The sequence below is a fragment of the Empedobacter brevis NBRC 14943 = ATCC 43319 genome (genome assembly GCF_000382425.1).
Lineage (GTDB): Bacteria > Bacteroidota > Bacteroidia > Flavobacteriales > Weeksellaceae > Empedobacter > Empedobacter brevis.
The window spans coordinates 1-114,915 of record NZ_KB908299.1 but is presented as its reverse complement, the minus strand read 5'-3'; the positions used below and the strand labels follow the sequence as shown (position 1 = coordinate 114,915).

The following is a 114,915-nucleotide window of genomic DNA, read 5'->3' as shown; positions in this document are numbered from 1 at the left end:
GTTGTGAGTTCCTTTCACTTTTAGTAATTTTACGTAAGTAGTTACAACCTCATTTTAAAAGTCCTCAATATAAAAGGGTTTGAGATGAAATTTAGAAATGAGAAAAAAAGTAAAATCCGATAGAAGTTGAGTTTTCTATCGGATTTTTTTATTCCTAAAATAACTCTAATTGTTGTGGACCTGTTGGTAAATCGGTTTCTTTTTTGGAAAAAAATATTTCCATTTGTCCAAATTGTTTATCCGTAATACAAATTATTCCAACTTTACCAAATTCAGGCAATTTAGATTTTGTTCGTCTTATATGTACCTCTGCATTTTCTTTGCTTGGACAATGTCTCAAATAAATCGAAAATTGAAACATAGTAAATCCATCGTCGATCAACTCTTTTCTAAAACGAGTAGCTTGACTTCTTTGCTTTTTTGTTTCCGTTGGCAAATCAAACAAAACTAAAACCCACATAATACGATAAGCATTATAACGACTAAAACTCATGTCATTTCAGGAAAACGAATCACACGCTGCTCCCCTATCATACACTTGTATAAAGAACTTGTTGTAGAGCTAATCGCTACCAACAAAGGTCTTTTCAAACCATCTATTTTCACATCTTTTGTGGCAATTTGTAATAAATGCCCTTTAGCATCTTTACTCATTTCAGTGGGACGAAAAGGTTTATTTACCCATTCTAAGACCAATTCATCTATATAAGGTCGATACGGTTCCATTATATCATCAGCCAAACAATAAGGATTATATTTATTGCGATGAAAAATACCTATTGTAGGATTTAATCCGGAACTAACTAAAGCTCTAGCAACCATACTTCGTAAAATAGCATATCCAAAATTCAAAAAATTATTTGGTGCATCTCCATCTCTTTCACGCGTAAAATTTTCAAATAATTGTTTCCAATAATATTGTGCTGCAATTCCTTCCATATTAGTAGAATCTCCCGATTTTACATTTGTTAAATAATTTTGCATTGGCTCTTCTACATAACCAAACTTACTTAATAATGCTTTCTGCTGATAAATCTTAGCTTCAATCGTTTGTTTCCATAACTGTTTGCGCAGAGGTTCCGAAACATTAATTTGATGTTTCAATCGCTCGCTATGCTCTACATGTCCATTCATTGGCAACATCAACCCTAAAGGCATATGACTATCGTCGCAACTAATAATTGCCACATTATTTTGCTGCAACGTCACTATAAGTTGATGACTTAAGGTAATTTGATAATGATCCAATACCAAAAAACCCAAATCTTCAATAGGTATAGAACCTTTTAGTTCTTTGTTTTCCACATCTTCTATTTTCAATTGATTGTCTTTCAATTTCAAATAAGATGGATTACCAATGTAAATGGTACGTTTTAGCATATGTTTACATTTTTAATATTCTCCAATATGAATAATTTCTCCCAAATGATTAGTTCGGACTTTTATTAAGCCTTTAAATTCTCCCAAACTTTTAAAAACTTTATATGTTTTATCTCGTAATTCTTTTACGTCAGAAATAACACTTTCTAAATGATGTCTAAAAACATAATCTCTTACTGCGGAATTACCATATTCTACTTTTGAAAATTTCTGAACTCTAAACAAATGTTTACTTATCAAAGTCTGATTTTTCCTATCAAACAAATCAATTTCATTTGGATTAAAATCTTCTGATGAAAAAACAAACATTTCGTTTTGCTTCATCGTAAATTTAAATGTCCAACCTAAGTGATGATTATAGGCTTTATCTACTATTGGTAAACCTTGGTTTATACGAGCTACTGCTTCGTAAAATGAAATCACTCTATCTTGTAAATTACCTTTCTCATCTTCGTAAATAGCTACATGATGATTGTTTCCTGTACTCACAAAATCAACTGGAATTTTATTTCCATCTTCATCAAAAATATCATTTCCTAAATGATCTTTTTTGGTATGTAATGCTTCAGCATTTTTAACTCCTGATATCGTTACACGTTTTATTGCAATTCCTTTTTCTTCATTCAGCCAAATCGGATTTTGATCTAAATCAGAAAATGCTTTTTTAAAATCACCATTATAATCTACCAATCTTTCAGTTATTTTCTCTCTAACTTTTAGATCCAAAATATTCTTTATTACTTTCTTCTTCGCTGAAATTGTTTTTTGTGTATCAGTTAATACTTTATTTAAGTCTATTTTTTGAGTATAACAAGGAATGGATATTTCAATTTCTTTTAGAGATTTATTATTAAATATAAGCTTAGCAAGATTTTCATCAGTAAAAGCTTTAGAAATACTTCCTTTTTCAGATATAAAATCCTTAATAAATTGCCTTTTTTTTAAATCAATTATTGCTTCGATTTCAATTTTTGATAGTTTCTTAGATAAATCTACCCTTGACCATCGATTCCAACCATAAACCGTTTGGTCATGCATTTGTCCTCGCGGTGTTAAAGCAATTTGAATTTTATCACTTCCTTTTGTCTTATTGATATTTCGAGTTACAACTTTATTTTTCGCTTTATGCGATACTAAAACAGCTTCTAAATGTTCCTTCGCCAGTTGTCTGAAATTTGGAATAGGCTCATTGAAAACACGTTTATAATTTCCTTTTCCATTATTTATTTTATGCGTTTCTTTTTCTTCAATTCCTAATGCATCTTTACTCGAAATTCTTAAGCTATTTGTATCAATAGCCTTTTTATCTTTTGCATTTGAAATACTATCATATTTGTCGTTTCTACGCGCATTTAAGTTATTTAAATACTGAATAAAACTAAATTTGGTAAATGCAACAGTCAGTGCATCCATAGCATGATGACGATGATCGTTACGCTTTGTCCAATCTTTGATGGCTTCTTTCGGATTACCATCTTTTGTTATTTGCATTTCTGTTAAGCCAGCCAAACGATATTTCTCCAAATTCAATTCTTTCATTACATTCACCAAATCCCAATCGTCACGCAAACGATCTGTAACTGAACCAGAAGTTGAAAGCACCGATTTAGTAATTTGAAACAAGATTTCTTTCGCTTTTTTAGCAATATATTGTGAATCACGTAAATCTCTTTGAATAAAACCTTCGCCAATTTCAGAACCTTTCATTGTTAGTTTCTTGTATTTAGCTTTTGAAATTCCCTCATCATTTAAATCAAACAAAGCTTTTGAACGTATCAAAAATTCATTTAATTTATCTTGTCCAAAGACATCAAAAATATAATCGTAAGCCGTTTTATTTCCTTTATCTAAATTGATTTGGCGCGGAACTAAAGTTTTATTTGAAAAACTATCATCAAACAAACGTGATTGCGGAATAATATGCTCGATATCGTATTTTTTCGTAAAAATATCTTTTCGCTCGATATATTGATTGGTGTACAAATCTTTGTAACCATTATTTTTTAGTTCTTGATACAGCTTATAACGGATAATGTCATTGCGCGTTGGAAATTTAATTCCATCTTCGACTTGAAGAATATTAATAATTTTCTCGTGTTTAATTTTTCCTGCATTCATAGCTTTGGTCATTTCCTCACGCTCTTTCGCATTCTTCTTAAGTTCACGTGCTAATTCAATACGGATTTCATCAAATTGAAAATTTCGTTTCATTCCAGCTTTTTCCAATTTATCATTTTCTATATCAATGATTGTATTCACTAGATTTACCATCTGATTCAGAATTTTCTCAACTACAGGATTGCGCAAACTATTTTTTGGAAGAATATCTAAACGAGATTTTAATTCACGATTTTCTAATTCTTCTTTGGTTAAAGAGTTTTTAGAATGGCGATATCCAGCTAAATCACATGCTACAGAATATTCATTTTCTTTTATAAAAGGATATATTTTACGAATTGCTTTACTACTTAGACTTCCATAATCATCTTGAAAGGCAACTGTCCCCATTACTTTAGCTTGCTCTTTATTGAAACCAAATTTTTGTTCCAATAATCGATACAAAGTATCCATTCCGGTTGGCGAATTGTCTTCTTCATAAGCATATAACAAATGCCACAATTGAAATGATAGTTGCTCTTCAAAAGCTTTTCCTTCTAACTCTGCATTAAAATCTAAAATTTCAGGTTTAATTCCTAAATGATTAAAAATAGCTCGTACCATTTCCTTAATTCCAGAAGCTGATTTGTCAATATCAGCCAAAGTAATATCGTCTTTATTCAATTTTAATTTCAGTTCTTCGCGCACATCATAACCTTCGTTATCCAGAATTGTCAAATAAGCGTTATAAAGCGCTTGATTGGTACGATTTCCTTCTAAACTTGCATAATTAATTTCCCAATCTTTGGGTTTATCAACTAACAATTTTAAAACTTCAGATGCAGTGAGATTTCCTTTTAGATCTAATTCTTCGAATAAAAAACTTTTATCATTTTCATTTAAAAGCACAACTTCATTTGTAATCTTATTTTTCAGTTTTATATTATGAAGAATTTGCCAAATTTTGAATTCTTGAAATAAAGGTACTGACTTTGGAATGACACGTAAACCAACTGTTTTCTTCTTTTCATCTTTAATTATTTCTCTTTGTTCAAATTCACAGAAGGAAATCAAGCCTTTTTGTGATTTTAGCTTTCTTTGATAAAAAATAACAACATCTCGAATTTCTTCTTTTAAAGTATTGGTAAATATATTTTCACGATTTTTTGCTTGAATTTCCCAAATCTTTTCAAACTCATCCATATAATCCTGACGATAAAACACTTGATTTTTTAAACGTGCATGCGGATTATTTTGTAACTGAGCATATTGATATTGACCTACGGTTTGGTTATTGAAGTATAATTCTTTGCTTCTATCTGAAATTGCACCTAAATAACCAGAAGAATTAGCTAATTGACCATTAATCTCTTGCAAAACAATCGCAATTTGTTCTAAATTTAATTGGTTAGACAAAGTATCATTTCGCCATTGATAATTCTCTAATTTTAACTCATCTCGTTTTAAATTGCGCTTTAATCCAACTAAATTAAAAGGTACTTTTAAAATTGTCCAAGTCGCTACTTTTCCTTTGCCTTTTAATTCTTCTTTTAGATTATCTGTAAATAGTTCATTATAAAATTGCTTCTGAAAATTCCATATTCTATCAAACTCAGTTTGTAAATCCGAACGATAAAAATCAGGAACCTTTTTCTTTCCAGTCTTTAATAAATCCAAAACATATTGACCTGGTGTAAGATTTTCATGACATAACTTTTTAGCGATTTCCATACCATCAATCAAAGAACCTTCTTCGGCATTGTTTACTTTACGTGAACTTTTGTAACCGCGCTTTTTGTTGATTTGAAACAGAACACGAACCAATTCGTGAAGCTCCAATTGTTTTTCAGCTGCTAATGCTCGTAAACGAAAAGTTTCAAAAGTTGTTTTATTCCCATTCTCAGCTAAAATAGTTTCATTATCAATCCATTTATGTGTTTTCAGGATTTGTAGAAGGTTTTCTCTTCGAAGTTTAAATCGATGAAGATTGCGACGAGCCGAACGAGCTAAAGTTCTACCTGCATTTGTTGTAATAGGTTTACCTTTTTCAAAGTTTGTTTGCTCATCAGTTGTCAAAGGATTTACACGAACACCTATTTTTTCAATAGAAGATTCTTCATTGCTATTTGTAGCTTCTTTTACAAATGCCCAACCAATAGAGTTAGTTCCTAAATCTAATCCAAGTATATTTTTAGCCATGAGTCTTTTTCTTTTGCATATTAAATTACATCAAAAATAATTTACACAATTATGGTTTCACGTAATCATATATAAAAATTTTATATCTATATTTGTATTGAAAGGAACTCACAATAAGGATTATTCCGTTGTGAAAACATTTAGTGCCTCGACTATCTTCGGGGTTTTTTTATCTTATTACGTAAAACAAAAAACCGCTCTCTAAAATTCTAAATTTTTATTGTAAAAGAAGATTAAAAAAACTACCGTTTCAGATAAAAACCTGTTTGTTTTACTTCACTTATCCCCTATTTTGTTCAACAAAGCACCCCTTTTTCCGAACCGTTGTCGAAGGACAATCGAACAAACCCTATTTCTTCTTTTATCATTTCTGCCTCTATCCTTTTCCAATAAAGGAAAGTAGTTTTTTTTTGTTATTCTAACCTCTATATTCAATCTCAAATTTTTCAGCTGGGTTGTAAATAAAATAATAAAAGGTAAAATTTATAAATTTCATATTCAATCCCGTTTCATTTTTACCTTCCAGATGAATATATTTTTTAATTTCATTTACGATAAAATGAATATCTTTTCCATTTATTTTAAGATATTTGTAATATGGATGGTAAAACAAGAGCAAATATAAAACCTGGTATGCTGGTTAATATTGTATTGAAAAAGAATCAACGAACTAGCGAATTGACTGAGGGTATAGTGAAAGATTTATTGACTTCTGCACCTTACCATCATCGTGGTATAAAAGTTCGTTTGATGGATGGACAAATCGGACGTGTGCAGGAAATTATTGAAGACGATTTTTAGAACGCATCAAACTCCTCTTTTTCAATCACTTCCCATTTATTGTATCATTCGAATGATTGATATAATATTCTGAATTGAATTGTGCATCGACTATAGTAGTAAAAAGTATAAAAATTTAAATTATATATCTCATATCTATTATTTAATTAGTAAATCTAATTTTTTTATAAAAATTAGTATAGATATTTTACTATAATATGTTAAATTTTTAATAAATATCACTACACCAATACTACACCTCACTCCACTACATCCCATATTAACAGAGAGTTTATCACTTTCTGTATCGGGAAGTAACAAAAAACATATCATATTTTAAAACAAGCGATGAACTTTTAGTTTATCGCTTGTTTTATAATCTTAATTTTTCTACTTGTCTTTATTCTTTATCCAATTATGAACAGTATTGATTATTGTATCACAATATAATTGGTGAGAAATTCTTCGATTATTAGGATGATAAGGATGTAATAATAGATGATGACTATTTTTATAAATATGTAAGTTATCATCTTCTTTATTTACATCCAACTGTCTAAACATTTTATCAAAAATACCATCTTCGAAATAATTCATTGTATTTCCAAAAATAATAACATCTGGATTTATCAATTGAATTTGCTCATGGAATGCTTCCTTATTTTCTTCATAAATTTTTTTAATTTCATTATACGAAGCATTACTCCCTCCACCTATTTTTTTTATATTAATATAAGCCACTTGTTACATGCAGTCTATCAAATCTGGATTAAGTTTAAAATCTCCCATTGTATGCCAATCTTCATTATTTAGAATACCTAAAGTTGTATAAATAACAGGGGTGAATGTTTTTTCCCAACCTTCTTTTAAACCTTTCTCTACTTTTATTTCTCCATTTGATGCATCACGTAAATCCCAATTTTTGTCATCACTATTTACTTCTTTTAATATCCATAAGATTTTTACAGAAGATGAAAGGTTTGCGAAGTTAAATCAGTGTTGTTAATTGGTATTGTTTTCTTATAATGAAATATATTGGAAAATGGTTATAGTTACCTAATCAGCTTTACGTATTTCTCTTATTTTAATTATATTACTCAAGAAACAAAGGAGAAAATTGGAATTTGAAGAATTAATTATAAGTTCACTTTAAGAATATACGTCCGTTATTTCATACAAAAAATTATAACTTGTGTAGAATAACGGACATTTTATTTATCCTTTACTTTCTTAATTCTAAATTTAACCGTTTTAACCTTCGTTGATAATTTTGTAAATAATTACGTTTTAATTTTTCAGATAAATAAGATTTTGAGATTAAATCTTCTACTTTATCTCCTTTAGAAGTTAGATTTTGAATGATTTTTATTATCGATTTCTCTGTCATTCCTGCTTTCTCACCCAATACAAATAATTGATCAATGATTTTTCCTTTTGAAATAGATTTTGGTAATAAACCTTCTTTTAAAGCAAAATCTGAATCATCAATATGAATTTTTGTATTTAACAGATCATAAGCTGGGCTTAATTTAAAATCACCTTGTTGAGTTTCTATCAAGGAAAAATTCTTTAAATGAGCATCTCCATTTGAAAATAAATAATTGAAAACAATTAATGTAAACAATTTAGGCGTTTCTACTTTCCAAGCAGGAACATATTTTTTCAAAGCATCAAATAATTCCAAATAACTGCCTTCGTACTTATATTGTTCACCATCTGTTGCTGGTGATTTACCTAATAAGGAAGCGAAATCTTCTACAGCTAATTTTTCTCCATTTGCATCGTTATCAAAACGTTTTGTTATATATGCAGGACTTCCATCTTTAAAGAAAATTAAGGCATTTTCTGCTGTTTCAATTTTAAAAATTTGTTTAGCTATTTGCATCGTCAAATGCTCGTTTGCTGGTGCAAGTTCACTGTTTTTAGGTAAATCAGAAATTGGCTTAAGAATATATTGTCCACTTTCGTTTTCATTGGTCAATCTTAATTCATTTCCATCAAGAATTAGCGAATATTTTTCCTGAAATCCTGAAATTGAAATATGGGTTTGATTTTGATTAAAGCTGCTTTTATCTTTTCGATCAGCTGGTGAAGTATAGTTTAAAATTGGATTTACTTTTCTGCCATCAAACATCTTTTTTAATACGCTGGGACTATATGTATTAAAATTTTCTTTTAAAGAACCCGGACAATTTATTAATTCTAAATTCATTCTACACTCTTTCTATTGTTACTGCACCCACTGTATCTACTTTTGATGCTTGTAATAATATTCCAAAAGCATCATCTTCATCAATTTTAAACATTTTACAAATCATTCGTTTATTTACACCTTCGGGTAATAAATGATAAAAAAACGGGAACAATGTATCAGATTCAAACTCGATTTGACTTTTAGGTAATGTTAAACTTATTGAAGGTTTAGATTCATCAGATAACCAATTTTCATTGTATTTAAAATGAAAACTACCATTATCTAGCTGAGTCAAAACCCCTGCCTTTTCACCTTTATACAAAATATAAGCAATTCTCATTATTCAATCGTTTTAATCTCTAATCTAATTTCTAATCCTAATGCATCACATAACTTTTGTAATGTTTCTAACGTTGGATTACCTTTACCACTTTCAAACTGTTTTAGTGTTCGTAATCCAACACCCGAAATTTCAGCTAATGTTTCTTGTGTAATATCTAAAACTTTACGACGTTCTTTTATCTGTTCAATTAATAATAGTGTCATATATTGCACTTTTATAGTAAATTTAGGAATAAATCTAATATAAAACAAGGAAAGTGCAACTAAATGCACTTTTTAGGATTTAATATAAGTTTTGAATATAATCGGCACCAATTAGTGCTATATAATGCACTGAATAAATCATCGTTTACATTCATTATAAGCTTCGGTAATTTTAATAATATCATAATCAGGATACTTATCAGTTTCCGTCCATTCTTTTAGTAATTGTGGACAATCACTTATTAGTTTAGCTATTCTTTTTTTCGAATTTGATGCGTTAACATATACTATTTCATCATTTTTTACAAGTAAAGAATAGACTAGTTTTTCATTGTAATAACGATTAACAGTTCTTAAATAATAATGAGACAGAGGTCCAACAACTGCTTCTTCATAAAAATTATTTTTATTATTTTTTAAAGTAACATATTTCACTTTTTTATCATCTTCATTTACTACAAAAGATTGTATATCCTTTGGTTTTAATTTAATTATATCGTTATTCACAAAAAAGTGAACAACATTAGAATTATATCCCATTACTTCCCCTTTTATAGTATCATTCGAGTGATTGATATAATATTCTGAATTGAATTGTGCACCAACTACAGTTGTGAAAAGCAGAAAAATGAAAATTATATATCTCATATCTATTATTTAATTAATAAATCTAATTATTTTTATAAAATTAGTATGGATATTTTACTATAATATGTTAAATTATTTAATAAATATCACTACACCTCGCTACTCTATACCCCTCATAAACAGAAGGTTTATTACTTTCTGTATCGGGAAGTAACAAAAAACATTTATAATCAAACATATAACGAATTAACAAGCGATATCCTTTATAAGTTTATCGCTTTTTTATTACACACTATTCATCGTTATCTGCCGTTATATATTTACTAATCTAGAGATTAGTGTAAATTTAAACGTACTATTTAAACGTACTAATTAAGTGAAGTATACACTGTTTTTGCTAGTTTTGAATGTTCTTTGGCATGTCATGCAAAGACAGTTTAGCAGAATATCAATGAATCAAAGGATTGTGCAATGACCAACGTATTCGAAAATTATTTATCGTCAACAGGAGAATTACTAGCTGAAGAAATTAACTTTTCTATGAAGTTCTTCAACAAGATCCATTTAAAAAAAGGTGATTTCTTAATTCGTGAAAATGAAATCTGTCGTCATATTGGTTTTATCTCAAATGGTGCAGTAAAAGCATACGCTAGTGATAAAGACGGAAAGGAAAATATAACCTGCTTTAAATTTGAAAATGAATTTATCACTTCATTTCCTGAGTTTGTAAAGCAAGAAAAGTCTAGAAAAAGTATCAGAACTATAGAAGATAGCATAATCTATACAATAACTTACCAGGATTATCAGCATATACTTAATCATCTAGATGCTTGGAATGGAGTTATAAAATTAGTAATTGAGCAAGAGTTTAATCAAAAAGAACGTTATCTTCTGAATTACAATAATAAATCTGCTGCGGAAAAATACCTTCACATCCTATCTAACGAACCAATGCTGATAAAACGTACAACGACTCAGGATCTTGCATCGTATTTGGGTATCACACAGCGATCTCTTACACGAGCAAAAAGACAACTATACAAATCTAACGTATTATAGGACAAATGTCCTTATATAGTTCTCGTGAACAATATAGTTTTGAAAAAAAATTATGTTACGTCAAATTGCTCCCGAGGTATTTCAGATTTCACTGATGCCACGAAATGGTATTAACTGTTATATTATAGAAGGTGTTTTGGTAGATTCAGGAATACGAAATTCATACACCATGATTAAAAAAGTTTTACAAAAAATAACTGTTCACAAACATTTGCTGACTCATGCTCATGCTGATCATCAAGGCTGTAGTGATCAGATATGCTCTGAATTTCAACTACCCTTACTCTGTCACCCTGGCGAAGTTTTTAAAACCGAAACAGGGATGGTAACCCATGATTACCCAACTCCTCAACATTGGATAGCAAAGTTACAGAAAAAATATTGGGCAGGTCAAGGACATAAAGTTGAACAAACAATTGTCGAAAATGATAAGATTGGAGATTTTAAGGTAATAGAGACTCCCGGGCATTCAACTGGTCATATTTCTTTATTTCGCGAACGAGATGGTGTATTAATAATCGGAGATGTTGCGACAAATATGAACCTGCTAACGACAGTGACCGGCTTACAGCTTCCTCCAAGCATCTTCACATCGGATCAGCAGCTTAATATCAAATCATTGCATAAGTTATCAAAATTGAATCCTGCTATTATATGTTTTGGTCACGGTCCAATCCTGATAAATAAAGACCGAAAATTTGAACAATTTGTTTCCAAATATAATGTTGTTGATAATTAAAAGTAATGATATAATTATGGTTTTGTAAAAAATGAATATGGTTCTCTTATAAATTTCTTTTTTAACAGAACCATTCTTTTCTTATTTTCATTTCTCACAGTTAATTAAAATAAAAATGTGCTTTAATTCGTTCCAATTTCCTTAAACAATTTTATTCATTTGTTCTCTGTATTCATAAAACTAATCGAATGAACAAAATATTGCATTTAACCTCCTCCTCTCTATAGAAAGTAAAGTACTGTACGAAATCTTATATACAAAATTTTAATCTACCAGCTTCATAGCATTTTTAAACTTTAATATTTAAAAGTGTTGAAACATCTTCAAAAATTTGTACTAATCACTGTTTAACATGTATATTTAGTAGCTATAAATTGTTGAATGTCTACAGATTATAATAAATAAAAATCATCTATTTTTTCCTCACATAAAGTCTTGATTACGTGTACCCATGAATCATTATCGTTTAGACATGGAATATATTCATAAGTTTCACCCCCATTATCAAGAAATATTTCTTTTCCTTCCATAGCTATTTCCTCTAAAGTTTCCAAACAGTCTGATACAAATGCAGGACAAACAACTGCTAATCTTTTAATTCCTTTTGATGGCAATGCTTTTAGAGTAGAATCTGTATAAGGCTCAATCCATTTATCTTTTCCTAATCTCGATTGAAACGAAACAATCGTTTTTTCGCGAGATAAATTTAATTTTTCTATCACTTTATTTGTTGTCTCAAAACATTGATGTCGATAACAGAATTGATGACTTGGATTAAATTCTCTGTCACAACAATCGCTTAAATTACAAGTATTTGTAGGATCTGTTTTGTAAATATGCCTTTCCGGGATACCATGATAAGAAAATAACAACCCATCAAAATCATTTGAAAACTTATCTCTTATACTTTCTACAAGACAATTTATATATATATCTTTTTTATAAAACGGTTCAATATAATTTATTTTAACAAATGGAAATTTCTCTTTTCTAACTTTTTCTGCCTTTATAATAACAGATTCTGTTGTACTCATAGCATATTGAGGATACAATGGAAATAATACAATTTTGTCTACACCTTGCTCAACTAGTTTTGAAATTCCGTGTTCTATACTGGGCTCAGCATATCTCATTCCTATTTCAACAGGAATATCAATAATATTTTGTAATTTATTTTTTATTTTTTCAGTAACTACTATTAAAGGAGATCCCGCATCTGTCCAAATTTTTTGATAAGCTTCCGCAGACTTTGACGGTCTTGTATTCAGAATAATTCCTTTCACTAAAAGAGATCTCAAAATCCAATTATAGTCAATAACTCTTTCATCCATTAGAAACTCTCCAAGATATTCTTTTACATCATTTACTGATGTAGATTTAGGAGATCCTAAATTCACTAATAATAATCCTTTTTTACTCAATTTATTTATTTTATGGCTAATCCTATTTTTAATATATTATTTCAAACCTTAATAATAGTACAAATGTATACTATATTTATATATTAAAAACATATAAAAGTATATTATTATACAAATATTAAGTGTTAATTCATCCAATTAAGAATTAGTTGCCTCTATTTTTGAATAAATATTTTTTGAGGAAAAGGATGCTTTTATCCTGCTTAAAAAACAACAGATTGCATTGTAACCTATGTAACAAACTGAATTAAATTTTATTATGAAATTTGTTCTATCAAAATAGAAACTATATAATTATGAAAATAGAACAAATATATACAGGGTGTTTAGCACAAGGTACCTATTATATAGAAAGTAATGGTGAAGGAGCAATAATAGATCCATTACGTGAAACGCAACCTTATATTGATCGTTTAGAAAAAGATGGCGTACAATTAAAATATATTTTCGAAACACATTTCCATGCCGATTTTGTAAGCGGTCACGTTGATTTGAGTCAAAAAACAAATGCCCCTATTGTTTATGGGCCTACAGCTAATCCATTATTTGATGCGATTATAGCAGAAGACAATCAACTCTTCGAAATTGGAGCAATAAGGATTAAAGTCTTGCATACACCTGGTCATACCTTAGAAAGTACTTCTTATTTATTATTTGATGAAAACGGAAAAGAAATAGCTCTTTTCAGCGGTGATACATTATTCCTTGGTGATGTTGGTCGTCCAGATTTAGCACAAAAAGCAGCCAATATGACGCAAGAAGATTTAGCTGGATTATTATACAATAGTTTGTATACTAAAATTCTCTCTTTACCAGATGATATTATGGTTTATCCAGCGCATGGAGCAGGTTCTGCTTGTGGTAAAAATATGATGAAAGAGACAGTTGATACATTAGGTAATCAAAAGAAAGTAAACTATGCTTTAAATCAACCATCGAAAGAAGCATTTATAGAAGCTGTAACAGATGGCTTATTGCCTCCTCCTGCCTATTTTGGAATGAATGTAGCTATGAATAAAAAAGGATACGAAAGTTTTGATCATGTTTTATCCCAAGGAATGAAAGCGCTAAGTATTGAGGAATTTGAAAATAGAGCAGAACAAAGTACTGCTTTAATTTTAGATACACGCTCAAATATTGATTTCGCAAAAGGGTTTATTCCACAATCCATTAACATTGGATTAAAAGGAGATTTTGCACCTTGGGTTGGAGCTATGATTGTCGATGTTAATCAACCTATTTTACTAATCACAGACCAAGAAGAAGAAGAGGAAGCTGTTACACGATTAAGCCGTGTAGGTTTTGATCATGTATTAGGTCATCTAGAGGGAGGATTTCAAGCATGGATTGATGCTGAGAAAGAAATAGATGTTGTTAATCGTATCACAGCTTCTCAACTCGCTGAAGAAATCAAGGGCAAAGAGGTTGTAATAGTTGACGTTCGCAAAGAAACAGAATATGCCACAGAACATATAAATGACGCCTATAGCAAACCATTAGCTTCTATCAATGATTGGATCAATGGTATTGATCCAACAAAACATTTTTATTTACATTGTGCAGGAGGATACAGAAGTATGATTGCAGCAAGTATTTTACAAGCACGCGGATATCGAAACTTTACAGAAATTGAAGGTGGATTTGATGCTATTGCTCAAACGTCTATTCCAAAAACAGATTTCGTATGTCAAAGTAAAATTTTAAAATAATTATAATCATGTTCAAAAAATTAATCAATATGTTTTCAGGAAATAATAACGAAAAATTAATTTCATGTATTAATAATAATGCCTTTTTAGTCGATGTAAGAACACCTGCTGAATTCGTTGAAAATCATGTCAAAGGTTCAATCAATATACCATTGAATGAAGTGGGAAACCAACTTCAAAAGTTTAGGAATCATAATTCAATTGTTGTATTCTGTAGAAGTGGTAACAGAAGTGAACAAGCCAAAGCTATTTTAGAGCAACATGGATTTACAAATGTAATCAATGGTGGAACTTGGCAAAACGTAAAAACGTTGAAAAATGAGTCAGAAAAATAAAGATTTTTCTGTTGTATAACACAACATGAAGTTATAATAGCCAAAACATATTTGAAAATAGAGGTGTTATTATCGATCCATTTTTAATTCTTCTATCAAGAAAGGGTTAGACTCTAAAAAGTAGATCCTACCCCAGTTATATTCTTGAGCTTACATACTTTAAAAGTATTTCCCTAAAACGTATAAAAGTATCTTTAAAACATCACTCCTTTTGTAACATATGTTACATTTTTCAGACTAGTAAATGCTTATATTCGATTATTAAATTTAAATTATAATGAACAATTATATTAAAACTTTCCTATTCATATTGGTAGGCATTTTTTTTACAACCTCTACCGCCTTAAAAGCACAACATATATTATTTGAACGAATATTTGATGAAACATTGGCCCAAGCAAGTTACATTATTGCAAATGAAAATAAGGAAGCTATTATAATTGATCCTAAAAGGGACATTGACACTTACTTAGACTATGCAAAAAAACATAGTTTAACAATTAAATATGTAACCGAAACTCATATTCATGCCGATTTTTTAAGTGGTGCACAAGAATTAGCACATGCAACGAATGCTGATCTCTTACTCTCTGCTGAAGGCGGATCAGATTGGCAATATCAATTTCCTCATCAACCACTTAAAGATAAACAAATCATTTCTTTAGGGAATGTTATTATCGAAGTAATGCATACACCCGGGCATACGCCAGAAAGTTTAACCTTTTTAGTAAAAGATGCCAAACAAAAACTTATCCCTACAAAAGCCATTACAGGCGATTTTATTTTTGTTGGGGATGTCGGTCGACCTGACTTATTGGAAAAAGCAGTAGGAAAAGTAGGATCTCAGTATGAAGGTGCACACCAATTATTTGAATCTTTAAATAAATTTAAAAAATTAGATCAATTTACGGAGATATGGCCTGGTCATGGAGCAGGATCATTTTGTGGGAAGAGTTTAAGCACCATTCCTCACTCTACATTAAAACAAGAAATGGCAACAAACCCAGCCTTTCAATTATTAAATAACAAAGAAGCTTTTACAAAATTTATATTAGAAGGCCAACCAGAACCGCCTCAATATTTCGCTGTAATGAAGCAATGGAACAAACAACTGCGTCCATTGATGATTAAAAAACAACAATTAAATCCATTAACAATTACTGAATTTGAACAGGCAATTAAAAACAATCTATTGGTTATCGATGCCCGTAAAAAAGATAGTGTAGAAAAAGGATTTGTTCCGGGTAGTTTGCATATCGAAGGAGGAAAATCATTCTCAACATTTGTAGGTTCTTTGGTAAATTATAAAAATCAAATAATTTTAGTCGCAGCTGAAAATCAGATTGATGATTTAACACGAAAATTAATGCGTATTGGAATTGATAATATCTATGGTTACATTAGTGATCTAAAAGAATATAAAGGGTTAAAAACTTCAAAAATTATTCAAGCAGAAGATGTTCAAAAATATATGAAACAAGCCAACGTACAACTAATTGATGTACGCACAATCAGTGAATACGAAAATGGACATATTCAGGGGTTTGAAAATATTTCGTTAAATTCTTTAGAACAAAATACCTCAAAAATAAAAAAAGATAACCCTGTTATTATCCATTGTCAAAGTGGTTTACGCTCAGCTATGGCCTACTCTATTTTAGAAAAATTAGGTTACACGAATATTTTAAATTATAGCGGTAGTATTAACGATTGGACAGCTAAAAAATTACCGTTAGTAAAATAAAAAGTATAATTCATACAAAAGAACAAGCTATTTTATTGATTAAAAATAGCTTGTTCTTTTATACCTCAGGAAGTAGGTAACAAAAGTTACAATCTATCAATTTTATAGATTATAAATTTGCTTCAAAATAATGAAAAACGAATTTAAACGATTAAATCGGTATACACTCAACAGATGAATAGGTGAAAGTCTATGATCAAGGTTCAATCAATATTCCTTTGCATATTTTAGAATTCAAATTAAATGAATTAGATACAAATATGAATTGCATTATACAGAAGTGAAAACGCAAAAATATTCTAATCTAAAATAAATTTAAAGCAACAAATGATAGACCTAGGCCTATTTCTAAATTAAACGAAAATGATCATTGATAGAATAAAAGAAAATAAACCAATATTGATTAATTTTTATACATCAACATGTAACATATGTGCTGTATTGAATATATCATTGGATAAAGTCAAAGAAGAATTTAACAATCAGTTGGATATTGAAAAAATTAATGTGGATGATGATAAAGTGAATACCATTCATTTTGATGCCACTTTCCAAATTATGGGCGTTCCAACATTAATGTTATTTCAGAATAACCAACTCACATGGAAGTACAGTGGTGTTTTATTTCCAGAAGATTTAATTAAACAATTAAAAAAATACATCAAATAAAATGGAATTTTTACTACAACCTTGGCCATGGTATATTGGCGGACCAATCATTGCAATTGTAATGTTATTACTAATTTATTTAGGAAAAAGCTTCGGGTTTTCTTCTAATTTTAGAACGATATGCTCCGCTATTGGAGCAGGTAAAAACTGTGATTTTTTTGCATTCAATTGGAAGGCTCAAAAATGGAATCTATTGTTCTTAGTTGGAGCAGTATTAGGAGGATTTATTTCTGTTGAATTTTTATCCGATCATCAAATACCTGCAATTTCGGAAAACACAATACTACAATTGAACGAAATGGGTTTTGAAAGTGCCGGAAAAGCATACTCTCCAACAGAGATTTTTGAAGATTTATCCCTTAAAAATATTGTCTTGTTATTAGTTGGAGGATTGTTAGTTGGATTTGGAACACGTTACGCCGGCGGGTGTACATCTGGTCATGCCATTTCAGGATTAAGTGACTTACAATTGCCTTCATTACTAGCAGTCATAGGATTTTTCATCGGTGGATTATTAATGGTTCACATTTTATTCCCTTTAATTTTTTAGAACAATGAGAAGTATTATATATATCCTTTTAGGAATCGTATTTGGAATTACGATGTACAAAGCAGAAACGGCTTCATGGTTCAGAATCTATGAGATGTTTAACTTCCAATCCTTTCATATGTATGGATTTATAGGTTCTGCCTTAGCAATTGGAATGATTGGAATTCAATTAATTAAAAAGAAAAAGACTAAAAATATTGATGGAAAACCAATCGATATCCAGCCAAAAAATAAATCTATAGTGCGTTATCTTATCGGAGGTATTTTCTTCGGTTTAGGATGGGGATTAGTAGGTGCTTGTCCGGGTCCCATTTTCGTATTATTAGGCGCAGGATTATTCCCAATGCTAATTGTAATTGTAGGTGCACTTTTAGGTACTTATTTATATGGAATTTTAAGAAATAAACTTCCACATTAATTCATGAATATGAATAATTGATTTTACTTAATCAGTCGATTAATATCTATAGTTTTTTAAAAAAAACGGTTGTTAATTTTTTAGCTATCGTTTTTTTTTCGATTAGTAGTCTGTAACATCTGTAACAAAACAACTCAAATATTATTTGGAAATTTGGATTATAAAATCTAAAAAATGTCGCAGTATATTGGCTATGTTATGACCATTCTAGTAGGAGTAACTCTTGGTTTAATGGGAAGTGGTGGTTCTATTTTAACCGTACCTAATTTAGTTTACTTATTTGGATTAAATCCTATACAAGCGACATCATATTCGTTATTTATCATAGGAATTTCCTCAATAATTGGCAGCTACCCTAAGGTTAAAAATAAATTAGTGAATTATCGAATTGCCATTATCTTTGGTATCCCATCTATGTTAGTAATGTTTGCCACACGACGACTATTTATGCCACAATTACCATCTACTTTACAGTTACCATTTGTAGGAGAAGTAGAGAAAAACTTTATACTAATGATAACTTTTGCTATTGTGATGTTATTGGCTGCTTATAGCATGATTACGAATAAACAAAAAGACTGTATTGATTGTGGAAAGAAAATGGAAAAAAATACAGTTTTGTTAGTGATACAAGGAGTAATCATTGGATTTATTTCAGGTATTTTTGGAGCTGGAGGTGGATTTCTTATTATACCAGGTTTAGTGGTATTTGCAAAAGTTCCAATGAAAAATGCAGTTGCTACTTCATTATTTCTAGTAGCGATTAATTCGTTGGTAGGATTTGGTAGTGATTACCAACAATTTTCATCGCTTAATTGGCTTTTATTAACCATGCTTACGCTTTTATCTGTTGTTGGAATTATGATTGGAAATTCTATTTCTAAATTCATCTCTTCGACTAAATTAAAACCTCTCTTTGGTTATTTTATTCTAGTTATCGCTGTTTTAATTTTAGGGCAAGAGCTTTTATTTTAAAGCTTTTACTTTTAACCTAGATTAAAGGTGTCATTTTCATGTTCTGCATAGGCAAAAAGGTTTCCGATTAACGTATCATCAAGCAAACAAACAACAAATTGAGATACGTCAGCTATTCATTTCAATACTTCGGTATTGGCTTCTTCAATCGAATTTAATTTCTCATCTATAAAACAGTTTACGCGAGGTTTCTCGAAATAATCAAATAAAGCGGAACCATCACTTTCCTTAAATCTCCGAACAATTAATCGCTCTGTATTAAATAATTTCATCCTAAATTGTTTTTGTAAGGTTTAATTTTTACTATCGATCCAGCCACAATTTAAATTGTGGCATTTTGATTCGACTTACAATGACTTCAGCATTTCGATCACGTTTCAAAATAATTTTTACTTTTTCATTGAAGTATTTGTGCATACTTTCGATGCTATTGATATGCAAAATATACTGTCGGTTTGCTCTGAAAAAAAACTGCGGATCCAACTGCTCTTCCAACTCTTCCAAATTATAAGGAACAGCAATTGCAGAACCATTAACCAAACGAAAATAGACCGTTTTCTGTTCTAAAAAAGCATAATCAATTTCTTCCACAGGAATCACTTTGTAAGTCTCACGAAAATGCAGCAGAAAACGGGTTTTGTATTTCTTTTGCTGCGTTCGAAACATATCCATTAGCGCTTCCACATCATTGTCCGAAAATTGCGGTTTTAGTCTTTTTACTTTATTCAAAGCATCCTCTAATTCTTCCTGAACAATAGGTTTTAGTAAATATGCAGCACCATACACTTTAAAGGCTTGCAACGCATATTCATCATAGGCTGTTGTAAAAATAACAGGAGAAATAATTTGTATTTGCTTGAAAATTTCAAAAGACAAACCGTCAGCCAGACGAATATCCATAAATATTACCTCGGGTTGCGGATACTTTTTCAGCCATTCTACACTATCTTGTATCGACGGAAGAATAGCCATCAATTGCGCCATTTCGTCATATTTTTCTACAATACTTTTCAATAACTCGGCATTGTATTGCTCATCTTCGATAATGATGTAATTCATAACACGTTTTATATAATCAACAAAGGTAATTTCACTTCAAAACTCAATTCTGTCGCTTTAATTTCGGGTGTACTACTGTGCAGAAGACTATATCTTTCCTGAATATTTTTTAAACCCATTCCCGTACTTTTATAAGCGATATTAATGCGTTGCATGTTATTTTTCACGACAAGGCTACCATCCACAGTGCTAATTTCAATCTTCAAAGGTTGTTTGATAGTTGAAATATTGTATTTGATAGCATTCTCAATTAACAATTGTAAAGTAACTGGCGGAAGCGATTTTACCTTATCTTTTTCCTCAATTTTGATGTCCAAATGAATGCTTTCACCATGTCTGATTTTCAACAAATGAAAATACATTTCAACAAATTTTAATTCTTCATCCAAAGTCACCAAATTCCTTTTTCCTGTGGTCAAAATGTAGCGATAAACTCTTGAAAGATTGGATAAAAATTCCTGAGCGGCCTGTTGATTAGTCTCAATTAATTGGGTAAGAATGCTGAAATTATTAAATAAAAAATGAGGATCCAATTGCAATTTCAAAATTTCTAATTCCGATTGCAAAGCATTTTCTTTAAGTTGCAATGCGTGAACTTCAAGCTTATTACTTTCAATAACTTTGGCTTTCCATTTTTCAAAAAAGAAAAAAGAATGGTAAAAACTATTCACGAATACTGCTACCACAACATTCACCACCAAATATTGACGAACGCTTAATTCTATTTCCTTATTTGTAATTGTTGGCTCAGGCCACAACAATTCATACCCCACATTTTCTAAAAATAACAATACGAACATACACCCCATCACCACTAAGGTTGTTAAAATAAAATGTGCCAATACATTAGCTCTAAAAATGGATTTACGATTTACCCAATCAGAAAGCAATGTAATAATCCAAAATAGGATGGCATACATAGCGATTCCAGCAACAATTGTTGCCATAATTTCCGTCCAATTTGCTTCTGTATAAAAAATCCACCAACTACTATCGGGGTTTAACAGATATTGGATGAAATTGGCCAAAGCTAAAGAAACCAGTACGCCACTCCAATGGAAAAGTGGCCTCCATTGCCTTATATCTCGGCTTGTATCGTTGTTATTCATCTAATTTCCACCTAAAGATTTGTATAAAGCAATGTACGCATTAATTTTTTTTTGATTTGCCAAAGACTGTGCTAATTCAGTCTGGAAATAGCTTTGTTGCACGGTCAAAACTTCCAAATAATTCGCTTCACCATATTTGTAAAGAATCTGTACATCAGCAATCGCTTTATCCATCGCTAATTTTCTATTGTTTACTTCTTTAATTTGCATTTTCATATTGTCAATCGCATTTAGGGACGTACTCACTTCTTCTACCGCAATTAAAATCGATTTTCTAAATAGATGAACCGAAGCTTCACGCTGATGTAACGCTTGCTCATAATTCGATTTGATGTTTCTTTTATTAAATATCGGTTGAGTTAATCCTGCTGCAGCCGTCCCAAACAAAGATGCTGGAATTGAAAACCAATTACTTGCTTTAATCGCATTCAACCCACCTTGTCCTGTAATGGTTAAACTTGGATAAAATGCTGTTTTAGCAATTCCTACACGTGCATTTGCTGCTTGCAATTGTATTTCCTGTTGCTTTACATCCGGACGATTTTGCAATAAATCCGTAGGAATACCTACGTTTAAAGTTGATAAAAAAGCAACTTCTCCTAAAGCATTTTTTCGATCAACCGTTGCAGGATAGCTTCCTGCTAAAGTTTGTAAAATATTTTCTTGTGCTTTGATACTAGCCTTAATTTCAGGAATCAGAGCACGAGTTTCTGCACATTGTGCTTCGGATTGTTTAATGGCAATCGAAGTTACATCTCCCACAGCATATTGAACTTTCAATAAGCCTAAAGTCTCCTGCATACTTTTTTCTACTGCCAATGTTATACGCAATTGTTCGTCCAAACTCAATAAGTTGTAATACGCTTCTGCAGTTTGCGCGATCAATTGAATGCGCAAAGCCCGACGGTTTTCAGCCTGACTTAAGTAATTAGCCAAGGCTTCTTCCCTTTGCATTTTTAGCTTCCCCCAAAAATCAACATCCCACGAAACAGATGGTGAAAGATTGTACTCTTGCATCACGGTATTACTCGCCAAAGAACCCATCATACTATTCTTAGAAAGCCGTTGAGCACTGGCGTTCACTTGCAGATTGATATCGGGCAAATAATTAAGCTTTACACTTTTCAGTAGAGCTTCGTTTGCTGAAATATGTTCAGCAGCTATTAATAAATCAGGATTATTCGCCATCACTTGATCGATAATACCGACCAGTTTTTCATCTTTAAAAAACTGTTGATACGACGGAATTTCTACTACGCTGCGATCATTCGTTACTAAAGAATTGTCAAATGCCGTTGGCATATTAATTTCTGGTCGTACATAATCTTGCGTTATCTTACAGGATTGCAATGTTAAAACGAAAAGCAATCCTACACCTATATTTTTTAATGCTAACTTATTCATCTGTTCTATTTTTATTGCCTGAAATTTTATCCTGAAGGCTTTGGAAAATCATATATAAAACAGGAATTATTAAAATTCCCAACAGTACACCACTAAACATTCCGCCTGCTGCACTGATACTGATCGATTTATTCCCAATTGCAGTTCCACCCGTAGCAAACATCAACGGAACCAATCCTGCAACAAAGGCAAATGATGTCATTAAAATCGGGCGTAAACGCATTCTTGCTCCTGCTATTGCTGCGTCAAAAATCGACAAACCTGCTCTGCGCTGTTGCATGGCAAATTCAACAATCAAAATCGCATTTTTAGCAAGCAAACCAACGAGCATGACGAGTGAAATTTGGACATAAATATTGTTATCTAATCCGGTCAATCCCGTTGCGATAAAGACTCCTAAAATTCCTGTCGGTAGCGAAAATAATACCGCCAATGGTAACAAATAACTCTCGTATTGTCCCGCCAAAAGGAAATAAATAAACAAGATACTTAACCCGAAAATGAAAATCATTTGCGATCCTGAATTTTTCTCCTGCAAAGCCAAGCCACTGTACTCGTAGCTGTACCCTTTTGGTAGCTCTTCTTTCAACACCTCATCAATTGCATTCATCACTTTTCCCGTACTGACATCCTCTGCTGCATTTACATTCACTTTAATACTATTATACAAATTATAACGGCTAATATCTTGTGGACCGAACACTTTTTTAAGCGTAACCAAAGTTGAGATTGGCACCATTTGATTCAGATTATTGCGTATCATCATTTGATTTAGAGCTTCTTCATTCTTTCTATAATCTGCTTCTGAACGTACATTCACTCTATACAATCTTCCAAAGCGAATAAAATCCGTTGTTTGTGAACCTGTTAAATACAACTGCAAGGCATCCATTACTTCTTTCGGCGTTAAACCCAATTGCTGTATTTTATCTTCATCCAGTTCCACATCAAACTGAGGAAAATCACTTCTAAATGTGGTGAATGCCATTCCAATTTCTGGACGCTTGTTAATCGATTCAATTACTTTTTTACTAACTTTTTCAAAATCAGTAATGCTTCCCGACATTCTGTCTTGCAATACGAATTCAACACCACCAGCTGTACCAAAACCTTCAACAGCTGGATTTCTAAAAATCAGAAATTCTCCTTTGATTTTACCTTTTATTTCGTTTTCAATTTTGTGCATCACTTCATTAATGTCTGAAATCTCGCCACGCTCTTTCGGTTGTTTCAAAGTAATAAAGCCCATTGCTGCATTGGGAGCTGCACCATTTGTAAAAAGATTAAATCCTGAAACGGTACTAATACTCTTCACTTCAGTCATTTTTAAAACCATTTTGGTGGCTTTCTCCATCTCCGTTGTGATAAATTGTTTGTTAGCTCCTGCTTGTAAGTTTACAACAAAACTTAAATTATTATCATCTTCTTCGGGAACGAAACCTTTTTGCGCATTGTTCATCAGAAAGAAAGTACCTAAAGATATCAATACCAAACTGCAGATAGCAATCAGTTTTTTCTTCCCTAAAAATGTAACAGCATCAATGTATTTATCTGTCAATCTTTCAAAACTTGCATTGAAAGCATCAGCAAAACGTTGCGTGAATTTTTTCTTTTCCTCATTTTCTGTTGTGTGGTGGTTTTTCAATAGCAAAGCACATAACGCTGGACTTAAAGTCAAGGCGTTTACTGCCGAAATTAAAATCGCAATCGCTAAAGTGTAGGAAAACTGCTTGTAAAAAATTCCTGCAGGACCTTCCATAAAGCCTACTGGTAAAAATACTGCCGACATCACCAACGTAATCGAAACAATTGCTCCACTAATTTCACTCATGGCTGATGCAGTTGCTGTTTTGGCCGGTTCGCCTGTTTGTTGCATCTTGGCATGAACAGCTTCTACAACGACAATAGCATCATCTACTACAATTCCTATGGCAAGTACCAAAGCAAATAACGTTAATACGTTTATCGAAAATCCAATCAGATAAATGAAAAAGAAGGTTCCGATAATGGAAACGGGCACTGCAATGGCAGGAATAATCGTTGAGCGGAAATCTTGTAAGAAAATCAATACCACAATAAATACCAAAAAGAAAGCCTCAATTAAAGTCATTTTCATCTGCGTTACCGACGTGTCCAAACGATCTTTCATATTCTGAATCATATCGTATTTAATACCATCTGGTGCATTTTGCTGAAAACTCTCTAAAGATTTATTTACTTCAACTGCAATATCATTGGCATTAGAACCACTCGCCTGAATGACTGCAAATACCACCGATGGTTTTCCATCAGTAAACGTATCACTAGAATAATTAGACAATCCAAATTCGATGCGGGCAACATCTCCCAATCGCAATACAGCACCATCCGTTTTAGAACGAAGGATGATTTTTTCAAACTCATCTGGCTTGTTCAGCTTTCCTTTGTATCGTAATGTATATTGTAATGTTGCATCACTTTCTTCACCTAAAGTTCCTGGTGAAGCTTCAAAACTATATTGCTGGATTGCTGCCTCCACATCAGAAGGAACTAAACCATAAGACGCTAATTTCGTAGGCTCTAACCATACACGAACGGAATACTCTTTAGAACCAAATAAGCTCACATTTCCAACACCTGGAATCCTTTTTAATTCTGGAATTAGATTGATATTTACATAGTTTTGCAAGAATCCTTCATCGTATTTTTCAGGTTTTTCACTGTTGACATTTATGATCATCAGGTAACTCGTTTGCTGCTTTGTTGTCGTTAATCCCAGACGAATCACCTCTTGCGGAAGCTGCGAATTGATTTGCGCTACACGATTCTGAACATTCACTGCTGCCTGATCAGGATCAACACCTTGTTTAAAAATAATGGTAATGGAAAAACTTCCATCATTCGCAGCACTCGAAGAAATATACTCCATATTTTCTACCCCATTGATAGCTTGCTCCAACGGTGTAACCACTGAACGAATCACACTTTCGGCATTGGCACCAGGATACGTTCCCGATACGAAAACCGTTGGCGGTGCAATTTCAGGGAACTGCGTCATCGGAATTCGTAGCAAACCCAAAACACCCAACATCACCAATATAATGGAGATGACCGTTGCTAGAACTGGTTTTTTTATAATCTTTTGAAACATTCTTTTGTGTTTTTTTTATTTCTTAAGCTTTGGCTTTACCGTCGAATTTTCCTGAATTAAAGCCAGCTCGTTTGCAATAATTCGATCCCCGGTTTTAAATCCAGATTTCACGATGTAATAATTTCCTGACTTTACAAAATCGGTCAAAGGAAAACGTACCATTTTATCCATCTTGTCCAACACTCCAACGAATAATTTATCTTGAACTTCATAAGTTGCCAAAAGTGGAATTTTGTAAACGTTTCGCTCTACTGTTTTTAAAACAATTTTCCCCGTGTTTCCGGTTCTCAACAAAAATTCAGGGTTTGGAAAAGAAGCACGTATCATTACTGATCCTGTACTTGCATCAAACTGTCCGTCCATCATATCTATTTTCCCTATATGATTGTAAAGACTTCCATCTGCTAACAACAAACTGATCTCTTGAAAACTTTTCAATTTCTCCAATAAATTAGCACCTGGGCGAGAAGCATTAATTTTCAGAATCTCATTTTCTGGAAGCGAAAAGTAGGCGTAGATTTCGTTTACCTTAGATAAAGTCGTTAATGGCTCTGTATCACTTGGTCCCACTAAAGCTCCCAAACGATTTGGAATTCGACCAATAAATCCGCTTACGGGAGCCTTCACCACAGAAAATCCTAAATTAACATCTGCAGCCGCAACTAAAGTTTGTTGTTGCTTCACTGCAGCTCTGGCATTCTCAAAATTGGTTTTTGCTTTTTGATACTGAAAATCCGCCACTACATTGTTAGACGTTAATACTTTGTACTTATCCAGTTCCAATTGAGCAGAAGCCAATTGTGACCTCGCCATTGCCAACGAAGCTGCGGCCGTATTTCGTTGCTCACGATAAACACTTGCATTGATGCGGAAAAGTGGTTTTCCAGCCTGAACATATGCCCCTTCATCTACATAAATTTTGTCGATGTAGCCACTAATTTGTGGTCGAAGTTGGATATTCTCTTTTCCTTGTAAGTTTGCAGGGTAAATCTGGTCGATAACAGTTTCTGTTGGTTGTAGAGTCAATACTTCTACCTCTTGAATTTCATTTTTCTGAGCAACTTCTTTGTTAGAATTGCTACAACTTTGAAGTAAAAAAATTCCTATAAATAATACAGGCACTACATTCATTTTTCTTATCAAACGCTTCATTTTCTCTTCTTTTTGAAGTTTATCTATTTCAAAATTAGAGATAGATCAAGCGTATTTAGAAGACTATTTTATCGAAATGCTGAAATTAGGAACTGAAATGCTGAAATAGGAAGATGAAGATAATTAATTCTTGAACATCAATACACAAGACTGAATTTATGTATAATGTATTAAATAAATATTTTTCTCCATTTCGCGATTGTATTTCTACTTATTTTGAAATGTTTAGCTAGTTGAGTATTGTTCAATGAGTGTATTTTTTGATAATCTAGAATTTGTATGATATCTTGTTTTGTATAGGATTTAAATTTTTGATTTAAATTAAAATCTTTCGATTCATTAACTCCAAATATGATTTTGTTTATTATTAAAATGTCAATTACTGATAAATACTCTTTATTTAAAAGATGCTCACATTCTGTAATTTTTTCCGGATTTTGCTTATTGATAATATCAGTATATAGCTTTTTGTAATCTACTCTTTCCATAATTTATAAAAAAAAGCAGTTACTGATTATTATATAAATAATCAGTAACCCTAATAGGTATTAGTTAAAAGGTTTAGGTATAGGTCGGTTTTAAAATGTAATTATTTTTTATATTTACGAATCCACTTATAGATTGTAGTTCGAGGAATCTTATAGCGCAACATAATTTCATTTATAGTTAATTCTTCTGAATCTATTTGTTCTAGAATAAAATCTATTATTTCTTTTGTATAAATATTTTTTCGGAACTGAGGAAGTGTTGCCTTACTATTGATTTGTTCTTTCTGGTTTGTAACAGGCGGAGCATATAGTATAAGGTGCTGTGAATAGATTCTAAAAAAATCATATTCCTGTAATTTACTCCATCTCAACAACATGTCTGTATCTAAGTTTTTCTGCTTATACATTTCGTTTATTTCTTCTTCAGAACATTTTAGAAAATTACAAATACGTGACAGTTCAATTCCACGTTCTTCAATACCTTTTTCGATGATTTGTCCTATGTGGATTTCCTTCAAATTCATTTCGTATACGATTAAAACACTTAGATGTAAACCCTATCATGATTACACTCAACCTAACCGTTGAGTTGACATTATATATTTTGATTTTTTACCTTTTTGTTTATTGATAATAATAGTTGTACACAGCTTAAATCTTCAAACTGATTACAAGAGATTTACTGTGCAAGTTTTGTAATAGAAAGTCCTCCATAGTTCACAATATTATTTGTAGTAGCATTACAACTGAAACGAATTCTTACTTGATCGCCAACATTTAAGAAACCAGTCCAGTATAAGGTATTACCATTATCTACAATGGTACCAGCAAGATCAGCATAGGTATGTTTTATCATCGTATTCCAATTTACTCCCCCATCAATGCTTTTCTCGTAGTAAGCCATAGTATGCCATGTAGGAGTTGACGACCCTATGCTAACATGAGTATTAGAATTTTGCATCACTATGATATAAATACCCCCCATATTAGCAGGAACTGTAAAGATATTATTCGTCCAGGCGTTGTATACATCCAGGCTTTCATTTGTAAATTGTCCAATAGCAGCATTTGGAATAAATTGACCTCCTATATTTTGCGTTCCGGGTGCATTTGCAATTACAAGTACTTTTGAACTTCCTGCATCTGAAGGAATGCCCGATACAGTTCCTAAAACTCCATTAACATCAGCCACTACTGTTCTGCTTGCAGTAAAGGTTTGATCTTGTGCTGAAGATATATCACCATCTGATGTTGTATTTATCGCATTGGTAGCACCGTTTTGGGGAAGAACTCGCAGCCTTGTAATACCACTATTATCAAATTTTTCTGTCGGATCAGAGGTATTAACACCTACATTTCCTTCTCCTGTAATACGCATCCTTTCCAAGCCAGTCGTATTACCTCCCGGACTTGTACCAAATGTGATCGGAGCAGAATCCTTAGTATAATGTGTTTTTAATCCAAGTTCAGTAGAACCATCAGAAGCTGTAATTTGGGAATCAGAACTCCATTGCTGTATCCATAGATTGGCATTTCCATTGTGAAATCCCATAACAGCATCAGTAGAGGTATTAGTAGCTGTCTGGTGTATTCTACCTTCAGAATCCCAATGTGTTTTTCTGTTAGCCCCATTAAAATTCAATATTTTTCCATTGAGATTTAAATTACGGATACCCTCCGTTCCTGTTATGGAACCATCTGCATTGTAAATATTGTTCCCTTCTGTTGGAATCCATTTCGTCCCGTTAAAATAGTAGTAGCCTATAGTTTTCACATCAATAGTTTGCCCTGCAGGTGCTGTATCTGGAGTTGTTATGTATACCAAAGCTCCTGTTTGAGCTATAGTATAAATCTTCGCTCTAAGCTGATTACCCGTAAGCCGCGGTGCTGTGATACCATCTAATGAATTTGCATCGGTCGCTTTTCCTACAACATCCAAAGTTACATTTGGATTTTCAGTATTAATTCCTACTTGTGAGTAAGCGATAGCAGAACTTAGTAAAGCTCCTAAAAGGATAAAGTGCTTTTTCATATTTTATAGTGTTTTAAGGTGTGCCTTTATCATAGTATGACGATGCAATATTAACGTGAAGATGTTTTGTCAACAAAGGTTATATATGTCTTTTTCCGAATTATTCATGTGGATTCTTAATTTATAAAAACAATCCACACTACTCATTTACAAACTTTTATACTTCATGAAATAAGAATTTAATTGTCTTTCAGAATTGTTAAAAAATGTACAAGTTGGTTTTAGTCATTCGCAAAATTTATATAGTAAATTTATCACTGAACAATAAGAAGCTATTTTACCTTGTTAAGTTAAAGAATTATAGTTTCAAGATAAATCGATTTATGAATGACTAAACATTTACCATTAACAAAAAAAAAAACCAACTTATCCCTATCCACGCTAATTATCAGAATATTTTTAATTTGTTTCTTCTTCTTTTCTCTTTACATTGTCTCCGGGCAAAATTCAGAAAAAGGCTATACAGCTAAAGAAATCACTGCCTATTATGACAAAATAAAAAAAGAGGGTAATGAGGCATCAAATGTTGAGGTCATCAAAAAACTGATTGTTCAATCAAAAAAGGTGAATGATATACCTGGTGAAATAAGAGGACTTGCCATTTTACAAGTGGTTGCTTTTAACAATAACGATTATATTCTATTTGGGAAATACAGTGAAGAATTGGAAGCTTTAGCTCTACAAACCGGAGATTATTATTCGCTTAGTTTAACCTATACGCTAAGAGGTACTGTTAGTTCTATATTGGATAAATTTCCTGAGGCTGAAGCTGACTTCGATAAAGCGATTGAATATGGTGAAAAGATACCAGATCTAGCAAGTAAACACATGCAACTGTCAAGAATTTATGCAAATAAAGCAGGCATGTCTGAGGGACTTGACAACAATAACAAAATAATTGAAAACATCAAAAAAAGTCTTGAGCTTATTGAGACTATTCCTATCTCCCATCTTTCTCCTTCTCAAAAAGAGACTTATTATTATTTATACATAACAGCACTTACTAACGTAAGTGCAACTTATTTGCACGCCTATAATCCTCCTCATGTTAAACTTGCAGAACCTTACATTAAAAAAGCATTGAGTTTTGAACGTATAACACCCTATTACTTTAAAGCAAACGAAACTGGTGTCTATTTCTCTGTAAGTGATTTTTATGCTAAGAAGGGCGATTATCAGCAAGCTATAAATTATGCAACTAAATTACTTCGTACTAAAGAAATTCAGGAGAATCCCAGAGAACGAATGTTGGCTTATAAGGTGACTAAAGATGCTTACGCAGCTGCAAAAGACGCAAAAAATGAAAATATTTATCTGAAATTGTATACCGATCTAAATGATAGTATTAACGCCGCAGAGAAAAAAACAATCGTACAGCAATCAAGAAATCAAATTGAAAAGTCAACAAAAGAGAAAAATAAGTACAAACAAAAAACCTTATTAATTGTATCGATTACTATTTTATTGATTCTAATTGCTGCATGGGGTTATATTACTAAAAAGAACCATGATTATCATAAAAAATATGAAGCTCTTATCACAAAAATAAAAAATGAAAAAGATGCAAATACACTACTCGAGTTAAATGATCAAAATATAAAATCTTCTTCTATTAATATTACAGACAAAACGATAAGAGTATTACTTCTAAAACTTGAAAAGTTTGAACAATCGGAAAAATATCTGCAGAAGGATATCAGTTTAACTTCATTGGCAAATAGACTTCATACAAATACAAGGTATTTGTCAGAAATTATTAAAACTTATAGAAATAAAAATTTCACAGACTATATTAATGGCTTGCGAATAAATTATATTGTCCACCAACTATACCATGAACCAAAGTACAGACAATATAAAATCAGTTCACTTTCAGAAGAGTGTGGATTTACCAGTTATAATGCTTTTGTAAATGCCTTTAAAAAAATGAATGATGTAACACCTTATTATTTTATCGAGCAATTGAAACAGCATGAAACAGCATAAATCTCTTTTTTACAAACTGATCATTTATCAATTAAAGATATTAATGTTAATTTTCTGATAAAATTCAATACACCAATCCTACATCATGCTACTCTAAATAGTTATAAATAGGGGCTTAACACTTTATGTATCAGAAAACAATTAAGAAAAAAAACTTTAATGCTGTTTAGTCTAACAGTATTATAATTCTTGTTTTTCACATCATATCATACACAACGGTTAATGAATTATTATTAATAGCCCCGCCTACTTCCTCCTAATTTTTAAGACGTCATTCCCCTCTTTTTATTCAAGATTTTTCTAAATATCACTTAAATCATATTTTTGCATAAAATATTGTTTCATAAAAATTTTAAAATTGAGTAAAATAGTAAATTGTATCAGTTGTAAAACCTGCAATGGCCATGGAAGAAAAAGCCAAGGAATTTCGAAGAAGAAACTCTTACGCTATGAATCTGCACTTGCTCAATTTAAAAAGAATGAACATGCGACCGTTGTTCCGGTCAAGCCAAAAAGCTCGATGCAAACTTGTCCGTCCTGTTTAGGTAGCGGTTTGGTACCTACAGATGAGCGGCCTTTGGCTGATGAAAATAATTATCCTCATGTTGCTATTGTTGGTGCCGGAATTGGTGGTATTGCGCTCGCATTAGCTTGTTTACATCGACAAATTCCTTTTACACTTTTTGAAAGAGATGGTTCTTTTAACGATCGTTCTCAAGGTTACGGGTTAACGTTACAACAAGCCAGTAAAGAAATGAAAAAGTTTGGTATTTCCAATTTAGATGCGGGGTTAGTTTCAACACTCCATTTGGCACATACTGTTGAGGGAAATGTAATTGGTGAATGGGGATTAAGGAAATTACTTGCTAAAGAAGCTATACAAGCTAAAAATAAGAATAAACATACCAATATTCATATTGCCAGACAGTCTTTGCGTTTGGCTCTCTTAAACCAATTGGGTGGCAGTAGCCACGTTTTATGGAATCATCAATTAATAGGGTATAAACTTGGTGAAAAAGTCGAATTAACCTTTGATGTTAATGGAGTTCACCAAGCATTTAAAGCAGATCTACTTGTTGGTGCTGATGGGATACGCAGTTCGGTTCGCCGATTATTGATCAATGAAAAAACAAGTCCATTGCGTTATTTAGGTTGTATCGTTATCTTGGGAATCTGTAAATTGAATGCTTTAGAAAACCTAGACGATCCTCTGTTAGATGGAGCAACTGTATTTCAAACAGCAAACGGTATAGAGCGTATGTACATGATGCCTTATGATAAAGATTCGATCATGTGGCAATTTAGTTTTCCAATTTCAGAAGATGAAGCCAAGGCTTTGAGTAAAAAAGGAGCGGAAGACTTAAAAACTGAAGTGTCTAAACGAACTCAATGGCATAAGCCTATTCCACAAATAATAGCGGCAACTGAAACGAAAGAAATTACGGGATATCCTGTTTATGACAGAGTTTTATTAAGCCATGATTTATTGAGAAATGCCGGACCTGTTACTTTAATAGGTGATGCAGCACATCCGATGAGTCCTTTTAAAGGACAAGGCGCTAACCAAGCCCTGTTGGATGCCTTGCTATTGGCTCAGAAAATCACATCAGCTCGCACTGGGCAAAATAAAGAGCTTCATTTACGTGAAAAAGTTTTGCAACCATACGAAAAAGAAATGATTGACCGTAGTAGTATTAAAGTGAAAAAATCTGCTGAAGCCGCAGAATTTCTCCATTCTGACCTTGTACTTCAAGAAGGAAATGTCACTTTTGGTTCTAAATGGTCCTCTACCAAATCGATATAGGTTGATTTTTGATGCATCCGGATAAATTGATTATTGTAGTTAAAAAATCATTATTCACGAAGGAGTTACTAAAATGTATTTTGAACGTTTCATTATTGATCGCTGCTGAATAACTAAGCTTTCATCTTGTATGTAGGACAAGAGGTGAATTGGAAAGTTACAGAAGATAAAAAAATAATAGAATATACAACCACTTTAAAAGTGATTTTTAAAGTGGTTTTTTGTTTTTATAAATTCAATAACGTAATTTCGTTTCGGGAAAAGAATAATTTGTTTGAACAACTGGTTTTCACTCAACTTCTCTCTGGTTCTTCGTAAATACTTAACTTGCTAGCTGTAACATTTGATCCCGTATGCAAATAAATCTAAATTATATTTTCATTATTCTTACACTCATACTATTTCTTAAATTATGGAAATTATTTCTTAGCAAACATTATTCTAGAAAATTTAGAAAGATCTGTGATTATGAGTTTAAAAATATTCGATGCAATGTCTATCGTGAAGATAAATCGCAGTTGAGTTTACCCTTTAACACAATTAAAAAAAAATTCAATATTTATATTTATGAAAGTGTAATATACTTATTACCTACCTATTCTATGAGTATTTTTGGAGATGATATTCTATCAACCGCTCTCTATTTTGAAGAAAAGGAGACACAAATAATTGATAAAATTTATACAACTGAATTTAATAGAATTAAAATTGAATATTATCCACTTGATATCCTTTCTATATTAAATAATTGCAAATATTCTAGTATTACGCTGATTGGATTGAATGACAATCAAAAAACAATATTAAAAAATATAATAGATAAATACTGTAGTTAACGTGGTATTATTCAAAACAGTTTTCTTCAATCAACTTGAGCTTTCAGTACTTTATTAAATACTCGGCCCATTGACAATTAAACAAAAATAACAGTTCCTATGATAAAAAAATGGTTACAAGACATATTTGACAAGAAAGAACCAATAAAGGTTGAAGAATGGAGAACGGACAATTCTATTCTTAAATTTCTGTTTTCAAACTTGGACAATAAAGGATACTTGTCCGAAGCTGCTCACGACTTGCCAGATGAAAAAAAGGATGATGAAAAAATAAGGTTTGCAGCAGGACTTATGGACGCTATGTTTGGTGCAGATGATTCAGTTGATTCAAAAAAGAGAATCACAGAACTTTCAAAACATTTGAAAAAGATTGCTACAAAAGGTGATAAAATAAGTGAACAAAAATTTTACCGATTAATCACAGAAAATGAAGGTGTAATTGGAATTATTGACGAGTTTTTACAAGCAGTCGTAAACGAAGCATTGCCTATTCAGCCTTATCTTTTTAATTTCGCAAAAGATTTGGTAACAAGAGCAGACAAAAGAAATGCTGTAAAATTCGGAATTGCCATTTTAGGTTTGTGTCAAACTAAATCAGTTCTCAACGATATAAAAATTTTAGGATTACACGATGAATTTACTGTTTATTCAACTATAGCAATTGCAAATTTATCTGACCATGTAGAAAATGACCTTTGGGAATTAGCACAGAAAGTTGACGGTTGGGGAAAAATCCAATTAGTTGACAGGTTGGCAAGACCTGAATTAAAAGAGCCGATCAAAGATTGGTTGATACTTGATGGTTACAAAAACAGTATTATGTACGAATACTTGGCTTACACTTGTGCGATCAATGGAGAATTACATAAGAAATTAGACAGCGAACAGATTAAACACAACCTTTTCAAATCGGCTTCTGATATTATTGAAGCACTCATCGTAGAACATAGTCCAGCCGAAGACATTACTACTTATCCTTTTGCTTCGCAAGTAATTCAAGATTTTATAAGACACGCAAAGAAGCACACAACTGATATTTCAGACTTTAGTGCTTTACACAAAATAAAAGACTTTCTCACGGAGTTACATAACGATATTGGAGACCAAAAGAAAAATGGTTGGGATCAAGACATTATTTCAAATTGCATAATTGAAATCGTTGAAATTTTGAATAGTAGAGATTGGAAAATTGTTGCGTATGAAGGTTTAAAAAGTGATGACAATCTAATTTATTGGAACGCCAAAAAAGCAGCAGAAAAATTAGGAATTGACTTATGGGAAACTGTTTGGGCAAGATTGGAAGAAAAACCACTTGACAGTTCTTCGTGGTATGACGTTACACATTACAGTAAACCCGAACATTCCGACAAAATCATAGACTTTGCTCTTAAACATTTGCCTTTTGACGAATTGGCAACAGGTGTGAAAGATTCAAATGGATTTGGCGACAATTATAACAAACACGCAAGTCTTGAATATGCAACTACATTATTGGAAAACTATCCTAAAAAAGGAGAGAAAATTGTCTTAACATCACTTAGAAATCCTGTAACAAGAAACCGAAATATGGCAATCAAAGTTTTAGACAAATGGAAACAAGAAAATTGGTCATCAGAAATTGAGAAAGAAATTAGACATTTGCGAGAAGTTGAACCAAACAACGACACGAAAGAAAATATTGAAAGATTATTAAACGGACAAGAACTGATATAACACAAAGCACTATCAGTGCATATCTCAAACTACAATTAAATAAAAATACAGCATCTCGTTTAAGATTTTCTAAATGAGATTTGTGACTTTTACGCAACCCATTGTTTTTTATGAATATTGTTTACCTATCATTATTACACAATTAACAACCTTATGTATGAGTAAGTTTTAAGAATTTTAAATCTATTTATTACCCAACTTAATATCCATATATTTGAGTTTTAATTGTGAAACATCTAACTCAAGTATGAACTTTATTGAACATATTTCAACTTATATTTTAGGGAATCTTACCATTAAAGATTTACCTGAAATAGGACTTATTGCACTGAATGAAAATATGGAATCTGAGTCGATTTATATCCTTGCCGGAATGAATCAAAATGATAATCCATTTGAAATTCTCCAATATTTCGATAAAGCTTTACAAGAGTTGAATATATTGCTGCCATCAAAAATTGAAGCAGCAAAAAATCTGACCAAATACTCTCTAAAGGAAATAATAAAAAATCCAAATAAGGCATTCGAATTGATGAACAAATTAAACAATGAAGTTTATATGCAATTTGATTGGCAAAATAATGAAAAAAAATATATTGGCGAAGAGCTTAAAATAGAGCATTTATTTACGTGGTATCGTGAAATTCAAGATTGGAATGATAACGGGTTACTTTTGTATCATAAAAATTTAAGTCGAGAAGAGCAACTTAAAAAATTGAAAGAAAATCTCGTCATAGAAGCTCAAAGTGCATTAAAGAACAATTACAGCTAACTTACTACCCTTAGTAAATACAGCACTTTAAGGTTTTCAAAAGTCTCTGCAACTGCACAAATTCCTGATAATTTGAAATTAAAAATTTGAGATTAAAAGGAGAAGTCATAACATAATTTCAGTAAACCACAGCTTGGCTTAGGTATTCCTTTTTCTTTATTGTTACTTTTTACTTGACTAAAAAGTAACCAAAACTCAAGGCTGTAAACCTCTCTACTAAAAATGTTCTCATTCCACTAAATATTTTAAAACCTTACAGGCTAAAAGCTTTCTAACATAGAATTCTAAAACGACAGACGAGTTTCAATCCATTGAAACAAGCGCAAAAAAGATTAGCAAGTGGTAACGAGTCATTTAATCTTTTTAGTGCGTGAAATGGTAATTGAACGTCGAAAATCGAAGTATTGATTTTTTTGGTTCGTTTTTGTATCAAGACAAAAATGAATATTAAAACTTGTCTCTGAATCGCATCTTCTCTATCATGTTGAGTTTGCCGAAACATTTTTTAATTATCAACTCTAACCTTGTTCTTCTTCTTTTAAAATAACTTTCTATCACCTCCTCTCCCATTCTACAAAATAAAAAGTGACATGTCGTTGATTTATTTTTGGATTTGTTAAATTTGGAAACGAATATATGAGACGAATATGAAAAATTATCTTTTCCTTCTTGCTGCTATAATTTTTGAGGTCATTGGAACTTCATTTTTAAAAAAGACGGATCAATTTACTAAACCACTTCCAACTATCATTTTTATCCTTTCATTAGCCACTTCATTCTATTTATTATCGCACGCTTTGAAAGGAATTCCGATAGGTATCGCTTATGCAATTTGGTCTGCTTTGGGAATCGTACTCATTTCATTGGTAGGATATTTCGTTTATAAACAAAGCTTAGATCTACCGGCAATTATTGGGATTATATTCATTGTTGTAGGAGTTATCATCATTAATTTATTCTCAAAATCCAGCGTCCATTAGTATTTTAACGTATAAACAAATCAAACATTCAACTCCTTCTTCGTTATTTTACGGATAGATATAATATCCTCTTAATACATCAAAAAATGCATAAAACAGGACTAATATTCATCTTTATTTTTCACTATTAACGCTAAAAAGTTGTGGTCTTTTTGATAGCGGTTCAGATACTGTTGTGGATGATTACGAAGTAATTTGGATAGATTTGCATGAACAAAGAGCCTTATACAAAGGAGAGCAAATAGTACCTCCTTATGTGTATGCCGCAGGACATCATGATAAATATATTTTTGCAAAACAACATCCTTTGGTAGAATCCGATGATATAATTGATCTGAATATTACTAACTATTATATTATTGAGAGAACGACTGAAACTTTTCAAGATAAAAAAGTTTACGGACCAATGAACAAATTAGAATTCACCGAATTATCCAATAAACTTGGAATTAAGAATCCAAAATTTGATTTAGAATATCCCACGAATCTGAAATGGTAAATTCTAAATTGTACTACACCTAAAATCGATTTAACCACTATTACAATTCTGTGCTGTTTAATCCCATCCTCAATGAACATAAGAAATAAAATACTAGTCACTTTTTTTCAATCCTTTCTATTATTGGAATTTATTTATATTCTAATCCAATTCTTTTAAAATTTATCTTTTCCTCATCAAGAAATTTAGGTCAGCCAATTCCTGCAAAAATTTATACGGATGGAAAACTAAATGAACGAATTAAATTATTTAAGGTCTATTCACATTTTGATAAAAAAAGCGCAAATTATGAAATCTTAGTTTTTTCAGATGATGTTTCCAGAAATTTTATTTCAATAAACTATGATTATAACTTTATCGGACTACCAAATTCAACAAATGAAAAAGATTATAAGATATTATTGGGAAATCTATTTCAATCGAATTTAGGTGCCACATTTTTTCCAATCAATGATAAAATAAAAGGATATGGATTTGAACCTGAGCTTAAATTCAATACGAAATCTACTACGTTCAAATTACCAAAAAACGAATTCGGCTATGATTCTATAAGAATTGAAAAATAATGAAACCCAATAACAGAGATTAATCCATTATTGGGTTTTAAAAAAATCAATATTATTTTTTTATAAATTTTGCTTGATGAATATTTCCTTTTTCATCAGTCGCTTGTAATAAATAAACTCCTTTTGGTAAGAAGGATACATTGATTTGGTTAAGATCAAATTTATCTTGTTTCATCACAGTTTTTCCTTCTAAATTATAAATAGAAACTACGTTTAATTTATTTCGAGAAGTAATATGAATAATATCTACTACAGGATTTGGAAATACATCAATTTGTTTATTTCCTTTTACTTCGACCATTCCCAAATCATTTTTTTCAAAATCAAGTTTAGTTATGTGAGTGTAAATCTGTGCATTTGTAGGAATTTCCGGAGAAGTTTCAGTCGTATAATCGAAATCTGCATTCTGTTTACTAGCTCCAGCAGTGATAAACTTTGTATCTGTTAGTTGATTGATATAAGGAACACTTTGCTTACCAACTCCTTGAATTAAATAAATACTTGAAAAATTCATATTTTGATCAAGTTTTAGAAAAAAAGTATCAGCATTAGCATAAGGAGTAGAATAATTTGTTGCATTAATGGTCATATTTTGAAACAATCCACTTAAATAAATATTCTCTTTGTCATCAACAAATACATCTTTGATTGTATTAGGATTAGCTGTATTATCTTCCACTACAAAGGATTTCAGGTAACTACCATCTATATCAAATTTTGAAACATAAGCTTGTTGTCCTTCAGGTGCAGAATATGTAGAATTAGCAGGACTTGGATCCAGATCTACTTCTCCACTAAATGAACCACCGACATATAAATTCCCCTTGGCTAATAAGATTTTCTCAGGAATATCATTTCCTTTCCCTCCATAAGTTTTTCCCCAAACATAATTCCCTTCAGATGTATACTTTGCAAGATATGTATCATATCCTCCATTTGATGTTTTAATATCTGTATTTACTAAATCCGGATCTAAATCTATTGAACCTTGAAATCTTCCTGCTACATAAATATTATCTGATTCGTCAATATCCATACTTTTAATTCCGCTAATTTTTCCGGTATCACTCCCAAATGTCTTCACCCAAATAAAATCTCCATCACTGGTTAATTTTACAATAAATGCATCAGCATTTCCTGAAGCCACATATAATTGCTCAAGTGGACTTGGATCAAAATCTACTGTTATAAAAAAACCTGCTAAATAAATATTACCATTTGAGTCCAACTTTATTGAACAAATCTCTTCATTTCCTGCTCCTGATGGAGTACTCATTTGTTTGGCCCATAAAAAATTGCCATTAGCATCAAGTTTAACAATAAAAATGTCACGATTTGACAAAGCAGAAGGTATAGGAAGTAGGTAAACACCTGGACCTGGATCAGCATCCATTGCTGAACTTCCTCCTCCTGTCATATAACCTGTAACATAATAATTGCCGGCATCATCTATAGCAGTATCAATTATGACTTCATCACCACCGCCACCAAACTGTTTGATCCATTCTATAGTTCCATCAGTCGCATTTAAACTCGTTAATATTCCATCTGCATTCCCTCCTTTGAAAGAAATTGGAAAATTTCCTGTAAGACCTCCACCTATAGATGATGAAAGAACAAGTTTGTTGCCTTTCTTTGTAAATCCTTGTGGAGAATTTACCCCTTCCTCTCCTATAAATTCAGTTCCAAAATAATTTTGTGCATGTATATAATTGAACGAAACAATAGCTACACTTAATAATAATTTTTTCATTTTAATGTTAATTTTATTTAAGTGGTAAAGCTATTTTGATTATAAAATTAAATCAATTGTTATACTATCAAATTTCGAGAAAAACGGAAACAAAAAAAATTAAAAAACTCATAAACAACACAATATACATTTTACATCTTCCATCTTTTTTGGTTTTATTCCTTTATTTAAAAAAATAATTCGCAGTATCAAAAGAAGAATTTTATTTGTAATAAGCGGATTATTTGATAAATTCGTTTTTTTACAAATTTGAAACCACTTTATTTTTCATTATTCCTATTCTCCTTGGGATCTCTTAACTCTTTATTTGGTCAACAAGGAAATGACTTTTCTTATTTGATAGAAAAATCATATTATTTAATGTATAATGATCCGAAAAGAAGTCTAGAGTTTTCACAAGATTTTATACAAATTAATAAGACATCTGATAATCAAATTTTATATCAAAATAATATTGCAAAAGCCTATATTTTACAAGCAAACTTTTCTCAAGCAGTAAAATCTTATTCGAATGTTAGTGAGATAATAAAAGGAAAAAGATCTTCTTTTTACGACTTATTTTTAAAATACTGTCTTGCAGAATTGTATCAAAGTTTGGATTTATATAGTCAATCTCAAGAAATCATTACAACTACTTTAAAAGAAAATAAAAATTTACATCATGAGAAAAATGAATTAATAAAAGCGAAACTATATAGAATAAAAGCTATAAACAATGGAATATTAAAAAATTATAACGAAGCCTTTTACGATTTAAAACAAAGTAACTCCTTTTTAAATACAAATAATTTACAATCAGAAATCTTGAGAATAGAGAACGAAATTTATAGAGGGACTTTATTATTGAATACGAAAAAATATACTGAAGCTGATCAACTTTATACCGCTCTTTTAAAGAACAAAATTATTTTAAAATATACTTACATTTATGCTTCTATTCAGGAGCAGCTAGCTAGAGTAAAGTTTTTACAACAAAAACCAAAAGAAAGTATTACTCTCGTGCAGTCAGGTTTGCATAAAATTGAAAATAAAGGTTTTGAAAAACTAAATCTTGATATGTATAAATTACTTTCGGAAGCTTATCTCGCAGACAATAATATTGAAGAATATCGAAAATACGACCTTTTGTACAATGAATCAGAAGATAATATAACTAAAGATAAAAGGCTTGCAATTAGTTATCTTGTAACTGTATTGGAAAGTGTAAATCAAGAAGAAATCAAATTCAGTAAAAAAGAATACTCCGAAAAACTATATACTTTTATTATTTCTATATCTCTTCTAATTCTATTTCTTTCAATAGTCTTTTACTTTATGAAAAAGAGAGAGAAAGAACTCGATAAACAATTTCTTTTCTTTGAAAAGTTTAGCATAAAATCTACTGCTTCAAATAATCGAAAGTTTTCTCCGTCAACGCTAGACAACCTAAAGAGTAAACCATTATTATCTTCCGAGACAGAAAATATTTTGTTAGATAAATTAAAACTATTTGAGGAGTCAGAAATGTATCTTAGTAAACAAATGTCACTTTCTGCTTTGGCTGTAAATTTGGATACGAATATTAAATATCTTTCAGAAATTATTAAAAATTCTAAAAATAAAAAATTTAATGCCTATATCAATGATTTAAGAATTCAATATATTATAAATAAATTAAAAACAGACTCCGTTTATCTCAATTATAAAGTAAGCTATCTTGCAGAAGTGACCGGTTTTTCATCTCATAGTGCATTTACAGCTGTTTTTAAATCAATTACAGGTATGTCTCCAAATGACTTCATAAAGCAAATTAATGAACAAAAAAATAATTAAATATGCCATTTAGAATCATACTGATATTCTCCATTTTTTTTTCCTTTTATGTGAACGCACAAAAAGTAGACGACACCTTCTTTAAGAAAATGAATACTTATATCTATGAAAATCCGGAAAAGGCTATTAGAGAAGGAATAAGATTAGAAAAAAATGCAACAGCAGCTGATATTAAGATAAAATATTTGCTCTTTTTATCAAAAGCCTATACCGCTAAACGAGATATTGACAAATCATTAGATGTGTTGTTAAAAGCGCAAGAATTATCACAAAAATCCAATAATCCAAGCATAAAAATTGATGTTTTCATTATTACTGCTATTCAATATCAACACATGGAGTTGTATAATAAAAGCTTCGAAATGCTGGATAAAGCTGAAAATATTGCTCAAAATTTGGACTCTAATCTTGATCCAGTCAAAAATGCATGGTTGGGAAAAAGTAACGCTGTAAAAGGAATTATCTATAGGTCACAAGGAAATTATGAAATAGCCTTATCGAAATTTTTAAAATCAATTGATTATTTTGAACAAGCTGAACAAAATAAACCTAACATTAATAATATAAGCATCGTATATTACAATATCGCGTACAACTATATTGATCAAAATAATTATGAAATGGCTCATCATTATTTTTCTAAATCGCTTCATTTTGCAGAAAAATCAGAAGCAAAAAGTTTACAAGCATTTGCTTTAAAAGGGCTTGCTCAAAATTATTCTATACAAAACAATCCGATGATGTCTCTCCAACTTTTAAATAAGGCTGTTGTAAAAGCAGAGAAAATAGGTGATTTAACTTTAAATGAAGGCATTTACAAAGGATTATCTAATACCTATCTAACGATTGGGAATTTTAGTTTATATCATAAAAATAAAGAAATTTATAAAAAAATAAAGTTTGATCGAGAACAAATAGAACTAAAATCAATAAACTCATTTATTGATAATCTACGAAAAAATTATAATTATCAAATTGAGCAGCTAAAAAACAGAAATAAAATCATAAGCCATATTTCTCTTTTTTTTGGAATAATATTATGCCTTGTTTTAAGCTATAAAATATATCAGATAAATAAAGATAATAAGAATAAAGCTAAAAAAATACAAAGACTCATTACAAACAAATAACTCGCTTCCTTTATTCTAACAAATAAATAGAATATAAAATTCAACCAATTAATACCTTTTTAATTAAAACATCATATCCCACAAAACGAGTGAACCCTTTCAATATGTTTTAGATAAAACACTGTCTTTCACGCTATTCTTCTCCTCGTAAAATTGTTTTTCTAAAAACAATATACTAAATTAGTTTCACAAAAAAGTAATTCATCCGAATAAAATAACTGTAACCAAATTCAAAATCTATCGTCTATCACATAAAACAACTCATGAAATATAAACTTTTAATTCTCATCTCGTCTACCCTATTATTTTCGTGTCAATCTGTTCAAAAAATTGAAAAAGACCACAGTACAATAGATCATATCCTCACTCAAAACTTAGAATTGGCTTATAAAAAAGATGCCATCAAAGGGTTCTCCGTTTCTATCGTCAATAAAAAAGGCTTGATGTATGATAATGGGTTTGGATATTCAACTATTGGACAAGATAACCTGTACACATCACACACCACTCAAAACATCGCCTCAATATCGAAAACACTGATAGCGATTTCCTTACTCAAAGCGCAAGAATTAGGCAAATTAAACATCAACGATCCAATCAATGATTATTTACCTTTCAAGATTATCAATCCAAATCATCCGGAAGTTCCTATCTTAATTAAGCATTTGGCTTACCATACTTCTTCCATTACAGATCTTGATGAAATCTATGCAAAATCTTATGTCCTAACAAAAGACAAACATGATGAAAATGAAGGTGTTTACAATTATTTTAACAAACCTGAGACCGCTATTCCATTGCAGGATTTCATACAAAATAGTTTAACAGAAAGCGGAATATGGTACCAAAAGAAGACATTTTTAAATACAAAACCTGGAGAAAAACGTGACTATTCTAACATCGGAGCTGCTCTTTGTGCGTTAGTGATAGAAGCAGCAACCGGACAAGATTACCGTTCTTTTACTAGAAATTACATTTTGAAACCATTAAAAATGAATGATTCCGGCTGGATGGCAGCAGATATCGATACCAAGAAACGCTCAAGACTATTTGCAAACAAAGAAAAAATGATTGCCGAATATTCTCTCATCACTTATGCCGATGGTGGATTTCTTACCTCGAGTCACGATTTAGGATTGTTTTTATCTGAATTGATAAACGGAAATGATGGAAATGGGAAGTTATTGCGTAAAAAAAGTTATAAAAAGCTATTCGAAAAACAGAAATTTACAGAGAATGGAAAAACGGAACATTATGGAATTTTCATTGAGTTTCGTGATGATTTCTTAACCGTTAAAAATAATATGATTGGTCATAATGGTTCTGATCCCGGCGTCTTTACTGCCATGTATTTTAACCCAACAACCAAAATTGGTAAAATAGTTTTGGTAAATACCGATACTGATTTTACTGATGAGGTGTGGCCAGAAATAGAAGATATATGGAAGACTTTGTCAAATTATGAAAATGAAATTCAGAAATAAAAGATGACCGCTAACAAATGCACATTTTTTTTAATCATCTAATGCTTTTTCTATAAAAGATTCTCTTCTTATGTTGAGCTTCGAAACATCTTTTAGTTATGCTTACATTTCTTAAAACAACCATTTAACTTATAACAAAAAGCTGAAATAAATTGTCACTTTTTTAAGTACTTTTATAAAAAACAGAAAATGCAGATACGTAAACTAACCCAAAAGGATTTCTTTGATTTATTACAGGCTATTAATGGTTCTTTTGCTGATTATATTGTCCCTTTTCAACTGGATAACACTCAATTGGAATTTAAAATAATATCAGAAGATATTGTATTCGAATGGTCTGTAGGTATTTTTGAAGAGAATCAATTGATAGCTTTTATGATGCATGGTGTTCGAAAAACGGAAGATAAAACCATGGTATACAATGCAGGTACAGGTGTACTTCCTGAATATCGCGGACAAGGTCTGGTAGGAAAAATGTACGAATATATTCTACCGTTTTTGAAAGAAAATAACGTTCAACAATTGGTCTTGGAAGTCATTGAAGACAATCATTCAGCTATTCGTGCCTATGAAAAAAATGGTTTCTTCATCCAACGCAAATTACTGTGTTTTGACGGGAAATTAGAAGTAAAACCCGTTTCTAATCTTTCATCTGTTCAGCCTTTAAAAGATTTTTATTGGAAAAAACTGCAATCGTTTTGGGATATTACTCCCAGCTGGCAAAGTTCTGCTCCAACTATGGATGTCATAGAACCGGTTTCATTAGGAGCTTTCATTGATGAAAAACTTGTCGGATATTTACTTTTCTGCCCCATCAAAAAACGAATCTACCAAATTGCCGTAACACCTGAATACAGACGAAAAGGTATTGCAACACAACTATTAACTGAAGTACAACAACAAATATCTAACGAGAAAGTACAACTCAATAACATAGACGAAGCAGCAGAAAATTTAAAGTTATTTTTTGAAAAACAAGGGTTAATCAACGACATCAATCAATTTGAAATGGTTAAAAATTTATAAACCGTTGCAATTCTGCATATATAACTAAAAAAATAATTATACATCATACCATCATTTTAAAACCTCGTTATAAAACGAGGTTTTTGTTTTTATATAAAATTTCCTTCTTAAAAAGAAAAACAATATTATTATACTGAATGAAAATTATATTTATTGCTTTGAAAGAAGTAAAAGTATCTTTACAAAAAATTCTTTTTTTAAAAAATATAAAAACCTAAATGACAGCAGTTTAAAACAAAACAAATTACCCTCATTTTCAATAAAACGAGGTGTCATGTATTTGATTTATTGAAAAATTATTTCAAATATTTACAAAAATAAAGTTTTAGATAAAAAGTCATTAATTCATTAAAAGTTGTATTCACTATATTTCTTTTATTAAACCTAACAACACCCTATGTGATTAGTGGCTTTTTTCTTCTTAAAAACAAACAGGTATTAAGATTTATACCGTTTCAATTGTTTAAGAAAAGAACTATAATGCACCAAGTATTATGTCTAATTTGGAAAATTACACTTTAGAGGAAATAGAGACTAAATTTAAAGCTTCTGCAAAGTTTATATCTAAAAATTATTACTGTATTCCGGTAAAAAAATACTGCAGTGGCTTTTTCATTAAAGAATTGCATTTAATTATTAGCAATTCTGGAAAAATTAAAAAATATATGTATAGATTTGATATTTCATAAAACAAGCTAATCCAAAAAAAGTTTTCCTTTGTTTAAATATTAGATCTACATAATTAATTGGAATGAAATTTTTTATCCTTCTTTTTCTTCCTCTATTACTAACTGCCCAAAATAACGAAGAGTTTGAACGTATATACACAAAAACTTATTTAGAAACATCTCAAAAAGATTTTTCTAAAGCCGTGTTTATAGCAGATTCTCTTTATTCTATTTCTCAAAATGACATCTTCAAAATAAAGAGTTTAATGCTTTCTGCGACTCTTTTTCAGCAAAGCAGCGAATATTCAAAAGCTGTTGCATATGCTATAAGAGCAAAAGAAATAGCCGAACGAGTAGCTAATCCGATACAAACCACTAAAATCAATGGTTTTTTAGCCACTCAATACCGAATATTAAAACTCTACAGTCAATCGAATTTATATCTCAAAACAGCTGTTTCTGAAGCCGAAAAAATAAGTAATACTGAAGTCAAAGAAACATTTTTAGGCATGTTGATGCAGGAAAATGCTTATTATCAAATTGATTTAAAAAATTATGGAAAAGCTATTTATTACATCAAACAATCGGGCAAATATTTTAAAAAAGAACATCCGAATTACAATCATTTTATCGGTACCAATTTACAGTTGTTAGGGGACTGCTATTATCAATTAAATGATTTCGACCGTTCTTTAATTCATTATAAAAAAGCTTTACCTTATGTTGAAGAACATCCTAACAATCATACCAAAGCTTTAGTATACAATGGAATTGCCTTGTGCCACATCGAAAAAAACAATGCCACTGAGGCTGAAAAATATATGAGCCTAGCTGAGAAAAATTCAGAAAAATCGGAATACTTAGCACTCCAAGAAGAGTTTTATAAAACGTATGAAAAATACTATAAATTAAAAAATAAGCCGAAAGAAGTTGTTGCTGTAAAAGAAAAGATCGATACGATTACCGGAATTATCAATCATCATAGAAATCTTTTTATTAACCATGAACAAAAGAAATTAAAGAGTGAGAATATTACCTTGACCAAAGAGAAAAATACATCGAATTACCTTATTGGAATTATATCGATTCTTTTTTTACTCTTTGCTCTAATTGCTTACCTGTATATAAAAACTATACGGCAAAAAATAAAGCGTCTACAAATTGATTATCATCAATTTATTTCAAATATGAATATACCGCTTAAAGATAAATTATTTTCTCATCGGGAAACAGACATCAACCCGGAAACAGAGAAAAAGATTTTGAAACGATTGGAGCATTTTGAGAAGACGACTTTATACAATAAAAACAATATGTCGCTGGCGTCATTGTCTATCTACTGTCAAACGAACACAAAATATTTGTCGCAAGTTATTAATTCTCATAAGAACAAAAATTTCACCAATTACATTAATCAATTAAGAATTCATTATATCATTACAGAATTACAAAATAATCCTTCGTATAGAAAATATAAAATAGCAGCTCTTAGTGAAATGACAGGCTTTTCGTCTCCAAGTAAATTTACAGAAGCGTTTAAAAAAGAAACAAACATTACAGCCGTCTTATATATTAAGAATTTAGAAGAAAAAACAAAGCTCTATTCTTCAGAAGAATAGAGCTCATCAAATACATCCTAGTTCCAATAATTCCATTGAATTCCATCAAATATTGTAACCGTTTTAGTTGCGAGATCATAACATATCATTCCAGGATATGGATTGATGACATCCGTATTTACATTATTTATTCGAGGTAAAACCAATGCTTTATCTGAGGATTCCAGAACCAGAACACCGTCTGCCATCGATGTATAAGCTCCTATAATGACTCCCTTTCCTAAATCATTTTCATTTAGAAAAGCTGGTGCTTTTCCTGTGTCTGAAAGATTTACCCATTTCTCATTTTCAAACATCTTCACGCGTTCAGTGAGACGATCAAAAATGATGGTTCCGTTTGCAGAATTTTCGGGTTCTGTGTTATTCGCAGGAAGAATAATTCCTTTGGATGTATCATCTTCAAACTGCAATAAACTTGATTCTGTAATATCCGTTGGATAATTGCTTTCTTCAGCAATAATTACCTGAGCTTTAATTTGTGTAAACAGGAAGAGAAAGAAGAGTGTCGTTAGTCTATTTTTTTTCATCGTTCGTTTGTGCATGAATTTTTTAAACAATTCCAGATGTACCCATTATAAAGTTTCACGCATTTATCTGTTTCATCGTATGCGATCATTCCTTCTACAGGAGCTTTTATATCTGTCAAAACATTATTAATTCGGGTAATCACCAATCCTTTTGAGCTTGAGTCTAATACGAGCGCTCCATTTGGAATATTCGCAGGCCAATTGGATTTAATCGTTGTATTGGTCGAAATTGCTACATTCGTAATCGTTGTATTTATTCCTGTTTTGGGTTCTTTTGTACATGGACATTCTACTTTTATAAGTCCACTTCCATTACCTGACATATGAGTTGCTCCGACAACATGCTGAGAAGCAATAACTGTATTACTTGCTGCGTTGTTCCATGTCACCGTATTAAAAGCCACGTTAGTACTACCCGTTCCTCCTACAATTCCGTAAAGTTCCATATCATAAAGTGCTCTATCTGCATTAGACTTTCGTGCCTGTAACGATATGCTGCCATCTGAAGCGATTTTAATTCTTATAACCGGAGATTGGCTGTCTCCTTCTATGTCATAGATTTGAGAAATACTCCCTTCTCCGTGTTTTGTTCCGTCAAAAAATCTGATATTCTGTTTAGCACCGGTTCCGGGTTGAAAATCGATTTCTTCATTTGCTAAATCAATCCCATTTATATTCAATTGGAATGAATTGTCTAAAGAATAAATATCAAATTGAAACCCATAATCAGTCGCCGGCATCATGAATGTCTTTGTAACACCATCAGCGACTTCAAAATTTTCCTTTGTAACAGCTGTTGTACATGGAGGAATAGTAATGATGATTGTTTTCGGAATTGATGTTCCGGGAGAAAGAATACCATCCAGAACATAATTATCCTGTACTGTATACTCTATTATAGCCTGTCCTTCAAATCCTCTCGTTGGAACAAAAGTAACTTGTCCGTTAGAAGTATTCACTGTCCAGGTTCCTTTTGCATCAGTATAAGTAGATTGTATACCTGGTGTTGCAGGATCTAAATCTACTGAACCATTTTGTACAAATTGACCTTCATCGTATTCCACCGCATTCTCCACAACATTCAATGTCACAGGTTGATCTTTTAAAGCTGCTGAAACGAAGAAATCTTTGCCTACAGGCAACGTATTGATTGAATTTAATGTCACAGAAATATTGACTGATTCGAAAGAAGAAGTACTGGCATTAAAACCCGGAAAAAAAGACAAATCCATAGAAGTATTTTGGGCAGTAAACACCAAACGATTTGTTCCCCAGCTATTATTCGTGTCTCTGTTCACCTGCGTCACACTTATTCTCGGATAAGTTCCTACTTGAAAATCATATTTATCAATATAGGAAGGGCTATACTTTGTCGATCCCCTATCGGCCATTGCTGACAAAGAATAAATCACCACTTCATAATCTCTTCCAACTATAAGTTCAGAAATAGTTGTTTTTATTGACTCTTCTCCTGCTTTAGTTCCGACATCTCTAATCGTAATCCAGGTAAGATGATTATTTGGCGGAAGCGGAAGCGGTGCGTTGGTCCAGCTCTGCCCTCCTCCGGATGTTCCGGATGCTGCGACAATATTTCGATTTGAAATATCAGGCGTTCCCGAAATAACACTCCAATTCGGAGGCGCACATATCGCACAAGGAGAACTAACTCCATTCGAAGCCGATATTTTTTGCGCATGCATAATTCCTGTCAAAATAAAACAGAGACAGAAGGTTATAAACCATTTTCTATTCATTATTCTTGTATTGTTCGTTGAAGATTTTAGGTTGGTTTCCATGATTCAAAAATTGCAGAGCATCTATTGACACTCTTAATTTTCACAAATATTCACCCTAAAATCTGAACAAATCAAGTTTTACACATTACACTTTATTGAAAATATACACTACTAAATTTGGATTAAACAAAACAATTACAATGGCTTATTGTTTTAAAAAACGGAAATACAACCTCATCTTATCGCCATACATTTTTAAGATGACTTTTCTCTAATTCTATAATTTCCGGAATGGAATGCCCCTCTATATTATCACTCGATCCATCAAGATAATTTTTCTCTAATTTTAGCAGGTATAAAATTTTTATTAAAATGCGGATTTATAAAATAATCATCTTCTCTTTTTTCTAATAGAATTAATTCCTGATAATCAGAATTGTATATCCATATCCAATCTTTTTCATCAATAAAAATAAACCATTGTTGGTATTTACTAAAGGCTGTAAAAATATTTTGACTATAATAAATTTTATTCCCTTTTTTTAAACCCACAACTAAAGTTCCGTTCTGAAATTCTTTTATTTCTAAGAGTGTACTTTTAAAATAGTACTTCCCTGCCTCGGTTATAAACATATTATTTTTGAGATACTTTGTTTCAATCTCTTTCTGACAACCTATTATCAATACTACTGTCAACAATAATAACAGGATTTTACTAAACAATTTTTGATTAGGATTTCTCATTTTGTAAGAATTATTTTTAGTCACAAAAAACATCAGATTTACATCCTGATTATATCAGATTTATTAAAATGATATTTTTTCTTTAGAGAATCAATAATTTGATCAATCTCAGTAATAAAATTCTTATATTTTCTATATTTAAAATAATCTAACGGAGTTTTTTCATGATCCCTTTTTAAATAAAAATGTTGAATCGTTCCATTTTCAAAAGAAATATAATAATCGATTTCTGTTGCTGGCATATTTAAATATGTACTTTCATCTACAACTATTTCTACTTTTTTAGGTTCTTCATTTAATTTGTTCTCATAATATAAGCTAGTAAGCTCTGCTTTACCTTTTTTACTTATTTCAAAATAATTGTTAGAAATACTTTCATAATTTTTAACAATTAATTTTCCTTCCATTAAATAATAGGAATAAATACCTCTGTTATAAACAACTTCAATTTCTTTTATAGCTGAATTTTCTTGATACTTATAATCTCCTTTTGAAAAACAAGAAGAAAAAACAATGAACGATACAAAAAATAATATTTTCATAAGACTACCAAATATTTAAAAACTAGGCATATTAGAATCAGGCTTATTTTTTAATTCTTTCTTTGATTTAAGAAGTTTTTGTATATAGACGTCAAATTTCATGAAATTTTTAAATTCCTTATCAACATTATCTCCACCTGTATCTATTAGTGTTATAATTTTATTATTCTTATCATTTAAAGAAAAATTATATTTTTTAATACTTCCTCCAGTAAGAACTAAAGATTTATCTTTTAAATAAATTTCTGTATCTGTTGGATAAGATTTTACATGTTCAGTATATAAAGCTTGAATTGTATCAAATTGTTGTTTTGACATGTTAAATATAATCGTATCATCTTTTTTATCATAAAAGTGAGTGATATATTGAGATTTAGGGTATTTAAGAATTATATCATCTGTTCCTATAAAATTTATATGAATAGACTCAACAAGTTCTTTATTTAGTTGACACGCAGTAAATAAAGAGATAAATAATAAGAACGTTAATATTTTCATTTTACACCCCAATTTATATCATTTGGTAAATTATATTTTCTTTATCGTAAAGATAAATGGTTTTGTATTTAGTTTATTGTTTTCAAATAAATAAAACACCCCAATAACAGAGAAAATACTATTATTGGGGTGAATAATGAAATGGTTAATTTAGTTGTAATAAATATATTGATTTTATTCAAAATTTTAAGTCAAGTAGATTTAACCTTCACTACAACTTATGTATTCATAATCAATATCTAATCTATTCAGAATAGGAATTATTTTTTTTATATACCAAGAAAAATCTGTGATTGACAATTCTTCGATTCTTTTTACATTATTATATAATATAAAATTTATAGTGTTATAGTTGTTATAAACTAATAGAGAAAATCCAGTATTATATTTATTTGAATAGAAATTTACTCCAATTGTTTCATTACATTTTTGCTTTTCCTTTAGCAAAGGAATTATTTCTCTTCTAAAACTAATAGGTTTAATTTTCCAATCATAATTATCATCATCATGAAGAGGTAAATAGCTAATATTCCCATGATCATTTAAACTCCAACTTTCTTCTTCAAAAGCATTTATAAAATCAACAAGATCAAAAATAGAATCATTATTGTAAGAATCTATCTCTATTTTTATATCTCCTGTTTTAGCCATAGATAGTACTTTATTTTTAACTTTAAACAATTTCAACAACTTTCCGTATCCTCCTAATATAGTTTTTGGAAGATATAAAGAAACACCACATAACAGAGGAAAAGTTATTATTGGGGTGAATTATCTTAGATCATAATTTTACTTTTTATACATAATGGAATCTAGCAACTTTTCTATTTTTTCTGCTTCAGATTTATTATTGTTCTTTTTATAATAATCTCTTAATATAGTTAAACAGCTGATCTCATTTTGTTGTGCACATTGATTTAAACGCGCAAAAACTTCGGTTTTATTCTTGCTATCTAAATCTCCTATTAAAGATAAATTATTTGTTTTTAATTCTTTCCTAACCAAATCTCTTATTATTTTTCGGTTTGCATAATTATAGGCATATTTATCTGCCATAATATAAGAATATTTTAATAAGCGATATGTCAAAGAATCTTCAGGTTGTTCATAAACATCTTCTAATCTGTTATATGAATAAATATCTCCTTTCTCAATAATATTTCTTTGAAGTTCTATAGTATCATACAAATACGTTGAACTATCACCAACTATTATCTCTACCTTTTCATTATCATTACTTTTCTTAGATAAACAAGAAGAAACTAATAGTAGACAAGATATTAAAATTATTTTTTTCATTTTGTAAGAATTATTTTTAGTCCTAAAAAACATCTCCTTTATAGTGAAATGATGTCAGATTCTTCAAAATCATACTGCTTATTTAAAGAGTCAATAATTTGATCAATCTCAGTAATAAAATTCTTATATTTTCTATATTTAAAATAATCTAACGGAGTTTTTTCATTATCCCTTTTTAAATAAAAATGTTGAATCGTTCCATTTTCAAAAGAAATATAATAATCGATTTCTGTTGCTGGCATATTTAAATATGTATTCTTATCTACAACTATTTCTACTTTTTTAGGATCTTCATTTAATTCGTTCTCGTAATATAAACTACTAAGCTCTACTTTACTTTTTTTATTAATTTCAAAATAATGAGTTGAATTACTTCTATAATTTTCAACAATTAATTTTCCTTCCATTAAATAATAGGAATAAATACCTTTGTCATAAACTACTTCAATTTCTTTTATAGCTGAATTCTGCTGTTGATTATAATCTCCTTTTGAAAAACAAGAAGAAAAAATAATAAACGATATAAAAAATAATATTTTCATAAGATTACCAAATATTTAAATAAGTGGTATATTATTAGGTTTTGGCTTATTTTTTAATTCCTTCTTTGATTTTAGAAGTTTTTGTATATAAGTATCAAATTTCATGAAATTTTTGTATTCCTTATCAACATTGTTTCCTCCAACATCAAAAAGTTTTATGATCTTAGAATTTTTATTTTTTAAATTGAAATGGTATTTTGTTTCGTATGCTAAAGTTTCGAAAGAATTATTTTTCAAATAAATTTCTGTATCATTTGGATAAGAAATTACATATTTTGTATACAAAATCTGAATTGAATCAAATTGTTGTTTTGACAAGTCAAACATAATCGTATCATCTTTTTTATCATAAAAGTGAGTGATATATTGAGATTTAGGGTATTTAAGAATTATATCATTACTTAAAGAAATTTTTACATGAATAGATTCTACTGTTTCTTTATTTACATGACACGCAGTAAATAAAGAGATAAATAATAAGAACGTTAATATTTTCATTTTACACCCCAATTTATATAGTTAGGTAAATTCCTTCTCCAAGAATAATATAAAGGTACGGGTTTTATATATCTTTCAGAATAATATTTAGCACCTTTAGGAGCTCCATGTTTCATTAAATATACATAAGAATAAGTAGAAGCTGAAGCTTCTGTATATTTATGATAATTAGGATGTCTTCTATAAATATGTATTGCATGGATTAATTCATGATTAATGGTCATTGACGTAGCACTTACATTGGAAAATTTCATTCCTTTAATATTTGGGGAAATAAGAATTACTGAATTGTTCTTAGCCACACTACGATCTTTATTAAAAAATCTTACTGTTGTTCCTCCTACAGCATCATTATCAAGATTTCTTAACTGTAAACCATCTAATGTATAACCATATTCTGCAGCATTTTCATTTGTTGCAAGTAGAATTTTAGTCTTTATTTTTGTTTCGATTGTACCTAAATCTCCAATATTATTATTGATATAATTATCTAACTCTTGTTGATTAGCAAAGTAACTTACATCATTACTTACATCATATTTATTTAAAGAAAGATCTTGTGATTGCGATGTAGTATTAATAGAACTTATAAATTTATTGATAGCACTATAACTAGCAGATATAATAAGCCCTTGTCTTGCTCCTTGCCAAAAATCTCCACCTGCAATAGTAGAAGAAATTCCGCCGGTAATTCCACCGGAAACAACAGTAAGGGCATCCGAAAATGCTTCGGAATTAATGTTTAACCCTTTAATCCCTGAACCTGTCAAAGAAGAGATCGCTCCGGAAGCAAAACCACTGAAAAAATTTTAAAATAAAGACACATCTGAAACACTACCGGAGTTTAGAAAAAAAAGTGAATACTAGTATTATAAGTTATAGCATAGTTGAATGCTTTTATAATTTTTTCTTGATGCGGGAATTTTTCTTTTATTTTATAATATGCTTTAGTTATTAAATCTAAATCATAAATATGTTCATCTTCGAAGTCATCGATATTAGTAGAACATACTTTATTTATTAATAAAAAAACTCCATAATCCCACAGAGAATAAAATTCAAATTGATCTAATGTTATTTCTATTAATTCTTCAGATGAAGCTTCATCAAAATCTAAATCTCTTTCCGCTGTTTTATTTTTTGGTATAACGATTAACTTACGCATTTGTTTTAATTCACATGATTAAAATGTCACTTGATTCTATTCTATAGAAAATATGTGTCATAAACTTTATTATCAATAACAAGCTTTTTTATTTGCCCTATTTCTACAAGAGCTTCTATTTCTTTTTTTAAATCACTTTCATCAATTTGTATATTAAAGTAAGTATCAATAAAAGTATATAAATTCCATATTGTATATTGATATTTCAAAACCTCATCATAAGGAATAAAGTCATAATCACAAACAATATTATTTTGAATAACTTCGCACCCCCCTCCATGAAATCGGTAATTGAAATTATCTATACTTCCTTCTCGATCGAATAAAACACCTATATAATCTTCATATAAATTATCATTTATATCATAATGTTTCTTTAGCGCTTCTTCAAATAAAACAATGAATGATCTATAGGTTCTTAAATATAATGGTATATCTATCATAATTTTAATGAGCCACTTATTTCTAATAAAAAATTCCGATAGAAAATTATCATTTACTATTCGTATAAAACCATAGATCTTCTGCTGTAAAGGAATTGAGATTTATAAAATTATCAAATACTGTAATTAATTTATTATCCATTTTAAATAAATCTGTGTATACAGAATTAACAAAAATCACTTCAAATTTGTAATTGTCTGAGAAATCATTTACAATGTCCGAATATCTATATTCAATAAATAATAAAGGATAATTATGCCATAAATAGCCAACTATTTTATCATTATTTATAACTGAAGCCCAATTTTCTTCATCTTCCCAATATGAAATTTCTAATTCGTTATTTTTTAATATGTTTATAACAATAAAAAAATCATTAAAATACCAGTTGTCATTATACGAACAAGTGATATCTGTTATTATGTGAGTTAAGTCAATCATTTAATATTTTTAATTTCCTGGAGAACCATGAATAAAGCCCTTACTATTTCTATAAATATTCATATAATTAGTAGGCTGTCCACTACCTAGAGTTCCTATGTTCGTGTTTTTAATTAAAACTTTTGCTTTATTACCTTTCCATAAATTATGTTTGTCAGCATATTGAGCAGCTTTCAATACTGCTTCATTAGGATCAAAAGTAGGATAAAATTTACTTTTTCCTGATACGCCTCCAAATACATGTTTTTTCATCCCTTCTATTGATACTGTATATACTCCATCTGTTAAAGCGCCATGTTTAGTAATAGAAAACTCTCTAGATAATTGTTTGTCTACAGACAGTTCTTTTTTTGATGAATTTGAAGATGGAATATCTGTTGCACTTTTAGATTTGGCTTTATCATAAGCTTTTCTTTTCATAGCTGCTCTTAATCTTGCCATAAGAGCTCTCATTCTAGGTCCAGGATTAGATTCCTCATTAAGATTATAATCCTTAGATTCAGTATTAACAACTTCAGAATCTTCAGCTTTATTAAACGAATTTACAAACTTATGTTGAATATGATTAAGTCCGGTCGTAATTAATCCATGTCGCATACCTTGCCAAAAATCTCCACCTGCAATAGTAGAAGAAATCCCCCCGGTAATTCCGCCGGAAGCAACAATAACTGCATCAGCAAGAGCTTCAGATCCTATTTTTAACCCTTCAATCCCTGATCCTGCCAAAGAAGAGATCGCTCCGGAAGCAAAACCACTTATAAATTTTCCTCCATCTATCGCACTCATAACTCCTCCGGATACAGCATGAGCCGCGGCTTGAAAGGCGGCTCTGGATACTGCGCTCGTAAAAACATTTGTAGCTACAGTTCCAATCCCAAAACTCACTGCAGCTGTAACAGCCGTTATTGTTGCAGCTTTTCCTAAACCATACCACAAAGGAACTCCTTCTATTGCATTCATCACAACATGACTAACAATAGCAATGGCAGCTACTACTACAGCCGCAACAATCGATTCACCGCTTGGGTCATTGTAAATCAGCGGGTTATTGTACACATAAGTATAGCGGTCAAAATTTTGGGTATTGTACGGGTCCTGAACAAAATTATCCGGACTTATGAAACGACGTAAAACAGGATCATATAAACGCCCATTCATATGGATCAACCCAACACTTTGCAAATGCTCGTGTCCTGTATATCCCCTGTCAATAATTCCCAGTGTTGTATTAACTGTTCCATCCTGATGAATAACTTTCTTGATGTTTCCCCATGCATCAAACACACGTTTTTCGACCAGGACTCCTGCAGTAGAAGAAAGCGCAAGAATCGTTCCCTGTACATCACGGTGTACATAATAATTGGTTTCTGTTGTAGTTTTATTGGCTGCTATTTCGTTGACCTGAATATAACTTGAAGAATACGGATCGCCATCGACATAGGTTATTACTTTGTATTTGCTGCCATCAAACTGAATTTCCACAGCCTTATCCGAAGTATAGAATTTACGGTAAGGGCGTTTATTTTGATCTGTATCTTCGCTGCCATAATACGCAATACTTCTTTCTTTAAACAAGTTAAAATCATACGAAATGCGATCTTTCCCTTTTAAATAAATTTCTGTCGCCTGTTTGTAACTGTTGAATTTGATCTGGTGTAATCCCCTATTTTCCAATAATTGATTTCCTTTCGAATTAAATTCAATGCTTTTAATTTTATAGTTTTGATCTTGGTACGTATATTTTCCTACCTCAGAGTTATAAACCATACGCCCTTTCGGATCATAGACATATTGATTGAGAATCACATTGTTTTCTTTCTCAGAAGTTAAACGGTCTAATTCATCAAAAGTAAACGACTCGTTAGAAGCTGCTAATCCTTTGAACTGAATGTTGCGTTTTTCTAAAAGATGACGTTTGGCATTAAATGTATACGCTATCTTTAATTCTGATTGACCTGCTGCATTGGCTAAATTGATTTGAGAAGGGAAAAAGTCTTTGTCATAACTTGTGGTTAAACTCAGTGAATTACCAAAATCTAATTTCTTCACTTGCCCTTGGGCGTTGACTTCCGTTACTTTTTTTATGGTTTTGTTCTTTAGCGCGTCACGCTCCTCTACCAAAAATCCGTTTGCATCATAAACATTGGATACTTTCGAATTAATGACTTTGTTAATCGCGTTAATAGTCGTTTTTAGCGAAGTATCTTTGACTTTATTTTGCGTATCGTATGTTACATAAGACTCGTAAATAAAATCTTTTGTCGTTTCTTTTTTTCCTTTTAAACGAAATAACTCATCGTAAGATGTTTCATATTCATAATAATTTCCATTGCTCGTTCCGTACGTTTTTGTAGGTAGAAGAGTTGTTGCATCATACGCATAATTAATCTCAATGGCAGAATTATCATCAGATGAAACATTTTCTTTGATTAATTTATAGAAATTATCATAGGCATAAACGGTTTTTCCTTTCGGGCTAATTTCTTCCTGAATGTTTCCTAAAGCATCATATTTATAGGTATAGATACCGGCAGAAGGATCGTTCAATTCAATTTTATTTCCCCAACCATCTTGTTGAATACGTATGATGATTCCGTCGTAATCAGCTGTTTTTAATGTTCCATTCGGATAGTAATCATATACAATACTGCCTCCTTTATCGGTATGTTTTATTATTTGTCCTGCAGAATTGTAACGTTTAGATGTCTTTTTAGTTCCTTCATCTACGGTAACACCTAAACCTTCATAACAAGTTTTTATTATTTGTCCTGTACTTTGTGTATATGTTGTAATTCGATCTAACGCATCGTATTCCGTAATGTTCCATTTTTTAGCCTCACCTTCAAAATAAGGTTCTGACTCTTTTATTTTTTTTCCAAAAAGATCATATTCAATGTCTACAAAAGACCATTTGTTGTTGATTGACTGTGTTTTTTGTTGAATCACACGATCAAACTTGTCATAGATCACAAAAGTAGAAGGAACTCCCGGAGTAGAAGTGGATAAAGAGTATTTTCCGTTGTCTAACTTTTGTTTCACTAAAGTTGTTTTGATCGTGTACGGATCTAGAACCTCTATATTATTCCCCCAACCATCATATTTGTATGTCGTTTTTAATCCTAAAGTTGTTGTTACAGTTAATGGATTACCAAATAAGTCAATGGTAGTCGATTCAATTTTACCTTCAGGAGATGTTGTTTTAGTGATAAAACGTTTCGAAGCATCGTATTCAAACTTGGTTGTTAAAGTCTTAATTCCCTGACCGGATAAAGACTCTTCAATTTTGTTTCCAACAGCATCGTATTTAGAATCAGAAACAATGGCAGTGGTATTATTTCCATATTTTTCATTTTTTATAACACTTCCGTTTGTTTTATTGTAGGAATAAATATTCTTAGAAGAAAAAGTTCCATTATGATTCGTTTCAATGTTTTCATGTTGTTTTACTTTTCCCGCAAAAAAACTTTGACCACTCGTAAAATCAGGTTCGTATACAAATTTTTCTTCCGATTTCTGTCCATTTTCACTTCTATAGTCTGTAACAGCAGAAACTAAAAAACCTCTTGTGTTGTACGTATAAGATTTAAAGATGGAAAAATTACGTAATTTATCTTCAGAAACTTCTTCCTGTTTCACATACATATAAGATTTTCCACTTGTAATCTTCTTATATTTTACAGAAGATTTTGTTGTGTATTGATCTCCGGTGAGATTTCCAATCGTTTTGGCAATTAGTTGATTCTCTTGTAAAGGATCTGACAAACTAACCGACCATAATATATCTTTTCCTAATTCTTTCGGTAAATATTGCCCGTTTTGTCTTGTAGATTCGTATGGATTACTCGTTGCCACACGCTGAAATCCTATAAAGCCTAATCCGCTTAAATCCTGAATGGCATTTACATAACGGTATTCTTTCGAAATAGATTTGGTATCAAATAATGTATTGATTCGGTTCACCAGGTATAAACCAGGTTGTTTACGGTTGACATAATAAGGATACTTTAAATCGTTCGAAATACCCTGATCTATTTTATAATACAAGTTTTTATTCTCATGCAACTTGTTTCCCTCCCAAATCGCAGAAGGAGAAATCACAGCCTCAGACATTGGCGTATATTCAATGTCTTGAATCACTCCCGATCCATTGTCCACCTGAGCTATTTTTGTTTCCAGGAAATTATGTGTCTGAATGTCATAATTTACCCTACGCGCATTAAACGGATCCAGAAATTGAATACCAACATTGAAAGATTCTAAGTTTCGTTCTGTATTATTACTCCCAATAAGAGCAAAAGGAGTAACTTCATTTTCAAAAGAAAGATAATTATTATTAGAAAAATTCAGTTGATATTCCTCTTTATCAGACGGTTGATTCTCTATAAAAGATATCGTATTGATGTTAATTGGCTGAGGAGAAATAATGTTATCTAATTTTTCGATTTTATTATTTTGAATAAAAGACGGATCCGTTTTTCCGGGAGTGATTTTTCCAAAATGATTAAATGCAACAAAATCAGAACGTCCGTCATTGTTGAAATCTGTTGCAATTACTCCGCAAGAAGCATATTCAGAAAATTGATAACGATCCGGTTTTCCTGACCAAAATTTTTGCCATCCTGAAGATTTTTTAAGAACAGCGCGTTGTGCAGGTTTACATGCTACTAAATTTTCATTGGTAAAGTCACGTTCTTTTGCTGTGAACTGGCCTTTTCCTGTATTGATATACTCCCACCATACTTTTTTGTCAATGATTATTTCATTTAGGACTTGTCTTGCACTGCTTTTTGTGATGTCATATAACTTAGCCGGTGTCATAAAATCAGTCAATCCATCTCCGTTAAAATCTCCAAAGACCAAAGGAGAATCTTCTTGAAAATAAGCTAAATGTTGGGCTGCTAATTTAGTTGTTAATGCATAGCTGCCGGAAGAACTACGCTTGATTGATTTGATATTAAACTCTTGTTTCTTTTGATCTACAAATAAAAAATCTGTAATCCCGTCCCGATCATAGTTAATAGGAAATACTCTTCCTTCCTCAAATGTAATTCCTGAGGCCAATTGCGTCAATTGAACAGAACCGGGGTTCTTCATTTCCTTCCCTAGCTCATAAAAATACAAGGCAGAAGGATACTTTGATTTCTCAAGTTTCTGTGTTACCTGCAAGAACACCATATCCTTCATTTCTATATCAATAAGATTAAGAATTTTATCATCAAACTCAGAATTAAAAGCAATAGATTCTTTTCTGAATATTAATACATCAACTAATCCATCGTTATTAAAATCGCCACTTAATTCAAAGAAATCATCCGCTAGATAAATTTTTCTAGCATCTAAATTAATCTCTATTCCCGTTGGTATTATTAATGATTTTGTAAATTCTTTTCCGGACGAAGGATCTATCGCTTTTACTCTGTATGTACTTGTTATAATAGAATTATTATTGTATTTGATAACCTCTTTACTAAAAATATTTCTATCAATATAAAAAAGAACATCATTTTTAGACAGTTTACCTTCTGCATCAATTATTTTTCCGGCGTGTAAATTTAAATTCCGGTCAAATTTAAGATCAGCGACAATAGGACCTAGTTTTTCGTGGATAATAGACGAATAAAACTCCTTGTTTTTATCCGATTTAGGATTGTTTTTTTCATCTTCGTTGATGACATAAATACTGGAAACCGTACCATTCCCTTCAAAATCTCCCTGAACAGTACTTCCTAAAGTCAACGTGTTTTTAGAAAAACGATTGGCACTTTCTGTGGTTTTGATCAATTTTCGTGAGCTTCCATCACTGTTGTACTTAAACTTCAGTGGTTTTAAGGCTTCATTTTTACTATTGTAAACATTAACTTCCCGTAATCTGGGATACTTTAAACTGGTATAGTCATGTGTTAAAGCATATTTTCTGTATATCCCTTCTTTGGAACGAACGGTAATATTCGCAATCGTTTTTCTTGATATAATTTGAGTTCCATTTACGTAAGAGGTAATCCGATTCGGGTTGTCTTTATATTCAAAATTTATGGAAAATAAAGACGTATCTCCATAGCTGATCTTTTGGATATAGGTAACATTTCCATCATTAAAATATTCGTATTTTATGGTGTTCCCAAAAGCATCTTTCATTTCTGTTACAGAAAAATCAAAAAGCCCTATTTTTTTATATGTCGAAACACGTCCATCTGTAAAATGAACCGTAAAAGTAGTTGGGTCTACACGTTTTATTTTAATCGCAGACAGCGCTTCTGTACGAAATTCGCCATTTGAAGCGATCAATCGCTGTCCGTCCAGATAATAAGGATCTGTTCCGTCGAATACAATTCCTTCGTTACTATTGTCTATTTTTAAACTTTTCCCTCCCAATGTAATAGAAGACAACCCTGAAATATTCCATCCTTCTCCTGCCATTCCTCCATTCATTTGGCTGTTATATACAAGAGATAAATTGGGTTGTAAATTGTTAATTCCTTTGAATACTTCGATTGGAATCACTTGTGAAAAAGTTCCGGAAGCACTTACATCTGATTCGGAATTGATCGTAGGAACAAATGTTGTGTTATCCGGAATTGAATTGTCTATTTTATAAGAAGATAAGTCTGATTTAAATTCTTTTATTTCTGTTGCTTGTTGGGCAAAAACATACCCCGTGAATAGAAATAAGTAAGTAAATAATTTATTCATGATGAATTAATTATATTATAATTATAGTTTAATAATTTTTTTCGTGATTCGCTGTCCGTTTTCTAAAATGAATTCAACAAAATAAATTCCTTTGGGATAAGTTGTTAAATCATAGTTAGCCGTAGCGTTAGTAGGATTGAATTTGATTTGAATTGCATTCGATCCATTAAAAGGAACAATATGTATCTGAGAAAGAGAATGCTCAACAGATTGATCCCATGAGATATTTACCTTTCCATTTGTTGGATTTGGTGATACAAAGAACAATTCATTGTAATCAGTCACAGCCACCCTCGATTCAGCTTTGGGAAGAGTAACCTCGTCAAGACATAAATCACTTGAAGAAATATAATTTCCAGCCTTATCATAATTAAAACATTTCTTTTTGGTATACGTATCTTGAGGTATTGAATAGCCAATAAGAGGAATACTTGAATTACATTTTAAATTGAATAATTCAGGAAGAATAGTCATGGCTCCAAAATGCTCATATTGATACAAAGCATATTTTATATATGGAATATCTTCTAATTTAACAATTGGAGGAGTATAATATAGCCCAAAAGGGTTTGCCTTACTAAATCGAGAATCTGTAAATGCTACTATTTCATCAACATTACCAATATCACGGTAATCTTCCTGCGAATTTTTATGATAAGATAATTTATAATAATCAAAACTAGAAAAAAGATCAGATGTGCTATAAATGCCATTAATATTTTTTTTATTCTTGAAGTTCCAAGAAATCCCGTCTATTCTAACACCATAATATTCCTCTGTATTTATCTTCTGTCCACGTATGGTTGTCATAAACAGAGACACCGATTCTTTGAAATTATTTAAAATAATTTTATCCGTGTAGATAATTTTGGAACTATGGGCTTTTGCATTAGGAAAAAAATCGACAAAATAATTCGCATTTTTAGCTTTAATTGCATTGTTTGTATAGACAATTACCAAATAATCTTTTGATTTAATGATTGTATTTTTTGGAAAAATAAAACCTCCTTCATCATCACCTAAAACCCAATCGCCAATATTAATATCTTCGGTCGTGTAATTATATAATTCGATGAATTCTCCTGCATGATGATAGAGAGGATCTTCTTTTTGATATTCCATATGTGGTGTATCAAAGAAAACTTCTGTTATTGCGACTTGGGAATATAGTCTCACGAATGAGAATATAGCCAAACTAAAAAATAAATATTTCTTCATATAAATTAGGTTGCTTGGATACGTCTCTTTAGGTTTATAATTTCTTTTTGATGAGCATAATCACTGATTGAATAAGATTTTAAAGCAGAAACAGCTAAAATTTTATTGGAAAGTTCTTCTGTTACGATGTAGTCTCTTGTCGAATTCAATAAAAAAGAATTAATCAATGTAATTGCTTCATTTTTCTTTCCTATCCCAATATAATAATCAGAAAATGCGGCCATATACCGAACAAGGTTATGACTATTACGAGTTCCTATAAAATTATCAGATAAAGTATTCAATAAAGATTTTAGAGCATTATAATCTTTCTTTAGCGTATAAAATTTTGCTTTTAAATAATTAATCTCTATTAGTATAGAAGGGGTTATTTTATAAGTTGTCTCAAAAGAATTGAGTAGATTATTAATCGTTGTTAAATTACCTACGTTACTTTTTTCATAACGCAGTATTAACGCTTTAATGTAACCTATTCTAGACCAATTCGTTTTCTGAGCATCATCATTTTCTTTTGTAAGACTTTCCATTGTATCGTAACGCTTTGAACGTAAACAGGCTTTTTTATACAAATTAAGACTATACACATCTTTTTTATCGAAAGTATACAATTCGTTCGCATATTGATAACTTCGTGTATAATCCTTATCCTTAAAAAGTTTGTAGATTAATTCACGGTAAGTACGTTTGATAAATTTATCTCGTTGTATATTCTTAGGTTTAACTTTCAACTCATTAAGCCTGGCAATTAATAATTCAGTAGATAAATTAATTTCATAAGATCTGCTAACCGAACGATTAGATAGTAATAACTCTTTCGCCTTTAAATTATCTCTTGCATCAATCTGATTCAATTGATTGTCAATAATTATTTCTATTTTTTTTAATCCAACATCTGAGTTATTCGAAGTAGAAGGGTTCTCTTCTGTAGAGGTTGAACGCATAAATGCGACTCCAATATCACTATTAGATGAGTTTTCTTTTGCTAATTGGTAAAGTTCTCTTGCTTTGTCCACAAGTGAAAAATTATAGTTCAATTGCTCGACTACTTTACTGTTACCTAAGCTAATACTTGTATATTCTTTTGCTAATTGATTAAGAAAAATAGGATCTCTTGGGTAATTTTGAAGTACATTTTCAAATAATCTCACAGCCTCAAGGAATTTATCCTGTACAAGAAAAGTCTTTCTTAAACCAAAATAAGCGCGTTTATCCGTCGGATAGTGTTCTATAATAGAACGGTATAAATTTTCAGCTTGTAAATAATCTTTCGATTTTTTTAAATTAGACGCTTCGGCAAGCATTTCCTCAATACTTTGAGAGGCAAAAATATTTCCAAAAACAGAAGGAGTAGTTGAAAAGAATATAAAACCTGCCAAACCTAAAGAAGACTTTTGAATAAAGCCTCTTCTAGAATGTTTCATAATTAAGTTATCTAGTAGTGTTATAAGTAAAAAAAGGGTGATCCCGGATTCGAACCGGGTTTGCTTCATCTCGAAAATAATTACTTAAATAGAAAAATCACCCGATACAAACTTACTAATAAAAAGTTAACTAAAAATTATTTTATGTTAATTTTTACAATAAAAACAAGTCTACATTTTATCTACAGTAAATCATAAAAAGAAAGATTTTATTTATTACCAACTGATTAACAATCATATACCCTCTACAATAACCGGAATAAATTCTGATTATTTAGTGTATATTGAATTTTGAAAAAAGATACATAACGGTAAAAAGATTGACTAAATTTATTGAATGATAGGATTAGAAACATATAAACATCAAGGATATATTCATTTTGAAAATTATTTTTATGAAAATGACTTACTTCGATTAGAAAATCTCTTAAAAAAATTTCATCAAAAATGGTTAAAAGAAAATGAACAAGATTATAAAAACGGGCTTATTAATAGTCATAGCATTACGTCTAGTAATTTAATCCACACTGATGAACGACTCTTTATTTTTAAATTCATTACCCAAGATAAAATTCAAAAAATTGTACAGGAAATTTTTCCTAATAAGGCACTATTCTTAAATACACAGTTATTTTTTGACCCGTTCAATCCTCATCAAAATAATTACTGGCACCGCGATATTCAATACACAGGAATGAAAATTGAACAACAACAACGAGCTATTAAAACACAAAATGTTATTCATTTTAGAATTCCGTTCAAACCCGAATTAGGAATTGAATTGATTCCTTCCACACACAATAAATGGGATTCAATGGATGAATTAGAAACAAGATTAGCTTTAAACGGAAGAAAGCCAAGTAATAATCTAAAAGAAGGGAAAACGGTAAAAATGAATCGGGGCGATTTACTTATTTTTTATGCCAATATGATTCACAGAGGTTTATATGGAAATGATCGCTTTACTTTTGATATAATCTTTTGTGATGACACAGCAGAATTCAGAACATTCCTCGACCAGAATAATCATCCCAGCAAAAGCGAATTGGAATTATTAACCACTACTTTCATATTTTAACTAAAAAATATTTTGGTTCAAATTTATTTAACAAATGATGCGCCTGTCGAGAAATCTTTACTTGGTTACCATTTAAAACTTTTAATGAATAAAACCGAAGTTAAAAATACTTAAATTAAATAATCGTATATTTGCAAAACACTTTATAAAGTAAAAACTTATCATGTAAAAAATAATTTCTTTCGAACACATTAGATCAACAACCACTAACGGTTGCTGTATTGTTTCATCTTTTAAGAAAGAAATTATGTTAGTTTTACAAAATATTTCATATACACATTTAAATCATGATTTACTGTTTAGCGGCATTTACCTGACAGTGAACAAACACCAGAAAATAGCCCTAATTGGCAACAATGGTACTGGGAAGTCTACCTTATTTAAAATTATTGCAGGAGAATTACACCCTTCAAACGGAAAACGTATTGCTGATACAGCTCCTTATTATGTCCCGCAGGTTTTTGGACAATACAATCATTTAACAATTGCTCAGGCATTGAATGTAGATAAAAAACTGAACGCTTTAGAAGAAATTCTGAATGGAAATATCAATGAAGAAAATTATACCCTACTAAACGATGATTGGTCGATTGAGGAACGTTGTGCAAATGCTTTGCATCACTGGCAATTAGCTGATTGTGATTTATCGCAAAAAATGGAAACACTCAGCGGTGGACAGAAAACAAAAGTTTTTCTCGCAGGAGTCATGATCCATCAACCTGAATTGATTTTGTTGGATGAACCAAGTAATCATATGGATAGTTCAGGAAGAGAACTTTTATACAATTTTATGCAGTCTACCAAAAGTACGTTGCTTGTGATAAGCCATGACAAGAAATTACTTCAGCTTTTGGATACAATATGCGAGTTAAGTAAAGACGGAATTAAAACCTATGGAGGAAATTATGATTTTTACACCGAACAAAAACAAATTGAGCGTCACGCATTGAATCAAGATATTCAGAGCAAAGAAAAAGCATTGAGAAAAGCAAAAGAAAAAGAACGGGAGACAATAGAACGCCAGCAAAAATTAGATAGTAGAGGTAAAAATAAACAAGAAAAAGCAGGAGTTGCAAAGATTATGATGAATACACTTCGCAATAATGCAGAAAATAGTACCGCTAAATTAAAAGGAGTTCATACAGAAAAAGTAGGAAATATTTCAAAAGATCTACGCCAGCTTCGTACTTCTTTACCAGGTATAGAAAAAATGAAATTTGGCTTTGACCATTCAATGTTACACAAAGGAAAAATTTTATTTACCGCAACTCACGTCAATTTTTCATACGATACTCACTTATTTTGGAAAAATGATTTGAACTTTCAGATTACAAGTGGAGAACGAATTGCGTTGAAAGGAAACAACGGTTCAGGAAAAACAACTTTGATTAAACTGATTTTAGGAAATCTTGAACCCACGAATGGAAAAATGTACAGAGCCGCAAATACAGCAATCTTTATTGACCAAGACTATTCTTTACTCAACAACAAACTAAATGTGTATGAACAGGTTCAACAGTTCAATACATTTGCTTTAGAAGAACACGAAGTGAAAATTAGGTTGAACCGCTTTTTATTTACCAAAGAAAATTGGGACAAACCTTGTTTTGCATTAAGTGGCGGAGAAAGAATGCGTTTATTGCTTTGTTGCTTAACAATAAACAGCAAATCACCTGAACTCATAATACTTGATGAGCCGACAAATAATTTAGATATTCAGAATGTAGAAATTCTTACAGCTGCAATCAATCAATACCAAGGAAGTTTAATTGTAGTTTCGCACGATGAAATATTTTTAGAAAATATAAATATTGAACGAACGATTCAACTTTAAAAACTTATTTTTTTAGATGCTTAGAGCAATCGTTTAATGTATTACATTAAACTGAATATCCTCTATCAATTCTCTTTTTTCATTATAAATAATAAATTAATTTACCATTTCTATGATTTTGATTAGGCTATTTAACAAACCTATCAACTATATTTGTATAAATTTTAAAAATAGTAATGACAGCAGTAATCATTATCTTTGTTATACATTGGTATGCTTCTTTATTTTTTCAAACTTTTTTTCATCATAGATATGCATCTCATGCCATGTTTACAATGTCTAGAGTTTGGGAAAAAATATTTCATGTTTTAGCTTGGGTATTCCAAGGTTCATCTTACCTGAGTCCATACACATATGGTGTCATGCACAGACATCACCATGCGTATGCCGATACTGAAAAAGATCCGCATTCACCACAATATGATCCGAATTTCTTTGCGATGATGTGGAGAACTCGTATGGTTTACAATCAAATTGATCACGATAAAGCCCAAGTTTTGGAAAAATTCAAAAAAGGTGTTCCATCATGGAGAACGTGGGATAAATTCGCAGGAAACAATGCTGTGCGATTAGCATGGGTAATCATTTACATCTTAATTTACGTTGCTGTAGATGCTCCGCTTTGGACATATTTTGTATTCATTCCAATGCAGGTATTAATGAGTCCTTTACATGGAGTTATCATCAATTGGTTTTCGCATAAACTAGGTTACCGTAATTATGATGTCGGCGATACTTCTACGAATTTAATGCCGATTGACTGGTTAATGTGGGGAGAATGTTTGCATAACAATCACCATAAATTTGGAGGACGTCCTAATTTCGCAGTAAAAAAATGGGAGTTTGATCCAATGTATCCATGTATATGGGTCATGAATAAGCTGAATATTATTCAGTTCAAAAAAGGAAAATTAGATACAGATTATATGTAAAATAAAAAAGCGGTTCAGGATTTTGAACCGCTTTTTTTATTTCTTTTGATAAACAATACTCTCGATGTATTTTTTGAAAAAATGTTGCCGTTCTATTGCTTTGAAATACTGATCAAAAATTGAATGCATTTCGGGTAATTCAGAAATAGTTAAACCAATTGCAATTCTAAAAAAACGCAACATGATAGCCGTTATTCTTTTCTGCCAGCCTTTTTGATTTTGAACAAAATCGACATAAAACCAAATTCCTTTTGGTCTTAAATAATTTCTTAATTGTATGAATAATTCCTCTGCCCTTTTTTGTTGAAAATGATCAAACAAAAAAGTCGTCATGATCACATCATAGCTTTTGTTCGTTTTGAATTCAAAAATATCAGCAACAATAAAATTTATCTTTACGTTTGATGTCGTTTCTTTTTGAGCGAATTCAATCATCTTTGATGAAAAATCAACATAATCTATTTCTAGTTCTAAATTCAATTTTTCCAATTCCGGAATAAACTTCCCGGCTCCTCCTCCAACCCACAGTAATTGGTCTCCGTTTTTTAAATGGTTCAAAATTAAAAAATGAGCCTGATGCTGACGATTCAAAAAAAACAGCTGACTTAACGAGTGATAATATGGTGCAATTAAATTGTAATTCATGATTCAAATAAAATGACACTTAAAATTCCACAAACTGCCTTCAATAAAATCATTCCGTCAATTGCAATCAAATAATATAAAATGGATTTTGGACGATTCAATTTGAATGCAAAAACAGCCAAACAAATGATCGGAATTAACATAAAAAGAATGCGATGCAGCGGCAAACCATACCAAATTCCAAAAATAACGAAACTCAAAAAACCTAAAAAGATCAAAGGAAGAATAATTCGATTCAATGTAAAATGATAACCGTATTTTACCACAAATGTTTTTAAATTCCTATTGCTGTCATCTTCATAATCCTTCAAATCAAACAGGATTGCATTCACCACACAATACATAAAAGTTTGAGAAAACAGAAAGTAGAATTTAGCATCTATCGTATAATGCGTTTCATTTTTTAACATCAGAAATAAAACGGGTAAAAAAACCGTTGTTACCGCCCAGGTCCAACCTATTAAAAATGGTTTTAACAGCATTGTTTTTCGCAGCGAAATGCCAAATTTAAAATCATAATATCCAAATGATAACAGAGCGGTAAATAGTAATCCTACAATCCATTTCCAAGATAATATGTCATAATTTGGTAAACATTTGATCGCCAACACCATTGCGGAGCAGAATGCAATTGTACCTAATACATACGTAAAATAGTGTATCAGTTTTCTATGGGTGATGTAAAATTGAGTTCTTGGATTGGGGGATGATTTTAAGTTTTTCGGTACTCGATAAGCATACAAATAAAACAATACCGTGATAGAACTAATAAATGAATAATAAGCAATTGCATTGAAAGGCAATCCTATTTTTAGATTCGTTTCTATATTTAATGCTAACGAAAGCAGAATTAAAAAAAAATTGGAAAAAAAGATATTTTCGATCACTCGATTTACCACTTTTTTTTCCATTTCTTTAATTTTTTTAATCTTTGAATAAATCAAGTATTGTACTTCTATAGGTCTCTCCTATCGGGATTTCTACGCTTTCCAAATATAATATTTTATTCTGAATAGATTTTATTTTTTTTAAAGGAACAATATAGGACCGATGCACCCGAACAAATAAATCCTTTGGTAGTTTTTCCAGAATAGATTTCATCGAAATTCTTGCTGTAATTTTCTTGTGATCAGCCAAATGTATTTTTACATAATCGTCCAACCCTTCAATGTAAACAATGTCATTATAATCAATTTTATTTAGTTTATAATCGGCTCGTATCATTAAATAATCCTGTTCATTTGCTAATTTTTTACCCTTTAGAATTAAAACGGCTTTATTTACAGCTTCTTCAAACCTCTCGTAATCAATTGGTTTTAATAAATAATCTAAAGCCGAAACATTGAAGCCATCAACCGCATATTCAGCAAAAGCCGTCGTAAAAATAACAGGAATCTTTTTTTCTAAATTTTTATAGAATTCCATTCCATTGGTACGAGAAATCTGAATATCCAAAAACATTAAATCAACCGGAAATTGATTGATATATTTTTGCGCATCTTTCAAATTAGAAAACGTTTTAATCAATTCAACATGCTCATTTCTTGTACAATAATTTTCAATAATCAGTAATGCCAAAGGTTCATCATCAATTGCAATTGCTTTAATCATTCAACAAAATTTTTAGTTCAACAAAAAATTCAGTTTCCGTTTCTTTCATCGTCAACTGATAACGATTTGCATACATGTAATCCAATCGTTTTCTGGTATTTTTTAATCCTATTTCACTTTTCACTGTCTCCTTGTCGATTTCTTTAGAAATGGTATTTTTCACACGTAGCACGACTGTTTTTTGTTCAATCGAAATTGAAATAACAATAGGTACATTTTCTTGATCGATTACACCATATTTAAAAGCATTTTCTATAAAATTAATCAAGAGTAACGGAGAAATTCTAAGAGCTGAAGGATTTCCCATGACTTCAAAAACTATTGAATTTTCGTTCGTCAATCTTAACTTCTGCAACTGCAAATAATTCTTAATATAATCCAAATCTTGTTGCAGTGGGACCTGCTCTTTCGAAGAATCTGAGACAACAAAACGCATCATTTTTGATAATTTCATCACTGCATCAGAAGCAGCATCAGACTTTTGTAAAGTTAAAGCATAAATATTATTCAATGTATTGAATAAAAAATGTGGATTAATCTGCGCTCTTAAATAAGCAATCTCCGACAATTGTTTTTCACTCTTAATTTCTTGATACCGTTTATTTTGCCGAATAAAAAGCGAAACAATCGTCATCATACAAAACATGATTACTTTGGGACTCCATACCATAAAAAAACGAGGAGGTTTCCGTGATTCAAATCGATCAAAATTTGGTCTTTTGAAAGGAATTTTATTTCCATGAAATATCCACTCAGGTACCTTATACACAATAAGAAATAAAAGAATCAGAATGATTATGTAAAATAGATAATGTTTTTTGAAATACAACTTAGGAATTAGTACGAAATAATTCACTAAAAAGAAGCCCAATAGGAATATATTTTCGAATAACATACGCTTGAAAAAACGTGTTTCGAAAATTGTTTGATCGGTTGAAAAATTTGGAGCAGCCAAAAATGGAATCAATACAAATATGATTGAAACGATGATAAAAATAACAATTTCTCGTGTTGTAATTTTTGTTTTATTCATCTTATAATTCAATTGAAAATTGTTTTCTATTTGACATCATTACAGTCTTAATTCTCCTGTTGTTCTCATTTTTCATAGAAATTATCATTCACTTCTCCAAAATACAACTACTGATTAGTTCCAAATGTAAGATTTGTCTCCTATTTCTAAATAATTTTGATTGGATAAATTCTTATAACGTATGTTTAATTTAATAATCTATTACCATCATTAAAGTATTTTCACTCAATGACTCAAATTCTATACATTCATCTAAGTTTATTTCCAATGTATCTCTCGATTCAATTAATCGGTTATGAACTTCAAAAATTCCGGTCAATGAAATCACCAGCCAACTTCTTTTGTTTTTTTTCAATGGTAATTCAGCCTCTTTTCTTAATTCAAATTTCCCCAGAAAAACATTAAACAAATCATGGCGAATAATTTTTTCCAAACGATTTTCTCTCTCCAGGTTAATCGGAGTAATTACCTTAGCAATCGGTTGTTCTTCTTTTACAATGAATATTGAATAGAAATAGGCAAAATCTTGACTTAATTCTCCTTCAACTTCTAGTATCGTTCCTTTTTTCAAATAATAAACAAAAGCTTGGTTTGCTTCTATTTTCCAATAAAATCCATTCATATTCAATCGAATATTATGCATTAACGGCATCAAAATGATATAACCACTTTCTTTAATTGTTTTTTGATAAGTTCCTGAACCATTTAATGCTACATCATCAATAAAAGAAAAACCTGAAATTGGATTTGCTTCATTTAATGCATTGATTCGTATGAATTTATTTTCAAATCGATTTCGGTTCTCAGCTTTACATAACTTTATCATACTTTTATTATGATCTTAAAGCAAATGTATAATTTCATCTTTGCACAACTAAATTTTAGAGGTTAACCTAATATTTTTGTAGGTGTATTGAAATATGAATTGATTTTATTTATCTTTAACAATAGAATTATACGCAATCAAACACAACAAAAATGATAAATAAAAAAGTAAACAGCATCGAAGAGGCACTGCAAGGTGTTGAAAGCGGAATGACGCTGGCTGTTGGAGGCTTTGGACTTTCTGGAATTCCTGAAAATTTAATTCAAGGATTAGTTGACAAAAAAATCAATAACCTAACATGTATCAGTAATAATGCCGGTGTAGATGATTTTGGATTGGGATTATTATTACAAGGACGTCAAATAAAAAAAATGATTTCTTCTTATGTAGGTGAAAATGCTGAATTTGAACGTCAAATGCTTGCCGGAGAATTAGAAGTTGAACTAATTCCGCAGGGAACTTTAGCCACTCGATTGATGGCTACCGGTTACGGAATGCCTGCTATTTTTACGCCTGCAGGTGTTGGAACCGAAGTTGCGGAAGGGAAAGAAATTAGAAAATTTACTTTTCATGGAATTGAAAAAGAATATTTATTGGAATATGCTTTTGAACCTGATTTCGCTTTAGTTAAAGCGTGGAAAGGTGATACTGCCGGGAATTTAGTTTTTCGCGGAGCGACAGCTAATTTCAATCATCCGGCTGCTATGTGTGGAAAAATTACCATTGCAGAAGTAGAGGAATTAGTAGAAGTTGGTGAACTTGATCCAAATCAAATTCATACACCTGGTGTTTATGTAAATCGTATTCTACAAGGAGCTAAATATGAAAAGCGAATTGAAAACAGAACTGTTCAACCAAAACCATAAAAGTAATGTTAGATAAAAATGGAATTGCAAAACGTATTGCAAAAGAGGTAAAAGACGGATATTATGTAAATTTAGGAATCGGAATTCCAACTTTAGTTGCAAATTATATTCCTGAAAATGTGAATGTCGTTTTACAATCTGAAAATGGTTTATTGGGAATGGGTCCTTTTCCTATAGAAGGTGAAGAGGATGCAGATTTTATTAATGCCGGTAAACAAACTATTACAACTTTACCTGGTTCAGCTTTTTTTGATTCTGCTATGAGCTTTGGAATGATCAGAGCCAGAAAAATTAACCTAACCATTTTAGGAGCAATGGAAGTTTCAGAAAATGGCGACATTGCCAACTGGAAAATTCCGGGTAAAATGGTAAAAGGGATGGGAGGAGCAATGGATTTGGTTGCTTCTGCAGATAACATTATTGTAGCAATGCAGCATGTCAATAAAGCAGGAGAATCCAAATTACTACCAACGTGTACATTGCCTTTAACAGGCATTAATTGTGTCAAAAAAATTGTAACGGAATTGGCTGTTTTAGAAGTTTTGCCTGAAGGTGGATTCAAATTATTGGAACGTGCACCCGGAGTTTCTGTTGAAGAAATTAAAAATGCGACAGAAGGGAAATTAATTATTGAAGGTGAGATTCCGGAAATGATTTTATAAATACAAAAGAAAGGAGAGTCAAAAGCTTTCCTTTCTTTTTTTGATTTCATCGTTTTCTATTAACTTTAAAAGAAATTAATACTGAAAACGAAATTGATGAAATTTAAATTTTTATTTACTCTTTTCTCTCTTGGTAACCTAGGATTTGCCCAAAATCAAAATTTGGTAAAATATGTTAATCCTATGATTGGAACAGAGAAAATGGGACATACTTTTCCTGGTGCAACAGTCCCTTTTGGCGCAGTGCAATTAAGTCCTGAAACAGATTCTATCCCTTATGCTGTTAATCATAAATATAACCCTAAAGTATACGATTATTGTGCAGGTTATCGATTTGAAGACAAAACAATTACTGGATTTAGCCACACGCACTTTAACGGAACCGGCCATTCCGATTTAGGAGATTTCTTAATCATGTCTACGACTGGGAAGCTGAAACTTAATCCAGGTACTGCTCAAAATCCGGAAAGCGGCTATCGTTCGAGGTTTTCACATCACAACGAAACTGCTGAAGCAGGCTATTACAAAGTGAAACTGGATGATTATAATATTTGGGCAGAAATGACCGCTTCTACCCGAGTTGGTTTTCATCAATATACGTTTCCAAAATCGACTCAATCCCATATCATTCTGGATTTAAATGCCGGAATTTATAATTACGATGATAAAAATACCTGGACATACGTGAGGGTTGTAAACGATACTTTGATTACAGGTTACCGACAAACTCGGGGATGGGCAAGAAATAGAACAGTATATTTTGCGATGACTTTTTCAAAAGCTTTCAAAAGTTATGGTCAGAAGAATGAAGAAAACCAAGTAGATTACAAAGGTTTTTGGAGAAAATGGAATGAAACTCAAAACTTTCCGTTAATTGAAGGCAAAAAAATCAAAATGTATTTTGATTTCGACACAGAAAAAGATGAAAAAGTAAAAATCAAATTTGCGATTTCTCCTGTTAGTCAAACCAATGCTTTAGAAAATCTTACAACTGAAATTCCACATTGGAATTTTGAACAAGTTCGTTCAGAAGCAAAAGAAAATTGGAACAAAGAATTGAATCGAATTCAGATCAAAGCTTCCGAAAATGATAAAATTAATTTCTATACCGCCATGTATCATACCTTTATCAATCCTACAACTTATATGGATGTGAATGGTCAGTATAAAGGTTTGGATCAAGAAATTCATCACGCCAAAGATTTTACAAATTATACCACTTTTTCACTTTGGGATACCTATCGTGCGTTACATCCGTTGTTTAATATCATTCAGCCAAAGCGCAACAATGATATGATAAAATCGATGATGAAACATTACGAACAAAATCCCATTAAAATGTTACCCATATGGTCGCATTATGCAAATGAAAATTGGTGCATGAGTGGTTACCATTCTGTAACTGTGATTGCTGATGCCATTGTAAAAGGTATTTATGATGGTGATGCAAATGCTGCCTTGGATGCATGTATCGTAACTGCCAACAAACGAGATTATGAAGGGATCGGTGATTATATTGACAAAGGGTACATACCCGCAGAAAAAAATGGAACATCAATTTCAAATACGTTAGAATATGCTTTTGACGACTGGTCGATTGCACAGGCTGCTAAAAAATTAAATAGAACGGATGTCTACGAAACATTTATGAAACGTTCAGAAAACTGGAAAAACAATTATGATGCCTCCATTGGTTTTATGCGTCCTCGATTAGCAGATGGAACGTTTAAAAAAGAGTTTGACCCTTTAAATACACATGGACAAGGTTTTATTGAAGGAAATTCTTGGAATTACAGCTTTTTTGTTCCTCAAAATCCTGATGGTTTAATTGCTGCTATGGGAGGAAAAAAGAAGTTTGGTGCTAAATTAGATGAATTATTTACCATGCATTTACCAGATGAATATTTTGCTGATACAGAAGATATTACAAGAGAAGGAATTATCGGTGGTTATGTGCACGGAAACGAACCTGCTCATCACGTTGCTTATCTCTACAATTGGGCTGGTCAAGCATGGAAAACACAGGAAAAAATCAGAATGATTTTGGATATGCAATATAAACCAACACCTGACGGATTGGGAGGAAACGATGATACAGGGCAAATGAGTGCATGGTATATCTTCAGCGCACTTGGTTTTTATCCTGTTCAGCAAGGAGCTGCAACATATGCCATTGGAAGTCCCTTAATCGATCACGCCATATTAAATTTAGAAAATGGAAAACAATTTGAAATTGAAGTTAAAAATCAATCAAAAAAGAATGTGTATATCCAAAAAATAGAATTGAATGGAAAAGCATATTCGTCCTTTCATCTCAATCATTCTGACCTTTTCAATGGAGGTAAAATAGTGTTTTATATGGGTAATCGACCTAAAAAATAAACGTTAAATATTTTATAATTAGACTGATAAGTTTGACCAGCAAAATTATAATGGTTAATTTAAATCAAATTTAAAACCAAGAAACATGGCTAAAAAGGCGAAAAAAGAAGAGAATCATTTACAAATTTTAGTGGACAAATTAAAAGATCCTAAACATAGAAATTTAGTTCAAACGAATCGTTTGAAAAAGAATCGCAGAAATAATGCGAAAAATTAATCATAAAAAAACCACTCAACTTGAGTGGTTTTTGTTTTATATAGAAATTCGATTAATCAATTACTTTTCCAATCAAATCAAATTCGTATGCTTCAATAATTTCTACCGTCACAAAATCTCCTATTGGTAAATAGGTATCAACAGCCGAAATTAAAACTTCATTGTCTACATCCGGTGAATCATATTCTGTACGTCCAATAAAATTATCTCCCTCTTTACGATCAATCATCACTTTAAATTGTTTTCCGATTTTCTCTTGATTCAAATCATATGAAATTTGAGATTGAATCTCCATAATCTCTTCAACTCGTTGTTGCTTTACTTCTTCCGGTACATCATCAACTAAATTATAGGCATGTGTATTTTCTTCGTGCGAATAAGTAAAACAACCTAAGCGATCAAATTTTTGTTCTTGTACCCAAGCTTTCATTTCTTGAAAATCCTCTTCTGTCTCCCCCGGATAACCACAAATCAATGTTGTTCGGATTGCCATATCCGGAACTTTTGTACGGAAAGCATCCAACAGAGCATTCGTTTTCTCGTGTGTTGTTCCACGACGCATTGATTTTAATAGTTTTGTTGAAATATGTTGTAAAGGAATATCGATATAATTACATACTTTAGGTTCTTCACGAATCACATCCAATACATCTTCCGGGAAACCTGCAGGAAATGCATAATGTAAACGAATCCATTCTATTCCTTCAATTTTTACCAACTCTTTTAGTAAAGATGCCAATTCGCGTTTTTTATAGATATCTAATCCGTAATACGTTAAATCTTGCGCAATCAAAATCAATTCTTTTGTTCCTTTTTTTGCTAATTTAGTAGCTTCTTCAACCAAATCTTCAATTGGGCGAGAAACATTTCCTCCGCGCATCAAAGGAATAGCACAAAAAGAACATGGACGATCGCAACCTTCCGCTATTTTAAGATAGGCATAATGGCGTGGAGTTGTAGTTAATCGTTCACCAACCAACTCATGTTTATAGTCTGCACCAAGTGCTTTTAATAATAACGGTAATTCGCGCGTACCAAAATATTGGTCTACATCGGGAATTTGTTCCAATAAATCTGGTTTATATCGTTCAGATAAACATCCTGTTACAAATACTTTTTCAACCAAACCATCTTCCTTACGCTGAACATAATCTAAAATCGTATCAATACTCTCTTCTTTTGCATTATCAATGAAACCACAAGTATTAATCACAACAATGTCTCCCGACTGCTCGTGTACAACCTCTTTGCCGTTGGCTTTCAATTGTCCCATTAACACTTCAGAATCGTAAACATTTTTAGAACATCCTAACGTAATTACATTAATTTTCTTTTTCCCAGTCGATTTTGTACGCATTACTCTAATTTAAGTTTGCAAAATTACAAAATATTTAAGAGAACTTATTGAAAAGATTAAATGGAACGGGTATAAATAGTGAAGATTATAATACTTTATCACGATTTTTTTTTGCCGAAAAACATTAACAAGTCTCTTTTTAATCAATTGAAAAAAAAGCAAATTTTAAAACACAAACAACTGATTTACAAAATATAGAGCAATTAAATTTGTTACTTCTAACTAATATTTACTATTTTTGTTGTATTAGTATTTTAAGTTAAGAATTCAGAGCTTTTGCTTTGTATTAAAAAAGGTCAAGAATTTTATTTCTTGACCTTTGTTTTTTTTATGATTATTCAATGTGAAAATGACTCGGGAAAGCTTTTTTAGGGTCATTTTTGAGGATATTTAATTTAAATTGGCTTTCTAAAAATCCATATCCATAATAAAAGAATTGGATCAACGTTGTTTGAATCGATAATAAACCTACCACAGCAGATTTAAATCTGATTGTAGCGGAAATAAAAATCAAAAACATATACATCAACCACAAAACAAATGGAATCTGCAACAAAAACTGATGATTCGGAAGAATAAAACTCACTAATAAAAATAGAAATGCAACAAGTGTTCCAACAAAAAATAAACTTGGAAACCAAAATGTTGGTTTAATATAAGTTGGATGGCGTTGATTCAAAATTGGTCGCGCAACACCAAATTGATACACTTGTTTTGCAAATTTTCTCAACGATGTTCTTCGTTTATGAATCACTTTCGATGTCTGAAATAACCTTGTTTCAAAACCATTTTCCCACAAACGCATAGATAAATCGGGATCTTCTCCTACACGTAAATCCGCAAAACCACCTGTTTTTTCGTATGCGACACGTGAAATTCCCATGTTGAAGCTACGTGGCTGAAATTTACCGATTTGCTTCTTCCCTCCGCGAATCCCTCCGGTTGTTAGGAAAGAAGTCATTGAAAATGTGATCGCTTTTTGTAAATCCGTAAACGAATCATCTGCATCATCCGGTCCGCCAAAGGCATCCACAAAATTTGAGCTCAATTCTTTTTTGACAGAATCTATGTAAGTAGAAGGAATTATGGTATCAGAATCTAAGAAAATGAAATAATTTCCATTTGCTTTTTCAATTCCATAATTTCTCGATTTTCCAGGACCTGAATTTGTTTTGTAATAATAATGAAGATTTAACTGACCTTCAAATTTACCGCAAACCGTATCCAATTTACTTTTCGATCCATCGTCTACAATGATAATTTCGAATAATTTATCCGTTTGTTTGGTTAAACTCGACAATAATTCTGCCAATTCATCTTGCCGTTCATAAACGGCTATAATAATCGAAAGTTGCAAATCTTCTTTTTCCAAAACAATTTATTGATTGAATGACTGCTTCAACTCCAAAGTTACTTTCTGAATTTCTTCTAAATTTTCGAAATGATTCAGTTTTAAAGAAGATTTTGATTGATTCAATTCATGGACAATTGCCAAAATCGTATCCAATGGACTTTGCTCCTCTCCTTTCGAGGTTTCATCAAAATTAATTCCAACCAAAGAAACTTCTTCAATCATTCCAAAAAGCCATTCTTCTAAAAAAGTATTCAATTCTATCGAATCTATTGTATGATTCGCCCATTGATTTCGTTTCGCCTTTTCAGCTAAATCTGTATTCGACCAAAAGCAAATCACTTCCAAATTAGATCCATCTTCGTATTCAAATTCTTCCGAATACGAAATAGCAAATCCTTGTTCAGAAGTTAAAAGATATACTTTTTGATCTTGACAAATTTCTTTTATAAATTGACTCACTTCTCTTAATTTTGATTTTTAGCTTTTTTACTTCCTTCATACATTTCGTATTGCAAGAAATCGCATTCTAACTTACCGTTGAACACTTTTACTTTTTTCGAAGGACGTAAACCGACATACTTTTTGGCTTGCAAATCTGATGTGATAAACCACGCCAAAGTGTTGGGATAACTCGATTTCAGTGTATCTCCAATTTGTTTATAAAATTCCTGGTTATTGTTTTCAATACGCTCATCGTAAGGCGGATTGAACACCAATAAAACCGGAAACATTTCTTTTTTAGAGGTGAAAAAATCTTGATTTCTAATTTCAATGAAATCTTCTAAATCCGCAGATTTGACATTCATCTGCGCAATTTTCACCATCATTGGCGAAATTTCGTACCCCACAATTTTATACTCAGATTCTTTGATACGATTTAAACGTGTATTACGAATTTGGGTAAATAACGTTTCGTCATAATCCGGCCAATTCTGAAAAGCGAAATGTTTGCGATGAATTTGTGGCGGAATATTATTCGCAATCATCGCTGCTTCAATTAACATGGTTCCTGAACCACACATCGGATCAAGGTAATTTCCTTTTCCATCATATCCTGCTTGCAATAATAGACCAGCAGCCAACACTTCATTAATTGGCGCCGGACCTGTTTCTTCACGATAACCACGTTTGTGCAGCGAATCGCCTGAAGCATCTAACGACAACGTAATTTTATCATGCGAAATATGCAAGTTAAAACGTACATCCGGAAAATCTTTATCGATACTTGGACGACGTCCGTCTTTTTCTTTGAAACGGTCAACAATAGCATCTTTCACTTTAAGCGCCGCATAATGCGAATGCGTAAAGTAATCTGAATGAACAGTAGGATCGATCATAAATGTTTGGTCTACCTCTAAATAATTCTCCCAATGGAATTTCTTGAATTTCTCATACAATTGATGATCATTTTTTGCAGAAAACGTAAGAATAGGTTTCTGTATGCGAAGTGCTGTACGTAAGCTGTAATTTGCTTTGTACATAAATCCTAAATCACCATAAAATTCAACCATTCGGTTCTGAATTTTAACATCTGCCGCACCCAACGCTTTTAATTCTTGCGCCAATATTTCTTCGAAACCAAAAAAGGTTTTCGCTATCATTCTGAAATTTTCCAAGGAAATAAAATTTTTACAAAAGTACGGGAAATTAAGGAAACTGAGAAGTTAGATTACCTATACTTTAGATTATTAATTTATATGGAATATAAAATTCATTTTTACACTCCTTTTTTTAGGAAATATTTTTCTTGTCAAAGCTCAATCCAAATTAGAGAAATATATAAATTACCCCGTAATGGATTATGGATTATGTATTATATTTTATCCGTAATTGATATAGAGTATTTTTTATTAGATAATTATAGTCTAACCATTTTAATAAAAGTTAAAAAAAGGTTATATTTGGAATACCAAACAAAACTCATATACTATGACTACAAATGCATATTCTCCAGAAGAATTAAAAAAAGTAGATCCTGTTTTCGGACAAATTTCATTTGACAATCATGAACAAGTTGTTTTTTGCCACGATAAAGATACCGGATTAAAAGCAATTATTGGTATACATAACACCGTTTTAGGACCTGCGTTGGGAGGAACAAGAATGTGGAACTATACATCGGAATGGGAAGCTTTAAATGATGTATTGCGCCTGTCAAGGGGAATGACGTATAAGTCTGCCATTTCCGGCCTAGACCTCGGAGGAGGAAAAGCTGTTATTATCGGGGATGCCCGAAAAGATAAAAACCCTGAACTGATCAAAGCCTTTGCGCATTATATAGACTCATTGAGTGGCCGTTATATTACAGCTGAAGATGTGGGAACCACTACTCCTGATATGGATCTTATTCATACCATAACACCGCACGTAACTGGTATTTCAGAAAGCCTTGGCGGTTCCGGAAACCCTTCTCCTGTAACAGCATACGGTGTTTTTATGGGATTAAAAGCTGCTGCTAATTTTCAATTTGGCTCAGACAATTTAAACGGGAAAAAAGTTTTAGTACAGGGTATCGGAAATGTTGGAGAAACACTGGTAAAACATCTGGTAGAGAACGGAGCTGAGGTGTATGTCACAGATATTAATGAGGAACGGGTGGAAGAAGTCGCTAAGAAATATAGCGCTCATATTTTTACCGGACCCGACCTGTACAGTGCCGATGTAGATATCTATGCACCTTGTGCTTTGGGCGCTACTATTAATGATGATACGATTGAAAAAATTAAGGCGAAAGTAATTGCCGGTGCAGCTAATAATCAGCTGGCTGTTGAAGCCGTACACGGAAAACGTTTACAAGAAAGAGGTATTGTTTATGCACCTGACTTCCTGATTAACGCGGGAGGTATCATTAATGTATTCGGAGAAATTGCAAAATACGATGCAAAAGAAGCAATACGTCGTACTGAAAATATCTACAATACCACGCTGGAAATTTTAAATTTTGCGAAAGAGCAGCATATAACAACCAACCAGGCGGCTATGCGCAAGGCAGAACAACGCATTGAAGCGAAAAAAAATGAAAAAAAATAACGCATATTGCTAAAACCATCTTATTAAGGTCATTCGATAATTTCATGCCTTCAAAGAGGTATAAAAAAGGGAAAATTATGCGAAATATATAAGTTAAAACATACATACTAAAATCTTGTCAATACTTGGACGACGTCCGTTTTTTATTTGGAACGGTCTACAATTGCTTCTTTTACTTTAAGCGCCGCATAATGCGAATGCGTAAAGTAAATTGATGATTATTTTTTGCAGAAAACGTAAGAATTGGTTGCTGTATGCGAAGTGCTGTACGCAAGCCATAATTTACTTTGTACATAAATCCTAAATCACCATAAAATTCAACCATTCGTTTCTGGATTTTAACATCTGCCGCACCCAAGGTTTTTATTTCTTGCATCAATATATCTTCGAAACCAATAAAAGGTTTTCGCAATCATTCTGAAACTTTTCAAGGAAATATAATTTTAAAAAAAATACGGTAAATTAAAGAAACCGGGGCACATTGATTTTATTTAATAATAATTCATAAGGAAACATTAACAATCAAAAGAGTACATTATATTTGCATTTATTTTAATCAATTTATTTTAATCAATTTATTTTTTTATGAATAAACTTTTATTTTCTGCTTTATTAAGCACTTTATCATTGTCATCTTTTGCACAAGAACAAAAAATATCTTTTGAAGTTGAAGAAGGATATTATAGTTCAGTTTTCGATACTGATAAAGGTTGGAATTTTTATGGAGATAATTCAAATTCCAGCATTTGGTTAACAAATGATAAAGCCTCTGACGGGAAAAAATCTGTACGTTTTAGCTATTATTCTACAAATTCGTCTGCAAACGGAAAATGGAATGGTGTTATGTATAAATTACCTGATTATAATCACTTTTCTATTTCTGTTGATGTAAATGCTGATGCTTTGAATAGATCTGATTACAATTTTCTTAAATTAACGAATATTCAAGGATTCAATTACTCTACTGTTGGTTCTTTTACTTTTCTTAAAAATGGAAGAATACAGGTAAATGGTTATTTATTAAATGATAAATATACGTGGATCCCTACAAGATGGTATAATTTGAAATGTGAAGTTAATTTAAACACTAAACTTGTAAAATATTTTGCAAATGATGAATTAATTGCATCATTACCTATTTCTGATAATACTATCACAAAAATTAATGAATTAAGTTTTGAAACAAATAATTTAAGTAGTAGTAGCGGAACTGAGTTTTATTTTGACAACGTTGTAATCAAAAATTTGGAGAACCTTTCTACAGATGAATTGAAGAAAAAAGAAATAAAAATTTATCCAAATCCAGTACAAGATGTTTTAAGAATCCAAACAACTGAAAAAATAAATTTTGTAGAATTTTTTGATTTGACTGGAAAATCTATCTTAAAATCAACTGAAAAAACAATTAATACACAAGGTTTAACAAAAGGTTTATATATTGTTAAAGTAAATACCGCAAGTCAAGAGATCTCTCAAAAAATTATTAAAAAGTAATTTCTATAGAAATTACTTTTTATACTCCCATTTCTAAAATTAGAAATGGGAGTTTTTATTCTCTTTACTATTAGACTAACCCAAATTATACAAAAAACTATTTTTATTTAATTTCAAGGGGGATAAAAACTGATTTTTTACAATTGTATCAAAATAGTTAAATTTACCTTCTGATATTTCATTGCTACTTTTTCTTTTCATAACCTGTACTTATTTATTATACACGCTAACATGATAAAAAACTATTTCAAAAGTTTCAACATATTTACAGAAAATGAGCTAAATGATTTGATACAACATTTCGTTCCAAAAAGATTAACCAAATCAGATTTTTTTGTGAAGGAAGGAGAGCAATGTAAAGAAATTGCTTTTGTTCTATCGGGCATTTTTCGTTCTTATTACACAACAGAAAACGGTGTTGAAAATACGTTTTGTTTTCGGTTTCCTCATCACCTTCTTGCTCCTTATTCAGCTTTTATCACAGGAAATGCAAGCATGGAAACCATACAGGCTATTAGTGATGTAAATTTGTTGGTCATCCCGAAAAAGAAGATAGATGAACTGGTAAACGAAAATCCTAAGTGGACAAAGGTTTTAAAATTGATTGCTGAACAAGAATACCTTGAGTTAGAAAAAAGATTTTTCCAGCTACAAAAAGATACCGCTACAGAGCGTTATATTTCCTTGTTAAAGGATAATCCAAATTATATTCAAGAAATTCCTTTACACTACTTAGCATCCTATCTTGGTGTGACGCAAAGACATTTGAGCAGAATAAGAAAAGAACGTTCGTTTTAGATATTTGTCCTCTTCTCTCCTCTTTCGGACAACTAATTTTACTTAAGAAATTTTTAAATCAGATCTATTTAGTCAAGAAAAAGCAAGAGAAAAATTTATTCAAAAAGTAGCGAAATCAGCATCTGAATTCAACTAAAACAAACTACTTAATACATTCATTTTAAGAAAATCATGATTGATATTCAGTAGCAACTCCTATATTTAGTATATTTAAGTTCATAAAAATGCAGAAAGTTGTTGCTGATTTTAGTTTTATTATACCTTACTTCTGTAAAATTTGAAAAACTATAATTACCGGATAATTTTATTCAAATCGTGTCATAGAAAATGGGAAATGAATTAAAACCTTTTTGGAGAAAATTCTTTGAATTTAACTGGAAATTCGGACTCTTCTTACTCTTAATCATTTGTGTTCCTCGATTTATTTTGGTTTTAAGAGCAAATGAGACTGCAGATTACAGTTATATTGGTCTAGTAATGATTCTTTCTGCGATTACACCTTTCTTATTCCTTACTAAATTCGGAAGAAAACAAATCGGTATTACCAGGCCCAGAAAATACACATGGCTAATCTGGACCTTCTTTTTAGGATTAACATTTAGTGTTCTTCTTCACTTTTTAGCTGATTTCATTTACAAAGACACTTTTGAAAATTGGTATGTCTATATAGGAAAATCTTACAATATTCCTCTTGACATAAAACCAGACGATAAGTTCATCATGTTTGTCATCATGACAATAACAGGAATGATTTTTAGTCCGATTGGAGAAGAATTATTCTTTAGAGGTATTGTTCATTCAAGCTTTGCAAAATCATTCGGAAACTTTAAAGCATCAATAATTGATAGTTCTGCTTTCGCCTTAACACATGTGGCTCATTTTGGACTAGTGTTTATAAATAGCGAATGGAAGCTATTAACATTCCCTACATTAATATGGGTTTTTTCTATGTTTTTAGTGAGTCTTCTCTTTTATGCATCTAGAAAGAAATCAGGTTCTATCTTAGGAGCTATAGTATGTCATGCCGCTTTCAATCTAGGAATGATTTATTGTATTTTTTATTTATTAAATTAAAAACTAAGGGATAAACCACTTTTATCAATTGTTTACATTATTCATATTTTACAAAATTATATTGTGTACAATATAAAATTTCATATCTTTGTAGTGGATTTGAAACCATGTAGTATGACAGATCATTTAAAATTGAAGAATCAGGTATGTTTTCCCATTTATGCATTAGCAAAAGAAATGGTGAATCATTACCGACCATTACTGGACAACTTGGATTTAACCTATCCCCAATACCTGGTGCTTTTAATCCTTTGGGAACAAAAAGAACAATCTGTGGGGCAACTAGGTGAAAAACTTTTTTTAGATAGCGGAACCCTTACCCCTTTATTAAAGCGGATGGAACAAAAAGGATTTATTGTTCGATCGAGAAGCTCTTTAGATGAACGGGTTGTGAATCTATCATTAACAAAACAAGGTCTTGAATTACAAGAAAAAGCAAAACGGATTCCAGTACAACTGATGGAATCTATGCATATAGCTGAAGAAGATTTAGATGCATTAAAGAACATTGTTACAAAAATTTTAAACAAACAAAAATGAAAACATTATATACGATAGGGGCTACTGCTACCGGAGGTAGAAATGGTCATGTAAAAAGTGAAAATGGCGTATTGGATTTAGAAGTACGTATGCCAAAAGCATTAGGTGGTGCAAATGATGATTTCGCAAATCCTGAAATGTTATTTGCTGCAGGTTATGCTGCTTGCTTTGATAGTGCATTGAACCGGGTGATTAGTTTGTCGAAAACAAAAACAGGCGAAACAACTGTCACAGCCAGAGTAAGTATAGGTCAATTAGATAACGGAGGATTTGGACTTGCTGTAGAATTACAGGTCAATATTCCGGAAGTAACATTATCAGAAGCCCAAATATTAGTAGAAAAAGCTCATGAGATTTGTCCTTACTCAAATGCGACCAGAGGAAATATCGAAGTTAAATTGAGTGTTTCAACGAAATAAATACTTACACAATGATACAGGCAATCGCAACTATTCTTACAATTATTGTCACTGTAGAACATCTTTATATTCTTTGGATGGAAATGTTCGCATGGGAAACGACAGGTAAGAAAGTTTTCGGAAAATCGTTACCAAATGAACTTTTCCGCCCAACAAAAAGACTTGCTGCAAATCAAGGTCTTTACAATGGTTTTCTTGCAGCTGGTTTGATCTGGTCTTTCTTGATCGAAAATACAGAATGGAGTTTTAATATTCGTTTGTTTTTTCTGGGATGTGTTGTTGTTGCCGGTATCTTCGGAGCAGTAACTGCTTCAAAAAAAATATTTTTCGTGCAGGCTCTACCTGCACTCTTAGCAATTTTAGTTACAATAATTTCAAAATAAAATGTCATTAATAGAAGATTTAAAATGGAGACATGCCGTTAAAGCATATGACCCTGCAAAAAAGGTAAGTGAAGAAAATATAAATAAAATTGTAGAAGCGGCTCGTCTTGCTCCTACCTCATCCGGTTTACAGCCCTTCAAAGTAATCGTAGTAAAAGATCAACAAATAAAAGAGAGATTGGTTGCCGGTGCATTGAATCCAGAATGTATGCGCGATTCTTCTCATGTAATCATCTTTGCTGCATGGGACAGATATACCGCTGACAGAATTGATACAGTTTATGATTTTACAACCGATGAAAGAGGTCTTCCGAGAGGACGATTTGGAAGTTATACTGACAAATTAAAAAAAATCTACCTTGAACAACCGGCTGATCTAAACTTTGCACATACCGCTCGCCAAACTTATATTGCTTTAGGATTAGCATTGGCACAAGCGGCAGAATTAAAAATTGACACTACGCCCGTAGAAGGTTTCGATAATGCTGTTATAGATGAAGTTTTAAATCTAAAAGAACACGGATTAAGAAGTGTTTCTTTGATGTATGTTGGAGTTGCTGATTCTCAAAACGATTGGATAGCTCCAATGAAGAAAGTAAGAGTTCCAAAAGAAGAATTTGTTTTAGAATTTTAACCTTTATTTAGATAGTAGAAACGGGAAATTTTAGTATTTCCCGTTTTTTATGTGATTTAGGATGAATGCTAAAAAACACTTTTATTCTAAAATCATTTAATTTCTTCAGGTTGTGCTGCCCAGATTTCAATTTCAATTTTAAGCTCCTTGAGTCCTAAGCCTTTTACATAAGCAACCGTCATCGAAGGATATATTCTGCCAAATAATTCCTCCCATTTTTTATCCAGAAAATCCCAATCAATTTCTTCCGTTGCCCAAATGTTTACTTTAATTACATTATCAGGAGTTAAATGTTGATGTTTTAAAAGTCGTTCAATATTTATGAACGTGTAATAAACCTGATCGTTTATAGCTTGAGGAATCCCCCCTTGATTATCAATACCTATTTGACCAGAGAACGTAAACAGATTTGAATTCTTAGGAATTACCGTAATATGAGAATAGTTTCCAACAGGAGATGGAATATTTTCAGGATTTAATCGCGTTATCTTTTGGACGTTTTCAATATTCATTACTTTTTTATTTAGATCGACACAAAACTACTCGCTACTTATTTTATAGAATTGGACAAACCCGACAATATTAAAATAGTTCAAACAGATTTAATAATTGTTTTTTCATTAAACAGAACTCAAATCTTTTTAAATATTCCATTGAGGAAAATTTACTAATTTTTCATTTGCATGGAGCATAAAGTTTTTGGGGGTAGTTCCTGTGAATTCTTTAAACTCCCGAATATAATGTGATTGATCAAAATATTCATTTTCATATGCAAGTTCTATCAATTTCTTCAAATCTGTTTCTCGCAAAGAATTTAGACCTGATTGAAACCGTATAATTCTTGAAAAAACTTTTGGAGATATTCCTACATATTGTTTTGTTAACCTTTCTAAAGTGCGTTCGGAAAAATTCATTTCAAGTTGAACTTCTTTAAGGGATTTTCCATTTTGCAGAAGCATTGATATATATTCCGCTTTCTTATCATTGGTTTTTACTTTCTGTATCTGCTTAAGAATAAAATTGGAAATAATTTTGATTTTTTCCTCTATAGAAATTGCATGAGTAAGTTGTTCAAGCGTTAAATCAGAGATTACACTTTCTAGTGGTAGATTCTGATGATTAAATTCAAAAGCATCTATATTAAAAATAGTTTTCAACGCTGTTGGTTGTAAATAAACACCAAAAATTCTAAAATTTCCTGTAACATTATGTTCTGTAAAATTTGTTGATTGACCGTATATAAACAATTGAGGTAAAGCCTGACCTTTCTTATCAAAAAAAAAGTTAAGTTGCTCCTGAAAAATTAATGCAGGCAATCCATCAGGAATTATTTTAAAGAGTTTATTGGTTGAATGATTCGTAAAATCTTCCAGTACCCAAAAATACCGAATATAATTCTGTAACGATTTTATTGGAAGAAATTCTTGATAATACATAGAACTTTAAAAAACGTAAAAATACAAAAATAAATACACCTCCTCTTCTTACAATACTCTTCCTTATTCACAAAAAAATAAATAGATTTCGGAGAATCACTTTTACTTATTTTTGGCCTCTTGCCATTTCATTTTTGTAATTTCATAAACATGATTAAGCCTGGAAGCTTCTCCATAGTAACTTACCTCCTGTTCCGCTATTTTTTCTGCTCCGATACGTGCTATCGCAATTTGAGAACGAATATTCTCTGCTCCGATGTGGAAATATACTTTTGAAACGAATTGAAAAATGTGATTCAGCATTGTCGTCTTTACCAATCGGTTAATATCTTTTCCCCAAGAGGCAGTGCCATAAAAAGTATAACCGATAAATATGCTGTTTTCTTCTTCATCATAATCATAAAAACGTGTACTCCCAATAACATTTTTTGTTATTTTATCTGTAATTGCAAAAGCTCCTTTACTTTGTATTGCTCCATCAAAAAAAGTTTTGAACACTTCTTTTTTCCAACGGTCTTTATTAGGATGTTGTTTCCATATTTCAGGATCTGACGCTACGTTATACAAAGCATCAAAATCTTTTTCTTCTAAAGGATAGAGGATTACCTTTTCATTTTCTAATCTTGTCTGGAAATTAAAATTCATAACAATTCTATTTATTTTAACATGCGCTACAATTTACAGTTTTTTTCATCATAATATCGGTTTGTTCATCACTTCCCAATTTGAAAATATGTTGGTCAAATTCTACAAATCCATTTTTCTGGTAAAACCGAATGGCTCTTGGATTTTTTTCCCAAACGCCTAACCATACATAGTCTACTTGTTTATCTTTGGCCAACTGCATTGCTTTTTCATATAATAGTTGGCCAACCTTTTTACCATGATATTTTTGTAATACATAGATACGTTCTATTTCTAAACTACTATTACCCTTTAATTCGGTTTGAGAAATCCCAAAGTTTAATTTTAAATATCCAATTACTTTTTCATCAGAAATTGCAAAATAAAATTCAGAATATTTATTATTTAACTCTTCTATCAGTTTTTCAATTGAAAAACTATTTTCTAAATATTCTGCCATATCTTCTTCGGTATTACTTTCCGAAAAAGTTTCAAAAAATGTTTGTCTTCCTATTCTCTGTAAAGCAGTACAATCTTCTACTGTAGCTTTTCTAATTACTATATTATTCATTTTTATACGTTATTTGTTTTAAGAAATAATCCATTCATAATTTAACCATTCTCTATTTTCTTTCGCTCCTAAGCGTTCATAAAAATTTTTCCCTCCTTCGTTCCAATCAGCAACTGTCCATTTAATTTGATTGCAGCCATTTAAGTTGGCTTCTGCTTTTAAAGCATCCATTAGCTGCTCTCCTATATTTTGTCCTCTATAACTTTTATCCACATAGAGTTCCTTCATATAAATGGCAGGTCTGTTTTGCGCCGTGTACGATAGGAAATAATACACTAACATCCCGACAATTTGATCCTTATTCTCCGCTATTATACAATAAAAATCGGGAGGATTTTTACAAAACCCTCTTTCCTTTACAATTTCTGGAGTAATAGCAAATACATCTATATATTTTTCAAATACTGCCAATTCTCTCATCAATATCCAAACTTTTTCACTATCAGCTTCTACAGCTTTCCTTATTTTAATTTCTGGTTTATTCATCATCTTCTGTTTTTACTATCTCAAAATGATTTAATTTAATTTAATTTAGTTTTAATATATCAAAAGTAACTTCATATTGGATTATATTTATAGTCCAATATAATTATAATGAATAGTCCAATTTTAGAAGATATATTTAAGCATATTAAGATTGATACTACTATTGAAAGAGCCATTTATTTGCAGCTGGCTGATGCTATATTAATTTTAATTAAAGAAGGAAGATTAAGGACAGGACAAAAACTACTTTCATCACGAACTACAGCAAATCTTTTGGGAATCAATAGAATTACGGTTTCAAAAGCTTTTGAAGAATTACAAATGCAAGGCTGGTTAGAGAGTTTCATTGGTAGAGGCACTTTTGTTTCCTCGCATATCCCAGAGTTGACACCTAAAAGACTTAAAAATAAAACTTTAAATGAAGCAAGAAAAGTCGCTGGTTTTACTCTAAATGAAAAAGAATATCTTTTCAATCCCTACTCTGTTCCCCATACAAATTTTTATTTGGATGATGGTTATCCCGATCCTAAACTAGCACCACTTAAAGAGCTTTACAGATCCTATCGCAACCAACTTACAAGAAGCGGGTTATATGATAAGTTTGGCAGTTACAGTTTCCCTGATGGATCCCAATTTTACAAAGAGGCGTTGTCTCGTTATCTGAATGAATCCAGAGGTTTAAGAACTACAACAAACAATATCTTGTCTATACGAGGCACTTTGATGGGAATTAACCTTGTGTGTACATCACTCCTTAGACCTGGAGATGTTGTAGTTTCAGGTATTCCCGGTTGGCAAAGGGCAGAACATAATTTCTTACATGCTAAAGCAAAACATATTGGTATTCCTGTGGATGAACATGGTTTAATAGTAGATGAATTAAAGAAAATTTGTTCCAAAACCAAAGTAAGAATGGTTTATGTAACACCTCATCATCATTATCCCACCACTGTTGCACTTCGTATTGACAGAAGGCTGGAGTTGTTACAATTAGCCAATGAATACGGTTTTATTATTTTTGAAGATGATTATGATTTTGATTTCCATTATACTCATCGTCCTTTACTTCCTCTAGCTAGCGCCGATGAAAACGGAATGGTGATTTATTGTGGTTCATTCAGCAAAAGTCTTTCTCCAGCTTTTCGTATGGGATATTTAGTTGCTTCTGAAAATGTCATTAAACACCTTTCCAATATACGTATATTATTGGACAGACAAGGCGACCATATTCTAGATAATGCTATGGCTGATTTGCTGAATGATGGAACCATACAACGTTATGTAAGAAAAGCCCTGAATATCTATGAAGAAAGACGTAATCATTTTTGTAATATATTGAATAGCGAACTCAAAGAAGTCGTAAATTTTACTGTACCTGAAGGTGGAATGACTGTGTGGACAGAATTTGATAACACCATAGATCTTGATTCTTTAGCAAAGAAAGCCTATACCAAAGGTTTATATCTATCTAATGGAAAAATACATCACTATCAATCCTACCATAAAAATACTACACGATTAGGGTTTGCTTCCTCAAGTCTAGAAAACTTAACCAACAGCGTAAGTATTTTAAAAGAATTAATTTAATTACTTATTTTTTTACATTATCAAACTCTTCTGTGCTATCTAACCTCACTTGTATCATACTAATTAAAATGAAGTCCTTAAAAGCATAAAAAAAGGGTAATCTAAACGATTACCCTTTTAAGTGGGTAGAGAAAAGCTTAATTTTCGACAATAGTCAAATTATTATAATACGATGTTAGTGTAGCACCACTACCAGTAGAAGTCGAATTGAATAACTTTCGATTGCCCGGATCTAAATCTATCCAGGCTTCCGGTCTGATTTTTTGACCGTTCTGCATATAAAAACTCGCTGTACAGCTTGAAGCTGCAGGGGCACTTCCAGCATCATTGACATTATTTCTACTATCGCTAGGAAAACTATTCGCACATTTTACAGCATTTATTTCAACACCATTGGTATCTTTAAGTCGCCAAATCGCCTCAATTTGATTGTTGTCTACAGCATTACTTGAACCATTCCAAGCTCTTATTCTCCCTGATTCTAATGCAAAAGTAAAAGTGGCGGTAAAGACTCCATCTCTTTTTGCTGTGAACTCACCTGTAGTTGTATTGAAAGTCCCTCCGTCTCCTGAATTGTTATATTTCTCTGTCCATGAGGTCAAATAACAAGGTGTACGATGTGGCATCCCACTATAGGTTCCCGGACTTTCTCCTCCTTGTGCATAACACACAACTTCCTGAGAATTCTTCGTTGCAATAAATACAGATTTTACAAGTGGATTAACAATGACATCATTCCATTCGATTCCATTTGAATATTGAATTTTTTGTGACGTTGTATTGTATCGGATTGCTCCTTCTTCGGCTTGGACTGCTGTTTGATTGGTATTTCCTAATCCAATTGCATTTTCTGCCGCCCCTCTAACATCCAGCTTCACTTTTGGTGAATTATTCCCTATTGCTACATTTCCCGTCACATCTTGTACTAAAAAATCATCTGTTGTACTTGAAGCAACATCAGTTGTATTTCTTAATGGATCAACATGAAAAATTCCTTTCGGCTGTTCTATTCCAACTCCCACTTGCGCATTTATAGTTGCAGAAAAAGTGAAAAAATAAAAAGAGAAGTAAATTATTATATTTTTCATAAGCCGTAAATTGTTAGGGTGTTATAACTCGCATCATTAATCAGGTTTCTATTTCCACCAAAACTGTGAAATATATGAGGTGTCAATGTTTCATTTTTCTTCAGGTAAAAAATACCTGTACAGTTTATTGATCCGACGTTAGTCGCATTTCCTGTCGTATAGCCCGGATATGAATTTAAACATCTAAACTCAGGAACTCCTTGAGTGGCATTCGACTTTAAACGTATTTCAATGTAACTGTTATTTGGAATTACCGCTGAAGTAAGAGCTGCATTAAAACTCGCCACATAAACACCATCTTTAGGAGCTGTAAAAACGCCACTTACGACATTCAAACTATTGGTTGCATCTTCTTGCTCTGTCCAATTCCTGATCAATACCTCAGTATTATTGGCCAACAATTGATTGGAAGAATTATTGGCATAAACCAAAGCATTGATTGATTTTCCAGGAAGATCAATCCAATTTGTTCCATCAGAAAGTTTTAAATTTCCACTGTATTGCAAAGCTCCTTCTTTTGCTTGTGTTGCCGTTTGAGAGGTAGAGCCGATGGCGATCACACTTTCAGTTAATGAACTGTTTCGTATATCAACTTTTGTTATCGGAGTGATGGTTCCGATTCCTAATCTCCCATCTGAAGTTATTACTACATCATCTTCATAGAGGTTCTGTCCTGAAGTTGCATTATTCTTTGCGGCATCAATATGTAAAGTTTCTTGAGGATTAACCGTTCCTATTCCGACCTGAGCAAACAAAGATGAGACCATTAAAAAGCCGATATTAAATAAATATTTTTTCATATTACTGATTGCTTATTGTTCTACAATTGTTAAATTATTGAATCCAAAATTCGGTGCATTCACTGTAGGAGAAGAACGAAGTCCTCTTCCTCCACTCGTCGAATTATCAATTCTTTGTAATAATTTCACCACCACTTTGTCATTCTCATTCAGTTTCATACTGCTTACACAGTTTCCGCCTGCTTGCGCACCTCTAGTCGATTTTCCATATGTTTTTAGACATTTTACTTCGATCAAATTGTTGTTCTTCACAAACTGACTTTCAACCGAACTATTCACTAGAAATGTTGAACCTTCCTGGACAAAATCATAGGCAAAACTAAATGTGTAAACCCCGTCTCTAGGAGCTGTAAACTCCCCTGTTGTTCCATTAAAACTACTTGAAACATCATTGGTTACTTCCCAACCGGAAAGTACACTTGCCGTATTATAAACAAACTTAATCGCTTTATCAGCTGTTCGAATTCTCGCGACAACAAATGATTTTTTGGGTGTCGAATAAATATCCATCCATTGAGTACCATCAGAAACTTGTAATTTTCCGCCTGAAACATCAACATAACGGATAGCACCTGCTCCTACAGCTTCAGCAGTCTTAGAAGTTGAACCAATTCCCAATGCATTGTTCAGATTGGATGTAGATCTTAAATCAAGCTTTACGGCAGGAGTTATTATTCCAACACCTACATTTCCGTTAGTTGCTACAACAAAATCATTTCCAGCTTGTTCAGTTGTAGGCGGGCTTTGATTGTCTTTTTTTCCATCTACATGAAAGGACCCTTTTACATCTTTTGTATTGATTCCTACTTGCGCATACATACCCAAAGTAGTTCCCAAAAAGAGTAAAAGAGCTAATTTTCTTTTTAGGTCTTTTATCATAGGTTTAAAATTGATGACACAATATTAGTCATCTCCTCTAAAAACATACGTTATTCGTATTTCCTATATTTTAAAAATTCAGAATTCTTTCTATATTTATATTTTGTATCCTTTATTTCAAAAAGATATCTACTTAATAATGTGCAATTTAGTTATTTCTTATTTTTTAAATATTCAGAAGGATTCATTCCTGTTTTCTTTTGGAAAGCCTTAATAAAAGTTGGATCAGACGAAAAACCAGCCAATTTGGATAAATGACTTATTTTATAAGTCAGTAAAGCTTCTTCAGTTTCCAATTTTTTAAGTAGATATTCTATTCGAAGATCATTGATGTAGTTCGAAAAACTCTTCCCAAATTCTTCTTTAACTGTCCTTGAAAGATATTTCGTGTTACATCCTATTTTATTCGACAAATGATAAAGCGTCATATGCTGATCAACGAAACCTTCTTCTTGTTCAAATTTCTTGAGTTCTTCAACTATTTTAACTTTCGTTGCATCGTTTATTGAAAAAGAATCTTCTTTTTTTCCATGAACGACCTTTTTCTTTGCTCTTTTTCTATAATATTGTCTGATCACGAACAAGCTAAGAAACATCAAAAATAAAAGCAGACTGATATAAAACAATTTCTCATACTTTGACAAAGTATCTATTTTTGAATTTTTATCATGAATAACTGAACGAACAGCCGATTTTGAAGATTGATTGATGGTATTCGTCAATTCCACATATTCTTCATTTGTTTCGTTGGCTTTCTTATAATCGCCCAATTCCGTGTAAGCTTTCGCCAACCTTTGTAAAATTTCTTGTCTTTTACTTAAAAAAGCGTCTGAATCACAATACTTCAATCCTTTTTCTAAATAATTGACCGCGTCCTTGTATTGGTGTTGCTTCAAAAAAAGTAATCCTAAATCATGGTAGATCGCTGCATTCATATATTTATCGGAAGGATCTACCATTGATAATGCCTTTTTCGAATAACTGTAAGCCGAATCATACTGATTTAATTTTATATACATATAGCTTGTATTTGTATAAGCTAATGGCAATACTTCCTTCTTTCTTTTTAAAGAATTTAAGTTTTCATATGCATGAATTGATTTTTTAGCAACTTTCAACTTCTCCTCTAAATTTACCGTATCATCCATCAGAACAAGTTTTGAAGCATACAAACTTCCTCTTAAATCATTTGTTTCTTCATTCTCTATTTGTTTTAGAAGAGTCAATCCTTTATTTAAAGCAGTTTCTGCTTCATTCAACAATCCCATTTTAGCATACTGAGTTCCCAAAAGACGTAACCCCATTGCTTCGCCTTCTATATATCTCATTTTATTTGCTCTATTTATCGCTGAATTGGCATAAATTACAGAAGAATCTGCATTATTCTTCAAATAATAACCAAACCCTTTCAGATAATCCAGCTTAACAACTAATTTATAGTCATGAGAATGCAGGGCATTGGATTTTGCGACTTCAACGTTTTTAAAAAATTCTGTAGGAGAAGTTGTCAACTGATTTCTTAGTCTTTCATAAATATCATCAGATTTTTGAGCTGTAAGAATAGAACAAGAACAGAGTAGTATAATAAAAGAGTAAAGTGTTTTTTTCATGTATAAATTTCAAGGTTGTTTTAATCAATAGATAGAAGTATTAAAAAACATGCCAAAAAAAATTATTTCAATATCAAAAAATCGCTCTATGCTCCTCTTTTAATTGTATCATCAATCAATCCGATTTTTAATGATTTGATTTTCTTTATTTAAATATAGAGCTAAAGAAAATTTTCTAAATACCAAACCGATCATTTTTAATGAGAAAAAACTTTACCCCCTTTGAACCTTTCTCAATTAAGAAATATGATATATAAATCATAAACAAGTATAAAGATAACGATAAAATCAGTTAGCAAATTATTCCGTAAAAATTAAATAAAAAAAGCGTTTAATGACGCTTTTTTTATTTAATAGATCAACTTACACAAATATCTTTTTCCATTTAGTCACGCTATTACGGCTTAATTTAAAGTGATTCGCTAATTGCATGTTGTTCAATTTATTTTGCTTTTGATAGTCTAGTATAAGGAGTATATCCTGTTTGGAATAAGATCTGAATTTTTGGTTAAACACTTTATTTTGTTGGTGTTGTTCTCCAAAAATCAATTTATTCAACTCGAGTATATCAAGAATGGATAAACTTTTTTTATTCAATATTCGTTGACACAAGGATAATTTCTCCGGATAAAGATCATTTAAAATATCTGTATAAAGTGTTTTATAGTTTATTCTAGTCATCATTTTTAATTTAGAAAAAAAGCCACTAATCATAAAATGATTAGCAACTTCTGGTTGTTTGTTAGAATAGGTTTAATTCATCATTATTTCTAATTCTTAATTGGTTGAGGTATTTTTATATTTGCTAATCCATTTATATAAAGTCGTCTTTGGAATGTTGTATCGTTCTATAATTTCTGATTTATTCAATTCTCCTGTGTTCACTTTATTCAAGATATAATCGATCATCTCTTTTGTATAAATATTTTTTCGAAAACGTGGCAAAGATGAATTTCTATTTTTATTTGAATAAACATACGTTCTGCTCTCTACTGGTGCGTACAGAATTAAATGCTGCGAATACAAACGAAAGAAGTCGTATTCTAACAGTTTGCTCCACTTCAATAAAACTTCCGTATCCAAACTATCCATTTCATACATCTTTTCTACTTGCTGCTCTGTACATTTCATAAAGTTACAGATGCGGAGCATTTCTATCCTACACTCTATCACCCGTCGTCTGATTAAAGAACCTACTATGTATAGATTTAAAATTCATTCCGTTAGATTTAGATCAGGTTTATGTTTATTTCCAATAATTCCAAACTTTACCATCAAATACTGCCATTGTTTTACTGACAGTATCATAGCATAGCATCCCCGGATAAGGACTTTTTACAGAAGTATGAGGGTTGGCTATTTTAGGAAGAATCATAGCTGTATTAGCCGATTCTAATACCAATACACCTTTCGCATCTGTTGTTTGAGATCCAATAATAACACCATCACCAACTTCTGTTGACGTATTGACAAGAATTTCAGAGGAATCGCCTGTATCCGAAAGTGGTATCCATCCATTATTTTCATACATTTTAACTTTATTATCCGATTTATCAAACAAGAAGGTACCATTATTGTTGGTCGTAATTGTTGCCAATGCAGTAGAAGTATCATTAACAGCAGACAGAATAATTCCATTGGTATTTCCGGCTGCATCATTAAAGTCTAAAATAGTTGAGTTACCATTCATATTTTCCTTTCCTATCGCCACTTGTCCGAAAGAGTAAGATGTTAAGCATAAGAGTAATAAAGCGTTTATATTTTTCATTTTGTTATGATTTTTTGATTAATATTTATGGTTGAAATCCCAATTGGATTAAAGCATAAGCCATTAAATTATGAACAAACCTCTCTTGCGGTGTATCGATTATTGTTTCTGCAATTGTAGAAGCTCGAAACAAACCTTCGTCCCAGACAAAAATAACTTTACCTTTAAAATCTCCACCAATAGTCCAAACAGCAACACCTCCTCCAGTCACTGTTTCATTAGCATAAACCGTACTGGCAGATGGTAATTGATTTGCTAGAACCCGTCCTTGTGTAGCAGCTCCAGATAAACTGATATTTTTTGTATTACCAAATACATTACTCAGCTCATTCACAGATGAACTTATAGCCGAAACAGCTCCGTTTCCATTACTTCCTATGATTCCAAATGCCGTCAATATTGGATTAAAATTATAAGCTGTGTTATCTAAATTAATAATCGCAACCCCACCTTCTTTTACAAAATCAGCAACATGTTGAGCTTGAACGGAAGTCATACTGCTATAACCTGTATTAATAATATCATAACTATTCTTTAATTGATCACCTGTATTACTTGTAAGTACTACAGAAGATAAATCAGAAAATTCAAAACCTGTAATCCCTTTAAATGTACCAGTTGGTCCATAATTAGATAAATTCGTCAATTGACTATTGTAAGCAGAAAAATTAGATTTTCCGATGGTATATCCTGCAAATGATCCAATTCTAATTTTTCTAGGCGCTTCAACTAGAGGATCACAAGTATTTTTGATACAGTTCCAAACAGTCCCGTTATGCAATTTCACACATTTGTCTGTAATATCATAAATAAGCATTCCTTCTTTCGGATCAGTAATTTTAGCTGAATTTAAAACTCTAGAAATGACCATTCCTTTATCCTTTGATTCCAAAGCTAAAAATCCATTTGGAATATTCCCTGGCCAAAGCTGTTGCTTTGTTTGAGTTGTAATTCCTATTTTGGTATAGCCATCCGGAGTTCCTGTTGCTGCAGGATTTGTACATTGAATTACAATCTTAGAATTTATACTTACAGCTGTTGAAGGAGAATCACAACCATTATTTGCAACAACTTTATATACTATATCTGGAGTCATATTCTGAATCACTCCCACATTATCAACTATAGGTCCAACCGGCGAAAATGTATATTTATATGCATTATTGTAATTCGTGATTGTTGCAATTCCATTGGAATGAGTAGTAGCAGATAATACAGATACAGTTGGTGCAACTGGTGGTATAAAAAGAGGAGCAACATTTATCTTATCTAGTGCATAGGCCATGATGTTGTGAATAAATTTCTCTTGAGCTGTATTAATATCTGTCCCAGATACATTTGAGTCGCCCGGATTAAATATCCCTTCATCCCAAGTAAAGATAGCTCTCCCTTCATTTCCGGTAATCCAAACTCTTGCATTTGAACCTTCATTAGCTAATTGAATAGATGCATTAGGCAATTGATTTATAGCGATTAATCCTGAACTAGCAAATCCTTTTAAGGAAATATTCCTCGCATCACCCCAAACACCATTCATACGATTATTTAAAGAATTAGATGTGCTAGTAGCATAAGAAGGTTGTTCATTAACACTCCCAATTGTTCCGCTCCCTCCAAAAACTTGATGCAAATTTGATCCTACAGCACTTCCCGCATCCAAAAAGATTAGAGCTACTCCTCCTCTATCAACATATTGTTTTATTTTCTGAGCATTTGACAATGTCATATTAGAGTATCCGGTATTAATTATATCGAATTGTGCTAATAGTTGATCAACTGTTAATGTATTAATTAATGTAGTTATATCAGTAAATTTAAACCCATTTATTCTGTTATAGGAGCCATGAGGTCCATAATTAGAAAGATTATTTAACTGGGTTGTAAAAGCTCCTTTGGATTCTATCGTGTAAGTCGACCAATATCCGACACGTATTTTTCCACAATCTTGAGCATAAATATTTATACTCATTAACAAAAAGATTAGAAGACTATAAAAAATGTTTTGTTTTGTTTTCATAGGATTATAGTTATTTTAAAATTTATTATGACTTGTTTATATAGATTGAATCATACCAAACCCTTCTTCAGTAGAAATAGTGAAGATGAAATCATTATAAACGGAATTCTTTTCTGAAACATTCTTGGTTGGTTAAGGCATGCAAAGAAAAAAATCCTTCGAATTAAAACCTTAAAAAGACCTACTCAACGACTACTCTATTTGTTAATCAGCTGTTTTTAAATACTTAAAATAAAAAAGAGAACCTATGATAAGATTCTCTTTTTCTACGATTTAACACGAAAACAGTTTTTTTAAGTATCAATATATTTTCTAAGCCATAAACAAAAATCTTCTTCAGAAGTCAAACCTATCTTTTTTCGAAGATTGTAACGATTATTCTCAATTGTTCTGATAGATTTAAATGTATATTCTGCTATTTCTTTGTTCGAAAAACCCAAATAAATATAGGCGCAAAAAGTAAGCTCAGATACTTTTAAAGTTGGATTAATCTCTAACATCTTAGCCGAGAAATTAGAATAAATTTCTTGAAAACGTCCCCAAAATTGAGGCGAATTTTCTTTTACCATATTATTTAATTCAGAAAAAGGATTGTTTACCTTCAATTCTAACTTCTCGAATTCTCTTTCTTTTTTATAAATTTCAGATTCTTTTTCCAGAAGTTTTATTTTTTGCTCTTCAATAATCGTTCTTTTTCTCTTCCTGATTTTTTGATATCGTATAACCAAAATTATGAGTAATAGGGTGAATAAAAAAGTAATGGAGACAATCATCAAATGATTGTTAAACCGAATATTACTTTTCTCATTTTTTTCTTTTTCTAGCATCCGAACCAATTCCTTCTGAATGATTAAATTATGTTCTTCTTTGTCTATTCGATGCCTATTCTCTGCTATTTCCAGGTAATACTTTTCCTTGTGAACATCTCCTAGTATTTTATACGATTTTGCGATCTTAGAGTCAACATATGCAGAGTTTTGTTTAAACTTTACTTTATTATCAGCCGCAAGGAGATAATAATCAACCGCTTTTTGATAATTTCTTATCTGATAATAATAATCTCCATAGATTTCATAAAAGAGTGCTAAATATTCTATTTTTTCCAAAATTGCTTGTTTGTACGCCTTCTCAATATAAAAATATGCTTGATCAGGCTTATTTTGTTGCAATAATATCCAGCTTTTATAAAAATAAATAAAAGATTTATTCTTATAAATTTTCCTCATGTTCAAATATCTTTTTAGTGGAATTTTTTCGACTGTAACAATAGATTTGTCAGCATAAAAATGGGCAGAATCATATTTTTTCAACTCTGTATAGCAATCTGCCATATTCATATAGACATTGGCTAAAATTACCTTGGATTCCATATCATCTTTCGACTCTACAAAATTGATTATCTTCCTGTTACTTATTAAGGTCTGCTCAACTAATGACATTCTACTGTAGTAGGTTCCTTCAAGCATTAAAAATAACGCTTTCAGATGTATATCTTTTTCTACAGCCTCTTCAGTGAATCCTTTTCTTATATAGTAATCACCCTTTTCAAAATTTCTAAAAAAAACATACGATTTAGCAATATAATAGTAAGCTTGTGCTTTACTGTATGTATCATTTTCTTTTTTTGCCTCGACTAAAGCCTTTTTGGCAAATGTTAAAGATTTTCCAAAATCAATATTAATGTATTGATCTGATAAATCGATAAAGGAATCTTTCTTCGTTATTTCATTTTTTTGTTGTGAAAAACAAAGTGAAAAATGAAAAACAAAAAAAACAAGTAAAATATTCTTAAATATCAAGATTTTATAATTATAAAGTAAACATAAAAACACCTTTGTACATCAGTGTAAAGTTTTGGATAGTAGATTTTTACAAACATAAAACAATGCTCGGAGGCGGTCTGACAAAATTTTCAAATCGAATCTTATTGTTACGATAAAAACAGTTATTTTTATCGTAGACTTGCTCTTTTTGGCGTATGATTTTTTTTTGTTTTTCGTGGGTTCTGTTAAAAGCTAAGTACACTTTTAGAGAGCTAGATACGACAGCCTTTGCATCAAAATTATCTATACCTGATAATATTGACAGGTACCGATTATGACATAAAATTTGCTTATTTACTTTTTTAAACTCTGGTTTTCTATAAACAGAATGACTTATTTTTTTATCTGTTTGATCACCCGATTTTATATTTTTTTTTATTTTATGAAAATCCTTTCTATCCGTTTTCAGGTATTTCCCACTACTTAATAGAACAGTATCTAACGTAACATTTAATTTTTCTGAATAAGATGAATCCTTTTTCGATGAAGATTGATAGAATATCGTTCCCTCTTTAACTGCAACAATCGTATTATTTGAGATATAAAGTTGGCAATGGACAAAAGTAAAAGACAAAAAAAATAAACATACCATCACATTTCTTGATAGAAATATTGAAGAAGACATCGTCATTAACTGAATTCTTTTCTTAGGCACTTTTAATTGGTTAAATCTTGCAAAGAAAAAATTCATTCAAATAAAAACCTTAAAATAAGGTACTCAACAACTACTCTATTTGGCTCAACAGCTATTTTAGCTGATTATTAAGTTTAGCATAATCAGCAGACACTTCATCCCTAAAATTCTAAACTCGATCGATTAACTTATTTAATCATGGCTAACAATTTGTATTTTTACGGCAAATAGTCTAGATATGAATTACCTGATAGTTGAAGATGAGCGGTTTGCGTATATGGAAATTAATCGAATGATAGCACAGCTACGTCCCAACTATGTACTAACCGGAAGAACAGAATCTGTTGCAGATACTATTCATTTTCTTCAAAATAATCCAGTAGATATGATGTTATTAGACATCCGTTTGGCAGACGGAAATTGTTTTGAAATATTTGAACACATACAGGTATCAATACCGATTATTTTCACCACAGCTTACGATGAGTACGCTATTCAGGCTTTTAAATTAAACAGTATCGATTATCTATTGAAGCCGGTTGAAGAAGAAGATTTATTGTCCGCACTGAAAAAATTAGAACGGCAACAAATGGAAAAAGAAATAATCTTTGATTATAAAAAATTAGAAAAGATATTATCAGGTATTCATAAGAAAAATCGTTTTCTTGTTCAAATTGGTGATGTTTATGAACATATTGATGTAAACGATATTGCCTTTTTCTATAGCGAGGAAAAAGTAGTTTTTTTACACACATTTTCCAATAGAAAATGTATTATCGATTATACATTAACTCAGATAGAATCGCAATTAGATAAAAGATCTTTTTTTCGCGTTTCCCGAAATTGCGTTGCCAATATTACTTCTATAAAAAAGATTGTTAAATACTTTAACAGTCGATTGAAACTTCAATTTCAACCGAATTGTCCACAAGAAGTAGTAGTCAGTCGTGAGCGAGTTTCGGATTTCTTAAAATGGGTAGATGGCTCGAATTGAAAATGATGAAAAAGATAGATAAAAAACATATTATTGCTTTCGCGCTCATTGTCACGACACTACTGATTTTCTTTTACTATATGTTTCAAACATTAACCGGAAAAGAAAAAAATTTTTCACAATTTTTTGTCATCAATCTCTTTCCATGTTTATTTATCGCATCAGTGGATTTTCTGATTGTTCATACCGTTTATAAATATTTTAAAATATACAATATTTATTTCCGCATTATACTTGATTTATTTATTTGTTCTTTGTTTTCCATCTTGGTAATCTATCTTTGTAATTTTGCTCTTATAGGTTTTTCTGCATTTGATAACGATCCTGAATTGCTTAAATCTACAATTTTTATTATTTTATGGAACAGCATTATCGTATTATTAATAGAAATATTTTTTTACAGTCAACGGCAAGCCGCTATCGAAAAAAAAATCAGTATAATTGAAAAAGAAAAAATACAATATCAATACGAAACGTTAAAAGCACAGATTAATCCTCATTTTTTGTTTAACAGCCTGAATATTTTGGCTTCCTTAGCTTATGAAAATCAAGAGAAAGCAAATCTTTTTGCAAAAAAAATGTCAGGAGTCTACCGTTATCTATTATTAACAAATGAACGTCCCTTCGTTACCCTTAAAGAGGAATTGGCATTTTTAGATTCCTATATATTTTTGGAACAGATTCGGTTTCAAGATAATTTGCTTATAACCGTTAAAAATGATGCTGATTTGAACAGGAAAGTAATACCTGTAAGCCTACAATTATTGGTGGAAAATGCTATAAAACATAACGTTGCTACTTCTACTAAACCGTTAATAGTAAGAATTGAAATAAATGAAAATGGGATACTTGTTGCGAACAATCTTCAGTTAAGAAATACTGCTGACCGTGGTGGTGTGGGACTTAAAAATCTATACAAGCAATATACATTGTCCAATAAAACAATTGATGTGGTAAAAACGGAAACGGAATTTATTATTAAAATGTCTTTTTTGGATTAAATTTCGTTCTTGCCTACCCTTTTTTAGCAACCAATCGTTTAAATTAATAATAGTTAATCTTTCAAGCATTAAACTTCATCTCATCTATTCTGAAATTCGTCGGAAAGTTCTTAGTAACGGGATTTTTAATATTGAATTTTGCGTTATAATTTTTTATCAATGAAAAAGCAAATATGTTTATCGGCTGTTGTTATAACAACATTCCTTATGGTTTCAATTTCGGCTAATGCCCAAGAAAAACTGTCTCTAGGACTCAAAGGCGGTGCCAATTCAACATTTTACAAGTTTGATTCGGAGAGTCCATATTCAAACAGTTCATCAAAATTTGGCGGCTCTGTTGGTGGATTTCTAAAATATGATTTTGGTAATTGGTTCGCACTTCAAACTGATTTGATGGTTCATTACCGAAATTCTGAAATGCAAAATAAGTTTACAACCGAAAAATCCACATTAAAATCGTTAGATCTAGAACTACCTGTTTATAGTGTCTTTCAGTTCAATCTGGAATCAGGGAAAATATTTTTCGGGATTGGTCCTTATATCGGTTATGGCATTAGAGCAAAAACAGGTGACATCAACATGTTTAATAAAGATATAACAGGAAAAAGTCTCATGAAGCGTCTCAATTATGGTGCTGCTAGTATGCTTGGATATCATTTTGGTCACGTCCAGATCAGTGCTTCCTATATTTCACAAAATGGGATAGGAAAAATACAAAAAGGCTCAGTTTTAAGACGACAAACTTTCGATTTAGGAATTGGTTATAGTTTTTAAAATTTATGCTAAAAACCGGATCACTCGAATTCTTCCAATATCAGGAGGAAAATCCTACTACCATTTTATAGATACTTTGAATAAACCCCTAATAAAATGAAAAAAGTAATTCCATTATTGACAATTATTATACTATATACATCTTCTGTTTTTGCACAAGATGATAAGCTAAAAAGACCACAAGAACCTTTGAAACCTTATTCCTATTATTCAGAGAATATTATCTTCGAAAATAAACAAGCGGGAATCAACCTTGCGGGAACTTTAACCCTGCCGCAAAAGGAAGGTGTATATCCTGCAGTTATTTTGATAAGCGGGAGCGGCCCGCAGGATAGAAATGAAGAATTGGCAGAACACAAGCCTTTTCTTGTGCTGTCAGATTATCTTACGAGAAATGGAATTGCCGTTTTGCGTTATGATGATCGAGGCACTGCCTTTTCTGAAGGAGATTTCAACAGTGCCACATCTTTAGACTTAGCAACTGATGTAGAAAGTGCTGTTGCTTATCTAAAAAAGCGAAAAGAAATCGACAAAAAAAACATCGGCCTGATAGGACATAGTGAAGGAGGCCTACTTGCTCCGTTAGTGGCGGTTGAATCAAAAGATGTAGCTTTTATTCTAATGCTTGCTGGTCCGGGAATTCCGGGTGACAAAATACTTTTATTACAACAACAATTAATAGCAGAGGCTTCCGGAGTCAGTAAAGAAGAAATAAAAGCAACAAAGCGGATAAATAAGGAAATTTTTAAGATCGTAAAAAAGTCTTCAGATATCGAGCAGTTAAAAAATGATTTAAGAAATCATTTGGAAAAATTCCTGGCTCAAAATCCGAAACTTAAGAAACCGTATGGGATGACCGATGATGAATTCATCAACTTACAGATTAAGACCTACACTACCCCATGGATGCAGTATTTTATTAATTATAATCCTGCTTCCACCTTAAAAAAGGTAAAAATTCCTGTTTTAGCTCTTAATGGAGAAAAAGACCTGCAGATTACACCAAAGGAAAATTTGAGTGCAATAAAGAAAGCATTACAAATAGCCAAAAACAAAAACGTGACTGTAAAAGAATTACCTTCTTTAAATCATTTATTTCAGGAAGCAGACACGGGTGCCCCCCAGGAATATCAACTTATCGAACAGACCTATTCACCAACCGCTTTGACAGCAATATTGAATTGGCTAAATTTACAAATAAAGTAAATTATGAAAGAACAAATCAAATACCAGATGAATCAAGCATATGAATACAAATAAAATTGACTTAGGTTTTTTTCCTACACCTTTACAAAAACTGGAAAACTTATCACAAATATACCCTGATTACAACATTTATATAAAAAGAGATGACAATACAGGATTGGCTTCAGGTGGAAATAAAACCAGAAAGTTAGAATTTCTGATACAACAAGCTTTGGACAAAGGTTGTGATACTGTAATCACTGCCGGAGCTCAACAATCAAATCATTGTCGGCAAACAGCTGCGGCCTGTGCTAAAGTGGGATTAAAATGTCATCTGCTTTTGGGAGGTGACCAACCTGATCTTTATGATGGAAACCTGCTGTTATCTTCATTACTGGGTGCCACCATACATTTTACAGGTAAAAACAGAAAAGGAGAAGACAAAGAGTTACTAAAAGAAAAACTGGAAAACGAAGGGAATAGATGCTTTATGATTCCCTATGGTGGTTCAAATTCTGTAGGAGCCTTAGGGTTTGTACATGCTGTAAAAGAGTTGAAACAACAAATTACTGAAAAGCAAATGGAAATAGACTACATCTTTTTTGCTTCAAGTTCAGGTGGTATGCAGGCCGGATTAACTGTTGGTAAAGAATTGTATGGACTAAGCTCAGAACTCATTCCAATCAGTATCGACAAAGATGAAACTAACGGCAGCTCTTTAGAAGAAGCTGTCTTTAATATTGTGAAAGAATTAATGCAAAAACTAAGCATTAATAAGAAAATCGAACTTTCAGAAATTAAACTCAACCGAGATTACGACAATGCAGGATATGGTGTTTTAACCTCTCATGAAATTAATGCCATCGAAGAATTAGCAAAAAAAGAAGGCATTCTCTTAGATCCCGTTTATACCGGACGGGCGTTCTATGGTATGTTAGATTTTTTGAGGAAGAAAAAATTGCCCTTAAATTCTACGATTCTATTCTGGCATACCGGAGGCTTACCAGCCCTCTTTAAATTTGGCAAAGAGTTGAGAAGTGAGTCTTAATAAATCTACTCTCCATAGCTGAATTCTTCTTTATAGTTTTTACAAATGAATTATACAACAAGATAATTATACAATAGAATATTTAAGGCATACACCTTAAAAACTAAAAAAGCGTCGTTTGACGCTTTTTTTAACTCTTTAAAATTTCATCCATAATTTCTATAATAATAAAATAACTGATTATACTATAAATTAATCCTAGCCAAAGATAAAAACGTAATGTTTCACCTCCTGTATTCATATACCTACTTACTCTAAATATAGACACCAATAAAATGATTATTAATAGTATATGAAATAATGAATCATTTAAATAAATATCTTTTTCCATTTTGCAACAGTATTTCTACTTAATTTAAAATGATTAGCCAATTGAGAGTTATTTAATTTATATTTCTTTTGATAATCTAAAATAAGTAGAATGTCCTCTTTTGAATACGACCTGAATTTTTGATTTAAAACTTGATTTTGATGATGCTCTTCTCCAAAGATCAGTTTATTCAATTCGAGTATGTCGAGTATGGATATTTTTTTTTTATTTAATATTCCTTGGCATATTGAAAATTTATCAGGATAAATTTCATTTATGATATCGGTATAAAGTGTTTTATAATTTATTCTTGTATTCATTTTCGTCTTAGGTTAAATTAATAGCTTAGGCAAAGAAAAAATTGTTAATTAATCTTCTTTGATCTTGATTTTTTTCTCATTTATAATTCAAGTATGTAAAGGTTTTCGCCATCTTTTTGTTCTCCCGTAGATCTAAAGCCCAATGAACTATAAAGCGAGGTCGCTCGTTGATTATCGGGATCTAGTCCAATATAAATTTTATTTATTTTTCTATTGTTTTTTATCTTTTCTATGAAGGAAATAAACGCTTTTTTTCCATAACCTTTGCCTTGGTATTTATGATCAATCATGTATCTAAGTACCCAAAAATTTCCATCATCCTTAAAATATGGTCCGGATAGAATAAAACCAATTAAGTTTTCACCATTATAGATCGCTTCCGTTTGCAATAGTGGATAATATTTGGATTCTGCAATAGAAACTGCATTGCAACAGATAAATTCTTCATCAAATGTTGGTATTCCATTTCCATTGGTCGTAAGCAAACATACATCGTAAAAGTTGTCTGCTGTTATTTCTCTAAATTGTATTTCCATCTTGTTTTTATAAATTCATTATTATTTCGTTTGAGATTAAAAAAGCTACTGATCAAAAAAATAATCAGCAGCTAATGGTTAATTAGAATAGGTTTGTCAGTAATTAAGATAGCTGTTATCTATTTGGTTGATTTTCTATATTTACTTATCCATTTGTATAAAGTCGTCTTTGGAATATTGTATCGCTCTATTACCTCAACATTTTTCATTTCCCCTTTCTCAATTTTATTCAAAATATAATCAATTACTTCTTTTGTATAAATATTTTTACGAAAACGAGGCAAGGATTCTTTACCGTTTCTACTACTCTGTGTATAATTATTATTTCCTACCGGAGCGTATAAGATCAAATGTTGTGAGTATAAACGAAAAAAATCGTATTCCAAAAGTTTACTCCATTTTAAAAGAACTTCCGTATCCAAACTTTTCATATAATACATTTCTTCTACTTCCTCTACTGTACATTTCATAAAATTACAAATACGGGATAATTCTATCCCGTTTTCTGTAACCAATTGCTTAATTAATGTACCAATATGGATTTCTTTGAAATTCATACTAATTAATTATGGTAAATTGTCTAAATAGTCCTGATCGATAATACCACTTGGAGGCATCTCTACTCCTGATCTCCATAGATGCCACTGACCTGCACCATCAGTACTTTTATTTCCACCATTAAAAACCCAAAGCAATTTTTTAGTAGGTTTAGTAGAAGGAAATAAAACATTCTCCGTTTCAGCAAATCCAATAGTACCTATATATGGATTTTTAACATACTTATGAGGAGGTTGCTCAACAGTTCCAATTAAAGGCATTACCATTGTTTTTTCTTCACTTTCTAAAACTAAAATTCCTTTTTGTGTCGTTGTTTCAGATCCAATTATTACTCCAGCATTTTCTGTAGATTCTACAGATGTATTAGCTGTAGGTAATGTAACTGTTGTTGGTAGCGTAGGTGTTAAAGCTAGAAGACCAGTGCTATTTTGTGGCGACACCGCCATGTAAACTTTTACTTGTTTATCGGCTCTACTTACATAGATTGTTCCAGGAGTTTTTACAACATTCCCGGTACTTGCAGCTTCTGTATTTGAATTAATGATAGGCAAAATAACTCCCATATTTTCAGAAGTAAAAGAGAGTAATGCCTTATTATCAGAAGAATTTGAGTTATCTCCAATAACAATCTGAGCATTCACTTTAATACTCGATACAGATAGAAGCAAAATTAATAATACTATATTTTTTTTCATAATTTTATTTTTACAGAGAACCTAATTCGCCTTTAATACTTTCTAGAACATCATAAATAGATTTATCACAACCTTTAGCCAAACAGTCCCATTTTTCACCATCAAATAACATTAAACATTTCTTTTCTGTATCATATGCAACAGCTCCTTTTAACGATGAGTCTGTGCCTAGGGTTTTTGCAGGGTTTTTGATTCTAGTTACAACTAGTGGCTTAGTACTAGAATCTAATACCATAGCTCCGTTATTTATACTACTGTTATCTAAATCTTTTTCCGGCCAATTTGTAGCATGAGATTTGAACGTTGAAATTCCAACTTTAGATATTTTTGCGATAGCCGCATCACTATCATCTATCTTGAAACAACCTACACTTCCAGTATAACAATCAATTACAAAATCACCTGGATTTAGACTTGCTATATCTGCCTTTGTTGTTCCAAATGTGTTATTCGTTCCTGCTATTATTTTTGCTTGAAGATTGTTACCTGTGTAGGCAGCTGCATTTGTCAATTGAAATTTATTGTCATCAATGACTCCTATGACATTAGCAACTGACGCTGCTTTTATTTCTGCAAAAGAATCCTGATCTCCCCCACTATTTTTATTTCCATAAAAAATATTGTTTCGTATATTTCCAATTACACTTCCTCTTGTTTGAATTACCGCTTGTCTATTTGTTCCCGTTCCTTGCAGGGCACTATTATAAGCAAAAATATTTCCCTCTATATCGTAATTTGCACCTGTTCCTACAGTACCTGTAGCGAACGAAATAGAACTTCCACCTCCAGTTGTAGTGTTTACCTTATTTTCATAAAAGAAATTGTTTTTTATATAATTAGATGTAACAATACTTCCTGTACGAATTCCTGCTTCAATTGCAATTGCTCCTCCGGCTCCAACTCCGGTATTATTCGTATAATTCTGAATAAAATAATTATCTTCAATTTGCAATCCACCCACGCCAGTAGCAAAAATTGCTCCTCCATAATTATTTCCGCGTACACCAAGAAATACATTATTTTTTATCATAATGTTTCCAGCAGAAGTAAGATATATACCTCCAGTTGTAGAACTTGCAGTACCACAAGAAAAAATATTTCCTATGATGTAAAAACGAGTTTGACTAGTAGTTGAATTGCCTGCTGAAGTAGCATAAAATCCTGTACCATCAGTCGCATTTCCTTCTCCAAAAAGATTATTGCTTATTAAAACTTTTACATCCCCATTTACAGTTGTATATTCAAATGGTCCTGTCGCTCCCATTGTATTTCGATAAAATTTATTATTATGAAACCAATGTGTAACCTTACCATTATTACCAGCAGCTATGCGAAAAAAGCCTGAACTTCCGCGTGAATCATGTATATGACAATCTTCAACTTTTAATTGGTAATATCTAGTTCCTGCTTCGTGATTAAGAATACTACCTACTGTAGCAGTAGTTCCTGTACTTTGAAAATAAATTCCTTTGATAGTCAATTTATTATTCGTAAAATCATTTGTCGTAGCTGAGATATTTACAAATCTTGTCGTAGCTGATTTTAAAATTCTTGAGATATAAGTTTCTGGATTATATCCGGAGAGATCTGTTCCTGTAGCATCTGTAGGAAAGCCGCCTTGAATAAGTACAGTGCTCCCTACATAGGAATAGGTATTATTTACATTGTAATTTCCCTCAGCAATATAAATATGCACATTGTTAAGATTATTTCCTAAAGCTGGAAGGCTACCAAGAGGACTATCCCACGAAGAACCATTTCCTGTTCCTCCTGATTTTACATAATAAGTTGTCTGCGAAAAAGCAGAAACCGATAAAAGAGTAAGTAAACATAATAAATATAGTTTACGGAGTATTTGAGTTGTTTTTTTATACATAGGTTTTAATTTGATTTTTTTAAATTTTTATTCTTTTAAATAATTTCATTTAAAGGAGGTCCCCTCATAGGATTTTCATTGTCTATAAAATGAAAAAGAATGAGATATTTTTTGAAAAAAGAAAAAGTCTGATTTCCAATAGAATCATAAACCTCTGCCCTATATTTTTGAATTTTAAGTATGTCACTTTGAAAAAAGTTATTCGGAATTTGAAATTTTACGTCTTGGCAAAAAATAGAAACAAAAGAATTCTTTCCATTCTCTACTGGTAAAACTATTCTACTATTATACTCTTTTTTGGTTCCATTCTCTTGTATTGGCTTTTTTGAAGCTTTCATTCCATTTATGAACAGCTTTCCATTTCTATTTTTCTTTCGATAAATGTCTTTTTTCGATAAAAGATTTGTATTGACCTTATCAGAAAGTTTATGATTTTTTGACGAATCTATAGGTAAATTAATGTAAACAGAATCTTGTACTAAGAACTGTGCATGCTCTGTTAGAACAATTTTTGTATCCTTTCCAACTATTACTTGAGCCGTAATGAAACAGGAAAAAAAGAAGCATAAAAATATAAGACTGTTTTGTACAGAATAATAATCATTTATTTTTATATCCTTTTTGATCATTGCTATTGTTAAGAATAGTCCTCCCTAGACTATTTATTCATTATACTGATTTACAATAGAATAAATTATAAATGTGAATGTCATCCAAATAAACATTTAATAAGTAATTAAAAACTGTATAATTTCCGAAGTAGAGTTTTAAAAAGGCTCTTAAAACAGTATTTTTCAACAATTTGCTTTTTTAAAGAAAAAGAATATCTTTGCATAAAAAGTAGTCTAGGGAGGACTACTTTTTTTTGTTAAATTCGTTCATTATTAATTTATTAAATCCGATTGAATGACATTTAATTTTTTCTTATCTGATAAT

108 protein-coding genes are annotated in these 114,915 nt (G+C 31.3%); 42 read left to right on the top strand and 66 right to left on the bottom strand.

Going from position 1 to position 114,915, the window contains the following annotated elements; translation table 11 throughout:
- Positions 1-154: 154 nt before the first annotated feature.
- The 3 genes from cas2 to cas9 are packed head-to-tail and all read right to left on the bottom strand — an operon-like array spanning position 155 to position 5,676.
- Positions 155-493, bottom strand: coding sequence for a CRISPR-associated endonuclease Cas2 (gene cas2, locus H277_RS0113690; protein WP_019976178.1), 339 nt, complete (start codon positions 491-493; stop codon positions 155-157).
- Complete coding sequence (gene cas1, locus H277_RS0113685) at positions 490-1,380, bottom strand: type II CRISPR-associated endonuclease Cas1 (RefSeq protein WP_019976177.1); 891 nt, start codon at positions 1,378-1,380, stop codon at positions 490-492. Before cas1 ends, cas2 begins: the two co-directional genes overlap by 4 nt.
- A gap of 12 nt (positions 1,381-1,392) precedes the next feature.
- Positions 1,393-5,676, bottom strand: coding sequence for a type II CRISPR RNA-guided endonuclease Cas9 (gene cas9, locus H277_RS0113680; RefSeq protein WP_019976176.1), 4,284 nt, complete (start codon positions 5,674-5,676; stop codon positions 1,393-1,395).
- A 597-nt stretch (positions 5,677-6,273) separates the two neighbouring features.
- Here cas9 and H277_RS0113675 point away from each other — a divergent pair.
- Positions 6,274-6,477 (top strand): YwbE family protein, encoded by a 204-nt coding sequence (locus tag H277_RS0113675; protein ID WP_019976175.1) that lies wholly within the window; start codon positions 6,274-6,276, stop codon positions 6,475-6,477.
- 369 nt (positions 6,478-6,846) lie between these two features.
- Here the strand turns inward: H277_RS0113675 and H277_RS0113670 are convergent, their stop codons facing one another.
- The 5 genes from H277_RS0113670 to H277_RS0113650 form a co-directional block, all read right to left on the bottom strand.
- On the bottom strand, positions 6,847-7,197 hold the full coding sequence (locus H277_RS0113670) for a hypothetical protein (protein ID WP_019976174.1): 351 nt from the start codon (positions 7,195-7,197) through the stop codon (positions 6,847-6,849).
- A gap of 481 nt (positions 7,198-7,678) precedes the next feature.
- Positions 7,679-8,668, bottom strand: a complete 990-nt coding sequence (locus H277_RS19120) for a type II toxin-antitoxin system HipA family toxin (protein WP_026357612.1) — start codon at positions 8,666-8,668, stop codon at positions 7,679-7,681.
- Between the two features lies 1 nt (position 8,669).
- Positions 8,670-8,990, bottom strand: a complete 321-nt coding sequence (locus H277_RS0113660) for a HipA N-terminal domain-containing protein (RefSeq protein ID WP_019976172.1) — start codon at positions 8,988-8,990, stop codon at positions 8,670-8,672.
- Positions 8,990-9,196 (bottom strand): helix-turn-helix transcriptional regulator, encoded by a 207-nt coding sequence (locus tag H277_RS0113655; RefSeq protein ID WP_019976171.1) that lies wholly within the window; start codon positions 9,194-9,196, stop codon positions 8,990-8,992. Before H277_RS0113655 ends, H277_RS0113660 begins: the two co-directional genes overlap by 1 nt.
- 138 nt (positions 9,197-9,334) lie before the next feature.
- Entirely contained in the window at positions 9,335-9,844 is a 510-nt protein-coding gene (locus H277_RS0113650) for a hypothetical protein (protein ID WP_019976170.1), read from the bottom strand.
- A 411-nt stretch (positions 9,845-10,255) separates the two neighbouring features.
- Here H277_RS0113650 and H277_RS0113645 point away from each other — a divergent pair, with 411 nt between their 5' ends.
- Positions 10,256-10,843 (top strand): Crp/Fnr family transcriptional regulator, encoded by a 588-nt coding sequence (locus H277_RS0113645; RefSeq protein ID WP_019976169.1) that lies wholly within the window; start codon positions 10,256-10,258, stop codon positions 10,841-10,843.
- A gap of 52 nt (positions 10,844-10,895) precedes the next feature.
- On the top strand, positions 10,896-11,582 hold the full coding sequence (locus H277_RS0113640) for an MBL fold metallo-hydrolase (protein WP_019976168.1): 687 nt from the start codon (positions 10,896-10,898) through the stop codon (positions 11,580-11,582).
- Positions 11,583-11,974: 392 nt separating this feature from the next.
- Here H277_RS0113640 and hemH read toward each other — a convergent pair whose 3' ends face one another.
- Positions 11,975-13,003, bottom strand: coding sequence for a ferrochelatase (hemH, locus tag H277_RS0113635; protein WP_019976167.1), 1,029 nt, complete (start codon positions 13,001-13,003; stop codon positions 11,975-11,977).
- Between the two features lie 296 nt (positions 13,004-13,299).
- Between hemH and H277_RS0113630 the strand changes: the two genes are divergently transcribed.
- From H277_RS0113630 to H277_RS0113600, 7 genes are all read left to right on the top strand, one after another.
- Positions 13,300-14,712: an MBL fold metallo-hydrolase gene (locus H277_RS0113630; RefSeq protein ID WP_019976166.1), complete on the top strand. Its 1,413-nt coding sequence runs from the start codon at positions 13,300-13,302 to the stop codon at positions 14,710-14,712.
- 8 nt (positions 14,713-14,720) lie between these two features.
- Positions 14,721-15,047: a rhodanese-like domain-containing protein gene (locus tag H277_RS0113625; protein WP_019976165.1), complete on the top strand. Its 327-nt coding sequence runs from the start codon at positions 14,721-14,723 to the stop codon at positions 15,045-15,047.
- 277 nt (positions 15,048-15,324) lie between these two features.
- Positions 15,325-16,791: an MBL fold metallo-hydrolase gene (locus tag H277_RS0113620; RefSeq protein WP_019976164.1), complete on the top strand. Its 1,467-nt coding sequence runs from the start codon at positions 15,325-15,327 to the stop codon at positions 16,789-16,791.
- A 363-nt stretch (positions 16,792-17,154) separates the two neighbouring features.
- Complete coding sequence (locus H277_RS0113615; RefSeq protein WP_019976163.1) at positions 17,155-17,460, top strand: thioredoxin family protein; 306 nt, start codon at positions 17,155-17,157, stop codon at positions 17,458-17,460.
- Between the two features lies 1 nt (position 17,461).
- A complete protein-coding gene (locus H277_RS0113610; RefSeq protein ID WP_019976162.1) occupies positions 17,462-18,010 on the top strand; it encodes a YeeE/YedE family protein in 549 nt (182 codons plus the stop codon).
- A 4-nt stretch (positions 18,011-18,014) separates the two neighbouring features.
- A complete protein-coding gene (locus tag H277_RS0113605; protein WP_019976161.1) occupies positions 18,015-18,428 on the top strand; it encodes a DUF6691 family protein in 414 nt (137 codons plus the stop codon).
- Positions 18,429-18,602: 174 nt separating this feature from the next.
- Positions 18,603-19,403 (top strand): sulfite exporter TauE/SafE family protein, encoded by an 801-nt coding sequence (locus H277_RS0113600; protein WP_019976160.1) that lies wholly within the window; start codon positions 18,603-18,605, stop codon positions 19,401-19,403.
- A gap of 116 nt (positions 19,404-19,519) precedes the next feature.
- On the opposite strand, the gene H277_RS20215 is transcribed toward H277_RS0113600, so the two are convergent.
- The 9 genes from H277_RS20215 to H277_RS20525 all read right to left on the bottom strand — a co-directional run bounded on the left by H277_RS20215 (position 19,520) and on the right by H277_RS20525 (position 29,777).
- On the bottom strand, positions 19,520-19,675 hold the full coding sequence (locus tag H277_RS20215) for a GNAT family N-acetyltransferase (RefSeq protein ID WP_019976159.1): 156 nt from the start codon (positions 19,673-19,675) through the stop codon (positions 19,520-19,522).
- A gap of 31 nt (positions 19,676-19,706) precedes the next feature.
- A complete protein-coding gene (locus H277_RS0113590; protein WP_019976158.1) occupies positions 19,707-20,462 on the bottom strand; it encodes a LytR/AlgR family response regulator transcription factor in 756 nt (251 codons plus the stop codon).
- Between the two features lie 8 nt (positions 20,463-20,470).
- Positions 20,471-21,571 (bottom strand): sensor histidine kinase, encoded by a 1,101-nt coding sequence (locus H277_RS19110; RefSeq protein WP_019976157.1) that lies wholly within the window; start codon positions 21,569-21,571, stop codon positions 20,471-20,473.
- Positions 21,572-22,975: an efflux transporter outer membrane subunit gene (locus H277_RS0113580; protein WP_019976156.1), complete on the bottom strand. Its 1,404-nt coding sequence runs from the start codon at positions 22,973-22,975 to the stop codon at positions 21,572-21,574. It lies immediately after the preceding gene.
- Positions 22,968-26,105, bottom strand: a complete 3,138-nt coding sequence (locus tag H277_RS0113575) for an efflux RND transporter permease subunit (RefSeq protein WP_026357610.1) — start codon at positions 26,103-26,105, stop codon at positions 22,968-22,970. Before H277_RS0113575 ends, H277_RS0113580 begins: the two co-directional genes overlap by 8 nt.
- A gap of 15 nt (positions 26,106-26,120) precedes the next feature.
- On the bottom strand, positions 26,121-27,257 hold the full coding sequence (locus H277_RS0113570; protein ID WP_019976154.1) for an efflux RND transporter periplasmic adaptor subunit: 1,137 nt from the start codon (positions 27,255-27,257) through the stop codon (positions 26,121-26,123).
- Between the two features lie 170 nt (positions 27,258-27,427).
- A complete protein-coding gene (locus H277_RS0113565) occupies positions 27,428-27,745 on the bottom strand; it encodes a helix-turn-helix domain containing protein (RefSeq protein WP_019976153.1) in 318 nt (105 codons plus the stop codon).
- 101 nt (positions 27,746-27,846) lie between these two features.
- Entirely contained in the window at positions 27,847-28,269 is a 423-nt protein-coding gene (locus tag H277_RS0113560) for a hypothetical protein (RefSeq protein WP_019976152.1), read from the bottom strand.
- Positions 28,270-28,424: 155 nt separating this feature from the next.
- The gene (locus tag H277_RS20525; protein WP_019976151.1) at positions 28,425-29,777 is read right to left on the bottom strand and encodes a hypothetical protein; all 1,353 of its coding nucleotides are present in this window, start codon (positions 29,775-29,777) and stop codon (positions 28,425-28,427) included.
- A gap of 327 nt (positions 29,778-30,104) precedes the next feature.
- Here H277_RS20525 and H277_RS0113550 point away from each other — a divergent pair, with 327 nt between their 5' ends.
- The 6 genes from H277_RS0113550 to H277_RS0113520 all read left to right on the top strand — a co-directional run bounded on the left by H277_RS0113550 (position 30,105) and on the right by H277_RS0113520 (position 38,367).
- Complete coding sequence (locus H277_RS0113550; RefSeq protein ID WP_019976150.1) at positions 30,105-31,763, top strand: helix-turn-helix domain-containing protein; 1,659 nt, start codon at positions 30,105-30,107, stop codon at positions 31,761-31,763.
- A gap of 358 nt (positions 31,764-32,121) precedes the next feature.
- A complete protein-coding gene (locus H277_RS0113545) occupies positions 32,122-33,567 on the top strand; it encodes an FAD-dependent oxidoreductase (RefSeq protein WP_019976149.1) in 1,446 nt (481 codons plus the stop codon).
- Between the two features lie 935 nt (positions 33,568-34,502).
- The gene (locus H277_RS0113535) at positions 34,503-36,116 is read left to right on the top strand and encodes a hypothetical protein (RefSeq protein WP_019976147.1); all 1,614 of its coding nucleotides are present in this window, start codon (positions 34,503-34,505) and stop codon (positions 36,114-36,116) included.
- A gap of 247 nt (positions 36,117-36,363) precedes the next feature.
- Entirely contained in the window at positions 36,364-36,888 is a 525-nt protein-coding gene (locus H277_RS19105) for a hypothetical protein (RefSeq protein ID WP_019976146.1), read from the top strand.
- A 647-nt stretch (positions 36,889-37,535) separates the two neighbouring features.
- Positions 37,536-37,868, top strand: coding sequence for a DMT family transporter (locus H277_RS0113525; protein WP_019976145.1), 333 nt, complete (start codon positions 37,536-37,538; stop codon positions 37,866-37,868).
- Between the two features lie 175 nt (positions 37,869-38,043).
- Positions 38,044-38,367, top strand: a complete 324-nt coding sequence (locus H277_RS0113520; RefSeq protein WP_019976144.1) for a DUF3997 domain-containing protein — start codon at positions 38,044-38,046, stop codon at positions 38,365-38,367.
- Positions 38,368-38,985: 618 nt separating this feature from the next.
- On the opposite strand, the gene H277_RS0113510 is transcribed toward H277_RS0113520, so the two are convergent.
- Positions 38,986-40,686: a T9SS type A sorting domain-containing protein gene (locus tag H277_RS0113510; RefSeq protein ID WP_019976142.1), complete on the bottom strand. Its 1,701-nt coding sequence runs from the start codon at positions 40,684-40,686 to the stop codon at positions 38,986-38,988.
- A 249-nt stretch (positions 40,687-40,935) separates the two neighbouring features.
- Between H277_RS0113510 and H277_RS0113505 the strand changes: the two genes are divergently transcribed.
- The 5 genes from H277_RS0113505 (at position 40,936) to H277_RS0113485 (ending at position 48,425) form a co-directional block, all read left to right on the top strand.
- Entirely contained in the window at positions 40,936-42,498 is a 1,563-nt protein-coding gene (locus H277_RS0113505) for a helix-turn-helix domain-containing protein (RefSeq protein WP_154652446.1), read from the top strand.
- Positions 42,499-42,587: 89 nt separating this feature from the next.
- Positions 42,588-43,628 carry a tetratricopeptide repeat protein gene (locus H277_RS0113500; RefSeq protein ID WP_019976140.1) on the top strand — a complete coding sequence of 347 codons (1,041 nt, stop codon included), beginning with the start codon at positions 42,588-42,590 and terminating at the stop codon, positions 43,626-43,628.
- Positions 43,629-43,891: 263 nt separating this feature from the next.
- Positions 43,892-45,112 carry a serine hydrolase domain-containing protein gene (locus H277_RS0113495; protein ID WP_019976139.1) on the top strand — a complete coding sequence of 407 codons (1,221 nt, stop codon included), beginning with the start codon at positions 43,892-43,894 and terminating at the stop codon, positions 45,110-45,112.
- Positions 45,113-45,301: 189 nt separating this feature from the next.
- A complete protein-coding gene (locus tag H277_RS0113490; RefSeq protein WP_019976138.1) occupies positions 45,302-46,138 on the top strand; it encodes a GNAT family N-acetyltransferase in 837 nt (278 codons plus the stop codon).
- A gap of 751 nt (positions 46,139-46,889) precedes the next feature.
- Positions 46,890-48,425, top strand: coding sequence for an AraC family transcriptional regulator (locus H277_RS0113485; RefSeq protein ID WP_019976136.1), 1,536 nt, complete (start codon positions 46,890-46,892; stop codon positions 48,423-48,425).
- 17 nt (positions 48,426-48,442) lie between these two features.
- On the opposite strand, the gene H277_RS0113480 is transcribed toward H277_RS0113485, so the two are convergent.
- The 16 genes from H277_RS0113480 to H277_RS0113405 form a co-directional block, all read right to left on the bottom strand.
- Positions 48,443-48,952, bottom strand: coding sequence for a hypothetical protein (locus tag H277_RS0113480; protein ID WP_019976135.1), 510 nt, complete (start codon positions 48,950-48,952; stop codon positions 48,443-48,445).
- A complete protein-coding gene (locus tag H277_RS19800) occupies positions 48,949-50,748 on the bottom strand; it encodes an Ig-like domain-containing protein (protein WP_019976134.1) in 1,800 nt (599 codons plus the stop codon). The genes H277_RS0113480 and H277_RS19800 overlap by 4 nt, the downstream gene beginning before the upstream one ends.
- 264 nt (positions 50,749-51,012) lie before the next feature.
- A complete protein-coding gene (locus H277_RS0113470) occupies positions 51,013-51,432 on the bottom strand; it encodes a hypothetical protein (RefSeq protein WP_019976133.1) in 420 nt (139 codons plus the stop codon).
- 38 nt (positions 51,433-51,470) lie between these two features.
- Positions 51,471-51,974: a hypothetical protein gene (locus H277_RS0113465; protein WP_019976132.1), complete on the bottom strand. Its 504-nt coding sequence runs from the start codon at positions 51,972-51,974 to the stop codon at positions 51,471-51,473.
- A 15-nt stretch (positions 51,975-51,989) separates the two neighbouring features.
- A complete protein-coding gene (locus H277_RS0113460; RefSeq protein ID WP_019976131.1) occupies positions 51,990-52,472 on the bottom strand; it encodes a hypothetical protein in 483 nt (160 codons plus the stop codon).
- A gap of 201 nt (positions 52,473-52,673) precedes the next feature.
- Positions 52,674-53,123, bottom strand: a complete 450-nt coding sequence (locus H277_RS0113455; RefSeq protein ID WP_019976130.1) for a hypothetical protein — start codon at positions 53,121-53,123, stop codon at positions 52,674-52,676.
- Positions 53,124-53,261: 138 nt separating this feature from the next.
- A complete protein-coding gene (locus H277_RS0113450; RefSeq protein WP_019976129.1) occupies positions 53,262-53,771 on the bottom strand; it encodes a hypothetical protein in 510 nt (169 codons plus the stop codon).
- A gap of 38 nt (positions 53,772-53,809) precedes the next feature.
- Complete coding sequence (locus H277_RS0113445) at positions 53,810-54,313, bottom strand: hypothetical protein (protein WP_019976128.1); 504 nt, start codon at positions 54,311-54,313, stop codon at positions 53,810-53,812.
- A 15-nt stretch (positions 54,314-54,328) separates the two neighbouring features.
- Complete coding sequence (locus H277_RS0113440) at positions 54,329-54,811, bottom strand: hypothetical protein (RefSeq protein WP_019976127.1); 483 nt, start codon at positions 54,809-54,811, stop codon at positions 54,329-54,331.
- Positions 54,808-55,581, bottom strand: coding sequence for a hypothetical protein (locus H277_RS0113435; RefSeq protein ID WP_019976126.1), 774 nt, complete (start codon positions 55,579-55,581; stop codon positions 54,808-54,810). The genes H277_RS0113440 and H277_RS0113435 overlap by 4 nt, the downstream gene beginning before the upstream one ends.
- A gap of 74 nt (positions 55,582-55,655) precedes the next feature.
- Positions 55,656-55,976: a hypothetical protein gene (locus H277_RS0113430; RefSeq protein WP_019976125.1), complete on the bottom strand. Its 321-nt coding sequence runs from the start codon at positions 55,974-55,976 to the stop codon at positions 55,656-55,658.
- Between the two features lie 41 nt (positions 55,977-56,017).
- A complete protein-coding gene (locus H277_RS0113425; protein ID WP_019976124.1) occupies positions 56,018-56,419 on the bottom strand; it encodes a DUF6896 domain-containing protein in 402 nt (133 codons plus the stop codon).
- Positions 56,420-56,468: 49 nt separating this feature from the next.
- On the bottom strand, positions 56,469-56,861 hold the full coding sequence (locus H277_RS0113420; protein WP_019976123.1) for a hypothetical protein: 393 nt from the start codon (positions 56,859-56,861) through the stop codon (positions 56,469-56,471).
- 9 nt (positions 56,862-56,870) lie between these two features.
- Positions 56,871-63,551, bottom strand: a complete 6,681-nt coding sequence (locus H277_RS0113415; protein WP_019976122.1) for an RHS repeat-associated core domain-containing protein — start codon at positions 63,549-63,551, stop codon at positions 56,871-56,873.
- Positions 63,552-63,572: 21 nt separating this feature from the next.
- Positions 63,573-64,769 carry a lamin tail domain-containing protein gene (locus H277_RS0113410; RefSeq protein ID WP_081623230.1) on the bottom strand — a complete coding sequence of 399 codons (1,197 nt, stop codon included), beginning with the start codon at positions 64,767-64,769 and terminating at the stop codon, positions 63,573-63,575.
- 5 nt (positions 64,770-64,774) lie between these two features.
- On the bottom strand, positions 64,775-66,190 hold the full coding sequence (locus H277_RS0113405) for a tetratricopeptide repeat protein (RefSeq protein ID WP_019976120.1): 1,416 nt from the start codon (positions 66,188-66,190) through the stop codon (positions 64,775-64,777).
- 337 nt (positions 66,191-66,527) lie between these two features.
- Here H277_RS0113405 and H277_RS0113400 point away from each other — a divergent pair, with 337 nt between their 5' ends.
- The 3 genes from H277_RS0113400 to H277_RS0113390 all read left to right on the top strand — a co-directional run bounded on the left by H277_RS0113400 (position 66,528) and on the right by H277_RS0113390 (position 70,034).
- Positions 66,528-67,268 carry a phytanoyl-CoA dioxygenase family protein gene (locus H277_RS0113400; protein ID WP_019976119.1) on the top strand — a complete coding sequence of 247 codons (741 nt, stop codon included), beginning with the start codon at positions 66,528-66,530 and terminating at the stop codon, positions 67,266-67,268.
- A 247-nt stretch (positions 67,269-67,515) separates the two neighbouring features.
- Positions 67,516-69,102 (top strand): ABC-F family ATP-binding cassette domain-containing protein, encoded by a 1,587-nt coding sequence (locus tag H277_RS0113395; protein WP_019976118.1) that lies wholly within the window; start codon positions 67,516-67,518, stop codon positions 69,100-69,102.
- 176 nt (positions 69,103-69,278) lie between these two features.
- Positions 69,279-70,034 (top strand): acyl-CoA desaturase, encoded by a 756-nt coding sequence (locus H277_RS0113390; protein WP_019976117.1) that lies wholly within the window; start codon positions 69,279-69,281, stop codon positions 70,032-70,034.
- 36 nt (positions 70,035-70,070) lie between these two features.
- Here the strand turns inward: H277_RS0113390 and H277_RS0113385 are convergent, their stop codons facing one another.
- The 5 genes from H277_RS0113385 to H277_RS0113365 all read right to left on the bottom strand — a co-directional run bounded on the left by H277_RS0113385 (position 70,071) and on the right by H277_RS0113365 (position 74,149).
- Complete coding sequence (locus tag H277_RS0113385) at positions 70,071-70,679, bottom strand: class I SAM-dependent methyltransferase (protein WP_019976116.1); 609 nt, start codon at positions 70,677-70,679, stop codon at positions 70,071-70,073.
- On the bottom strand, positions 70,676-71,590 hold the full coding sequence (locus H277_RS0113380) for a UbiA prenyltransferase family protein (RefSeq protein WP_019976115.1): 915 nt from the start codon (positions 71,588-71,590) through the stop codon (positions 70,676-70,678). The genes H277_RS0113385 and H277_RS0113380 overlap by 4 nt, the downstream gene beginning before the upstream one ends.
- Positions 71,591-71,603: 13 nt before the next feature.
- Positions 71,604-72,290 (bottom strand): LytR/AlgR family response regulator transcription factor, encoded by a 687-nt coding sequence (locus H277_RS0113375; protein ID WP_019976114.1) that lies wholly within the window; start codon positions 72,288-72,290, stop codon positions 71,604-71,606.
- Complete coding sequence (locus H277_RS19795; RefSeq protein ID WP_019976113.1) at positions 72,283-73,323, bottom strand: sensor histidine kinase; 1,041 nt, start codon at positions 73,321-73,323, stop codon at positions 72,283-72,285. Before H277_RS19795 ends, H277_RS0113375 begins: the two co-directional genes overlap by 8 nt.
- 190 nt (positions 73,324-73,513) lie before the next feature.
- A complete protein-coding gene (locus H277_RS0113365; RefSeq protein ID WP_019976112.1) occupies positions 73,514-74,149 on the bottom strand; it encodes a hypothetical protein in 636 nt (211 codons plus the stop codon).
- A 152-nt stretch (positions 74,150-74,301) separates the two neighbouring features.
- Between H277_RS0113365 and H277_RS0113360 the strand changes: the two genes are divergently transcribed.
- From H277_RS0113360 to H277_RS20575, 4 genes are all read left to right on the top strand, one after another.
- Positions 74,302-75,015, top strand: coding sequence for a CoA transferase subunit A (locus H277_RS0113360; RefSeq protein ID WP_019976111.1), 714 nt, complete (start codon positions 74,302-74,304; stop codon positions 75,013-75,015).
- Positions 75,016-75,020: 5 nt separating this feature from the next.
- Positions 75,021-75,677 (top strand): 3-oxoacid CoA-transferase subunit B, encoded by a 657-nt coding sequence (locus H277_RS0113355; protein WP_019976110.1) that lies wholly within the window; start codon positions 75,021-75,023, stop codon positions 75,675-75,677.
- A gap of 96 nt (positions 75,678-75,773) precedes the next feature.
- Complete coding sequence (locus H277_RS0113350; RefSeq protein WP_019976109.1) at positions 75,774-78,059, top strand: GH92 family glycosyl hydrolase; 2,286 nt, start codon at positions 75,774-75,776, stop codon at positions 78,057-78,059.
- A gap of 85 nt (positions 78,060-78,144) precedes the next feature.
- Positions 78,145-78,276 (top strand): hypothetical protein, encoded by a 132-nt coding sequence (locus H277_RS20575; protein ID WP_019976108.1) that lies wholly within the window; start codon positions 78,145-78,147, stop codon positions 78,274-78,276.
- A 52-nt stretch (positions 78,277-78,328) separates the two neighbouring features.
- Here the strand turns inward: H277_RS20575 and rimO are convergent, their stop codons facing one another.
- From rimO to H277_RS0113325, 4 genes are all read right to left on the bottom strand, one after another.
- Entirely contained in the window at positions 78,329-79,633 is a 1,305-nt protein-coding gene (rimO, locus tag H277_RS0113340; RefSeq protein ID WP_019976107.1) for a 30S ribosomal protein S12 methylthiotransferase RimO, read from the bottom strand.
- Positions 79,634-79,967: 334 nt separating this feature from the next.
- The gene (locus tag H277_RS0113335; protein WP_019976106.1) at positions 79,968-81,005 is read right to left on the bottom strand and encodes a glycosyltransferase family 2 protein; all 1,038 of its coding nucleotides are present in this window, start codon (positions 81,003-81,005) and stop codon (positions 79,968-79,970) included.
- Between the two features lie 6 nt (positions 81,006-81,011).
- Positions 81,012-81,446: a DUF2750 domain-containing protein gene (locus H277_RS0113330; RefSeq protein ID WP_019976105.1), complete on the bottom strand. Its 435-nt coding sequence runs from the start codon at positions 81,444-81,446 to the stop codon at positions 81,012-81,014.
- A gap of 5 nt (positions 81,447-81,451) precedes the next feature.
- On the bottom strand, positions 81,452-82,588 hold the full coding sequence (locus H277_RS0113325; protein WP_019976104.1) for a THUMP domain-containing class I SAM-dependent RNA methyltransferase: 1,137 nt from the start codon (positions 82,586-82,588) through the stop codon (positions 81,452-81,454).
- Positions 82,589-82,916: 328 nt separating this feature from the next.
- Between H277_RS0113325 and H277_RS0113320 the strand changes: the two genes are divergently transcribed.
- Positions 82,917-84,017 (top strand): Glu/Leu/Phe/Val dehydrogenase dimerization domain-containing protein, encoded by a 1,101-nt coding sequence (locus H277_RS0113320; RefSeq protein WP_019976103.1) that lies wholly within the window; start codon positions 82,917-82,919, stop codon positions 84,015-84,017.
- A 172-nt stretch (positions 84,018-84,189) separates the two neighbouring features.
- Here H277_RS0113320 and H277_RS0113315 read toward each other — a convergent pair whose 3' ends face one another.
- Positions 84,190-84,429 carry a THUMP domain-containing protein gene (locus H277_RS0113315; protein ID WP_019976102.1) on the bottom strand — a complete coding sequence of 80 codons (240 nt, stop codon included), beginning with the start codon at positions 84,427-84,429 and terminating at the stop codon, positions 84,190-84,192.
- A gap of 173 nt (positions 84,430-84,602) precedes the next feature.
- Here H277_RS0113315 and H277_RS0113310 point away from each other — a divergent pair, with 173 nt between their 5' ends.
- The 7 genes from H277_RS0113310 (at position 84,603) to H277_RS0113280 (ending at position 89,359) form a co-directional block, all read left to right on the top strand.
- Positions 84,603-85,511 carry a T9SS type A sorting domain-containing protein gene (locus tag H277_RS0113310; protein ID WP_019976101.1) on the top strand — a complete coding sequence of 303 codons (909 nt, stop codon included), beginning with the start codon at positions 84,603-84,605 and terminating at the stop codon, positions 85,509-85,511.
- A gap of 231 nt (positions 85,512-85,742) precedes the next feature.
- Positions 85,743-86,309: a Crp/Fnr family transcriptional regulator gene (locus H277_RS0113305; protein WP_019976100.1), complete on the top strand. Its 567-nt coding sequence runs from the start codon at positions 85,743-85,745 to the stop codon at positions 86,307-86,309.
- A 327-nt stretch (positions 86,310-86,636) separates the two neighbouring features.
- Positions 86,637-87,383, top strand: a complete 747-nt coding sequence (locus H277_RS0113300) for a CPBP family intramembrane glutamic endopeptidase (RefSeq protein ID WP_019976099.1) — start codon at positions 86,637-86,639, stop codon at positions 87,381-87,383.
- Positions 87,384-87,497: 114 nt separating this feature from the next.
- Entirely contained in the window at positions 87,498-87,923 is a 426-nt protein-coding gene (locus H277_RS0113295) for a MarR family winged helix-turn-helix transcriptional regulator (RefSeq protein WP_019976098.1), read from the top strand.
- On the top strand, positions 87,920-88,342 hold the full coding sequence (locus H277_RS0113290) for an organic hydroperoxide resistance protein (protein ID WP_019976097.1): 423 nt from the start codon (positions 87,920-87,922) through the stop codon (positions 88,340-88,342). The genes H277_RS0113295 and H277_RS0113290 overlap by 4 nt, the downstream gene beginning before the upstream one ends.
- An 11-nt stretch (positions 88,343-88,353) precedes the next feature.
- Positions 88,354-88,725 (top strand): DUF1304 domain-containing protein, encoded by a 372-nt coding sequence (locus tag H277_RS0113285; RefSeq protein WP_019976096.1) that lies wholly within the window; start codon positions 88,354-88,356, stop codon positions 88,723-88,725.
- A 1-nt stretch (position 88,726) separates the two neighbouring features.
- Positions 88,727-89,359 (top strand): nitroreductase family protein, encoded by a 633-nt coding sequence (locus tag H277_RS0113280; RefSeq protein ID WP_019976095.1) that lies wholly within the window; start codon positions 88,727-88,729, stop codon positions 89,357-89,359.
- A gap of 92 nt (positions 89,360-89,451) precedes the next feature.
- On the opposite strand, the gene H277_RS0113275 is transcribed toward H277_RS0113280, so the two are convergent.
- The 5 genes from H277_RS0113275 to H277_RS0113255 form a co-directional block, all read right to left on the bottom strand.
- Complete coding sequence (locus H277_RS0113275) at positions 89,452-89,871, bottom strand: RidA family protein (protein WP_019976094.1); 420 nt, start codon at positions 89,869-89,871, stop codon at positions 89,452-89,454.
- Between the two features lie 129 nt (positions 89,872-90,000).
- On the bottom strand, positions 90,001-90,795 hold the full coding sequence (locus H277_RS0113270; protein ID WP_019976093.1) for a helix-turn-helix domain-containing protein: 795 nt from the start codon (positions 90,793-90,795) through the stop codon (positions 90,001-90,003).
- A 102-nt stretch (positions 90,796-90,897) separates the two neighbouring features.
- The gene (locus tag H277_RS0113265; RefSeq protein WP_019976092.1) at positions 90,898-91,440 is read right to left on the bottom strand and encodes a GNAT family N-acetyltransferase; all 543 of its coding nucleotides are present in this window, start codon (positions 91,438-91,440) and stop codon (positions 90,898-90,900) included.
- 16 nt (positions 91,441-91,456) lie between these two features.
- Complete coding sequence (locus tag H277_RS0113260) at positions 91,457-91,990, bottom strand: GNAT family N-acetyltransferase (RefSeq protein ID WP_019976091.1); 534 nt, start codon at positions 91,988-91,990, stop codon at positions 91,457-91,459.
- An 18-nt stretch (positions 91,991-92,008) separates the two neighbouring features.
- Positions 92,009-92,479: a GNAT family N-acetyltransferase gene (locus H277_RS0113255; RefSeq protein WP_019976090.1), complete on the bottom strand. Its 471-nt coding sequence runs from the start codon at positions 92,477-92,479 to the stop codon at positions 92,009-92,011.
- Positions 92,480-92,584: 105 nt separating this feature from the next.
- Here H277_RS0113255 and H277_RS0113250 point away from each other — a divergent pair, with 105 nt between their 5' ends.
- Positions 92,585-94,063 carry an aminotransferase-like domain-containing protein gene (locus H277_RS0113250; protein ID WP_019976089.1) on the top strand — a complete coding sequence of 493 codons (1,479 nt, stop codon included), beginning with the start codon at positions 92,585-92,587 and terminating at the stop codon, positions 94,061-94,063.
- Between the two features lie 137 nt (positions 94,064-94,200).
- On the opposite strand, the gene H277_RS0113245 is transcribed toward H277_RS0113250, so the two are convergent.
- The 10 genes from H277_RS0113245 to H277_RS0113200 form a co-directional block, all read right to left on the bottom strand.
- Positions 94,201-95,151, bottom strand: coding sequence for a hypothetical protein (locus H277_RS0113245; RefSeq protein WP_019976088.1), 951 nt, complete (start codon positions 95,149-95,151; stop codon positions 94,201-94,203).
- On the bottom strand, positions 95,148-95,951 hold the full coding sequence (locus H277_RS0113240; protein WP_019976087.1) for a hypothetical protein: 804 nt from the start codon (positions 95,949-95,951) through the stop codon (positions 95,148-95,150). Before H277_RS0113240 ends, H277_RS0113245 begins: the two co-directional genes overlap by 4 nt.
- A 12-nt stretch (positions 95,952-95,963) precedes the next feature.
- A complete protein-coding gene (locus tag H277_RS0113235; protein WP_019976086.1) occupies positions 95,964-96,830 on the bottom strand; it encodes a C1q-like domain-containing protein in 867 nt (288 codons plus the stop codon).
- A gap of 152 nt (positions 96,831-96,982) precedes the next feature.
- Positions 96,983-98,440, bottom strand: coding sequence for a helix-turn-helix domain-containing protein (locus H277_RS0113230; protein WP_019976085.1), 1,458 nt, complete (start codon positions 98,438-98,440; stop codon positions 96,983-96,985).
- A gap of 363 nt (positions 98,441-98,803) precedes the next feature.
- Positions 98,804-99,124: a hypothetical protein gene (locus H277_RS20625; protein WP_026357600.1), complete on the bottom strand. Its 321-nt coding sequence runs from the start codon at positions 99,122-99,124 to the stop codon at positions 98,804-98,806.
- A gap of 93 nt (positions 99,125-99,217) precedes the next feature.
- The gene (locus tag H277_RS19475) at positions 99,218-99,571 is read right to left on the bottom strand and encodes a hypothetical protein (RefSeq protein WP_307724005.1); all 354 of its coding nucleotides are present in this window, start codon (positions 99,569-99,571) and stop codon (positions 99,218-99,220) included.
- 115 nt (positions 99,572-99,686) lie between these two features.
- Positions 99,687-100,208 carry a hypothetical protein gene (locus tag H277_RS0113215; protein ID WP_019976082.1) on the bottom strand — a complete coding sequence of 174 codons (522 nt, stop codon included), beginning with the start codon at positions 100,206-100,208 and terminating at the stop codon, positions 99,687-99,689.
- A 25-nt stretch (positions 100,209-100,233) separates the two neighbouring features.
- Positions 100,234-102,177 carry a hypothetical protein gene (locus H277_RS0113210; RefSeq protein ID WP_019976081.1) on the bottom strand — a complete coding sequence of 648 codons (1,944 nt, stop codon included), beginning with the start codon at positions 102,175-102,177 and terminating at the stop codon, positions 100,234-100,236.
- Positions 102,178-102,518: 341 nt separating this feature from the next.
- Positions 102,519-104,024: a helix-turn-helix domain-containing protein gene (locus H277_RS19080; protein WP_019976080.1), complete on the bottom strand. Its 1,506-nt coding sequence runs from the start codon at positions 104,022-104,024 to the stop codon at positions 102,519-102,521.
- A gap of 70 nt (positions 104,025-104,094) precedes the next feature.
- Positions 104,095-104,739 carry a hypothetical protein gene (locus H277_RS0113200; RefSeq protein ID WP_019976079.1) on the bottom strand — a complete coding sequence of 215 codons (645 nt, stop codon included), beginning with the start codon at positions 104,737-104,739 and terminating at the stop codon, positions 104,095-104,097.
- Positions 104,740-104,920: 181 nt separating this feature from the next.
- Between H277_RS0113200 and H277_RS0113195 the strand changes: the two genes are divergently transcribed.
- From H277_RS0113195 to H277_RS0113175, 5 genes are all read left to right on the top strand, one after another.
- The gene (locus H277_RS0113195; RefSeq protein WP_019976078.1) at positions 104,921-105,676 is read left to right on the top strand and encodes a LytR/AlgR family response regulator transcription factor; all 756 of its coding nucleotides are present in this window, start codon (positions 104,921-104,923) and stop codon (positions 105,674-105,676) included.
- Between the two features lie 2 nt (positions 105,677-105,678).
- Positions 105,679-106,677, top strand: a complete 999-nt coding sequence (locus tag H277_RS0113190) for a sensor histidine kinase (RefSeq protein ID WP_221406901.1) — start codon at positions 105,679-105,681, stop codon at positions 106,675-106,677.
- A 159-nt stretch (positions 106,678-106,836) separates the two neighbouring features.
- A complete protein-coding gene (locus H277_RS0113185) occupies positions 106,837-107,451 on the top strand; it encodes an outer membrane beta-barrel protein (protein WP_019976076.1) in 615 nt (204 codons plus the stop codon).
- A 96-nt stretch (positions 107,452-107,547) separates the two neighbouring features.
- Positions 107,548-108,657 (top strand): alpha/beta hydrolase family protein, encoded by a 1,110-nt coding sequence (locus tag H277_RS0113180; protein WP_019976075.1) that lies wholly within the window; start codon positions 107,548-107,550, stop codon positions 108,655-108,657.
- Positions 108,658-108,697: 40 nt separating this feature from the next.
- Complete coding sequence (locus H277_RS0113175; protein ID WP_019976074.1) at positions 108,698-109,684, top strand: D-cysteine desulfhydrase family protein; 987 nt, start codon at positions 108,698-108,700, stop codon at positions 109,682-109,684.
- 309 nt (positions 109,685-109,993) lie between these two features.
- On the opposite strand, the gene H277_RS0113165 is transcribed toward H277_RS0113175, so the two are convergent.
- The 6 genes from H277_RS0113165 to H277_RS20210 form a co-directional block, all read right to left on the bottom strand.
- The gene (locus tag H277_RS0113165; protein ID WP_019976072.1) at positions 109,994-110,314 is read right to left on the bottom strand and encodes a hypothetical protein; all 321 of its coding nucleotides are present in this window, start codon (positions 110,312-110,314) and stop codon (positions 109,994-109,996) included.
- Between the two features lie 80 nt (positions 110,315-110,394).
- Positions 110,395-110,850: a GNAT family N-acetyltransferase gene (locus H277_RS0113160; protein ID WP_019976071.1), complete on the bottom strand. Its 456-nt coding sequence runs from the start codon at positions 110,848-110,850 to the stop codon at positions 110,395-110,397.
- A 119-nt stretch (positions 110,851-110,969) separates the two neighbouring features.
- Positions 110,970-111,407, bottom strand: coding sequence for a hypothetical protein (locus H277_RS0113155; RefSeq protein ID WP_019976070.1), 438 nt, complete (start codon positions 111,405-111,407; stop codon positions 110,970-110,972).
- Between the two features lie 9 nt (positions 111,408-111,416).
- Positions 111,417-112,049 carry a hypothetical protein gene (locus tag H277_RS0113150; RefSeq protein ID WP_019976069.1) on the bottom strand — a complete coding sequence of 211 codons (633 nt, stop codon included), beginning with the start codon at positions 112,047-112,049 and terminating at the stop codon, positions 111,417-111,419.
- Positions 112,050-112,113: 64 nt separating this feature from the next.
- Positions 112,114-113,979, bottom strand: coding sequence for an autotransporter outer membrane beta-barrel domain-containing protein (locus H277_RS0113145; protein ID WP_019976068.1), 1,866 nt, complete (start codon positions 113,977-113,979; stop codon positions 112,114-112,116).
- Between the two features lie 35 nt (positions 113,980-114,014).
- The gene (locus H277_RS20210; protein ID WP_154652445.1) at positions 114,015-114,317 is read right to left on the bottom strand and encodes a hypothetical protein; all 303 of its coding nucleotides are present in this window, start codon (positions 114,315-114,317) and stop codon (positions 114,015-114,017) included.
- Positions 114,318-114,915: the final 598 nt, after the last annotated feature.

Bases quoted from the DNA above. Each gene is read 5' to 3' on its own strand.
- cas2 (WP_019976178.1), bottom strand. From the start codon at position 493: ATGAGTTTTAGTCGTTATAATGCTTATCGTATTATGTGGGTTTTAGTT.
- cas1 (WP_019976177.1), bottom strand. From the start codon at position 1,380: ATGCTAAAACGTACCATTTACATTGGTAATCCATCTTATTTGAAATTG.
- cas9 (WP_019976176.1), bottom strand. From the start codon at position 5,676: ATGGCTAAAAATATACTTGGATTAGATTTAGGAACTAACTCTATTGGT.
- H277_RS0113675 (WP_019976175.1), top strand. From the start codon at position 6,274: ATGGATGGTAAAACAAGAGCAAATATAAAACCTGGTATGCTGGTTAAT.
- H277_RS19120 (WP_026357612.1), bottom strand. From the start codon at position 8,668: ATGAATTTAGAATTAATAAATTGTCCGGGTTCTTTAAAAGAAAATTTT.
- H277_RS0113660 (WP_019976172.1), bottom strand. From the start codon at position 8,990: ATGAGAATTGCTTATATTTTGTATAAAGGTGAAAAGGCAGGGGTTTTG.
- H277_RS0113655 (WP_019976171.1), bottom strand. From the start codon at position 9,196: ATGACACTATTATTAATTGAACAGATAAAAGAACGTCGTAAAGTTTTA.
- H277_RS0113650 (WP_019976170.1), bottom strand. From the start codon at position 9,844: ATGAGATATATAATTTTCATTTTTCTGCTTTTCACAACTGTAGTTGGT.
- H277_RS0113645 (WP_019976169.1), top strand. From the start codon at position 10,256: ATGACCAACGTATTCGAAAATTATTTATCGTCAACAGGAGAATTACTA.
- H277_RS0113640 (WP_019976168.1), top strand. From the start codon at position 10,896: ATGTTACGTCAAATTGCTCCCGAGGTATTTCAGATTTCACTGATGCCA.
- H277_RS0113630 (WP_019976166.1), top strand. From the start codon at position 13,300: ATGAAAATAGAACAAATATATACAGGGTGTTTAGCACAAGGTACCTAT.
- H277_RS0113625 (WP_019976165.1), top strand. From the start codon at position 14,721: ATGTTCAAAAAATTAATCAATATGTTTTCAGGAAATAATAACGAAAAA.
- H277_RS0113620 (WP_019976164.1), top strand. From the start codon at position 15,325: ATGAACAATTATATTAAAACTTTCCTATTCATATTGGTAGGCATTTTT.
- H277_RS0113615 (WP_019976163.1), top strand. From the start codon at position 17,155: ATGATCATTGATAGAATAAAAGAAAATAAACCAATATTGATTAATTTT.
- H277_RS0113610 (WP_019976162.1), top strand. From the start codon at position 17,462: ATGGAATTTTTACTACAACCTTGGCCATGGTATATTGGCGGACCAATC.
- H277_RS0113605 (WP_019976161.1), top strand. From the start codon at position 18,015: ATGAGAAGTATTATATATATCCTTTTAGGAATCGTATTTGGAATTACG.
- H277_RS0113600 (WP_019976160.1), top strand. From the start codon at position 18,603: ATGTCGCAGTATATTGGCTATGTTATGACCATTCTAGTAGGAGTAACT.
- H277_RS20215 (WP_019976159.1), bottom strand. From the start codon at position 19,675: ATGAAATTATTTAATACAGAGCGATTAATTGTTCGGAGATTTAAGGAA.
- H277_RS0113590 (WP_019976158.1), bottom strand. From the start codon at position 20,462: ATGAATTACATCATTATCGAAGATGAGCAATACAATGCCGAGTTATTG.
- H277_RS19110 (WP_019976157.1), bottom strand. From the start codon at position 21,571: ATGAATAACAACGATACAAGCCGAGATATAAGGCAATGGAGGCCACTT.
- H277_RS0113580 (WP_019976156.1), bottom strand. From the start codon at position 22,975: ATGAATAAGTTAGCATTAAAAAATATAGGTGTAGGATTGCTTTTCGTT.
- H277_RS0113575 (WP_026357610.1), bottom strand. From the start codon at position 26,105: ATGTTTCAAAAGATTATAAAAAAACCAGTTCTAGCAACGGTCATCTCC.
- H277_RS0113570 (WP_019976154.1), bottom strand. From the start codon at position 27,257: ATGAAGCGTTTGATAAGAAAAATGAATGTAGTGCCTGTATTATTTATA.
- H277_RS0113565 (WP_019976153.1), bottom strand. From the start codon at position 27,745: ATGGAAAGAGTAGATTACAAAAAGCTATATACTGATATTATCAATAAG.
- H277_RS0113560 (WP_019976152.1), bottom strand. From the start codon at position 28,269: ATGAATTTGAAGGAAATCCACATAGGACAAATCATCGAAAAAGGTATT.
- H277_RS20525 (WP_019976151.1), bottom strand. From the start codon at position 29,777: ATGAAAAAGCACTTTATCCTTTTAGGAGCTTTACTAAGTTCTGCTATC.
- H277_RS0113550 (WP_019976150.1), top strand. From the start codon at position 30,105: ATGACTAAACATTTACCATTAACAAAAAAAAAAACCAACTTATCCCTA.
- H277_RS0113535 (WP_019976147.1), top strand. From the start codon at position 34,503: ATGATAAAAAAATGGTTACAAGACATATTTGACAAGAAAGAACCAATA.
- H277_RS19105 (WP_019976146.1), top strand. From the start codon at position 36,364: ATGAACTTTATTGAACATATTTCAACTTATATTTTAGGGAATCTTACC.
- H277_RS0113525 (WP_019976145.1), top strand. From the start codon at position 37,536: ATGAAAAATTATCTTTTCCTTCTTGCTGCTATAATTTTTGAGGTCATT.
- H277_RS0113510 (WP_019976142.1), bottom strand. From the start codon at position 40,686: ATGAAAAAATTATTATTAAGTGTAGCTATTGTTTCGTTCAATTATATA.
- H277_RS0113500 (WP_019976140.1), top strand. From the start codon at position 42,588: ATGAATACTTATATCTATGAAAATCCGGAAAAGGCTATTAGAGAAGGA.
- H277_RS0113495 (WP_019976139.1), top strand. From the start codon at position 43,892: ATGAAATATAAACTTTTAATTCTCATCTCGTCTACCCTATTATTTTCG.
- H277_RS0113490 (WP_019976138.1), top strand. From the start codon at position 45,302: ATGCAGATACGTAAACTAACCCAAAAGGATTTCTTTGATTTATTACAG.
- H277_RS0113485 (WP_019976136.1), top strand. From the start codon at position 46,890: ATGAAATTTTTTATCCTTCTTTTTCTTCCTCTATTACTAACTGCCCAA.
- H277_RS0113480 (WP_019976135.1), bottom strand. From the start codon at position 48,952: ATGAAAAAAAATAGACTAACGACACTCTTCTTTCTCTTCCTGTTTACA.
- H277_RS19800 (WP_019976134.1), bottom strand. From the start codon at position 50,748: ATGGAAACCAACCTAAAATCTTCAACGAACAATACAAGAATAATGAAT.
- H277_RS0113470 (WP_019976133.1), bottom strand. From the start codon at position 51,432: ATGAGAAATCCTAATCAAAAATTGTTTAGTAAAATCCTGTTATTATTG.
- H277_RS0113465 (WP_019976132.1), bottom strand. From the start codon at position 51,974: ATGAAAATATTATTTTTTGTATCGTTCATTGTTTTTTCTTCTTGTTTT.
- H277_RS0113460 (WP_019976131.1), bottom strand. From the start codon at position 52,472: ATGAAAATATTAACGTTCTTATTATTTATCTCTTTATTTACTGCGTGT.
- H277_RS0113455 (WP_019976130.1), bottom strand. From the start codon at position 53,123: ATGGCTAAAACAGGAGATATAAAAATAGAGATAGATTCTTACAATAAT.
- H277_RS0113450 (WP_019976129.1), bottom strand. From the start codon at position 53,771: ATGAAAAAAATAATTTTAATATCTTGTCTACTATTAGTTTCTTCTTGT.
- H277_RS0113445 (WP_019976128.1), bottom strand. From the start codon at position 54,313: ATGAAAATATTATTTTTTATATCGTTTATTATTTTTTCTTCTTGTTTT.
- H277_RS0113440 (WP_019976127.1), bottom strand. From the start codon at position 54,811: ATGAAAATATTAACGTTCTTATTATTTATCTCTTTATTTACTGCGTGT.
- H277_RS0113430 (WP_019976125.1), bottom strand. From the start codon at position 55,976: ATGCGTAAGTTAATCGTTATACCAAAAAATAAAACAGCGGAAAGAGAT.
- H277_RS0113425 (WP_019976124.1), bottom strand. From the start codon at position 56,419: ATGATAGATATACCATTATATTTAAGAACCTATAGATCATTCATTGTT.
- H277_RS0113420 (WP_019976123.1), bottom strand. From the start codon at position 56,861: ATGATTGACTTAACTCACATAATAACAGATATCACTTGTTCGTATAAT.
- H277_RS0113415 (WP_019976122.1), bottom strand. From the start codon at position 63,551: ATGAATAAATTATTTACTTACTTATTTCTATTCACGGGGTATGTTTTT.
- H277_RS0113410 (WP_081623230.1), bottom strand. From the start codon at position 64,769: ATGAAGAAATATTTATTTTTTAGTTTGGCTATATTCTCATTCGTGAGA.
- H277_RS0113405 (WP_019976120.1), bottom strand. From the start codon at position 66,190: ATGAAACATTCTAGAAGAGGCTTTATTCAAAAGTCTTCTTTAGGTTTG.
- H277_RS0113400 (WP_019976119.1), top strand. From the start codon at position 66,528: ATGATAGGATTAGAAACATATAAACATCAAGGATATATTCATTTTGAA.
- H277_RS0113395 (WP_019976118.1), top strand. From the start codon at position 67,516: ATGTTAGTTTTACAAAATATTTCATATACACATTTAAATCATGATTTA.
- H277_RS0113390 (WP_019976117.1), top strand. From the start codon at position 69,279: ATGACAGCAGTAATCATTATCTTTGTTATACATTGGTATGCTTCTTTA.
- H277_RS0113385 (WP_019976116.1), bottom strand. From the start codon at position 70,679: ATGAATTACAATTTAATTGCACCATATTATCACTCGTTAAGTCAGCTG.
- H277_RS0113380 (WP_019976115.1), bottom strand. From the start codon at position 71,590: ATGGAAAAAAAAGTGGTAAATCGAGTGATCGAAAATATCTTTTTTTCC.
- H277_RS0113375 (WP_019976114.1), bottom strand. From the start codon at position 72,290: ATGATTAAAGCAATTGCAATTGATGATGAACCTTTGGCATTACTGATT.
- H277_RS19795 (WP_019976113.1), bottom strand. From the start codon at position 73,323: ATGAATAAAACAAAAATTACAACACGAGAAATTGTTATTTTTATCATC.
- H277_RS0113365 (WP_019976112.1), bottom strand. From the start codon at position 74,149: ATGATAAAGTTATGTAAAGCTGAGAACCGAAATCGATTTGAAAATAAA.
- H277_RS0113360 (WP_019976111.1), top strand. From the start codon at position 74,302: ATGATAAATAAAAAAGTAAACAGCATCGAAGAGGCACTGCAAGGTGTT.
- H277_RS0113355 (WP_019976110.1), top strand. From the start codon at position 75,021: ATGTTAGATAAAAATGGAATTGCAAAACGTATTGCAAAAGAGGTAAAA.
- H277_RS0113350 (WP_019976109.1), top strand. From the start codon at position 75,774: ATGAAATTTAAATTTTTATTTACTCTTTTCTCTCTTGGTAACCTAGGA.
- H277_RS20575 (WP_019976108.1), top strand. From the start codon at position 78,145: ATGGCTAAAAAGGCGAAAAAAGAAGAGAATCATTTACAAATTTTAGTG.
- rimO (WP_019976107.1), bottom strand. From the start codon at position 79,633: ATGCGTACAAAATCGACTGGGAAAAAGAAAATTAATGTAATTACGTTA.
- H277_RS0113325 (WP_019976104.1), bottom strand. From the start codon at position 82,588: ATGATAGCGAAAACCTTTTTTGGTTTCGAAGAAATATTGGCGCAAGAA.
- H277_RS0113320 (WP_019976103.1), top strand. From the start codon at position 82,917: ATGACTACAAATGCATATTCTCCAGAAGAATTAAAAAAAGTAGATCCT.
- H277_RS0113310 (WP_019976101.1), top strand. From the start codon at position 84,603: ATGAATAAACTTTTATTTTCTGCTTTATTAAGCACTTTATCATTGTCA.
- H277_RS0113305 (WP_019976100.1), top strand. From the start codon at position 85,743: ATGATAAAAAACTATTTCAAAAGTTTCAACATATTTACAGAAAATGAG.
- H277_RS0113300 (WP_019976099.1), top strand. From the start codon at position 86,637: ATGGGAAATGAATTAAAACCTTTTTGGAGAAAATTCTTTGAATTTAAC.
- H277_RS0113295 (WP_019976098.1), top strand. From the start codon at position 87,498: ATGACAGATCATTTAAAATTGAAGAATCAGGTATGTTTTCCCATTTAT.
- H277_RS0113290 (WP_019976097.1), top strand. From the start codon at position 87,920: ATGAAAACATTATATACGATAGGGGCTACTGCTACCGGAGGTAGAAAT.
- H277_RS0113285 (WP_019976096.1), top strand. From the start codon at position 88,354: ATGATACAGGCAATCGCAACTATTCTTACAATTATTGTCACTGTAGAA.
- H277_RS0113280 (WP_019976095.1), top strand. From the start codon at position 88,727: ATGTCATTAATAGAAGATTTAAAATGGAGACATGCCGTTAAAGCATAT.
- H277_RS0113275 (WP_019976094.1), bottom strand. From the start codon at position 89,871: ATGAATATTGAAAACGTCCAAAAGATAACGCGATTAAATCCTGAAAAT.
- H277_RS0113270 (WP_019976093.1), bottom strand. From the start codon at position 90,795: ATGTATTATCAAGAATTTCTTCCAATAAAATCGTTACAGAATTATATT.
- H277_RS0113265 (WP_019976092.1), bottom strand. From the start codon at position 91,440: ATGAATTTTAATTTCCAGACAAGATTAGAAAATGAAAAGGTAATCCTC.
- H277_RS0113260 (WP_019976091.1), bottom strand. From the start codon at position 91,990: ATGAATAATATAGTAATTAGAAAAGCTACAGTAGAAGATTGTACTGCT.
- H277_RS0113255 (WP_019976090.1), bottom strand. From the start codon at position 92,479: ATGATGAATAAACCAGAAATTAAAATAAGGAAAGCTGTAGAAGCTGAT.
- H277_RS0113250 (WP_019976089.1), top strand. From the start codon at position 92,585: ATGAATAGTCCAATTTTAGAAGATATATTTAAGCATATTAAGATTGAT.
- H277_RS0113245 (WP_019976088.1), bottom strand. From the start codon at position 95,151: ATGAAAAATATAATAATTTACTTCTCTTTTTATTTTTTCACTTTTTCT.
- H277_RS0113240 (WP_019976087.1), bottom strand. From the start codon at position 95,951: ATGAAAAAATATTTATTTAATATCGGCTTTTTAATGGTCTCATCTTTG.
- H277_RS0113235 (WP_019976086.1), bottom strand. From the start codon at position 96,830: ATGATAAAAGACCTAAAAAGAAAATTAGCTCTTTTACTCTTTTTGGGA.
- H277_RS0113230 (WP_019976085.1), bottom strand. From the start codon at position 98,440: ATGAAAAAAACACTTTACTCTTTTATTATACTACTCTGTTCTTGTTCT.
- H277_RS20625 (WP_026357600.1), bottom strand. From the start codon at position 99,124: ATGATGACTAGAATAAACTATAAAACACTTTATACAGATATTTTAAAT.
- H277_RS19475 (WP_307724005.1), bottom strand. From the start codon at position 99,571: ATGAAATGTACAGAGCAGCAAGTAGAAAAGATGTATGAAATGGATAGT.
- H277_RS0113215 (WP_019976082.1), bottom strand. From the start codon at position 100,208: ATGAAAAATATAAACGCTTTATTACTCTTATGCTTAACATCTTACTCT.
- H277_RS0113210 (WP_019976081.1), bottom strand. From the start codon at position 102,177: ATGAGTATAAATATTTATGCTCAAGATTGTGGAAAAATACGTGTCGGA.
- H277_RS0113200 (WP_019976079.1), bottom strand. From the start codon at position 104,739: ATGAATTTTTTCTTTGCAAGATTTAACCAATTAAAAGTGCCTAAGAAA.
- H277_RS0113195 (WP_019976078.1), top strand. From the start codon at position 104,921: ATGAATTACCTGATAGTTGAAGATGAGCGGTTTGCGTATATGGAAATT.
- H277_RS0113190 (WP_221406901.1), top strand. From the start codon at position 105,679: ATGATGAAAAAGATAGATAAAAAACATATTATTGCTTTCGCGCTCATT.
- H277_RS0113185 (WP_019976076.1), top strand. From the start codon at position 106,837: ATGAAAAAGCAAATATGTTTATCGGCTGTTGTTATAACAACATTCCTT.
- H277_RS0113180 (WP_019976075.1), top strand. From the start codon at position 107,548: ATGAAAAAAGTAATTCCATTATTGACAATTATTATACTATATACATCT.
- H277_RS0113175 (WP_019976074.1), top strand. From the start codon at position 108,698: ATGAATACAAATAAAATTGACTTAGGTTTTTTTCCTACACCTTTACAA.
- H277_RS0113165 (WP_019976072.1), bottom strand. From the start codon at position 110,314: ATGAATACAAGAATAAATTATAAAACACTTTATACCGATATCATAAAT.
- H277_RS0113160 (WP_019976071.1), bottom strand. From the start codon at position 110,850: ATGGAAATACAATTTAGAGAAATAACAGCAGACAACTTTTACGATGTA.
- H277_RS0113155 (WP_019976070.1), bottom strand. From the start codon at position 111,407: ATGAATTTCAAAGAAATCCATATTGGTACATTAATTAAGCAATTGGTT.
- H277_RS0113145 (WP_019976068.1), bottom strand. From the start codon at position 113,979: ATGTATAAAAAAACAACTCAAATACTCCGTAAACTATATTTATTATGT.
- H277_RS20210 (WP_154652445.1), bottom strand. From the start codon at position 114,317: ATGAAAGCTTCAAAAAAGCCAATACAAGAGAATGGAACCAAAAAAGAG.